Genomic DNA, 112,747 nt, shown 5'->3' with positions numbered 1-112,747 from the left:
CAGGACGCGTCCATGCCGGATCTGATCGAGAGCGTGCTGGGCATTCCGGAAGTGGATTGCGCCGTCGACGCGGTCGGCTTCGAAGCCAACTGCCATGGCCATAACCACAGCCATGAACAGCCGGCGACCGTTCTTAACGCCGCCATGGAAATTACCCAGGCAGGCGGTCAGGTCGGTATTCCGGGCCTGTACGTCACTGAAGATCCGGGTGCATCGAGCGAAGAAGCCAAGCACGGCAACATCTCGATGAAATTCGGTCTTGGCTGGGCAAAAGCCATGTCTTTCCACACCGGTCAGACCCCGGCAATGCGCTATCAGCGCCAGCTGATGAAGGCTATCCTTCGCGACCGCGCCCCGATCGGCAAGGCCGTCAACGTTCAGACCATTTCGCTGGACGACGCGCCCAAGGGCTACGCCGCGTTCGACGGTGGTGCTGCTCAGAAGTTCGTCATCGACCCGCACGGCCAGCTCTAAGCCTGACCGGTACGTTCGATACCGAGCTACAAAAAAGGCGACACAGTGTGTCGCCTTTTTCTTGGCTGATCGCCGCGCGATCAGCCGATCGAAAACCAGGTCAATCGATCAAGAACGGATAGTCGGTGTAGCCTTCTGCGCCACCGCCGTAGAACGTATCCGGGTTCGGCTCGTTGAGAGTAGCCTCGCGCCGGAAGCGCTCGGGCAGATCCGGGTTGGCAATGAAGGGACGTCCGAAGACCGCTGCATCGGCAATGCCACGCTCGATCACATCCTCGGCGCGCTCGGCGGTATAGTGACCGCAGAAGAACAGGGCCCCCTTCGAGAACCGCGCTCTCAACGCGGCGCGAAACTCATCTGTCAGATGAATATCGTCACCGGCCCAATCCGGCTCGTTGACGTGCAGATACGCGATACCGCGCTTGTTGAGCTCCTCGGCCATGTAAAAGGCCATTTCCTCGGATTCATCGTCGGTCAGACCAAAGATTTCGATGAAGGGCGAGATTCGAAGTCCCACACGCCCCGGACCGAATACCTCACATACGGCATCGACCACCTCGAGCGGTAGACGCGCCCGGTTTTCAAGCGAGCCGCCATAGTCATCGGTACGCTGATTCGACCCGGTGGCCATGAACTGCTGCAAGAGATACGCGTTGGCGGCATGTACTTCGACCATATCAAACCCGGCGCGCTTGGCGCGAACCGCGGCCTGACGATATTCATCAATCAGCCCGGGAATTTCGCCGGTTTCAATCGCACGGGGCGTACTGGCATCGGCGCGACCGGACGAGCCATCCTCGAATTCGATAAACGCCTGCGCACCTTCGCCACGAAGGGCGCTCGGCGCGAGCGGGGCCTGATTGTCAGGCTGAACGCTTACGTGCGACACGCGCCCCACGTGCCAGAGCTGCATCGCTATGTGCGCGCCGTGGGCGTGCACTGCTGATACCACATCCTTCCAGCCGGCTTCCTGTTCATCGGTGTAGATACCGGGGGTGTAGACATAGCCGCGCGCAGTAGGCGAGATATTGGTCGCCTCGCTGATGATCAGCCCAGATGTGGCCCGCTGTCCGTAATACGTCTCTTGAAGTGCGCCCGGTACCATGTCCGGGGTGCGAGCGCGCGTCAGGGGCGCCATCAGCACGCGATTGGGAAGCGTGATATCGCCAACCTTGAGCGGTTTAAAAAGGATGTCGTGTGCCATGCGGCCTCCATGCAGTCCAAGTCACTTGATGGACGTGAGCATGGTAGCAATTAGCAGACTTATCAAGTCATCGACCGGATAGCGCACGGTTATCGACGCTCAGCGAAGCTGGCTGTCCTTGCTGCCGCGACGATTGTAGGCACTGTGACGCGTCTGACGCTTATCCTGCGCACTCTGACATTCGATGCAAAACCGCACGCCCGGCACTGCCTCTCGACGGGCCGCTGGAATCTCGGCGTCACATTCTTCACAGAACTCGAGGCTCGGCCCGGTATGCGCCGACAACCGCTTGCGCACTTCTTCGATGCCATCCTCGACCGTGCCATCGATCTGGTCCTGTACGGCGCCATCGCGCGCCCATCCTCCGGCCATGATGCTCTCCTTGAAATCCTTCGGCCCCGCCCGTGTGGCGCGGCACTAACGCCCTGGTGGTTGAAGCCCCATGACCAGCCGGTCACGAACCGCTGCCATCGTCATGGGCAGCAGTCTGGCCTCCGGAATCATGCCCTGAGTCCAGCCCCACCGTTTTGCCAATAGCAACATCGAATTGCCCGTGGGCGCCATGATGTGCATCGGCACCTGGCGAGTGGCCTCGCTTCCCGTGATGATCGACGCCGGCTGATGATCGCCGACGGCCACCACGATGGGGCGGGTCTTCTGAAACTCGGTGACGAAGCTTCCGAGCGTCTTCAAAGTGTAGTCGATCGATTTTAAATACTGGCGCCGCACTCGATCCGGGTCTTGCCACACCACTCGGGGCGGGTCTCCCGAGTCGGCCTCCTGATCGAACGCTCGCCCCTGGTCGAGGTGATCCCACGCCTTGAGGGTTGGAATGGGGGTCCAGGGGGCGTGGCTCGAGATCAGCGCCGCTTCGATCATGACCGGCTGCGACCGCGTAACCGCAAGCTCCCGCTGATATAGAGACCACAACGTGAACTGGTCCGGCATGGTGACCCAGTTGAAGGGCTTGCCTTCATAACCCAGGTTACTGGCGTCATAGACCGTGTCATAGCCGAAGAAGCTGGCCTCATCCCACGGCCGGGTGTTGGCCGGCATGGCCGCAACCGTTCGCCAGCCGCCTCGCTGAAAAAGCCGATTGAGCGTGAGCCTGGGGGACTCAACCAGCCACTCGTAGCGGCGCTGACTGTCGATCCAAAGTCCCGATAGAAGCGTTGCGTGGGCAAGCCAGCTCTGACCACCAACCGTTGGGGATTCGAGCCACCCACTGTAGGCCTCATAGCCTGCCGAACCGAGCGACCGCTCGATTGCCTCGAGACGCGCACGGACCACGCCTGAATACTCCGGTGCATCGAGCGCGCTGCGCCCATAGGATTCGATAAACAGCAGCAGGACGTCCTGCCCCTTGATCTGCGTCATCAATCTGTTCGAGGGCATGCTTGCAAGTGCGTCCTTGCCAAGCTCGATCTTGAGCGAGGCCAGCGCCTCAAGATTGTGGCGTGAAAGCTCAACGTGCTCGGCAACGAATCGACTTGCACTGCGCTCACCGATTTCCTGATCGATCACCCCGCCTCCCAGACACACCGCGCCGACGCCCCCCCAAAGCGCCGCAGTCCGCAGCCGGTTGCGCTGCCCCAAGCGAGAGGCCAGATAAAGCCCTGCGGCACTCAGCCATCCGACCGCGACCAGAAGCAAAATTAGCGCACCAAGTACCCCAAGCGACCAGCCAGTGCCAATCGACTGTGTGAGTACGTTCCAGCCCGACGCCAGCAACCGCCAATCGGCCAGCGGGTCGAACGTGCGCCAATACGCAGTGCGCGCAACGATATCGGCAAGCTTCCAGGCAAGCAGCACGACCAGCAGCACCGCCATGGCTACGCTTGCGCGTCTGGCCGCCTTTCGAGGCAGCACGCACAACAGCGCAAGCCCCCAAAGAAGCTCGAACGGCGCGCCGACCCACGCCGCCGGCTCTGATATCCGTGAGGCGTCAGAAGGCATCAGAAGCACCGATAGCGCAACAATCACCCCCGCAAGGGTCAGCGCAAACAGGTTTCTTGGCATCCCCTCATCCTTGGCAAGCGTTCACAAAGCCGCCTCACCCACGCACAGGCCCGGCAGCCTTGCGCGCACCCGGTTGCAGCGTCACTATTGAAGATACAAGTCATTATTGAAGACATCATCGAGCGGCGTGTCCGCTACCCATTTGCCTCTATCGAAAGCGAGTCATCATGAGTCAGTTCTGGAGCCCGGCGGTGCGAGACCTCGAGCCTTACGTGCCGGGAGAGCAGCCCCGCGACACCGTGATCAAGCTCAACACCAACGAAAACCCCTATCCGCCGGCCCCGGGCGTTGGCAAGGTGCTGGCCGACTACCCGATCGATCATCTTCGTCGCTACCCTGACCCGAGCAGCCTGGCGCTGCGCGAGGCGCTCGCCGCGCACTATGGCGTTCACGTCAATCAGGTGTTTGTCGGCAACGGATCCGATGAAGTGCTGGCGTTCGCGTTCAAGGCCTTTTTCTGCCATGAACAGCCGCTGGCGGTGCCCAGCATTTCCTACAGCTTCTATCCGGTCTACTGCGATTTCTACGGCATCACACCGCATAAAGTGCCACTGACGGACTCGTTTGAAGTCGATCTTGATGCCTTCCCGGCCGACAACGGCGGCATCGTGTTCGCCAACCCGAACGCCCCGACCGGCCACGCGCATTCCCGGGCGGCCATCGAGGCGCTGCTCGACAAACACACCTCGCGCGTCGTGCTGGTTGATGAGGCCTATATCGATTTCGGCGGCGAATCGGCCATCCCGTTGATCGAGCGCTACCCCAACCTTCTGGTGACGGGAACGTTTTCGAAATCAAGAAGCCTTGCCGGCCTTCGCATCGGCTTCGCCATCGGCCCGGCCGATCTGATCGATGGCCTCGACCGGGTCAAGGACTCGTTCAACTCCTACCCGCTCGACAGCGTCGCCGTGGCCGCAGGCGTGGCTTCAATCGAGGACGACGCCTATTACCGCGCGTGCTGCGCAGCCGTGATCGCCACGCGTGAGCGCACCACGGCCGCGCTCGAGGCCTGTGGCATCGAGGTGCTGCCCTCGAGCGCCAACTTCGTGCTCGCCCGCCCGACAACGATCGAAGCCGGCATGCTGTTCGACGCGCTTCGAGCTCGCGGCATCCTGGTGCGCTATTTCAACAAGCCAGGCCTTGACCAGTTCCTTCGCATCTCGATCGGCACCGACGATGAAATGGACAACCTGATCGACGCCGTACACGCCATCGTAGGAGAAAAGTGATGTCCCTGCCGCTGGATGGCATTCACCATGTTGCACTGATCACCGCCGACTACCCCGCCGCCAAGGCGTTTTACACCAAGGTGCTCCAGGCCCGCGTGATCGAGGAAACCTACCGGGAGGCCAGAGACAGCTATAAGCTCGACCTCGCCCTCCCGGGTGGTGCGCAACTCGAGCTATTCTCATTCCCGAATCCGCCGGCGCGGGTCAATGGCCCCGAGGCCTGCGGCCTTCGCCACCTGGCGTTCAGCGTGACTGACCTCGATACCGCCATCGAGCACCTGACGACGCACGGCGTGGCCTCTGAGCCGGTTCGCATCGACGAGCTGACCGGCCAACGGTTTACCTTTTTCAAGGACCCTGATGGTACGCCGCTCGAGTTCTACGAGCGCCCGACGGAAACGAACGGGTTCTAGGCACCGGCCTGACGCTGCTCGAAAAAAAGCGCCCCGCGGGGCGCTTTTTCATGAGGCTTTATTGACCTCGCCTTTAGAACGTCAGGCCGAAGTGCGACTGGACGCTGGTGTGCCAGCCGTTGTCGATCGGTGAGCCAAAATAGCCAAGGCCATTCTTGTTGGTCACGATATCGAACCAGGCGTAGTAACGTCCGGCGGTCAGCTTGAAGCCCAGATCGTTGAGCATCGGGTTGTCGACATCGCCGAAGCCGCCGTTGGCCGGCGAGTAGTCGTCGGACGGGTCGATCATGCTGAAATCGTTGTAGAAATAGACGTTCTCGATCGGGCCCCACTCCAAATCCATGCTGTAGGCAAGGCTTGCCGAATACATTTCGCCCTTGGCTGGAATCAGGTAGTTGAACCCGAACGCGCCGATCTGAATGACGTTATCGGAAATACCTGTGCCCGCCGGATTTTCGGCATCGAACTCATAGGCCGTGGCCTGAAAGCGCGTCAGCCAGTTGCCGTAGCTGCCACTCATGCCCAGGGCAGCCTGCCAGCTTGAACCACTGTCGTTGGTGTTGTTGTTGTAAAGCTGCCCACCCTTGAGCGAGGCGTTGAGTTCGGTGGTGTAGTCGGTGCCGTGGCCGAAGGTATAGGCCACACGCCCGGCCAGCTGGTTCTCTTCGGTATTGCCCTGATCGCTGCTGCCGACCGGGTTGGCGCCGTAGTGTTCGTTGCCATCCCCCAGCTGATCGGACTTGAAGAACGCAAGCGAGGTGCTCCAGGGGCCATTATTGTGGTCCCACTTGATCCCGGCGTTCTGGTTGTCGTTGAAGCCGGCCAGATATGGCAGGTTGCCGTACCACCCCAGATAGCCGTAATCCATGTTGCCGAAGGGGGTCTGGACCAGACCGAGCTTGACGGTGTCGTTCTCGGAAAAGTCGTAGCCCGCCCAGGCGTGATGGAGGAAACGGTAGCCATCGTAGAAGCGGTACTGGAACGAGTAGGACATGTCGCCATCCTCACCGGACAGCCCCAGGATGAACTTGCTGAAGTTGACGTCGCCGGCGGTGTCCTTATCGGCTTCATCCCAGTCGTTACCGACGTAGCCCAGCTCAAGTGACCCGGTGAACGTGCTCTTCTTGAGCATCTTGATGGCGCTGCTGTTTTCCTGCGCAAGCGTTGGCTCATCGGAGGATTGAGCATTGGCGTCCACGTTTTCCGATTCAGGCGTACGCGTGGAGGCGGTGGACTGTTGGCGCTCGAGCCGGTCGATCTGCTGCTGCATCTGCTCGAGCTGGGCGCGAAGGGCTTCGATGGTCGCTTGATCGCCCTGCTGAGGAGCGGCCTGGGCGGCACCCGCCCACATGGCAGTGGATACGCTGACGGCGAGAAACGCCGACCTGACCTGACAAGAAGACGGAGTGAGTCTCATTGGCGAGGTTCCCTTTATATGTTGTCGGATATTGTTGTTGGCTGCGCCCCGTGACGCAGCGTTTAAAAACGTATCATCGACCGGCAAAATGATAAATAGGTGTTATACGTGCTCGCTCTTAAAAACGCAAAGTTATCGATCCAGCAACCCCACACCTTCACGCGTCTAAAGGCTGGCGATGCCCACGATAACGGCAAGCGACAGCACGGGGCCGATAACGGCCACCACCAGCACATCAAGATACGATTTGGCGTGCGTCATGCCACAGATCGCAAGCAGGGTCACCACCGCCCCATTGTGCGGCAGCGCATCGAGCCCGCCGGTCGCCACCGCAGTCACTCGATGAAGCACCGCCGGGTCGATGCCTGCCGCATTGCCAAGCGCCAGATACCGCTCTCCCAGCGCCTCCAGCGCAATACTCATACCGCCGGAGGCGGACCCGGTGATACCGGCCAGAATATTGATCGACACCGACAGCGAAATCAGCGGGTTGCCCGGTGAGATCGCAAGGATCATTTCCTTCAACACGCCGAACGCCGGCAGCGCCGCAATCACCGCCCCGAACCCCACCAGTGACGCCGTGTTGAACATCGGCATCAGCGCGTCCTGCGCCCCGGGGCTCATCGCGTCGAGAAGCGTCCTGAAAAGACGCGGGTTGGCGGCCAATACCGACAGACAGGCCACCACCAGAGACACGATGATGGCCCACACCCCGATCACCGAGGCCGGCTCGATGCCGCCCCACTCAGGCTCACGCAAGAAGCTGTAGTCGAACGCCGGCAACAGCCAGATCGACAGCACCAGATTCAGGGTAAGCACCAAAACGATCGGCAATAGCGCCCTCGAAAGCGTCGGGTCGGTGGGCCGTGGCGTCGAATCGGTGGCGGCCTGCTCATCGGCGCCATGGCAGCCACCGAAGCCCTCGCCGGCTTGGCGCGCCTGACGTTCGCGGTACTTGAGCCACCCATAGCCGACAAGGGCCATGACTGCAGCGGCCGTAAGCCCGAGCCACGGCGCGGCAAACGCGGTCGTGCCGAAATAGGGCATGGGAATGGCGTTTTGAATGGCAGGCGTCCCTGGAAGCGCCGTCATGGTGAACGTGAAGGCGCCAAGCGCGATCGTGCCCGGAATCAGGCGCGCCGGAATGTCTGCCGCCTCAAACAGCGCTTTTGCAATGGGGAACACCGCAAAGGCCACAACGAACAGGGACACGCCGCCGTAGGTCAACACCGCGCAGCACACAATGATCGCAAGGATCGCGTTGCGCTGGCCGAGCGCACTCACGGTGCGGTGCCCGATGGTACGCGCCGCTCCGGATTCCCCCATGAGCCGGCCGAACAACGCGCCCATCAGAAAGAGTGGAAAGTAGGCCACCACGAAGCGCCCCATCGCCTCCATGAACACCTGCGTGTAGCTTGCAAGCACCGGCGCACCGTTTAAAAACGCGGCCACCGCAGCCAGTGCCGGCGCAGCAAGCAGCAGCGACACCCCCCGGTAGGCCAGAAAGATCAAAAGGATCAGAGTGGTGAAGATCAGGGCGATCCCGAGCATGAGGCACCTGCGGTCGTTATTGGAGAGGTGCGCTCAGTCTAGTGAAAAATATTAACTATTACGGATATTCGAATATGACTTTGGTCTGGCCATGCACGGCCAGATCGACGTGAGACGTAAACGATGAGCATAAAAAAAGCGCCCGTGGGGGCGCCTTTTCGAACTCGAGCGTGACCGTTCAGGCCAGCTTGGCTGCAGTTTCCGCTACCAGCTTGCCCTGATACCGCGCGATAGCAAGCTCACGATCATCGGGCTGACGCGAACCGTCACCGCCGGCAAGCGTTGTCGCGCCATAGGGCGTGCCGCCGCTGACCTTTGAGATATCAAACAGCTCATCGGTGCCGTAGCCGATCGGCACTAACACCATGCCGTGGTGGGCAAGGGTCGGCCAGAAGGTGGTAATGGTCTGCTCTTCGCCACCGCCGGTCCCGGTCGAGGCAAAGACGCTTGCGACCTTGCCGAAAAGCGATTTATTGGCCCAGAGTCCACCGGTTTGATCGAGGAAGGTGCGCATTTGCCCGGCCATGTTGCCAAAGCGCGTCGGCGTGCCAAACAGGATGGCATCAAACTCGGCAAGCTCCTGAGGCGAGGCAACAGGATGAGGCTGGTCGGTCTTGCCACCGGCCTTTTCGAACGCGTCCTGGTCCATTGTTTCCGGTACCCGCTTGATGGTCACGTCGGCGCCCGCGCCTCGCGCACCTTCGGCCACGGCTTCAGCCATGGTCTGAATATGACCGTACATCGAGTAATAAAGTACCAGTACCTTAGCCATCGATTTCTCCTTCACTCCTGAATGGGCGATGCGTGCCCTCCCAGTGTAGACAGGCTGGTCGAGTGTTCGAATGAATTCGATCAACCCGACCGTTTGATGAAATCGACGAAACGAGCGCGCTTACGTAAGCGTGGAGCGCTCTAGACGGACCTTGGCCGTGAACGTGCGCATGGCGTTTTCAGACAGTGCCAGAGATTCCTGATACGCCTCTCGATTGAACGCGTTTGGCATGAATTCGTTAGGCTCGATGGCCACCGACTGGCGAGGCCGCGTCGCAAGTCCCTTCCCGGTAAAGATCTGCACCACCCCACCCGACTGCTCGACCACGACCGCATACGGCGCGCCCGGCGCCTCGAGCCGAGTGGTAAAGGTCGGCGATGTGGCGGAATCGTCCGGCACGAAGCAGCAGTCCAGCGCATCGTCGCCAAGGGTAAGGCTGGTGGTCTTTGACGGCTCGAGCGCCTGCTCGCCTTCGAGCGGAATCAAAGTGTCGTCGGTATTCACGGCGTGTGAAGGCGGCAAGGTAATACGACACACAGAGAGATCACCGCCTGGCGGGAGAAAATACGGGTGCCAGCCAAGCCCGACCGGCGCTTCGAACTCGCTTTTGTTGACCGCCTTGAATGACCAGGTCAGCTCGCTGTCGGTCAATACCATGTCGAGCTCGAGCGTCAGATTGAACGGATACCCCTCGAGCGACTCGGGCGTAATGGTCGCCTCGAAGCTCAGCTCGGCCACATCGTGTGTGGCATGGTGATTGACCAGCCGCCACGAAAGCGTATGCGCCACGCCGTGCAGGGCGTGATCGCCGCCATTGGTCGGCAACTGATACGTCGTTTCATGCCACGTGTACTGCCCGTTGGCCACGCGGTTGGAAAACGGCGCCAACACGGCACTGCGTGCGCCGTCGCCCGCGAAAAGCTCATCGCCATCCCGGTAACCATCGATGACATCGACCACGTCGCCGCTGGGCGTTGCCAACGCAAGCGACATAACCGTCGCACCGAGTGAGGATTGACGAAGCCTGAGCTGTCCGTGCTCATCGAATACATCGGTGCAAGGGGCGCCCTCGACCGAATCGCATACCACTACAAATCCCATGTGCTGCCTCGCCTGACGGAGCTTCGGTGAATCGAAGCTGGATTTGCTAGATTAGATCAAAGACAGCCCGTGCGCTGTTCCCTTTCAGTCTTATGGTGTAGAGGATAAACATGCCGCTTCAGATGCTCGTCGTCACGCCTGTTTCACGCCATCACCGCCACATGCTCGAACGCGCTGGCATCACGCTGCACCTCGCCCGGGACGAACAGAGTAAAACTGCCCTGATCGACTCGGCCGGCGGCGACATCGAGGCGGTCCTGACCATTGGCACCATCGGCTTCTGCGCAGACGACATGGATCGCCTGCCCAACCTGAAACTGATCTGCGCCCAGGGCGTGGGCTTTGAAGGGATCGACGTGGCGGCGGCGCACGCGCGCGGCATTCACGTAAGCCATGGACCGGGAACCAACGCCGAGACCGTGGCCGATCATGCCCTCGGGCTGGCGCTTGCCTGTGTGCGTCGGATTCCTCAAAGCGACCGAGCCGTGCGTGAGGGGCAGTGGCAAACGGCCCGTCGAAGCCTTCCGGCCCTTCATGACAAGCGCCTCGGCATCCTTGGCATGGGCCATGTGGGTCAGGCCATCGCTCGCAGAGCCTGGTACGGCTTTGACATGACGGTCGAGTACTACAGCCGCTACCCGAAACCGAACCTGCCCTACACGCATGTGTCCTCCGCCCAGGCGCTCGCCGAGCGCAGCGACATTTTAATCGTTGCCCTGCCGGGCGGCCCCGATACGCATCACCTGGTCAATGACGCCATGCTCACCGCCCTGGGCGCGGATGGCATCCTGATCAACATCGGACGAGGAAGCGTGGTCGACACCCACGCGCTTGCAGAGGCCCTTCGCACCGGCACCCTCGGTATGGCCGGTCTTGACGTTCTTGAGACCGAGCCTGACGTGCCCGAGGCCCTGACCGCCCTTGAAGACAACCTGATCATGACACCTCACACCGCTGGACTTTCACCCAGCGCGCTGGACGCCACCATCGATCTGGTCATTCAGAACGTGCAGGCGGTTGTCGAGCGCGGCACGCCGGTTACTCCGGTGCCAACGTAGCGGCTGCCTGGGCCTTACGATGATCAAGCCACTCCACGATAATGTGGGGCACCGTCAGACAGGCAAGGCCGATGAAGGTCATCTTTAGAAGCGGCGATGCGACAGAGTATTCAGCCATCAGCGCGTAACCGACACTGGCTGCGCCCCAGGTCGCAAGCACGATGGGGCCGGCCATGCGCAGCACCTGCCCGGACGTTCGAATCCTGAGCGCGTGACGAATTTCCTGGAAGTGAATCGGGCTGTGGCACGCGCAGAAGTAACAGGCGAAATACACCAGCGGATGAAACACCGTACCGGTTGCAAGCAATAGCCCAAGACTTGCCACCACGTGACGCTTCTCAAATAGTGGCCTGAACCGGAAAAGCGCTACCGCAAGCGCCCCCCAGAATGCGACTGGCGCGGCGTTGATGAACGGTGTGGCATCACTTACCAAAAGCGCGTGCAAAATGTCAGCCACATCGCGGGGATGGGTATAAAACGGCGTCGCGATCACCAGCGTGCCCCACACCAGGCGAAGCGATAACGGCAGTGTGTGGCGCCAGTCGGTGCCGAAATGCGCCGCCGACATCACCAGAAACACCAAAAGCCCGAGCGCGGGCATCAGTACCCAGCCCACCATGAACACCGCAGACAGACTGACGTAGGCCAGCAAAAACAGGGGCAGCGCCACAATCGACCGACTGTGATCGCTTTTAAAGATCCCACCGCGCAGCAAGCGCTGGCCTATCACATGATCGAACGCCCCATGGGGAATCCCCAGTGCCGCCACCCCGAGCACCAGGACGACCAGCAGCGCGTGCGGGGAAAACGTCATGAGATGCGCACCGAAAAGAAGCGCAGCCCCCAGGGCGAAACGGTAGAAAACGCGTCTTGAAAACGAGCGAGCGCCGTCCATGAGCCATCCCTCGCAGAATGGGGCGACCGACCGGCCGCCCCGGTGAGCCATCAGCTACGCTTTCGAACGGCGTTCAAGGCCACAAACCCGAACCCGACCTTCGCGGTCACATCCAGAATCAGATAGAACCAGCTTTCGACCGCAGCCGAGAACAGGCCGGCACCCGACGTCCCGAGCAACCACACGATGGGATAGCAGCACCACAGCACGGTCAGCATCAGCGAAAGCGTGCTGAACTCACTGCGATACGCGCCTTGGCCGGCCACTTTCTGAAGCGGGCCCCAGATGAGCGCGAGCACCACCAGAAACGCCACCATGCTGACCAACCACCAGAGATAGTTGTAGGGCGATTCCGACAAGTTGCCCACAAGACCGGTGACGATCATGTAGATGTCGGCTGCGATCAACGCACACACCAGCGTGCGAATGGGGGCAAGCGTCTTGGACGCTACCATCGCAAGGCTCACCAACAGGATCGGCGTGGTGATGACCCAGTCGATATAGCGTGCAAAGAACACGTCCCGACCGTTATGGATCATATCGCCCTGCCCCAGCGCCATGGCTAGGTAGTTGGCGAACGCCACGAACACGATGGTCATCGCGGCAATGCCGTGATGCTTCTGATTTTCGGGCAAGCCCTTGCTCATGCGCCAGAAGGCGATACCGCCGGCGAGCATGGCTATCCAACCGATAACCAAGGGAAATTGTACTGCTGAAGACATGACTGCACTCCTTTGCGCTGTCTACATTGAGAGAATTTGGAACGCCTGAAGCCCATTTCCTTTACCGAGACTTAAGGCGAATTCAAACATAGACAGCCATAACAGTGCCTCGCCAGTTTTTTCGACGAATTAATCAAAAATTCATGATGTGCGATTCAGGAGGGGCTGAGCGGGCAGACCAGCAACCAGACCTGCCCCCTCAAACACGCTAAAAACGCGGCGTCACATCGACACCCGCAACAATGTGTAAGGTGTTTCGCTGGCGTAGCGCTCATCGCGCTCTGACGCGGAGCGAAGCGCCATGTCGCGGTCATTGTCATAGGCAACGAACAGGGTCGAGGCGTCGAGTACGGCAAGCCCTTCGGCCTTGTGCTCGAACTCGAGCGCCGCGCCTTCGCGCGTACGGCAAAGCTCGGGCGCTTCCCCCCGCTGAAAGGCCTCAAGCGTCAAGGACCACAAGTAGCCCCCGATGCGCTCACCACTGCCGTCCTCGACTTCGAAGCTGGTCAGCAGGTACAGCCGCTCGTTGAAGGGGTCATACTCGAGACTTGAAAGCCCGCACTCAAAGCGCACCTCGGTTTCGGCCTCGGGCTCGAAGCGATAAATCGATGTCAGCGGCGATACGAACTCAAGCGCCCCCTGCTCGGTCACGCGGTACGGCGCACCCACGATACGGGCCACATACTCGAAATCATCAAAATGCGTGCCCTGCTCGCGAACACCAAACAACAGCATTCCGTCGCCCTGATCGCCTGGCACGGTCGCAAGCCCCTCGATCTTGTAATAGGGCGTGCCGATGGCGTCGGTCAGTTTCTGGCGAAGCTCGAGCGACCCGGAAATGTCGTTGCGTGGGTCCGGGTCGACGACCTTGACCGCCGAGGCATCCTCGAGTGGCCAGATCAGCAGATGGTTGTAGTCATTGAGCGCATGGCTCTCGGCATCGATCCGATCAAACCCGGTGGTCGCGATCATATAGCGCCCATCGACGGTCAGGGCGAAGTCCTCATACTTGATCGCCTGTTTGATCAGCGGCGCCGTCAGATACTCGAGGCTTTCCTCGAGCGGGTGATGGTCCTTGAGCGCGACCGAAAACACCGCCGAGCGATGCTTGCCGGGAATCGGCTTGTCGCTTGCCATCAAAAGCCGGTGACCGTCGAAGGCCACCGCGGAAATCTCGGCGTTGACCAGTTCACCGTCGTCGTCCTTGAGGCCCGGCTCGAAGCAGTGCAGTACCCCGTGGGCCTTGATGTCCACACTCATGAAGCGCTCCCGAATCGTTGAAATGAGAAGGAGAATCGCTGGGTCGTCCTTGAGGGGCGAGCGAGGCTCACCCCTTGGCGAGCCCGCCCAGCCGCGCAGGCTCGATCACCTCGATCCAGTAACCGTCAGGGTCTTTCACGAACGCCACGTCCTTCATCTTGCCGTCGTCCGGGCGTTTGACGAACTCGACGTCGTTTTCATCGAACCAGGCAACCGCCAGATCGAGGTCCGGGACCGACATGCACAGATGGCCAAAGCCCTGCGGCGCATCGTTGCCGTTGTGGTAGCTCACCTCGGGGTCCTTCTCGCTGCCCCAGTTATAGGTCAGTTCGAGAAGGCCGGTGCGGGAAAATGTCCAGACAGTGCGCTCACCATCGTCTTCCGGCAGCTGGGTTTCATCGTCCACGTGACCCAGAAAGTAGAGGGTGAACTGCATTTCCGGGAACTCGAGGGCGCGCAGAAGGCGCATGCCGAAGACGGTCGAGTAGAACGCAAGCGAGGCCTGCGGGTCCTTGACGCGCACCATGGTGTGATTGAGTCGAAACCCCTGGGTCTGCTCGGGCGCCCGGTCGCAGACACCGGGGCTCTGTTCGGGTTTTGTCATGATCAAACTCCTTGAATGGTGTCATATCAAGGGTATCTTGCCCGGGACAGGGTGCAAGCCTAACCAGGCAGGCCCCGCAGATGCGCGACCAGCATGGCCTGCCATTGAGCGCGAGCCTGCTCGGCGCAGCGCTCCTCTCCCAGATGCACCATCGCCCGCATCGAATTGACCACCACCACCGCGGCCACCTCGGCCTCACTCGCCGAGAGCTCAGGGGCATACGCCACCAACACCCGCGCCGTACCTTCCCGTAGCCCCTTCCTCAGGGTTTGCCGCTGCTCGGGCGGTACGCTTTTCGCGTCCAGTAGCGCCATGGCGCAGCGACGCTCCTCGGCAAGCGAGGTTAAAAGTCCGAGCAGGCGTGCAACGATCACGTCAAGCGAAAGCGTGGGCACGGCCTGTTCGATAGCGCTCAAGTGCGCGCTCATGTGCGTGCCGTAGCGCTCGAGCAGCGTTCTGGCCAGCGCAGCCTTGGTCGGAAAGAACTGATACAGAGAGCCAATCGGCGCGCCCGCCGCTCCGGCAATCTCGGTCATGGTGGCGGCATCAAATCCCTTCGCCGCAAACACCTGCGTCGCCGCGCTCAAGAGCGCCTCGACCCGCGCCTTGCCCCGTTCGCGCTTGGGCGCGCGGGCCTGGTGGCTGTCATTTGACTTTTGTGAAGCCATCTTCATAAAATTCATTTTGTGAGGATAGCCTCATGTATATCATGGCCGACCCAAGGCGTCGACCGCACCCTGAAAGCAACCGCAAGTTCTTTGCGACAGTGAGCGAACACCGTCATGATCCAACTCGACCCGACCACCACCGCCGTAATTGCCATCGATCTCCAAAAAGGCATCACCGGCATGTCGCTCGCCCCTCGAACCGGCGAAGACATTGTCCAGGCGACTGCCTCCCTGGCTGAGCGCGTGCGCCAGGCAGGCGCCACCATGGCCTGGGTCCGGGTCAACTGGGGGCCGGATTTCAAGGACGCACCAAGCAACCGCGTTGATCTGCCGGCCAAACGCCCCGACGCCGGCATGCCGCCTGAATGGGACACGCTCGAGCCGGGCCTGGTCCGCGATGGCGACCTGCACGCCCTTAAGCATCATTGGGGCGCCTTTACCGGCACCGACCTCGATCTTCAGCTGCGTAGGCGCGGCATCAAGACCGTCGTATTTACCGGCATCGCGACCAACATGGGCGTGGAATCGAGCGCGCGCAGCGCCTGGGAACTGGGGTATGACGTGGTCATCCTCGAAGACCTCTGCACCAGCTTCAGCGCCGAGCTGCACGCATTTCCGGTCGACAACATCTTTCCAAGAATCGCCCGAGTGATTAAAAGCGACCAGCTCGCCTTCGGGGCGTAAGCACGTGAAGCACCTGCTTCATCTGCGGCTTTCGAGGCTGCCGGCCACTCTTCAATGGCCGCTGCTGCTGGCGGTTTCGGCGGCCTTTGCAGCCGTGCTCGAGCTTGTGCGCCTGCCTGCGGCGCTGCTTTTGGGGCCGATGATCGCGGGCATCCTGTTCAGCCTGAGGGGCAGTCCACTTCGCATCGCCCGGCCCCTTTTCTTCATGGCGCAGACGCTGATCGGCTGCATGATCGCCTCGAGCATGGATGTTTCCGTCATTGGTAATCTGGCCAACAGCTGGTGGCTGTTTCTGGCGGTCACGCTTCTGGTCATCTGTGCCAGCAGCGTGCTTGGCTGGTTGATGGCCAAGTGGCAGGTACTGCCTGGTACGACCGCCATCTGGGGCTCTTCGCCCGGCGGCGCCTCGGTCATGATGCTTCTGGCCGAATCCCAGGGCGCCGATATGCGCCTGGTGGCCTTCATGCAGTATCTGAGGGTGCTGTTCGTGGCGGTACTGGCGTCTGTCATCGCGCGCCTGTTCCTGCCGGAGGAGGCCATCGGCGCCCAGGTGATCGACTGGTTTCCAACGCTCGATGCCGTTGATTTCACCCAGACCCTCCTGATTGCCGCGATCGGCGGCTACGCGGGCCTGAAGCTCAAGCTACCGGCCGGCCAGCTGCTGGTACCGATGATCGCAGGCTCGCTTTTGAACATGAGCGGTGCCGTTACGCTTCAGCTGCCGGAATGGCTGCTCGCGATCAGTTACGCCGTATTGGGCTGGCGAATCGGTCTCGGATTCACCCCCGCCATCATGCGCCACGCGACCCGGGCCCTCCCTAAGATCATCCTGTCGATCGTGTTGCTGATCACGCTGTGCGGGCTGATTGCAGCCGTACTCGTGTACGCCTTCGATGTCGACCCGTTAACGGCCTACATGGCCACAAGCCCCGGTGGGCTTGACTCGATCGCGATCATTTCCGCCTCGAGCAACGTCGATATCGGTTTTATCATGACGTTTCAGACCGTACGCTTTTTGATGGTTCTTGCCATCGGCCCGCCGCTTGCCAAGTACCTTGCCGGGCGGCTGCCTTCGCACTGAGCCGGTCAACCGTGCGCCGCGCCCCAGTTTTTAAACCGGCGGCCGATAGAGCCTTGAGGTCAAGCGTGGCGTTCGAGATACCCATTGCCGAAGACGGTTGGGCGTTTCATCATGAGCCCGAAATAGCTCGGAGCACGGCTTACGCGCCCGCCCTGCCCCTACCTGCTTGTCGAAAGGATCATTGTCATGGCTTACGCACTGCCCCTGTCACTCCCAAACGCTGCCGCTCTGCCCCGGGTCGTGCTGACGCTTGTAGGGCTTTGGGTCGTGATCGGTCTGAGTGGCTGCGCCAGTTCAAGGCCCGCACTTGAAACTCAGGACGGTTACAGCCTCGACATGACTCAGGCCCTGATTGTCTCGAGTGCCAAAAACGCGCTTGGAACGCCCTATCGCTGGGGCGGTACCACGGCATCCGGCCTCGACTGCAGCGGCCTGACACAGCGAAGCTATCAGAGTGCCGGCATTTCGATTCCAAGAACCTCGAATCAGCAGTTTCAGAACCTGCCGCGCCGTGATCGCGCACGCCCCGGCGACCTGCTGTTCTTTGGCCCGAGAGGCCGTGCAAGTCACGTCGGCATCTACATCGGCGATAACAAAATGATTCACGCCCCGGGCGCTGGCCGTACCGTTCGGGTTTCAAACATCACCAAGCGCTACTGGCGACACCACTTTCTGGGCGTCGCCGGCCCGCGCAACTGAGCGAGGCCTGCATCCACCATGCGTGCTCCCTTTCTGTTGATCGCACTCCTTGCACTCGCAGGCTGCCAGCCCAAGCTTTCCGAGGTTGCCCAGAGTAACCTGCGCGCCTTCAAGGTGGCCGACCCGAGCTCGAATCCGAACAGCCTTCCGGGCAAGCTTGAATCACTCAAGAGCGTGCCGGTCAGCCGCCACATCACGCCACAGGACTGCAAGACAGACGCCTGCCCCTCCGTTGACCTGAGCTATTACCGGTTTCCCAACCGGCCACCACTCAACGAAGCGCTTTTAAAAGCACTGGGCAAGCTCGGCAATGCGTCCGAGACCAACGACTCCCTGAGCGATTTTGTCGACACGTTTTTCAAACACGCCAAGGATCATCCGGACTACAACGCTCAGTTAAGCGCCAACATGCTCGATCATTACGACCATACCGTGGTGATTGCCCTCAACGGCTACGCGTTCACCGGTGGCGCCCATGGCAACGCTCAGCTGCGCTACTTCAACTACGACACGCGCCTGAAGCGCGAAGTCACGCTTGATGACATGCTGACCAAAGGTGGCCGGGAGACACTGATCGCGCTCGAAAAAAATGCGCACCAACGCTGGCTCGATGCGCAGAACCTAGGTGATGAGTTCAAGGAAAAATGGCCCTTCACGCCGACTGACAACGTGGCGCTTTTGAGCGACCGACTGCTGGTCACCTATCAGACCTACGAAATCGCACCGTATGCGATGGGCCAAATTACGCTCTCGATCGACTACGATGATCTTAGTGGCGTATTCAAGCCCTCATTCCTGCCGGAAGATACCGACGATCAGGATGTTGAGTTCAAGGACCCAGAGGCCCAACGCATTCATGAAGCCAGCCAGAAACTTTCTTCCCAGCGCGGGCGCCCGTAATTCACTCAATGCCCCCACACCTTGCCTCGATGACGGCCATCGAGGTGACGCCTTCGCGTTAAACTTGTTAGCATGGTCGGTTAATCTTTTGAAAAAGCCCACTTCATGTCTGATCTAAACGCTGGGCAACGCCCGGCGAACGGCCTGTTTACAGGCGTCGATAAGCCTCTGGCGATCACTTCATTTGCAACGGTACTGGCGTTTATCGCCTTTACAGTCCTCTGGCCGGACCGCGCCAGCGACACATTCAACGCCACCATGGCGTTCATCGAACAGCGCCTGGGCTGGTACTACATCCTGGCGATCGGTGGCCTTCTGTTCTTTGCCATCTACCTCGGGGCCAGTCCGGTCGGGCGCGTTCGACTCGGACGTGATGATGATGTCCCCGAATTCAGCAATTTCTCCTGGTTTTCCATGCTTTTCAGCGCCGCTGTCGGCACCGGGCTGCTGTTCTGGAGCGTGGCCGAGCCGATGTCGCACTTTCAAAGCAACCCCTACGCCGCACTTGAAAATACCGCGCCGGGGGGAACAGCCGCAGCCGAGCTCGCGCTTCGCATCACGGTGTTTCACTGGGGGCTTCACGGCTGGGCGGTGTACATCACGGTCGGCCTGATTCTTGGGTACTTTTCCTACCGCCGCGGGCTGCCGCTGACGCCGCGTTCGGCGCTCTATCCGCTGATCAAGGACCGCATCTACGGCCCGATCGGGCATCTGGTCGATCTGCTCGCCATTTTCAGTACGCTGTTCGGCACGGCCACCACACTGGGGCTTGGTGTCTCGCAGATGAATGCCGGGCTCAATGCGCTGTTCGGCATTCCGATTTCACCAACGGCCAAACTGATACTGATCGGCACCGTCACGCTTCTGGCAACCCTTTCGGTCTGCACGGGTCTGAAGCGCGGCATCCGCATGCTCAGCGAATGGAATATTCACCTGAGCCTGATTCTGGTGCTGTTTTTCCTGATTGCCGGGCCGACCACGTATCTGCTCGGGCTGTTTTCGACCACGGTCGGTGACTATTTGAGCCACGCCATTCAAATGGGGTTCTGGGTTGACCCGAACCCGGACGATCAGTGGCAGGGCTGGTGGACGCTCTTCTACTGGGGCTGGTGGTTCTCCTGGGGCCCCTACGTCGGCATGTTCGTTGCCCGCATTTCCAAGGGCCGAACGCTGCGCTCGCTCATTTTCGGTGGCATGGGGCTTGCCGCCCTTGGCTCGATGATCTGGATCGTGATTTTTGGCGGGACTGCGCTTCACCTGCAGCTCGGCGATCAGGTCGACCTGGTCAGTATCGTCAATCAGGACAAGACGCAGGCGCTGTTTGAGACCATCAAGGCGCTCGACGTGCCCTGGGCCTCGACCGCCATGATCGGGCTGACCACGCTGATGATCGTGACCTGGTTTGTGACCTCGGCCGACTCAGGCACGCTCGTGATCTGCACCATGCTGTCGATGGGCGACAGCCAACCCCGCACGCTCTATCGCGTCATCTGGGGGCTGGGCCTTGGCGGCGTGGCCGCTGTACTGCTGTTGGCAGGCGGCCTGCAGGCGCTTCAAACCGCGGCCATTATCGCTGCACTGCCCTTTTCATTGGTGTTTTTGGTCATGTGCTACAGTTTGACCGTAGCCCTTCGCGATGAGGACGGTACACCGCCTACCGTCTACGCCAGTGCGATGCATGAGGATGTACAGCGCAAGGTTCATTCCGCATAACCGCGAACGCGTTCGCGAAGGTGGCGTTTTAAGCTAGCCTTTGGCATTGAACACGCATTCAATGGGGAGAGCTCACCATGCACACCATCGCGACCGTCAGCCTTGGCGGCGACCTGATGGATAAGCTGGATGTCATCGCTCAGGCAGGCTTCGGCGGTGTCGAAATCTATGAGCCCGACATTCACCACAGTCGGGCCAGTGCCTTCGACGTCGGCCAGAAGATTCGAGCGCTGAATCTGAAAGTAACGGCACTTCAGCCCATGAAGGACGTCGAAGCCACCGGCAACCTCAAGCGTCAACTCGAGCGCCTCGAGGTTCGCCTTGCCATGATGGGCGCACTCAATACCTCGCTGCTGTTGGCCTGCAGCAACAGTTCTCCGAACGCTCACGATGATCGAGAGCAGGCGTGTACGGATCTGCTTGCGATGGCGGAATTCGCACACCAGCGCGGATTTCGAATCGGCTTCGAGGCCCTGTCGTGGGGGCGCTACATCAACTCCTACCAACAGGCGCTCGATCTGGTCGAGACCGTCGATCACCCAGGCCTTGGACTAGTACTCGACAGCTTCCATATTCTCGCGCGCCGTGAGCCGCTCGATGCACTGGCCACCATCGATGCAAAACGCATCTTTGCCGTGCAACTGGCAGACGCGCCCTGGTTCGAGGAAGAGTCCTACCTTCACTGGAGCCGCTACCACCGCTGCCTGCCCTATGCAGGCGATCTGGCAATAGACGACTTCTTAGCCGCCCTTAAACAGACCGGCTACAGCGGCCCCTTGTCGCTTGAGCTATTTCACGCGGCCAAAAGCGCTGAAAACTCACACGTTCGGGCAAGCGACTGTAAACGCACGCTCGACCGGGTCGAGGCCAAGCTTCATCCCGTCGAAACTACCTGAATCCCGTCAAAACTACCTGAGACTGCACGTCGAAGAACCTGAGATCACGGCAAGGAGGATGCAATGAAGTGGATCGGCCACATCTGTTTCGCCCTGTCAGGCGCGCTCATGAGCTTTAATGCATTGGCCGCCAGCCCGGCCAACCCTCTTGTCAGCGATCAATGGCGGGCTCGCCCTCTGGTGCTGGTCACCCCCTCGGCAGGCAATCAGGGCTATCAGCGCATGCGTCGGCTGATTTCGAACCAGCAGACTGCATTCGATGAGCGCGACATGGTGCTCTATACCATCGAAAACGGCATCGGTCAGCGCAACGGCGCGGGCATGACCACCGCCGAAACCGAGGCCATCCTCGAGGATCTGGACGTCAAGCCGGACGGGGCGCTGACGGTAATTCTGATCGGCAAGGACGGCGGCAAGAAGGTACAGCAGACCGGATTCGTCAATCCCGACGAGCTTTTCACGACCATCGACCGCATGCCGATGCGGCGTCAGGAGCGCACCTCTGATGACCGTGCCTCCAAGCCCGAGTAAACAGAACGCGTCTCGTGAACCTGCCTGAGCAGGATAGCTTCAATCAGTTCACAGGCACGCGACGCGCCTTGACGGTGCTCCCCCCGAGACATCACCTTCGCCATTGCCGCGGAAAAGCCGGGCTCATCAAGTAGCCTCGACAGCCGCTTGGCAAGTGCCTTCGGGCGTGCCCGAAACGGTGCGCTCAATCCGATCCCGTGATACACCACACGCGCAGCCACGCCGGGCTGATCAAAGGCAATCGGCAACACCAGCATCGGTACCCCGGCATCGAGTGCGTCCATCACCGTATTCAAGCCGCCATGGGTAACCACCACTCGCGCGGTCGTCATGACCTCGCGCTGATCCACATTTGCAACGACTTCCGCCCCTTCTCGCGTAAGCCTTGCGCACTGACGGTCATCGAGCTGACCGCAGTGGGTAATCAGGAGTGTCCGATGGATGCGGCGACAGGCACGGGCCAGATTGAGAAACACGGAAAACCGCCACCCCTGAAGCGTGCCAAGGCTTGCAAAGACATCGACCGGTGTATTTGTGCGCGCCTGGCAAACCGCGCGCTCGGGCGCAGCCGATCGAAAGGGGCCAACGCGGTGTAGGCTGGGCGCGGGGTGGGCGCGAGGAAAATCCAGCGCTTCATGCAGTTGCGCAACTGTCCCGAGCGGTGAAAGACACGCCTCCATCGCACGCGCATCGACACCGAATCGCTCGGCCCACTGGCTGAGAATACGCCGGTGCCGGCGCATCAGAAGCTCGCTGACTCGATAGCCCCCCTGATTGCGCTTCATGCCCTGCTCTGAGGCATCGAATGCCCAGCCCAGAAAGGGCGGCGGCAACGCCGGATCCCGATCAAGCGGCAGCGCGCAGGCAACCGACAGATAAGGCAGGTTCATCGAACGCGCCACGAGCGCCCCCGCGGTTTCCATCTGATCGACCAGCAGGGCATCGATGCCAGCCGCGCCAATGATGTCCGGCAGCCGCGCGCATAAAACATCGGTCATCCGGGCCACGTCGTCGAGCATGCGCTTGAACCGAAGCGGCCCCCGGGGGTTGGAAGCCCTGGCAATCATCGCCTCGACGCTCAAGGGTAACGGGTGCTCGCGGTCAACCGGGATCAGCCCGTGTTCTGGGCCCACCCAGCGCCGACAGTACTCCGGCAACAGAAAGCTGACCCGATGACCGCATGCGCGCAGCCGATCCGCCAGCGCGCATAGCGCCGCGAGATGGCTTGGAAACGCCGGAGCGACAATCCCGATGTGCGCCACACCTACCCCCATGAACTTGACCGTCTGTCAGGCACGGCCCTTCGGCATCCGCGCACTGGCTTTCTGGCGTCACACAGGCAAAATGGCGCCAGACCATCCCAGGGCGCAGTCTATCAGATGGAATCGATACGAACGCTTAAGTGCCGCCATCGGACGCACTGATTCGTTCAATGTGCGCGGCCCTGTCGGCCCCTTTACGACACCGCTTACCCTGTACACTGTGCCAAGGCTCATGCATCACGCTCTTGCCACGACTACTCCCGCAGGATTTGCCACAGGAGACATCCATGACCACACCCACGCTTTACAACTACGGCTCCATCAACATCGACCACGTTTACCGAGTGCCGCATTTGGTCAAACCCGGTGAGACGCTCTCCAGCACGGATTACCAGCAGGTTCTCGGCGGCAAGGGCGCCAATCAATCGGTCGCGGCCGCACGGGCTGGCGGCCAGGTTGCCCACTGGGGTCAGCTCAACGCGGGCGATCAATGGGCACTCGACGTACTCGATGAGGCAGGCGTCGACACCCAGGGCGTCGCACGGGTCGATACCCCAAGCGGCCACGCACTGATCCAGGTCGATGATGCCGGCGAAAACTCGATCGTCCTGTTCGGCGGTGCCAACCAGAGCATCGACCACGACTTCATCGCAACGCGCCTTGCCGAGGTCGAGCGCGATGACTGGGTGCTGCTTCAAAACGAGTGCAGCCATACCGCCGGCATGATCGAGGCCGCCCACGCCCGTGGACTCAAGGTCGCCTTCAACCCGGCGCCCATGACTCGGGACGTCACCGAGATGGCGCTGGATACACTCTCGATCCTGTTCGTCAATCGTGGGGAAGGCGCCATGCTGGCCGGCCTGGACGATAACGCCGACCCCGACACCGTTTTATCTACCTTGGCACAGCGCTATCCGGATACAGAGATCATACTGACACTGGGTGCTGACGGGGTTTACCATCAAAAAGGTAAACAATCATTATTCGCACCTGCAGAGCAGGTCGACGCCCGTGACACCACGGCCGCGGGGGATACGTTCATCGGCTACTTCATGGCCGCGCGCCTTGAAGGCAAGGACGTAAGCACCTGTCTGAAACACGCCACGCGCGCAGCTGCCTACAGTGTGCAGCGCGCCGGAGCGCACACCAGCATCCCGCGAGCGTGCGATCTCGAGCAGCCATAAGGGCTGGCGGGCAAGAAGACGATGAGAGAGGCTTCTTGATGGATTGGATGGATATGGCATACCCCATGCCGGAACCGCGGCTGTCCCACGCAGCCGCCAGGCGCAACCGCGATCCGATACTGACCGTGCTGCAATCGGTGCTGCGCCAGAATGATCACGTGCTTGAGATCGCAAGCGGCAGCGGCGAGCACGTGGTGTATTTTGCCAAGGCCTTGCCGCACACCACCTGGCAGCCCAGTGATCCGGCGCCACAGTCGCTGCGCTCCATCCAGGCTTGGTGCGAGCATGAAGACGTTCAAAACGCGCTCTCGCCTATCGCGCTCGATGTCACCAACCGGCACTGGCCAACCATGAGCTTGCCGGTCAGTGCCATGGTCTGCATCAACATGCTGCATATCGCGCCCTGGGAGGCGTCGATCGCCTTGTTCGAAAAGGCAAGCGAGCTGCTTCCCAGGGACGCGCCGCTGACCATCTATGGGCCGTTTAAGCGTCACGGCGAGCACACCTCACTCGGCAATGAAGGCTTCGACACCCAGCTTCGTCGGGACGACCGCCGCTGGGGCGTGCGCGACCTCGATGGTGATGTGCTGCCGCTGGCCAGCAATGCGGGTTTCGAATTCGAAACGCTTCATGAAATGCCGGCCAACAATTTGATGGTGGTGTGGAAAAAACGCTAGCGCTCTGCCCGGTCGGCGTCGACGACCGCCTCTTTACCCGCGCGTGAAATGTAGCCGCGCTCGAACGCATGGCAGGCCATCTTTTCACTGCTGGAAGCCAGAATCAGTTCGCACCCGGCGTCTTGCACCTTGGCTGCAAGCCGAGCGATGGACTGATCACGGTCGGACTGCTTGTGGACACTTCGGATGTAGATGGTCTTGATGCGGCCGGGGTAACGCTCGACGATGTCGGCGTAAATTTCCGGGTCTCGCTGACCGCTGTCACCGATCAAGACAAACGGCAGTTCGTCGTAAAGCGAGAGCATGCTCTCGATCAAATGCGCCTTGTGGTCCTCGGCCTTTTTCGGCAACGGATGCTGAAGGGTTAACCCCCATTCCCGCAAGAACAGCACCGGCCCGGCTGGAATGTTGTTTAAGTGGAAAAACGCCTCGAGAATCTCATAGATACTCCATGGCCCGCGCGAGACGTAGAGCATTGGTCGCCCCGCATCGCCGGTCGCCCCGCCATGAAGCGCCTGATAGAACGGCGCCACGCCCGGAAACGCCGTCCGTTCATCGGCCTTTTCCATGAATAACCGATACATCATCTTGATCTTGTTGGCGACGCCCGTGTACATCACGGTGTCATCAATGTCGCTTATAACCGCCAGATCAATGTCCGGTTTCGGCACGTAGATGTCGGCCACTGCTGGCAGCGTTTCTTCCGTACCGAGCACCTTGAGTTCGGCCTTGTGCCAGACCGTATCGGTGGGAAGGCTCCGGCTCAGCGTGATATGGGCGTAGAAATAACCGTCGCGGTCGGTGGTAACCACGCTCTCGTGATGACCGACGCTAATGGCCACCTCACGGTCTGCAAGCCCCCAGCGCACCATGCGGCGCACGATATCAGCCATATCACGAAGCACCCCACTCTCGAGCGGAAGCCCAAGACTTGGCTGATGGAACACGCGCCCCATCAAAAAGATTTCTCGCTGGGAACCGTACCCTCGGTACGGATAGATCAGGGTCCCGCCCTGGCCTCGGTCACCTTTGACTGGGCGGGCCAGTACCTTGAGCAGCTTGCGAAACGTATACTGCGCCACCCGTTTGTGTCGGGCCATGATGTCTCCTCAGGGGCGGGTTGCGCCGTTAGCGATGTCGTGCGCTCAAGATAGGTGATCTTGCCCGGGTCTGCCGCACGATGGCCTCACCCTGCCGTTCTGACCCGCTCAAACTTGCCAATTCTCTAATGAAAACGTGCAAGAAATGCGCATCGCCCGCCCGTGCATGGTACGCTTTGCAAAACCGCGCAATGAACACTCGTTTCAGACTGCGCCATGTCTCACACAAGGTTCCGGCCCCGCATGGTTCTTGAAGAGTTTTTTATTGAAGATGACGATGGTCGTATCGTCATTACCGCCGAACAGGCCAGTCGTTTTGCCAAGGAGATGGCCGGCGACTTCAATCCGATCCACAATCCCGGCGCCCGCCGCTTCTGTGTTCCGGGAGACCTTCTGTTCTCACTCGTGCTCGCCCGATTCGGCCTTTCGCCCTGCATGACGTTCTATTTCCGCGGCATGGTCGGCGACAGCGTACCGCTCACGTTCGAGCAAAGCGGCGAGACCATTACCGTCTCCGACGCCCGTGGCAAGGTCTACCTTCACGTGGACAGAAGCGGTGAGCCGACCTTCGACCCCACCGTCATCAGCGCGTTTACCCGACGCTACATCGCCTTTTCCGGTCGGAACTTCCCGCACTACCTACAGCCTTTGATGCAGGAACACGGGGTGATGTTCAATCCCGAACGGCCGCTAGTGATCTACGACAGCATGGGCTTTTGCCTGAACCGCCTCGACGCAGAAGCACCGACGCTTCACTTCGACAAGGCCTGGCTCGATGTAGCAGGCAAGCGCGCCGACGCCCACATGCATTTCGAAATGATCGCCGGCGACGAGCGCATCGGTACCGGCGAGAAAAAGCTGGTGGTCAGTGGCCTTCAGCCCTACTGCGACGAAACCATGCAAGGCATTATCTGCGACTTTAACAAGCTGAAGGCCGCCGCAACCGCGTGAGGTCGACAGCGGTGTTTTGACATCACGCCTGCGCCGGCACTGAGTGCCGGCCCACCTTGCATCAAGGCCTAGCGGGCACCGCTTCCGCTGTTACCACCATTACCCCGATTCCCTCGCCCGCCACGGTGTCGGCGACTCGGTTTCTTGGGCTCGTCGGGGCGCGCTTCGCTGGAGGCGTTCGATGACCGGCCGCCGCCCGAGGGTTTGCTACTGCCCTGCGCCGGCTTCTTGCGCTGAGGCTTCGGCCCACGCGGCGGATTCAAAAGCGGAAACTGGGTCTTGGCCCGCACGATGTCGAAGTCCGACATGTCGGTTTCAGGCAGGTTCGATTTGATCAGCTTTTCGATGCGCTTGAGCAAATCCTGCTCTTCCCGGTCCACCAGCGAAATCGCCTGACCTTCGGCGCCGGCGCGGCCGGTTCGGCCGATGCGGTGCACGTAGTCGGCAGGCGTTGCCGGCAGCTCGAAATTGACCACCTGTGGCAGCTGATTGATATCGATGCCGCGCGCGGCCACATCGGTCGCGACCAGCGCCGTGATGCTCTTTTCCTTGAAGCCCGAAAGCGCCTGGGTGCGCGCGTTCTGACTTTTGTTGCCGTGGATCGCAGCCGCGGTCAGCCCGGCCTGTTGAAGGCTGTAGGTGACCTTGTTGGCCATGTGCTTGGTGGCCGTAAACACCAGCACCTGATCCCAGTCACGTGACGTGATCAGGTGAATCAGTGCCGCCGCCTTGGCGCTTTTCTCGACGTGATAGACCGACTGATCGACGGTGCGCGCCGTGCTGTTGCGTGGCGTCACGTCGATCTCGACCGGGTTGGTCAGAAAGCCGGTCGCAAGCGTTCGAATCTCGCTTGAGAACGTGGCCGAGAACAGAAGCGTCTGGCGCCTGGAGGGCACCAGTTTCATCAGTTTCTTGATGTCATGAATGAAGCCCATGTCGAGCATGCGATCGGCTTCATCGAGCACCAGCGTTTCAACGCCATCAAGCGCCACGGCCTTCTGACCGATGAGGTCAAGAAGACGACCCGGGCAGGCCACCAGCACATCCACGCCCTTGCCGAGCGCGCTGATCTGCGGGTTGGCGTTGACGCCGCCGAAGACCACGGTACTGGTGATCGGAGTTTCAAAGGCCTTGCCGAACTGCTCGACAACCTCGCCAACCTGCGCGGCTAGCTCGCGCGTCGGGGTCAGAATCAAGGCTCTGGGGCGGCGCGCCTGCGCCGGACGGTTTGCCGCGGCCAGTCGTTGAAGAATCGGCAGAGCGAAGCCTGCTGTCTTGCCGGTACCGGTTTGCGCTGCGGCCAGCACATCGCGGCCCTCGAGGCCTTCGGGGATGGATTTGGCCTGGATCGGTGAAGGTGAAGAATAACCCGCGCGCTCGATTGCACGCAGAAGCTCGGGGCAAAGGCCCAGCTCGGAAAATGACATTAACGTAACCATCTCATGCCTGCCGCGCGGGCAAGCCATCTAGAAATCAAAAGGAAGGAATGATGCGGTGAAGGCTATAAGGGCCTTGAGCCAGAGCCGGCGGTGAGCCGACCATCGAGCGCGGATACCCGACATCGCGGGCGTTTCAGAAAACGCGGAAGGCACATCCCTAGTACAAGGCAGTCACAATAACGCCCGGCGATGCCGGGCGCAAACGATTCCGGTCAAGTGTACGTTAGTCGAAATAACTGAACGTCTCACCGGGCGTGATGGCCAGCACGCTTTCATAGATCAGTCGGATCACGTTTTCGACGTCCTCCCGATGCACCATCTCAACCGTTGTGTGCATGTAGCGAAGCGGCAGCGAGATCAGTGCCGACGCCACGCCCTGATGGCTGTAGGCGAAGGAATCGGTGTCGGTGCCGGTCGCCCGCGAGGACGCCGCCCGCTGGAAATCGATCTTGTGAGCCTGTGCCGTTTCGATGATGCGGTCTCTGAGCTTTTGCTGCACGGCCGGCGCATAGGCGATCACAGGGCCTTCGCCGAGCTTCAACGTGCCCTGCGTCTTTTGCTCGATCATCGGCGTGGTGGTGTCGTGGGTCACGTCGGTTACGATCGCGACATTGGGCCGAATGCGCTCGGCGATCATCTGTGCGCCTCTGAGGCCAACCTCTTCTTGCACGGCGTTCACGATGTAGAGCCCGAACTCGAGCGTCTTGCCGTTTTCCTTCAAAAGCCGCGCCACCTCGGCGATCATGACGCCGCCAATGCGGTTATCGAGCGCCCGACAGACGAACTTGTTTTCATTGAGAATGAAGAACTCGTCGGGGTAGGTGATGATGCAACCCACGTGTACTCCAAGCGCCTCGACCTCATCCTTTGACGTGCAGCCCACATCGATGAAGATATTATCCGGCTTGGGCGCCTGCTCCTTCGAGCCATTGCTTCTTGTATGAATCGCCGGCCAGCCGAACACGCCCTCGACAATGCCGTTGGCCGTATGAATGTTGACTCGTTTGGACGGTGCGATCTGATGATCGCTGCCGCCGTTTCGCACCACGTAGATCAGGCCGCTGTCGGTGATGTGGTTGACGTACCAGGAGATCTCATCGGCGTGACCTTCGATCACCACCTTGTACTCGGCGTCCGGGTTGATTACGCCGACGGCGGTGCCGTAGGTGTCGGTAATGAACTCATCGACGTATGGGCGCAGGTAGTCCATCCAGAGCTTCTGGCCGGTCCACTCCTGGCTAGTCGGGGAGGCGTTGTTCAAATAGCGTTCGAGAAATGCCATTGCCTGATCGTTCAGGGGCACTGCATTGGCCATACCGTTCATCCTTACGCAATCAAGAGACGTGAAAAGAGTCTGACGCGCCATGATTCAATGTGCAAAGGCGCGCTCATGACAGCCAGTTTAGCGTGACATTGCTGCCGGCAAGCCAGAGAAAAACGCCCGCCAGCACCACCAGTCCGCCGGATACGCCAAGCGCCATGCGAATCGAGGTATTGCGCGAATCGCTCTCCCATGCCCGGGGCCGAATGCCCTTGGTCAGAAACACCACCTGCGCGGCCAGGTTGATCGCGACGATATTGACCACAACCGACACCAGCGCCCGGCCGCCCGACAGATAATTGCCGTCACCGATGAACAGTCCGAACGCCGCCAGCGGCGGCAGCAGCGCGGCAGCCACCATGACCCCGACCAGCGCCGACATCTTGCCGGAAGCCACCATCAGCGCCGCAGCGGCCCCCGAGGCCAACGGCAGGATCAGCGTCTGAAGGCTCATCACGCCTGAAAAGTTCATCATCGAGTTATCGGGCGTTGCCCGGTAGATGAACCCGATCGCGACCCCCACGATGATCGAGACCGCAAGCCCTGCAAACAGAGAGCGCGCCGCAATCCACAAGAGCTCAAGGTTGCCAAGCGTCGAGCCGAACGCGAAGGCAAGAATCGGCCCGAGCAGCGGCGCAATCACCATCGCACCGATCACGACCGCCACCTGCCCCTGATTAAGACCAATCGCCGCCACGCAGGTCGCGAACGCCGTCATTAAAAGATAATCGAGGCTAAGCGTCGCCCCACTTCGAACCGACCCGTAAATTTCCTCTCGGGCGCTGGCCGTATTCTTCTGCTCGAGCCGCTCCTGCTCTTCCTCGCCGTCGACTTCGGGCAGATTGGCCTCGGTCGCAAGCGAAAATAACCGCCAGTTATCGCGGTCTTTCAATGTGTCGGAAAGGCTATCCATGACGTCCTGCGCCTCGGCCTGATGCAGCGCAATGTAAAACGTCGCCCGCTCCCCCTCACCGCCGGGTGAGCTTTGCCACCACTCTTTAAGCTCGAGACTGTCGAGACATTTACGAATCGCCTTCTCGTCGTCGCGTGGCGCCATCAATTGAATCAAGCGATTAGCCATGGAACCTCCCTGAAAAGCCGAATAACCTAACCTACCCCAGCGCCGCCTGCCCAGCTATAAAAAAGACACAAGAATAGGCACATCAGATACAACATCGGGCCGCGTTGAACGCCGGCCCGATGTCGATCGTGCTTTTCAAAACGCCTCAGGCGCTGTCAGTGGGCAAGGGCATGCATCCCGTGTTCGTGAGGGGTATGCGCAGCCGACACAGCAGGGTCGAACCAGCGCTCAGCCTTCATGGTTGCAAACAGCGTGGAGGCCACGCAGGCCAGCGCGACCGAGGCAATCTCGCCGCCATCCTCGACCCAACCAACGTCCATGGCATCGCCACCGCCCATCAGCATGTGCAGCATATCGACCGCCACGCCACAGAACACCAACAGCCCGAAACAGGCGCCGAACACTACCAACATGCCGAAATCGCCCTTGCGCCGACCAAGCCAGGCCCATAGAAAGACCAGCGCCATCGGAATGGCCGCAAGGCCCCAGCCGATCAATTCACCGATGTCTTGCGCGCGAAGGCCATTCCAGCTCGAGGTGAGGCCGCGCTGATCCAGAAACGCGCCCACGTGCTCGTGATACATCATGGTGTCGTCGAACCAGACGAACGCATACAGCGCGGCCAGCGCCAGAAAGGCCCTGGAGCCGTGACGCGTAAAGCCGACCAGAAACATGAATACCGCCACCAGCATCAGCCCCTGGGCGTAGCGATTAGGCAGCGACGACTCGGCATGCAGCGACATCAACTCAGGCGGCAGCGCCATGCTTTCCCAGAGAATGCCCGCGAGAATCACGGCGGCGGTGACCGCGAAAATCGCTTTGACGGCGGTCTTGAACAGTGGGTTATCCCGATACTCGCTTGAGACGAGATGAATGAACGCGCCCATGGCTTAAAAGACTCCCTGTCTTTGTTATGACATAAATTTGTAACAATTTTGTCATGCTGTCTTTAGGAGTTCTGTGCCGATTTGTAGGTCATTGTCGCCAACGGTAAACACGTGCGTTTGCGTCTACGCTTGAGGCATTAAACTTCGGAGGGCGTTACCGTGAGCATGGAGCTTCATTTATTGGGCTGGACACTGATTCTGGCCGTGGTTCAAATCCTGTTGCCGGCCATGTGGCGCAACCGGGAAACCGGCGTCGAATACAACACCGGTCCGCGCGACAAGGAAGGCCCACCGATGGGCAAGGTCACCGGCCGTCTCTTTCGCGCGCAGCGCAATCTGTTCGAGACTTTACCGCTGTTCATCGCGGCGGTGCTGATCGTTCATATCACGCATCAGGAAGGCGCCATGACGCTCTGGGGCTGCTGGCTCTACCTGCTGGCGCGCATCGTGTATGTACCGCTCTACGCCCTCGGCATTCCCTGGGTGCGCTCACTGGTCTATATGGTCAGCATGTTCGGGCTGTTGCTTCTATTGCTCGCGGTGGTGTTCTAGCGCCACATGCGCAATGACGCCTTGCGCTCGAACACGTACAATACCTGCCAATACCTTGACGCCCCGTGCCGGTCATCCCGGCCGGGGCCGATTCTTACCGCCCCCCGCGAGACGCTCCCGCTGTGCTTTCTACTGCCAATATCACCATGCAGTTCGGTCCCAAGCCGCTGTTTGAAAACGTATCCGTCAAATTCGGCGCCGGCCATCGCTATGGTCTGATCGGCGCCAACGGCTGCGGCAAATCCACCTTCATGAAAATTCTCGGGGGCGATCTCGAGCCGACCAGCGGCCAGGTCATGAAAGACCCCAATATCCGTCTGGGTAAACTTCGACAGGATCAGTTCGCGTTCGAAAGCGAACGCGTGATCGACACCGTCATCATGGGTCACGAAGCGCTTTGGCACATTGCCGCCGAACGCGAGCGTATCTACACCCAAAGCGAGATGAGCGAAGAAGACGGCATGAAGGTCGCCGAGCTTGAAGTGCAGTTCGCGGAAATGGACGGCTATACGGCCGAAGCCCGCGCCGGTGAGCTTCTATTGGGGCTTGGCATTCCGCTTGAACAGCACACCCAGCCCATGAGCGTGATCGCCCCGGGCTGGAAGCTGCGTGTCCTGCTCGCCCAGGCACTGTTCAGCGACCCGGACGTGCTGTTGCTCGACGAGCCGACCAACCACCTGGACATCAACACCATTCGCTGGCTCGAGGGCGTTTTGAGCGCGCGCAACTCGACCATGATCATCATTTCTCACGACCGCCACTTCCTGAACAGTGTCTGCACCCACATGGCAGACCTGGACTACGGCGAGCTCCGGCTGTTCCCGGGCAATTACGATGAGTACATGATCGCGGCCACCCAGGCGCGTGAACGCCTGCATGCCGACAACGCCAAGAAGAAGGCGGAAATCGCCGAGCTTCAGCAGTTCGTCAGCCGCTTCTCGGCAAACGCCTCCAAGGCCAAGCAGGCCACCTCGCGCCAGCGCAAGATCGACAAGATTCAGCTCGAGGAGGTTAAACCGTCCTCACGGGTCAGTCCCTTCATCCGCTTCGAGCAGACCCGAAAGGTTCACCGTCAGGCGCTCACCGTCGACAAGCTCAAGAAGGCCTGGGGCGACAACGTGCTGTTCGACCGCTTCAGCCTCCAGGTCGAGGCCGGCGAGCGGGTCGCGATCATCGGGCCCAACGGCATCGGCAAGACCACACTTCTGAACTGCCTGGTCGGCGCGATGACGCCGGACGAAGGCGAGGTCAAATGGACCGACGCCGCCGAAGTTGGCTACTTCGCCCAGGACCACGCCGACGATTTTCGCGGCGGAGAAACCCTCTTCGACTGGATGGGCCAGTGGACGAGCGAAGGCGAGCAGATGGTGCGCGGCGCCCTCGGTCGGATGCTGTTTTCCAACGACGACATCGGCAAATCGGTCAAAGTCATTTCCGGTGGCGAACAGGGCCGGATGCTGTTTGGAAAGCTCGCGCTTCAAAAGCCCAACGTGCTGGTGATGGACGAGCCGACCAACCACCTCGACATGGAATCCATCGAAGCGCTCAACCTGGCGCTTGATAATTACCCCGGCACCCTGATTTTTGTCAGCCATGATCGTGAATTCGTCGGCTCGCTGGCCACTCGCATTCTCGACATGACAGGCGATCGCATCATTGACTTTAGCGGCAGCTACGACGACTACCTCAGAAGCCAGGGCATCCACGGCTGACGCACCTCCCCCGGTAGCGCGTCTGAAACGAGAGCGTCTCTGAAAAACAGCGCCCCTGAAACGTTTGCGCCCCGCTTCGGTGTGAACCGGAACGGGGCGCAGCGCATATTGGGTTGGATGCGTGGAATGCGGCGTCTCAAGAGCGTGGCGTTAAAAGGTCGTCCAGTCGTCCTCGGCCGTAACCGGCTCGGTGCGAGTGGCTTGCTTGGGCGGCGTTTTTGCGTCCTTGGCCGCTCCGGCCCGGATGACGCTCGAGGCGTGCGAGGATGCGGCCGGTTTCGCGCGCGGCGGAGTTTCGGAGGGCGCCATGGCCCGGTGAGCGCCTTCGCCATCAAGCTTGAAGAACGCGATCTGTTCCATGAGCGCGCGTGCCTGATCGTTCAGTGACTGGCTTGCCGCACTGGACTCTTCGACCAGGCTCGCGTTTTGCTGAGTGACGTTGTCCATCTGCGAGATCGCGGTGTTGATCTGCTCGATGCCCTGAGACTGCTCAAGGCTCGCGTGCGCGATTTCGGTCACCAGTGACTGCACCCGCTGGACCCCCTCGACGATCTCACTCAAAGACTCGCCGGCCTGATTGACCAGCTTGGACCCTGCCTCGACCCGATCGACGCTTTGATCGACCAGCTGCTTGATCTCCTTGGCCGCATCGGCGCTGCGGCTGGCAAGCGTTCGAACCTCACCGGCCACCACCGCGAACCCACGGCCCTGCTCACCCGCCCGCGCCGCCTCGACTGCTGCGTTCAGCGCGAGCAAATTGGTCTGAAACGCGATTTCATCGATCAGGCTGATAATGCCGGAAATCTGCTGGCTGGAGGCATTGATGTCCGCCATGGCGGCCACTGCCTGCTGGGCCACGTTTCCGCCATCATGAGCGGTGTCGCTGACTTCGCCCACCAGCGTATTGGCGGTCGAGGCATTCTCGGCGTTCTGGCGCACGGTCGAGGTCATCTCATCCATCGAGGCCGCGGTTTCTTCAAGGCTCGCCGCCTGCTCCTGCGTTCGGCGATTCAAGTCGTCGTTGCCGCTCGAAATTTCCTGCGAGCCAAGCGATACGCCTTCAACGCTTGAGCGTACGGTCGTGACCACTCCGGTCAGCCGATTGCGCATATCGACCAGCGCATCAAGCATCTGACCGAACTCATCCTTGCAGGTGACGTCGATGCGCGCATTCAGGTTGCCCTCGGCAAGCTCGGCGGCGAAATCACGTGCCTTGGAAAGCGGCGTGATAATGCCGCGCACCAGCCAGAATGCCAGCGCAATGGCCGCGATGATCGACAGCGCCATGGCCGCGACCGAGACCGTACGAAGCGTTGCGTAGCTCTCTTTACTGTCGACGAAGTTTTCCGCGGCCAATCGCTCGTTGGTTGCGATCAGCCTGGTTAAAGGTTCGATGATGGCGCTGTACTCGCCTTCAAGCTCTGTCTCCAGAAGCGAGCGAGCGCCGTCGAAGTCCCCGGCGGCAGCCAATGTCATCGCGCGGTCAAGGCTTGCGCGAAGCCTTGGCAGCTCCTTCTGTACAGCCTCGATGCCGGCGCGCTCTTCCGGCGCAGGCGTACCGGAGGACAAATACGTGGCCCACTGCTCATCGGCGCGCTCGGCAACGCCGGCCATGGTCTGGCTGATCTTGGCCACCGCTCCGGCATCCTCGTGAATCAGCGCCGTATTCAGCTGCGTGCGGTTCATCATCAGGTTCGCCCGTACCGAGCCCAGTGCTCGAATCGGTATCAAACTTTCCTCATAGGACTCACGCAGGTCTTCCTGACCGCTGCTTGCACTGAATAGCCCCAGCGAGCCAATTGCGACCAACAGGACAACGAGAAAGGCCATACAGGCCGTCAAACGTGCTTTGACACTTCGATTGAGAAACATGGTGAAACCCCGTGACATGTTCTTTTTATGCTCACGGCACTGATAACACCGTCGCTACGGCATACCGTGCCACCACCGTCGGCCGCATTAAGACCGGCTCCAGTGCTATCGGCATGTCCCCAACACTCTTCAGGATTATCTAAAGTTTCACAGTATTTGTACGCTTCCCATTTCACGACCCTTCACGTCAATCAGGCAGATTTTCCGGGCCGAAGGAATCCGGCAGCAGAGCGTCCATCGAATAGCGCTTGAGAACCTCGCCCTCGCCACTCACGACCACGATCTCGGTATCGGGCGTTGCGAATTCACGAATGCGCTGGCGGCAATCACCGCAGGGTGTACACAGCGCCTCACCCGGGCCCATCACGACCACGCGGGCAAGCGCAGTACTGCCGGTCTGAGAGACCATTGAGGCAATCGCACTGGCCTCGGCGCAAAGCCCCTTGTAGTTCGCAATCTCTACATTGCACCCAGTGAATTGCCGCTTTTGATCATCCTCGACCAGCGCCGCCACCGGATGGTTTGAATACGGCGTATACGCACGATCTCGTGCGGCGATCAGGCGCTCGATTTCGGTGTGACTTACTGACATGCGCTGTTTCCTCAAGGTAGGCCGAGCACGCGCCAGAGCGGCGTTTGGCCATAAGTTTAAAAAAGAGTCTAAAGAAGTGAGTGTGAATGTCGTTACTCCACAAGCACTTGCATCAACCAGAACGATCGGTGTCCTTATCATCGCCTCACGCGAGGCGTGTTTCAAAGCGGGTTATAAAAAGAGAGCTTTAAATGACATTCAAGACCCTTGCCGCCCTCGTCGGCACCTGTGCGACCCTGACGCTGACCGGCTGCGCTTCCATCGTTGGCGACAGCGACCAGAGCGTGACCATCAACAGTACGCCGTCCAATGCCAATGTCGTTATTACTGACGAAACGGCCAAGCGGGTTTTTACCGGCACTACACCGACCACCGTCACACTCAAGAAGTCCGACGGCAGCTATTTCGGTGGCAAGACCTACCACGTTGAACTCAAGAAAGAGGGCTATGCCCCGCGCACGGTGGATCTAACCACGTCGGCGAACGGCTGGTACATTGGCGGCAACATCTTGTTTGGCGGTCTTATTGGCTGGCTAATCGTCGACCCCTTTAACGGCGGTATGTACACCCTGTCACCGGATGAAGTGGACGCCGATCTGGGCGACGCTGTGGCCCTTGAAGGCGAGCAGAAGTCGCTCAACCTAGTCATGATCGAGGATGTGCCAGAAGCCATGAAAGGCAAGCTAGTCAAGGTCGGTCAGATCTGATTCGGCTCCGGTATACCGAGCCCTTGCTCGGTATACCTTTAACTCGAGCCATCACCCGAGACACCCTTGAGCTTGAGCGCCGCCGCCAGGGCGATGCTTAAAAGCACCCCGATGAACACGGCCACCCCCGGCCAGCCCTGCCAATGCCAGAACACACCGCCAAGCGTACCCGCCGAGCTCGAGCCCAGATAGTAACTAAATAGATAAAGCGAGGAAGCTTGCCCTCGCGCCTGATGGGCGCGTTGCCCGACCCAGCCGCTTGCGACCGAATGCGCGGCAAAGAAGCCGAACGTGAACACCAGCATCCCAACAAGAATCGCCCAGGACGGTGTCAGAAGCGTGATCGCAAGCCCCGTCATCATGACCACGATAAAGACCCAGAACACCCGCGGCCGTCCGAGCCGATCCGCCAGCGCCCCCGCCCAGGCCGAGCTGTAGATGCCGGAGAGATAGACGATCGACATCACCCCGACCACGGCCTGACTGAAATGATACGGCGGGCCGAGCAGCCGATAGGCGATGTAGTTGAACAGCGTCACGAAGCTGCCCATCAGCAAAAACCCTTCCAGAAACAGCCACGGAAGCCCGGCATCGCGAAGATGCATTCGCGACGCCGAAAAAAGGCTTTGAAGGCTGAACGGGCGCGGCTCGAAATGTTTTGATGGCGGCAGCAGCCGCGTGAACAGAAGCGCCGTGATCAGGCACAGGCCTCCCATGATCGCAAGCACCCAACGCCAGTGCAGCCAATCGACCAACACGCCACTGATCAAGCGACCGCCCATGCCCCCGATGGCGCTGCCACCGATATAGAGCCCCATCGAGACACCGACGAAGCGTGGCGCGATTTCCTCGCTCAAATACGTCATGGCGACCGCACACAGCCCCGACAGCGACAGCCCTGCCAGCGCTCGCATCACCAGCACCAGCGGCCAGTTCGGCATCAGTGCGGCCGCGAGCGTACACGCCGACGCGCCGAACAGCGCCGTAACCATGATGCCCTTGCGCCCGATGGCATCTGAAAGCGCCCCGGTGATCAAAAGCCCGACCGCAAGCGACGCGGTCGCCACCGAAAGTACCAGGCTCCCTTCGGTGGCGGTAATGCCGAACGCGCTCGAAAACCGCGGCATCATCGGCTGCACGCAATAAAGCAGCGCAAAGGTCGAAAACGCGCCTAAAAACAGTGCAAGCATGGTGGCCCGGTAGCCGGACGTGCCCTTTTCGATGAACGCGGCCTCGTCAGAAGGCACGGAGACCGCTTCCTGTTCCCTGTGCATCACACCCTCGTTTTGATGATTGACGTGCAAACGATAGATCGGGCCGTTACACCCTGCCCACCGGCTGCGGTCTTTTTTTCAGAAAAATGGCATCGAAGGCACCGGCGCGCTGTCTCCGGTGTCCGAGCGTACTCCGTGCTCGATCACACCTTGAGCCACCGCCCTTATGAGTGAGCGACGCTGCCAAAGTTGACCCATACGTCAATTAAATAAAGGACTAGACTATCGAACAACGCGCCATTTACCACGTTTTGACAAGCCGTCGACAACGTGAAAAGTTGTCACTCCAATAAAAACTGACAGCTCGGTCAATCAGGCTCAACTCATGAACACATCCTCTGACGACGTCGCCCGCTCAAGGGGCGATCACGGTTTTTTCGGCCACCCACGGGCGCTTGGCCCTCTTTTCTTTACCGAACTCTGGGAGCGCTTTTCCTACTACGGCATCCGGCCCCTGCTGGTGCTGTTCATGGCAGCCACCTTGCAGGACGGCGGCCTTGGCTTTTCGAGCACCACCGCCTCGGCGATTGTCGGCATCTTTGCAGGCACCCTGTACCTTGCGACCCTGCCCGGCGGCTGGCTTGCCGATAACTGGTTGGGGCAGCAGCGCGCCGTCTGGTACGGCTCCTTGATCATTGCCCTCGGCCACCTATGCATCGCGCTGTCGGCCCTTTTGGGGGCGCCAGTGTTCTTTCTGGGGCTTGCCTTTATCGTTGCAGGCTCGGGGCTTTTCAAGACCTGTATCTCGGTGATGGTCGGCACGCTCTACGGCGAAGGTGACGCCCGACGCGACGGCGGCTTCGCCATTTTCTACATGGGCATCAATATCGGCGGGCTAATCGCGCCCCTCATTACCGGCGTTTTGATGAAGCAGCTCGGCTGGCACTGGGGCTTCGGCATCGGGGGCATCGGCATGCTGGTCGCGCTTGTCATCTTTCGGTTGAGCGCGGTCCCGGCCATGAGGCGCGGCGACCAGATGAGAAACCGCGAAGCCACCTGGGATGGCCCGGCAGTCAAGCGCGAAGGCGTCGGGCGCTGGGTAGCCGGTATCACGGCCGTCGTTGCGGTGGCGGCCGGACTGACCATGGCCGGCTATATTCCGCTCGACCCGGTGGCGATTGCGACCTCGATGACCACCGTCATCATCGTCTGCGCGCTCGGCTACTTCGTCTTTCTGGCCTTTTTCAACGGTCTGTCCGGGGAAGAACGGCTTCGCGTCGGCGTCTGTTTTTTGCTGGTGGCCGCCGCGGCCTGTTTTTGGGCATCGTTCGAACAGCAGCCGACCTCGTACAACCTATTCGGCCGGGACTTCACCGACCGCATGATCGGTGACTTTCAGATCCCAACGGTCTGGATTCAGTCACTCAACCCCTTTTTCATCATCGTGCTCGGGCCACTGTTTGGCTGGCTGTGGCCGGCGCTGGGCCGACGCGGCTTTGAGCCCGGCAGCCCGATGAAGTTCGTGATGGGGCTCCTGTTTGCCGCTGGCGGCTTCGGCCTGATGGTGCTGGCGGCGCAGCGTGTCGTAGGCGGCACAGAAGCCGTGTCGCTTTGGTGGATCACCGGCAGTATCTTTCTGCTGACGCTTGGGGAGATGTGTTTGAGTCCGGTCGGGCTTTCCAGCATGAGCGCTCTGGCGCCGTTCAAGATGCGGGGCCAGGTTATGGGGCTCTGGTTCACGGCCTCGGCGCTTGGCAACCTGGTGGCCGGACTGATCGGCGGGCACGTCAACCCGGAAGAAATCACCCAGCTGCCGGAGCTGTTCGGGCGCTGCGCCCTGGCGCTGATCCTCTGCGCGGCGGCCTTGATGCTGCTCGTGCCGGTGGTGAAGCGCTATCTGGGTCATCTGGGCACGATCAATCCGAAAGGGACGACGGCCGACTAAACGACCTGATCTCTCCGGTCCTACTAAAAAGGCGGCCTCACGGGCCGCCTTTTTTATGAGGAACATCTTAAGTGACTTAGAAGGTTTCCCAGTCGTCGCTGTCGGTGACGGCTTCCCGCACCGGGGCTTTCGAGGCCTTCTTGGCCGGCGCCGAGGCACGCACCGGGCGCGCCGAGGGGGCCGGTGAGACATAAGCCACCGGCCTAGCAGGCATCGAACGTTCGCTCACGGCAGCGGGCCGGCTCTCGGCAGAGGCATCCAGTGTGAAGGTGGCCATCAGCGCTGCGAGCCGCTCGGCTTCCTCCTGCATCAGCTTGCTTGCCGCCGCCGACTGCTCGACCAGCGCCGCGTTCTGCTGAGTGCCCTGGTCCATGTCGGTAATGGCGAGATTGGTCTGATCGATGCCGGCGGTTTGCTCCCGCGCCGCTTCGGAAATCTCGGAAATCAGATCCGACACCCGCAAGACCGAGCTTACGATTTCGTTGAGCGTCTCGCCGGATTCACGCACCAGCGCCGTGCCCTCATCGATCCGCGCCCCGCTCTGCTCGACCAGTGACTTGATGTCGTCGGTGGCCTTGGCCGCGCGCTGGGCAAGCTCTCGCACTTCAGAGGCAACGACCGCGAAACCCCGGCCGTGTTCACCGGCTCGCGCCGCCTCGACCGCCGCGTTGAGCGCCAGCAGGTTGGTCTGAAAGGCGATGCCTTCGATCATGCTGACAATGTCGGTGATCTGCTTGCTGGACTCATGAATGCCGCCCATCGCCTCGATCGCCTTCTCCATCACTTCGCCACCACGCTGGGCGTCCTTGCGCGCAGAAGACGCCTGCTGATCGGCGGCGCGGGCGCTTTCGGCGGTCTGTTTGACGGTGGCGGTGATCTGCTCCATCGAGGCCGCGGTCTCCTCGAGGCTTGCCGCCTGAGATTGAGTGCGGTCGGAAAGATCGTTGTTGCCCTGGGCAATTTCGGCGCTGCTTGAGGTGACGGTCTGGGCGCTGTTACGAACCTGAGAGACCATGTCGCCGAGCTGCCCCCGCATGATCTGAAGCTGGCCGAGCAGGCTGTGTTCGGGATAGTTGGTTCCGGAGCGGTCGACCAGATCGCCCTTGGCGATTTGGCGCGCCATGGTCACCGCGTCGTTGGGTTCACCGCCGAGGACACGTTTGATCGCGCGCATGTTCCAGAGAATGATGCCGGACAACAGCAGTGCGAGCAGCAGGCTACTTACAAGTGATGACAGGAAGGCGGTCTTGAGATCACTCAGATAAAGCCCGGAGGCGATATGCCAGTCCCAGGGTTTGAAATACTCGGTGTAGCCAAGTTTCGGTTCCGGTTTGGTTTCACCGGGCTTGGGCCAGACGAACTCGATGAAGCCGCCGCCCTGCTTGAGGCCGTTGTCCACCATGATGTCGTAGGTCGGCTTGCCGTCCTGATCCGTCTTGCCCGCGACGTTTTGGCCATTAAGCTCCGGAAGGATCGGATGCATCATGACGCTTGGCTTGGAATCGAACACGAACACATAACCGGCCCCGTCGTTCCAGCGCATGGCCTTGAGCTGAGACAGGGCGTTGGCCTTGGCCTGTTCGGTCGTGAGCTCGCCGCGCTGGGCTCGTTCGTACTCGGCGTTCACCAGCGCGGTCGCGATCTCGACGTTGGTTTGAAGCAAATGGCGCTTTTCATCGAAACGCTGCGACCGAGCGTTGTTGGCCTCATACAGGCTGTACACGATCATGCTTACGATGACGCTCGCCAGAATCAGAATCATGCGGGCGCGCATGGTCTCGATTTTCATCCGGTGCTCCTAACAGTTTCAGAAGGGGAAGGTGGGAGAAATTCCAGTAACGGCCAGAGCGCCAGCAATCTTTGGGTTCCTGTTGATGAAATAAAACAACATCGCCGGCTTTTTTGACGGCGCTTACGGGTCACATACCGAATATCGGCGCACATCGGCTATGCTTTGCGCCTGGATTCAATTGTTTTGGAGTGTTTCATGTCCGCCCACACCCAGCGTCTCGACGCACTACGCCACGCCATGCAGGCTCATCGATTCGATGGCTGGTGGTTGCCCTCTGACGACCCGCATCTTTCGGAGTACCTGCCGGCCCACTGGCAGGGCCGGGCGTGGCTGTCGGGGTTCACCGGGTCGGTCGGGCTACTTACGATCACTCAGGACAAGGCCGCTCTCTGGGTCGATAGCCGCTACTGGGTACAGGCAGAGCAGCAGCTCGCCGGCAGCGGCATTGCGCTCGAGAAATGGTCACCTCGCGACGCCGAAGCGCCGATGCAGTGGTTCGTCACGCACCTGCCCAAGAACAGCCGCATCGGCGCCGATGGCGCGGTGCTGTCACTCAAGGAAGCACGCACGCTCAACGACGTTCTGCAGCCGGCCAGCCTAAAGCTCGACACCACCACCGACCTGCTCGATCACATCTGGTCGGAGCGCCCGGCGCTGCCCAACGCCCCAATCTACTGCCACGACAGCCAGTGGGTGGGCGAGTCCACCAAGGAAAAGCTGTCCTCACTTCGGAGCGCAATGACCGATCAGGGCGCTGACGCGCACCTGTTGTCCGCGCTCGATGACATCGCCTGGCTCACCAACCTGCGCGGCAGCGACGTTGAGTACAATCCGGTCTTTCTCGCGCACATGCTCATTACCCAGGACCAGGCGACGCTCTTTATCGAGGGCGACCGACTCGATCGCGAAGCGCACTCGGCCCTCGAACAGGCAGGTATCGAGGTCGCACCGTATGAGGATGCGGCCCGCCGAGTCGCCGAGCTGTCGCCCTCGAGCCATGTTCTGATCGACCCCTCGAAGCTGACGCTTTTGCTGGCGGACGCCGTCCCTGAAAGTGCGGATTTGATCGAGGCAAGCCAGCCCACCACGCTTGCCAAGAGCCGCAAGGGAGAAATGGAGCTTGCTCACGTTCGAGACGCGATGGAAGACGACGGTGTGGCGCTGTGTGAGTTCTTTGCCTGGCTCGATGAGGCGCTGACCCGAGGCGAGGCGGTCTCGGAGTTGACCATCGACGATCGCCTTCGCGAGGAGCGCCAAAAGCGTCCGAATTTTGTCGGCGAGAGCTTCCCGACCATCGCAGGTTTCAACCAGAACGGCGCCCTGCCCCATTACCGCGCCTCAGAAGAGGCGTTCAGCCACATTACGGGCAAGGACGGCCTGCTTTTGATCGATTCCGGCGGCCAGTATCTGGGCGGCACCACCGACATCACGCGAATGGTGCCGGTCGGCCACCTAAGCTCAAGCCAGCGCGATGGCGTCACCCGCGTGCTCAAGGGGCTGATTGCGCTGTCCTCGGCGCATTTTCCAGAAGACATTCCTGCCCCCCAGCTCGATGCCATCGCGCGCAATCCGCTCTGGCAGGCAGGGCTTGATTACGGCCACGGCACCGGCCATGGCGTCGGGTACTTCCTGAACGTGCACGAGGGGCCGCAGGTGATTTCCTGGCAGGCCGGCGCCGCACCGCGCACCGCCATGAAGGCCGGCATGATCACCTCCATCGAACCCGGGCTCTACCGTGAAGGCGAGTGGGGCGTGCGCATCGAGAATCTGGTCGCCAACCGCGCCACCACTCACAACGAATTCGGTCGTTTTCTCGAGTTCGAAACCCTGACGCTGTGCCCGATCGACACCCGCGCGCTCAATCTGCTGCTCTTGAATGAGGACGAACGCGCCTGGCTCAACCACTACCACAGCGTCGTCCACGAACGCTTGAGCGCCCGCCGCATGACCACGCGCGCGCTCGAGTGGCTGCAGCGCCGAACGCTTCCGGTCTGAGGAAAAAAGGCGGGCATACCGCGCCGGCAAGCGCTCGATGAGAGGCGTGCCGGCGCGTTCAGTTCATACGTACATTCATGCTCACAGCGTGCCGGTGCGCGTTTCACGAAGGGTCAGTACCGCCAGCAGGCTCACCAGCGCCATGACGCTGACGTAGCCACCCACCCAGCTCAAGCCACCGTGCGCCACCAGCAGCTCCGAGACCCAGGGCGCCACGGACGCGCCGAGAATGCCGGCCAGATTGTAGGCCGCCGAGGCCCCGGTGTAGCGCACACGGGTCGGAAACAGCTCCGGCAACAGCGCCCCCATCGGCGCAAAGATCAGCCCCATGGCGCCAAGCGACAGACATAGAAACGCAAGTGCTCCAACCGTGGTTCCGCTACCGAGCCAGGGCCCGAGCGATAGCCCCGAGGCAATGGTAATCAGCATTCCCGCGATCAATACCGGCTTGCGGCCAAGCCGGTCACAAAGCGCGGCAGAAATGGGCGTCATGATGGCCATGAACACCACCGCGATGCATAAAAGCCCAAGAAACGCCTGCTTGTCATAGCCAAGGCTTCGGGTGCCATAGCTCAGCGCAAACACCGCACTGGTGTAAAAAAGCGCGTAGCACGCCACCATCGCAAACGTCCCTTGCAGCAGGGGGCGCTTATGATGCGCCATCACATCCATAAACGGCAGCCGGGGCTCGGCAGGCGCCGAAGCACTGGCCTTGGTAAAGACGGCGGACTCACTCAGACTCATTCGAACGAAGAGCCCGACCGCAACCAGCACGGCACTGAGCAGAAACGGCAGTCGCCAGCCCCAGTCCTTGAACGCTTCCTCGCCCAACATCACCAATAGCCCCCAGAACACCCCATTGGCCAGCAGGAAACCGAACGACGGACCAAGCTGTGGGAACATGCCAAACCACGCGCGCTTGCCCTCGGGCGCGTTTTCAGTGGCAAGCAGCGCCGCACCGCCCCACTCGCCCCCAAGCCCGAGGCCCTGGCAAAACCGCAGCACGCACAGGGCCAGCGGTGCCATGACGCCCCAATGGTCATACCCGGGCAGACAGCCAATCAGCGCCGTCGACCCGCCCATCAGCATGAGACTCGCCACCAGTGTGGTCTTGCGCCCGAGCCGGTCACCGAAATGACCAAAGATGAAGGCCCCAAGCGGGCGCGCCAGAAACGCCAGACCGAAACTCATGAACGCCGCCATCGATTGCGCGGCCTCGGAGGTCGCCGGAAAGAACATCGGGCCAATGACCAGCGCCGCGGCGATGCCATAGATATAGAAATCGTAGAACTCGATCGTGGTCCCGATCAGGCTGGCGGCGACCACCTTTCCGGTCGAATTGGCCGGCACGTCAGTGGCCGTAGATGTGCGAGAACATGCAGACGTCATTAATAAATACCCTCTCCCATGCCGACGCCCTTCGACCCCGGCGCTGACACGCACAGGCACTACTTGGCCATGCGCTTCTTGAAAAGCCCGCCCTAGGGCGGGCCAGAACGACCTAAAACCTCGGTGTGCGCCCGCCCCTGCCAGACGCTTAGTCACGACACCGCGCCCGTCACACTCAATCCGGCACGGGCGCGCTTTCCCAGGATTTGTTTCGTGAGCGCCCGGTAAGCGTGGTGCCGATGGACGCCGCCATGATGGCGCTAATGGCAAGCCACTGAACGAGCGTCAGGAACTCGGCCAGAAACAAAAGCCCCGACAAGGCCGCAAGCGCCGGCTCGAGACTCATCAAGGTGCCGAACATGGTGGTCGGCAAGTGCCTGAGCGCGACGATTTCAAGGGCGTAGGGCAGCGCCGTCGAAAGGAGTGCCACCATCGCCACCAGGGGCACGATGCTCCAGCTGAAGCCCTCGAACCCGCTTTGGGCAAGCCCGATCGGTGCGATCACAAGCGCGGCGATCGTCACCCCGATCGCCACGCCTTCGGCGCCGAAATCGGTGCCGACCTTCTGACCGAACCAGATGTAGATCCCCCAGCACGCACCCGCTCCAAGCGCGAACGCCACCCCGAGCGGGTCAAGCGAGCCGTTCAGGCTGTCGTGGGGCATCAAGAGCACAATGCCCCCAAGCGCCAGCGCCACCCACAAAAGATCCACGGCCCGATGTGACTTGAGGGTCGCCACCGCCAGCGGCCCGGTAAACTCGAGCGCCACCGCAATGCCGAGCGGAATGCGGTCGATCGACTGATACAGTAGATAGTTCATGACACCAAGCGAAACACCGTAGACCGTCAGCAGCTTCCAGTCCCGCGCGCTCGGGCGCTTGCGCCAGGGCCTTAGAACCAGCAACAGCAAAAGCGCCCCGGCAATCAAGCGACATGCGGTCGCCCCCGAGGCACCGACCATCGGAAACAGCTGCTTGGCAAGCGACGCCCCGCCCTGAATCGACATCATGGACACCATCAGCAAGCCGACCGGCCAAAGGGGAACGCGTTGTGCATGCATAAAATCGAACCTCGGTAAACGCTACGGAAAAGGGCCTCAGCCACGCCCTGTATTTAAGCGCACTGACGACCAGGCCAGCATCGTATATTCGCCCCTGCTCATTGTTGTCTGCGCCATCGACTGCTCTTTAACGCCTTTCGACCGGCCCCAAACAAAAAGGCCGCCCTGTGAGCGGCCTGTTCGATCACTGCCCTGGGGCTACGCGTCAAGCGCGTCTCTGAGTGCGGCGATGGCCTTGACGTCCTCGGGGCCTGTGCGACAGCAGCCGCCGATCAGCCGGGCGCCGGCGCTCAGCCACAGGGGCACCAGCGCGGAAAACGCCGAACCGTCATGGTCGCAGGCCATGTCCTCAGTGCTGTGCCACTGCTTGGTCACCGGGTCGTACTGCTCGCCGGAATTGGGATAAACCACCAGCGGCGTATCAGTGACCGAGGCCATCGCGACCAGCAGCGGCTCGATAAACCGAAGTGCGGTGCAATTCACACCCGTCGCGACCACTTGAGGCTGGCCGTCCAGAAACGCCGCGCACTCGGCAATCGGCGTGCCTTCGCTGATGTGCCGGTCATCCTTGGCTGAAAACGTGATCCAGGCCCGCGCCGCAGGAAACTCCGACAGCACGCGCACCAGCGCTCGCGCTTCCACCAGCGACGGCAGCGTCTCGCAGGCGAAAAGATCCGCGCCCGCCTCAAGAAGCGCTTCGATCCGCGGGCGATGAAACGCCACCAGTTCGTCCTCGCCTACCGCGTAATCGCCTCGGTACTCCGAGCCGTCGGCCAGATAGGCGCCGTACGGGCCGATGGACGCCGCCACCAGCGGGCGGGCGCGCGTTGAATCGACCTGCTCGGCCCAGAACGCATCGCGCGCCTCAACGGCAAGCGCGACCGAGCGCTGGATCAGGCCGCGGGCGGCGTCATGGCTCATGCCGCGCGCCATGAAGCCCTCGAACGTGGCCTGATAACTCGAGGTGATCGTGATGTCGGCACCGGCTTCGAAATACGAGCGATGTACCTGCGTGATCAACTCGGGCGCTTCAGACAGCACCCGCGCCGACCACAGGCTGTCGTTCAAATCGCAGCCGAGCCGCTCGAGTTCGGTGGCAAGCGCGCCATCCACCACCGCAAAGGGCGTTTCGGCCAGAAGCGTCTTGATCGGGTCAGTCATGGGGTCTCTCCTCAGGCTGCGCGTTGCCCGGTACCTCGGGCCGCGTCAGGTAATACATCAAATAACACAGGGCCACGAACGGCAGCCCGAAATAGAGCGCGACCCGCTGGGAGGGGTCGAAGGCGATGCCGATCAATGACAGCGCGCAGAACCCGAACGCCAGCAGCGGCACCAGCGGGTACAGCGGTGCGCGATAGCCAAGGCGCGCCGGGTCATGACCGGCGGCGAGGTACTGGCGTCGAAACATGAACTGGCTGGCCGCAATCACCATCCACACCGCAACCACGGCAAAGCCCGAGATCGACACCAGTGCGATGTAGACCGTGTCCGGTGCGAACCGGCTCGACAGCAGCGAAAACAGCCCGCCGATCATGCTGAAAATGATGGCGTTCAATGGCACGCCGCCGCGGGTGACACGCCCGAACATCTGCGGCAGCGTCTTCTGCTCGGCAAGCGACCACAGCATGCGCGAGGCCGCATAAAGCCCGGAATTGGCCGCCGACAAAAGTGCGGTGATGATGACGAAGTTCATGATGTCGGCCGCGTAGGGAATGCCGGTTTTCGAAAACACCGCGACAAACGGGCTTTCGAGCACACTGGCCTCCTGCCACGGCAAAAGCGCGGCGATCACGATAATGGTGCCGACGAAAAAGATGACCAGCCGCCAGAGGGTCGCCTTGATCGCCCGCGGCACGTTCTTCTCGGGCTCGACGGTTTCCCCGGCGGCAATGCCGATCAGCTCGGTGCCAGAGAAGGCAAAGCTCACCGCAAGCATCGTCATCAGGATCGGCATGACGCCGGTCGGGAACCAGCCATCGGCGGTCAGGTTGCTCAAAAGCGGCGCGCCGTGGCCTTGCGCGGCGGGCGTCAACCCGAAGATGCCCGCGGCGCCAATCACGATGAACGCAAGCACCGTCAACACCTTGATCAGGGAGAGCCAGAACTCGGTTTCAGCGAACACTCGCGAGGAAAAGGCATTGAGCAAAAAGATGATGGCGGCAAACAGCGCGCTCCAAGCCCACACCGGCACATCACTGAACCAGTGCTGCATCAAAAGCCCGGCGGCGGTGAATTCGGAGCCAAGCGCCACGGTCCAGGTCAGCCAGTAGAGCCAGGCCACGGTATAGCCGGTGCCCGGGCCAATGGTGCGGGTGGCGTAGGTATTGAACGAGCCGGTCTCGGGCATTTCGACGGCCAGCTCGCCAAGGCACATCATGACCAGATAGACCACCAGCCCACCGATCAGGTAGGCGATGATCGCCCCCAGCGGGCCAGCCTGATTGACCGTATAGCCCGAGCTCAGAAAGAGACCGGTTCCGATCACGCCACCCAGCGAGAGCATGACCAAATGCCGGCTTTGCATCGTACGTTTGAAATCGTTGGAAGTTGCCTGTGATGACATGAGCCGTCCTATGTGAACTGAATCCGGGCTGACGCCCGGGCGGCGGATTGTAAAGTATTACAAACGCCGCTTCAGCCACTCGGGCCGCGATCAGGCTCATTCACGAAACCGGTGGGTGCTCTATTTGAGGCCGAGCCGAGTCGCCAGACGGTGCAGATTGCCGCGATCAAGCCCGAGCCGACGGGCGGTTTCCGCCCAATTGCCATCGCACTGGATGTGTACGGCCTCGATGTGTCGGCGCTGGAAGGCCTCGACGGCCTCGCGAAGCGGCTGAGCGGTCTCCTCGCGTGCAGGCGCCGGCACCGCAGCGGTGGCGCCACTCAGGGCAAGGTCGAGGTGATCGGCCGTGAGCGTCAGAACGTCTCCGGGGCGGGGCCGCGCCTTCAGGGTCGCCCGGCTCAGAACGTGCTCCAGCTCGCGCACGTTGCCGGGCCAGCAGTAATCCGAAAGTGCCGCCTCGGCGCCTGGGGAGAGGCGCAGATTTCGAAGCCCAAACCGGCTGCGGTTTTCCTCTAAAAAGGTGCCGGCCAGCAGCAACACGTCCTCGCCACGAACCCGGAGCGGCGGCACCACCAGCGGATACACGCACAGGCGGTGGTAGAGATCGGCCCGAAAACGCCCCTCGGCCACTTCACGTTCAAGGTCGCGATTGGTGGCGGCGACCACTCGAACGCTGGTGGTGCGGGTGTGCTCACTGCCAAGCGGCTGATACTCGCCCTCCTGCAGCACACGCAGAAGCTTTGGCTGCAGCGCCAGCGGCAGCTCCCCCACTTCATCGAGAAACAGCGTGCCGCCATCGGCCAGCGCGAAGTGCCCGCGGCGAGAGGAAAACGCGCCGGAGAAGGCGCCCTTGACGTGGCCAAACAGCTCGCTTTCGATCAGCGACGGCGACAGCGCCGCGCAGTTGAGCTTGATCAGGGGGCCATCGCGGCGCGGCGAGCGCGCGTGCACCTGAGTCGCGATGCGCTCCTTGCCGACCCCGGTCTCGCCCTGAATCAGAACGCTCATCTCGCTTTGGGCGACCAGCGCGATTTCATCATCGAGCTGGCGCATGACATCACTTCGCCAGGTGAGCGACTGCGCGGGCAACCCCGCCCCGCTTCGATTCAATACATCCTTGAGCTGCGCCCGGGTCTGGCGGGCGCACAGCGCCATATCAAGGCTTGCCCCCAAAAGCCCGGCCATGGCCCCGAGCTCACCATAATCGACATCGTCGAACTGCCCGGCCTCAAGCGCATCCAGCGTCAGCATGCCGATCATGCGGCCCTGACCGCGAAGCGCCACGCCCATGCAGTCATGCACGCGAAGCGCGTCACCCTCGGTATCGATCAGCCCATCGAACGGGTCAGGCAAGGGGTCGTCAGGGGCGAACCGGTGCACGCCCTCAGCCTTGGCAATCACGGCAAGCCGTGGATGGGCGTCGAGCTGAAACGCCCGGCCGCGCACATCGCTTGGCAGCCCACGCACTGCAACCGGCATCAGGGCGTTCCCCTCACGCACCATCAAGGTGGCGGCGTCGCCCGGATACTGCTTGAGCAGCGCATCAAGAAGCGGCTGCCAGGACGGTGTTTCATTGCGCGCGAGCCGGTTCAGAAGGTTCTGGATCTCGAGATAAATCGTTGTCATTTAGACACCTGATGTCCATTCGACATCGCCCGCCGTTGTATAAAACACAACGTGACGGCATTCAAGCCATTAAAAATCAAGGCGTTATACATTGGCACGCTTATTGCTCTAACTAAGGTACACCCTTTAAACACCAGGAGACTGCCATGATCACACTCGCTCAACGCCAGATTATCGCCGACACCGCCCCCGTGGTCGCGCAGCATATCACCACCATCACTACCCGTTTCTACCCGATGATGTTCGCGCGCTACCCTGAAATCGCACCGCTGTTCAATCCGCGCCATCAACAGACCGGTGCCCAGCCGCGCGCGCTCGGCAACTCCATCGTGTCGTATGTGATGAACTACGAGGACAACGAGGCGCTCGACGGCATTCTCGGCACCATTGCGCACAAGCACGCCGCACTTCAGATCGAGCCGGAGCATTACCGCATCGTGGGTGAATGCCTGCTCGAAACCACAGGCGAGGTGCTGGGCGAGGCGTTCACGCCGGAGGTGGAGGACGCCTGGGGCGCGCTTTACTGGGCGATGGCCAATGACCTGATCGCCCGGGAAGAGCGGATCTATCACGACAACGACATCAAGCGCGGTGGCTGGCGGGGCTGGCGTCCGTTCGTGCTCAGCGAGCGCACCGAAGAAGATGAAGGCGTCGTGTCACTGCGCTTTACCCCCCACGACGACAAGCCGATTGCGGCGTTTGAGGCCGGCCAGTACCTCGGCCTTCGCCTGACACTTGAAGGTACCCGACTGTACCGCCAATACAGCCTGACCGGCCCGGTCGGTGCGCCCTACTATCAGATCACCGTTAAAAAAGAGAGCCTTGGGAAGGCGAGTCGTTATCTGGATGACGAGATGGCGGTGGGTAACACCCTACACCTCTGCCCGCCGATTGGCCTTCTGACCCTTGATCGTCGCACGGCGCCGGTGGCGCTGGTCAGTGCCGGCATCGGTCAGACACCAATGATTACCCTCGCCCGTCAGGCGCTCGCCCAGGGCCGTCAGGTGAGCTACCTCCACGGCGCGACCCATCCCGAGCACTGCCCGTTCAAAAACGAGCTCGACGCACTTAAAACCCGCTACCCGGGTCAGCTCGAGGTGCACTACCGCTTCAGTCAGGCCGCCGATGGCTCGTCTGACAAGGGCCACATCGATCGCTCAGCGCTCGCCGACCTGCTGCCGCTGGCGTCACAGCCGACCTGCTACTTCACCGGGCCCAACGCCTTCATGATCGACGTCGAGCACACCCTCGATGCCCTCGGTGTGCCCGAGGCGCACCGGCACTATGAGTGCTTCGGCCCCTTAAGCGATCAGACCACCTGATTTCGACGCTCGCGCGGCCTGCCTTTGACTCAATGACGCGTCCGGGGGCGGGCCGTGCCTCGACGCACCGGCATCACCTCCAAAAGCGCGGCGCCAACGACCAGTACGCCGCCGATCATTTCCACCACGCCGAGTGGCTCTCCGGCCCAGATCGCGGCAGAAAATACGCCGATGATGACCTCGCTCATCAAAAGGATCGCCAGTCGCGCAGGCTCAAGATGCGTGTTGGCCCAGAGCAGAACCGACAGCATCACCGCCCACCACACAACGCCAAGCAGTGCGATCCAGTACCAGCTCCCGCCCCAGTCGAACGCCCCCAACGCAGACACCGGCTCGCCCATCGTCAACGCAAGCACCAGCGACATCACGACCGCCCCGAGCGAGAACACGAAAGTCGAGGTCATGGCGCTCGGGACGCTACGAAGCTGCATGCCGATCGAGCACACCGCCCACAGAAAGCCTGAGGTGAGACCAAGCCAGTCTCCTAGTGTGCTCGGCATCGGCAGCGACTCGCCCCCGCTTAACACCAGTAACAGTCCGATAAGCCCAAGCGCGATAACCGCGTAACGAAGCCAAGGGGTCGGCCAACCCAGCAATCGGCCGATCAGCGTGCTCCACACTGGGGTCAGATAGAACATCAAGATGACAATCGCCACGCGTCCATAGCTCAACCCGATGGAATACAGCGCGAATCCCGCGCCCCCGAGCGCAATGACCAACAGGGTCGAAAGCTGGCTGTCCTTGAGCTCGCGCCAGCGCATGAGCGCCACCGGCGAAAGCACCAGCGCCGAGATCAAAACGATCAGGAGCGTGCCACAGGCACCTTCGAGCACCGTGCCCTCGAGTGCGCGCACTGGCCACCAGTAAAGCCCCCAGAAGGCGCCGATCACTACCACCGCGACGCTCGCCAGCTGTTGACGCTCTCGCATAACGCGCATACCCCATTGTTGTCGACCTTGAAATCAAGCCGCTCAGTCTAATCGAGCTACGCAGAGATTACGAAAACGTTCCGCACTCGGTCGTACACGCAGGCACTTGCGTCAGTACCAGGCGCTGATGCCGGCCACGACCGCGAACCGGTCAGCCTCGTCCCGATCACGCATGCGCCGGGTTTCACCGTAGGTGTTCTGCCAGCTGATGCCCACGTAGGGCGACACCTGCCGGGTAACGTCGTAGCCGAGTCTGAGGCCGGTCTCACTGGTGGTGATGCCCTGACCGATGTCGAGCTCATCCAGGCGCTGGGCAGAGGCGTTGACTTCAAGGCGCGGCGACAGCACCCAGCGCTGGGTAATCAGCCACTCATACTCGAGTTCGAGCCGCGCACTGGTGTCCCCGCGCTCGCTCACAAACAGCGACGCTTCGGTATCGATGCCGTACGGCGCCAGCCCCTGCAGCCCGAATACGCCGTAGCTTCGGCTCGGATGGGGGTCGATGTCGTGACGCAGACCGACCTGCACGTCCCAGAAGTCGTCCCACATCCGGTTGTAAAGCGCCTGCACTTCGGCGTGATCACGCTCGCCTGTGCGCCAATCGCCCTCGCCTTCGGTCTTGAGCCAGAGCCTATGGCGGTCGTTGCCCCACCAGGCCTCGGCGTCCCACACGTAGGCCTCGCGGTCGCCTGTACCCTGATGCTCGAGCCGGTCCAGCCGCACGGTGTGATAGGCCGCCTTGTCATCGACCGGCGGCGCCCAATGAGCGGGCGAGCCGCTTCGTGGGTCGGCGTGGGCTGGCACCACCTCATCGAGCGAGGCCTTGCCGGGCAGCGGCTGGGTGCGAGGCGCTGACTGGGCCTGCGTACCCATCCCGAGCGCCATGGCAAGCGACACAACGAGACACGTCCAACGACCGATCGACTCACGCATGAGCGCTCTCCTTATCAAGGACACGCACCACCCGGAACATGCCCATGTCCATGTGGTAGAGCAGATGACAGTGAAAGGCCCAGCGGCCCGGTTCATCGGCAGTGATCAACAGCGACACTCGAGCCGCCGGCCGTACGCTGATGGTGTGCTTGAGCGGCAGGTGTGCGCCCTGATCGTTCTCGAGCGCCATGAACATGCCGTGCAGATGAATGGGGTGCTCCATCATGGTGTTATTGACCAGCACCAGCCGCACCCGCTCGCCATAGACCAGATCGATCGGGGTCGAGTCGCTGTAGGCCACGCCATCGAATGACCACATGTAGCGCGTCATGTTGCCGGTCAGGTGCAGCTCGATGGTGCGGCTCGGTGCGCGCTGGTCCTCGATCGGCACCGGGCGACGCAGTTCGCTGTAGCGCAGCACGCGGTGATCGAGCCCCTCGAGTCCGGTGCCCGGCTCATCGAGCCGATTGTCCATCGTGGCCGGCACCCGAATGTCGCCCGGAGACTCACTGCCGTGCCCGGCCGCCATCGCGTGTCCGTCATGACCGCTTTCTCCGCTATGTTTGTCACGACCGTCATGGGCGCCATGCGCCATTGAGCCGTGGCCGGCCATGGCGTGGCCGCTCGACGCATGCGATTCAGAAGGCGCGTTTTTTCCGGACATGCTCTTCTCAGACAGGCTCTTTCCGGCCATGTCATGCCCGGACATAGCCGCGCCGTCCATGTCCATATCGCCCATGTCCATGCCAGCCATGTTCATATCGGCCATCGTGCGCCGGGGCGGTGGACGAAGCGCCGGTACGGGGGCTCGCGCGCCAAGGCGCGGGGTCAGGGTGCCGGCCGCGAAACCGGTGCGGTCCATGCTTTCGCACATCAACGTGTAGGGCCGGGCGTCGGGCGTGATGAGAACATCGAACGTTTCCGCTACCGCGATCTGGAACTCGTCGGTCTCGACCGGCGACACCGGCTGGCCGTCAGCCTCGATCACCGTCATCGCAAGCCCCGGAATACGGATATTGAAATAGGTCATGGCGGAGGCGTTGATGAATCGAAGTCGCACGGTCTCGCCCGGGGCGAACAGCCCTTCCCACGGGGAGGCCGACGCGTGGCCATTGAGCAGGTAGTCGTAGGTCATGGCGGTGACATCGGCGATATCACGCGGGGTCATGCGCATTTCGCCCCACATTCGCCGCTCCTCGAGCGTGGTCGACCACCCCTTGGTCGCCACGTCGTCGAAGAAATCACCGACCGTGCGCTCGTCGAGGTTGTAGTAATCGCTTTGCGCCTTGAGCTTGGCCATGATTCGGTGCGGGTCTTCGAAGGTCCAGTCGTTCAGGACGATGACGAAATCCCGGTCGGCGGAGTAGGGGTCCGGCCCCGCCGGATGCACCACCAAGGGCCCGATCAACCCTTTCTGTTCCTGCATGCCGGAGTGGCTGTGGTACCAGTAGGTGCCGGTCTGTCGTACCGGAAAATGCGCCTCGAACGTCGTGTTCGGCGCAACGCCCTCGAACGCCACACCCGGTACGCCATCCATCTGAAACGGCAGCAACAGGCCGTGCCAGTGAAGCGAGGTGGGCTGGTCAAGGTGGTTATGAACCCGAAGCCGCGCTGTATGCCCTTCCCACAGCTCGATCAGTGGTGAGGGGATGACGTGATTGACGCTGTAGGCGCTGCCGCTGCGGTCACCGAGCTGGAAGGTATCCTTTCGGATATGGGCATCAAAGACCACATCGCGTGGTCGCCCACCCTGAACACGCCCGAGGTGGCCCGGCGCGACAGAGGCGGTCGCACCTCGCGCGGCGGCCGGCATCATGGCGCTCACGGCGCCAAACGCCCCCAGGGCAGCGAGTGCCTTGAGCAGTGCCCGGCGCTGTTGAAAGGCTTTATCCATCGTGATGACCCTCACCGTCGTGATGATTCTGGCTGATAAGGCACGATGTTACCCGGTCAAGCTGACAGCACCCTGAGTGACTCACTTTGAAAGCAGGTGCAGCGTAACGCGAAGCCCCCCAAGCGGTGAGGCTTCAAAGCGCACCTCGCCGCGATAGCGCTCGACCATCTGACGCAGGATCGAAAGCCCGAGGCCGTGGCCCGGGCGCTGCTCATCAAGGCGTGTGCCGCGTGTGCCGAGAAGCGCTCGTTGATGCGCGGGCACGCCCGGGCCGTCATCGTCGATGATCACGCACTCGGGGCGGTCACTTGAGACAACGACCCGCGCTCGCGCCCACTTTGCGGCGTTGTCGAGTACGATACCCAGAAGCTCCATGGCGTCCTGCCGCTCCAGCGGCAGGTGGGTCAGCGCACTCATCCTCGGCTCGAAGCGAAGCTCAATGGCGGGGTAAAGCGTTGCAAGCAGCGCCTGCATGGCCTCGAGGTCCTCCGTGCAAAGGCGCCGCTGACCGGTGGCCTGACCCGCGATTCGCGAGCGCTTGAGCTCATTGGTGAGCTGCTCATCGATGGCGTGCAGGCGGTGAAGAATCTGGCTGCGGCGCGTGTCGCTCAGCGGTTTGCTGCCCTGAAGCGCCTGGATGATGGCCGCCAGCGGCGTCTTGAGACCATGAGACAGATTGGCCAGAAGCTCTCTGGAACGCGCCTGACGATAGCGCTGCTCCTCGACGAACTCGTTGAGCTGGCCGACGACCCCGTCAAGCTCGGAGACGGTCTTGAGCGACAGCGCCTCCCGCTCTCCGCGTCGCAGCGCCGCCAGCTGACGGGCGAGCGCATCCAACGGGCGCAGCGAGCGCTGCACGGCCAGAAGGCTCAACCCCAGAAGCACCACCGACACCAGCACGGCGATCGCGCCAACCCAGCGGTGAAGCCGGGCAAGGCCGTGCTCGACCTGCGCGAAGTCCTCCCCCACCAATACCGTGACCGGTTGACCGTCAACCTCGCCGCGCTCGCGCCAGGCCAGCAGATGGCGCCCCTGCCACGTCAGATCGATAGTCTGGCGCGCGGGTCCGTCCAGGTAAGGCGCAAGCGGTATACGCGCGGAGGGCGTCGAGGCGACCACCTGCTCACCGCGGCGCACCAGATAGACATGGTGAAAGGCATCAAGCCCCGGCCCGGCCGAGCCGCCAGAACGGTCGCCAGGGCGAGCGCCGCGTTCCGCCTCGGCCAGGAGGTGCTGGGCTTCCTGAGCGAGGCGCCCGGCCAGAAACTCACGGGCCGTACTCTGCAACAACATGCCATGGAGTACCCAGGTCAGCCCCATGATGACTACCGCCACCAGCGACAGACTGAGCATCAAGCGAAGGCGCAGGCTACGCGAGATTCGAATGAAGGACATACCCGACTCCTCGACGCGTCTCGATCCGGGCGCGCCCGACCCGGCCTCGCAGCCGCGCGACGTAGACCTCGATCATGTTGGGGCTCGAGACGTCCTGATCCAGGGCGTAGAGCTGGTCGAGCAGCTGCGTCTTGGAATGCACGCGGTCGGGGTAATGCATCAGAAAGCGCAACAGCCGGTACTCGGTCGCGGTCAATGTCTGCCAGTCACCGCCTGCCACACGAAGCCGCTTGAGCGCCTCATCAAGCTCGAGGTCGGCCACCACCAGTCTGGCGCTTGCCTGGCCGCTGGCGCGCCGAATTAGCGCCTGAAGGCGTGCCAGAAGTTCCGGCTCGTGAAAGGGCTTTGTCACGTAATCGTCGGCGCCGCCCTGAAGCCCCTCAACCTTGTCTTCCCAACTGTCGCGGGCGGTGAGCGCCAGCACCGGCACCCGCCCATCGGCCGCTCGCCAGCGTTTGAGCATTGAAAGCCCCGAGCCATCCGGCAGCCCCAGATCGAGCAGCACGGCAGCGTACTGCTCGGTGTCTGCCAGCGCGTCGGCGCTTTGACAGTCACCGGCCAGATCGACGCTGTAGCCTTCCTCACCCAGCCGTTCGGCCAGGCTTTCGGCCAGGAGCTCATCGTCTTCCACCAGCAATATCTTCATGGTTCTTCCGCCCGCATTGATGGCTGACAGTGTGACCGCTCAGACTGAAGAACAGCTGACCGACGTTTTCAGTCACCCCGATTGCCCGTACTATAGCGGCATCGCTTTTCAAGGACGTCATTGATGATCAAGGCTGCCAGCGCTCTGATGGCGCTTGTGATGTTGATTCAAACCGTGCCCGCCTGGGCCGTCGCCCAATCCGCTCTGGCCGAAAAGGCCCTCGACAAGGCCAAGGTCCTCGAGCAGCGCGCCGCACATTCCAAACCCGCTCCGGTCACGCTGACCAAGGCCGGCGCCGCCGCCATCGATCCCAAGGGCGATGCCCCGCTCGAAGACCCCGTCAGCTGCCTCGCCCGCTCGGTCTACTGGGAAGCCAAGGGCACCGACCGCCGGAACATGGCAGGCGTTGCAAGCGTGGTGATGAACCGGCTGAGCGATCAGGCTTTCCCGGACACCATCTGCGGCGTGGTCACACAAGGCTCGGAGACCGGCCGCTGCCAGTTTTCCTGGTGGTGCGATGGCAGACCGGATCAGGCCCGTGAACTCGGAGAATACATCGAGGCCCGTGAGATCGCGCGCCAAGCGCTCAACGGCGATCTGGGCGACCCGACCCGGGGGGCGCTCTATTTCCACGACAAGCGCGTATCGCCCTATTGGGCAGACCTCTTCACTAAGACCGCCGAAACCGGCTCGTTCGAGTTCTATCGACCCGAGAAGTGAACCACCCTGGCTCAAGGCCGGGTGCAATCCAGTACCTGACGTGTGGGCGTGCACTGGGGAGTGACCGCGTGCGAGGCATGCGGCGTTCCCTTTGGCGCCCAATCGTAGTCGAGAAGCTCTGCTCGATAGACACCGTTCGTGACGTAGGTATTGTCCGGCTCGCTCTTGCCAAAGAAGGGGCTGACGTACTCCCAGACGATCCGTCCCTTCGGCGTGACCTGAAAGAGCCGCCCGTCCTGACCTTCATCGATCAGCGTATTGCCGTTAGGCAGGCGCTGGGCACTGCTGATGAATGCACTGTAGAAGCTCCAGGCCTCGCGCCCGGATTGATCGGCCGTGTAGAGCCAGACGATCTCCTTCGTGCGCGGATTGACCTCGAGCACGCGAGAAAACGAGAAAATGCTCTGATCGGCCGGTGGAAAGCCGGCATTTCCCTGATTATCAAAGATCAACAGATTTCCCGCGCCGGGCAGGCCTTTTGGAATCAGATGCACGTCGTGGGCGCCGATCAATTGATCGACCGGCCTTGGCAGCGTGCGGCTGGTGCTTGCGCGCGTTTGCTCGAAGTCCGGCCCGAGCCGCCAAACGATGTCGCCCGTTTTCCGATCGACGATGAAGGCCACATTGGCGTTACGGGCGTTGACCATCAGATTATCCGGTGCAAACCGAGCGTCGCCGTCGTCGAACCACTGATTCGGCCCGAGCGGGGTCACGGTATTGAGGTGCAGAAAGTCCGGGTCGTCTGAGGCCTTGAGCCGCGACAGCGCCTCCCTGGAAAAGCCCATCTGTTCAAGATGCTCGGACGCTTTCCAGCGCCAGGCGACCGAGCCATCGGGGCGCACCTCGACGATGTCATTATCGACCACCTCAGGGACAGCAAAGCCCGGCAGGTGGCGCGCTTTCGCGCTCAGAAGCAGCGTATTGCCGTTGGGCAGCCGGCTCATGTCGTGATGCTGCGCGGCCGGAGCGTCCTGGGTGCCCCATGTCCAGTGCTTGGCGCCAGACCAGTCCACCTCCGCGATCGAGGCGTTGGTCAACCCGTTGCCAGGCCCGGAAGGCCCCTTGGGCGTGTCGACCCGTCCGGACTGAACCAGAAGTCGGCCGCGCTCGCCGTCGGCCTGTTCAGGCGTCAACGGCACCGGCGGAAAAGAGCGATACGCCCAGCGATGCACCTCGTTGCCGTCCATGTCGATCAGATGCGTGTTCTGGTCGCTCCCCGGAAACAGCACATAGCCCTGGTAGGCGGCCTCGGGGTCATGCAGGGTAACCCCGGTCGGAAATACCGAGGGCATGGCAAACGCCTGAGCTCCGCCAACAATCAGCGCGGTAACGCCGCCAAGGCCAAGCCAGGCGTTACGAACGTATCCCTGTACCATGCACTCCACTCCTTTTGTTCCTGAGCGCGAAGCCCTCCCCGCGCACCGTTGAAAATAGACCGGAAACGCCGCGAAACGTTGAACCATTGCACAAAAAACATACAAAAAAGCACAGGGCATCACGCACGGACCTCAGCCGCTCGGGGTCGGTACGCCGCAGTGGTCGGTTTGACCACAGCCGTCATTGTCCGCTGCGATTTCGGGCTGAAGCGTGATGTGGTCAATGCCAAACCGGGTCGACAGCACCTGCCGCACCGCGGGCAGCACCGTGGGCCATTGCTCCAGCCGCTCCACCGCCAGATGGGCCGACAGCGCGATATCGCTTGAGGAGATCGACCAGATGTGAAGGTCGTGAACGCCATGCACGCCCTCGACCTCGATCAGCGCCGTGTGCACGTCCTGGGTGTCCATCCCGCGCGGCACGCCTTCCATAAGAACTCGAAGCACATCACGAAACAGACGTGTGGCCGAGACCGCAATCAGACCGCTGACCAGAAGTGAAAGAATCGGGTCGATCGGCATCCAGCCCGTCAGCCAGATCACCACCCCTGCCGCGATAGCCGCGACCGAGCCAAGCAAATCCCCCAGTACGTGCAGCAGCGCCCCACGCACGTTCATGTTCTGCTCACCGCGCAGCAGGATCGCCCCGACCGCTAGGTTGATTAAAAGACCGATGAACGCGATGCCCATCACGGTCAGCCCACCGACATCCCGGGGGGAGAAAAGGCGCTCGATGGCGCTGATCACGATCGCCAGCACCACGACATACATGAACACGACATTGAACAGGGCCCCGATGATCTCGGCACGCTGCAATCCGTAGGAGTGCTTGCGCGAAGCCGGGCGCTGCGCGATCCAGGACGCAATGGCGCCCACGCCGAGCGACAGCGAATCCGTGACCATGTGGCCTGCATCGGACAAAAGCGCCAGCGAATTGGCAAGTACCCCGCCGATGGCCTCGACTACCGCGAAGGCAAGCGTGAAGACCAGCGAAATGACAAGAACCTTGCCGCTGCCATGATGGTGGTGGCCACCCAGCCCATGTGCGTGATGGCCGTGGTCATGCCCGTGATCGTGTCCGTGTCCGTGTCCGTGTCCGTGTCCGTGTCCGTGTCCGTCGTGATGGTAATCCGACATGCTGTCTCTCATTGTGTCTCGGGTGAACCCAAAGCGTAACGCATCTGCGCCGGTCAGCGAGCCTGTATCACTCACTGGGGCGATTTCGGACCGCCACACCTAGCTCTCACACCTAGCTCTCACACCTAGCTCTCACGCCTACGCATCACCCTCGCTGCGATGGACCCAAACGACCAGCACCGCGCATAAAAAAAGCGCCGAGACTGGCTATCGACACGACACGCCAAGCGCCAGCCGTACGCTGGCGCCAAGCGGCATGACTGCCGCTCATGAAAGGTCGTCAGGCCGGTCATCGATATCGATAAACCCGCCACTCTAACGCAGCCGCACCGTTCACAGCGCCACTGCATCAGGATACTCTCATAATGACTATTCATGGATTCAACCAGGAGCGATGACGTGTCAGAGATTGGTATCGACGACTTCATGCAGATCGACCTGCGCGCGGGCACCATCGTTCATGCTGAGGTGTTCGAGGCGGCTCGAAAACCCGCCTATATCCTGCATGTCGATTTTGGGGACGACATCGGCATCAAGAAATCGAGCGCCCAGATTACCGACCTGTATACCCCGGATACTCTGATCGGCCGGCAGGTGATGGCGGTACTGAACTTCCCGGACAAGCAGATCGGCCCCATCAAGTCCCAGTGTCTGGTGACAGGCTTTCACAACGAAGACGGCCACGTCGCCCTGGCCGTACCGGACAGCCCTGTGCCCAACGGCACTCGTTTGCTCTGACGCTCGATTGCCAGGGTGTCCATTGCCGACAGGTACGGCCGGTTAGTGCGCCACGAACACGGCCCGAGCAGATGCCTCATCGCGCCTGGGCGCCTCGGCGGTCGATGCAGATGACGGCGCAGGCTCGTCGATCAGCTCCTCCGCATCAGTCGAGGCCATGTGACGAATGGCCGAGACGACTTCGTGGGTGCCGTTACTGATCTCCATGATGGCCTCACCCGCCTCGCCGGCCAGCCGCACGCCGGTCTCGACCCGCCCGAGGCAAGACGCCATGCTGGTGTTCGCGCTCTGGGTCAGCGCCTGCAGATTGCTTACCGTGGCGGTGATGCTTTCGGTGGCCTCCGAGCTTCGCTGAGCGAGTTGCCGCACTTCATGGGCAACCACCGAGAACCCCCGGCCATGCTCGCCCGCCCGCGCCGCCTCGATCGCGGCGTTCAGTGAAAGCAGGGTGGTCTGCTCGGCGATCGAATGAATCGTATCGATGATCCCACTCACCTCCATCACCCGCTGGTTAAGCGTATCGAGCACGCTGGAAGTCTGATCGATCTGAACGGAAATCTGCTGAATCTCATTGATGGCATTTTCGATGATGCTGCTGCCCCGGTCGGCGTTGGTATTGGTATTTTCCGAGACTTCAAAGGCCATCTGGATGCCCTGGGTTTCCCTGAGCACGCGAGAGGTAATGTCGGTGGCGAACTTGATGACCTTGTAAAGGTTCCCATCATCGTCGAATACAGGATTGTACGTGGCCTCGAGCCACAGTTCGTTACCGCGGCTGTCGATGCGTCGAAACTGGTCCGACATGAACTCACCGGCATTAAGGCGGGCCCAGAACCGCTTGTACTCGCTCGACGCGGCGTAGCGGGGTTCGCAGAATATCCGATGATGCTGACCCTCGATGTCCTCGAGCCGATAGCCGACGGTTTCGAGAAAATTCTGGTTGGCGTGAAGAATCCGGCCTTCCGGCGTGAACTCGATCACGGCCATCGACCGGTTGATCGCCGTCATCAGGTGGCCGATCTCCTCATCCTTTTTCACCTGCGCGCTGATGTCGGTGGCGAACTTGACGACGCGAGTGACCCGGCCGTGCCGGTCACGAATCGGGTTGTAGGATGCCTCCAGCCAGATCGGGTCGCCTGAATAGGTCACCCGCTTGCAGCGACCATTGACGAACTCGCCCGCCCTGAGCCTGGTCCAAAGCGTGTGATACTCCTCGCTCTCAGCGAAGGCACGCGGGCACAGCATGCTGTGATGCTTGCCAACCAGCGCCTCCCGGGTAAACCCCATGGTCGAGAGAAACATGTCGTTGGCCCTGAGGATCGTGCCCTGTTCATCGAACTCGATTACCGCCATCGACCGACGAATCGCCTCGACCAGGCGTTTTAGATGTTGCGGGTATTTCAGCTGAATCACGGAAGGCCTCCTTCTGGATCACCATCAAACGTTCGAACGGGCGCGCCCATTGGTGTTCAACGGCCTGCGGAGGGATTCATTTATTATTTTTTATTAATTTCAGGTTGCCTTATGGTATTGGCGATATGGCTGCTCGGCTGGCATCGAGACACCGTAAGGCGCTACGTTTAGAGAGACGTGTTTTGATGGCATGACTGATTACAAGGAGAGACGATGGCCAACTATGACGTTGACCCGCTGGCGTCACTGCCCGAGGTTCCCGCGTTTACCCTGACAAGCCCGGAGTTTGACGAGGGCGGTCAATTGACCGACCGCCACAAGTTTTCAGGCTTTGGACTTGGCGGTGAAAACATTTCCCCGGCGCTGAGCTGGTCCGGGTTTCCGGAGGACACCAAAAGCTTCGTGCTGAGCTGTTTCGACCCGGACGCACCGAACATGAGCGGCTTCTGGCACTGGACCGTCATCAACCTGCCGCCAAGCGTGACCTCGCTTGAAGCCAATGCCGGCGCCGAGGGCGCACTCTCATCCGGGTTCACGCTCAATAACGACTACAGCTACCGCGGTTTCGGCGGTGCAGCGCCGCCCCCGGGTGACGACCCGCATCGCTACGTATTTGTGGTGCACGCCCTCGACGTCAAGGCACTCGACATTCCAAACGACGCAACGCCTGCGCTGGCCACCTTCGCGCTCGGCGCCAATGTGATCGCCCGGGCAACGCTTACCGGCTACTTCGGCATATCCAAGGATTGAGATCTGACGCCGACCCGATACCGCTCGGGTCGGCGTGTTCATACCTTCTTCTGCACTCATGCGCACTGCGCTCATGTCTACCGCGCTCATGCCCTTCGCAGTACAGGACCAAGCCTCCGGCTAAAGGTCGAGCACCAAACACTTGCTCTTGGCCCGAGAGCAACACGGCGTGAACTGATCGTTGGCAGCGCGCTCGTGCTCTTCCAGATACAGATCACGATGATCAGGCTCGCCTTCCAGCACCCGGGTCAGGCAGGTGCCACATACCCCTTCCTCGCAGGACACCATGATCTCGATGCCGTTTTCCGCAAGCACCTGATGCACGGTCTTGTCGGCAGGAATCGTAAAGGTGGCGCCACTGCTTGCGAGCTTGACCTCGAAGCTGTCGTTATCGGCGCTGTCGACCTGTACGCCTGAAAAATACTCGGTGTGAAGCTGCTCCGTGGGCCAGCCGGCGTCCTTGCAGGTCGTGAGCACGTGATCGATAAAGCCGGCCGGGCCGCAGACATACACATGTGTGTCCGGCTCAGGCGCCCCCACCGAGGCCGCCACGTCCAGCGTGCCAGCCTCCGGGTTGTCATCGCAGTAAGTGCTTAGCCGATCGGCGAAGGGCGAGGCGGCGATGTCATCGAGAAACGCCATGCGCGCGCGCGAACGGGCGCAGTAGTGCAGTTCGAACTCGGTGTCGGTGTTGGCCAAGTGCTCGGCCATGCACAAAAGCGGCGTGATGCCGATGCCGCCGGCAAACAGCACCACCCGGCGGGCGGGTTCGAGCGGGAAATGATTTTTCGGCGCACTGATCTGTAGAAGATCGCCTTCGTGGATACTGTCGTGCATGCCCGCCGACCCACCGCGGGACTCGACCTCACGCAGCACGGCGATGCGGTAGCGGTCGTTTTTTTCAGAGTGGCCGCACAGTGAATACTGACGAATGATCTCGTCATTGATGCGCACATCGATGTGGGCACCGGCGCTGAAGGCCGGCAGCGCACGCTCATGGGGGTCGGCCAGCTCGAAGCTTGCGATGCCCTCGGCTTCCTCGCGCCGGGATACTACCCTCACGAACAGCGACAGCGTGTCATTGGTACTCATGATGCTTCCCTCCTGCGGGCGGACGCGCGCATGTCGCCGCGCCCGCCCCGCCTGCATGAACTCACCCGGCCTTGGCCGAGGTGGATGGGGACGCCGACTGCTCCTCCTTGAGGACGCGGTCAATCACGCGGCGCGCCTGCACGCCGCCGCCATCGATATTGAGCATCAAAAGCTTGCGGTCAGGGTATTTGAGAAGGTTTTGTTGCTGGGCTTCGAGGATCTCGAGGTCTTCGGCGAAAATCGTGCCCTGCCCTTCGCGGATGCGGTCGGTCAGTTCCTGATCCTCGGGATTGAAGTTGCGTGCCATTCCCCAGAAATACCAGATCGAGGTATCGGTCTCGGGGGTGATGAAATCGACCACCGTGCTCGAAGCCTTGAATTCGGCCGGCGCGTCGATGCCGCCCTTGCCGGCAAGCGCCACGCCCACATCGATCAACACGTGGCTGGGCGGTGTGAAGCGACAGACCTGCCAGCGGTCCACCGGCTGGTCGTCCGAGAGGTTGTTGCCCCTGAGCGCGGCCTGCCAGAACGGCGGCGCCGAGATGTTTTCCATGTACCGGCTGGTGATGACCTCATCGCCCTCGACCTTGGTCTCAGGGGCAGACTCCTCGATTTCGGGCTGGCCGATGCTCGAGGCGTGCACGTAGGTTTCGTGGGTCAGATCCATCAGGTTATCGACCATCAGCCGGTAATCGCAGCCGACGTGATACAGGCCGCCGCCATAGGCCCAGGCCGGGTCGTTGGCCCAGTGAAGCTCGGGAATAAGCGCAGGGTCGGCCTGCTCGGCGTCACCGGTCCAGACCCAGATAAAGCCGTGGCGCTCTTCCACCGGGTAGGCGCGAATGCTCGGGAAGCCGCGCACGCGCTGCCCCGGCATGCTCGAGCACTTGCCGGAGCAGCTCATTTCTAGGCCGTGATACCCACACACCAGCTGGCCATCGCGCACAAACCCAAGCGACAGCGGCGCTCCTCGGTGAGGGCAAAAATCCTCAACGGCCGCGACCTTGCCTTCCTCGGCGCGAAAGAACACGATCTTTTCGTTGCAGACCGTGCGGCCCAGCGGCTTGCCATCCATTTCATCGGGTGTGCAGGCGACATACCACGTATTCTTTGGAAACATGATGTACTCCTCATTTCACGGGTCAGGGGTTTTTTCTTGTTATGGATCCCATAATAAAGGCACCAATGCCATTATTGGACAAGATATGCTTTAGTTGGATCCAATTTTGGCAAAACCCGCTAACCTTGCATGCACAAAGGAAAAAACAGTGAGTTCAGGCACGATGAGCGTGGTAGCACGCCTCAGAAAATCGATCAGCGAGGGGGTGTATCCCGCCGGTGAGCGCCTTGCCGAGCTTCAGGTCGCCAACGACCTCGGCGTCTCGCGTACCCCGGTGCGGCTGGCATTTCGAACGCTGGAACAGGAAGGATTGCTGGAACGGGCTGGCAAGCGGGGCTTTCGGGTACGCGCCTTCACCGACGCCGATGTGCTGTGTGCCCTCGAGGTGCGGGGCGTGCTCGAAGGCCTGGCCGCGCGTCGTCTGGCGGAACAGGGGCTCTCGACGGCAACCCTCGAGCGTCTGAACGCCTGCCTCGACGAGGGGCACGCCGTGCTCGCCAAGGGCCATCTGACCGCCGAGGACGTCACCCGTTGGAGCGCACTCAACTCCCGGTTTCACACAACCATTCTCGGCGCGACCGGCAGCCAGGTCATTCAGGACGCCATTCAGCGAAACGACCACCTGCCGTTCGCCTCCGCCGATTCACTCATCATCGACACCGAGCGCCTTGGCCGGGAGTACCGCAAGCTCTGCGTCGCCCAGGTGCAGCACCAGAGCATCGTGCAGGCGCTTGCCCACGGCGAGGGCGCCCGGGTTGAGCTTCTGATGCGCGAACATGCCTACATCGGTATCCGCTACGACGAACTACTGGAATTGGATCCAAAGTCAGAGCCCCCCGAGTGACACCGATCCGGCTTCAAAGCCCTTGTGATTAGAGACACCCATAGGCATTGCTTATTTCAGTCGCCTAGCGGCTTTTGGCAGGATATGCCTCTTTTTGGTGCAGGGTCTCAGATCATGGTCAAGCAGTACATCGGCAAAATGAAAGGCGAGCCGGCGAATCGCCCACCCCCGAGCATCAGTGATGCCCTCTGGTCCTGGGTCGGCGCCTTTTTAGGCATCGCAGGCGTGGGCTGGATCAGCGCGCAGTCGATCGAGGCCCACGCCCTTTTGATGGTCGGCTCGTTCGGCGCAACCTCAGTGCTGCTCTACGCCGCGCCTGAAAGCCCCCTCGCCCAGCCCCGCAACGTTCTACTCGGCAACGTATTATCGGCGCTCTGTGGCGTTATCGCCTGGCAGTTTATTGGTGATAACTGGATCGCTGCGGCGGTTGCGGTCTCGACCGCAATTCTGATCATGCAGCTGACCCACTCGCTGCATCCGCCCGGCGGTGCCACGGCACTGATCGCCGTGATCGGCTCGGATGAACTGCACCAGCTCGGCTGGGGGTATGCGTTTTTTCCGGTCGGTACGGGCTGTTTGTTGATGCTCTTGATCGCGATCGTGGTCAATAACCTCGCCCGCCATCGCCGCTACCCGGTGCACTGGCTTTAGGGACTGAGTCAGAACAGCGTCGCAAGCCCCTTAACGCTCGCCCCCACAAGCATCAGTGACGATGGGTAAAAACAGAGCGTAAAGCCAAGCGCCCTGGCCGGGGCGCCCCGGCGATAGCCTGCACAGAAAAGAACGCGTCCGACCAAAAAAAGGCCCGCCGCCAGCGGCACGACCGATAGCCAACGAGGCGGCATGAAGGCCGCCCACAGCCCGTAGGCAACAATCGCCAGCACCGCCTGTTCGAGCGTGTTCTGAATCAAGGCCTGCAATAGCTTTGCTGTCCCCGACCCCGCCGCAAGCCCGCCTCCGTCGATGTCTTCAGGCGTAATAAACCGATGCGCCGCCAGTCGTCCGACAGTGACCATCACGCACAGCGCGGGTACGCTCATCGCGGCAGCGGCGAGCTGCACTCGATCCGCAAGCGTCGCCCGCGCCTCAAGCGAAAACGGGTCGAGCCACCTGCCAAGCAGGACAATCATTACGGCACTCATCATGCCAAGCGCCATACCGCGCAAGACACGGCGTTGCGTTCGATCAAGCGCCATTACCCTCACTCTCCAATATTTGACGCCGACAGGAGCCTAAGACCTAGGGGGTTGCAAGATTTTCTGGGTGCCCGCTTTTTTTGAGCGCACACTTAACTATATCGCTCTGTTTCATTCGAGCCATGAACGCATCGACATAGGACGTCACAGGCCCCGAAGCGGCGACACCAGCAACAGCGATGCACTGTTCGATGGCCGTAAACCGCCCAGGCAATACGCGATACCCTGAATGCTCAGCCGCATACGCCTCCAGCGGCTGACGCACGCCAGCGGCAGCGCTCAGTTGCTGCTCGACAAAGACGTTCACTGCATCAGCCGACGTCGGCGCCCGTCGTAATGAGGCCCTTGTCAGAGTTCGAGTCAAAAAAAGATCATAGGCTGCGCCCTTACCGACCGAGATGCAGGCACCGTCTCGATCCAAATCTTCGACCGTCTGGTCGGGCGCGGCGTCTGGAACCAAATACGTCCCCTCGATACTGACGTAAGGCTCGGTAAAGTAAAGCTTCTCCGCCCTCACGGGGTCACGAGCCAAAAAGGCCACACGCCACCGGTCCTCATCGATCGCCGCAAAGACATCACCGGCCGCATCGAACGTGGCGAACTCAACGCTTACGCCAAGTTCCGCTGCCAGAGCACGCGCAAGCGCTGCGGAAACGCCCGCAGGCGCGCCGTCTTTATCACGCTGGGCAAGTACCGGATTGCCGTAATTAATGGCAACACACAACCGACCCGTCGGTGCCAGTTCGGCCCGCACATGAGATAAACGATCATCCATTACATCGCCCTCGAAAGTAGCGGCACCCGTGCAGCCAGAACGGATGCCCAGTCCAACCCTCTACCCATCGGTCCTGGATTGGGCCGCCTGCATCCGACGACGCAAAATCGGCCCAACCACCACCGGCAGCAGCAGCCCGATAATGGCGATCAGCCACAGGCCGATCGACAAGTTACTGCTCCAAAGAATCGACCAGTCGCCATCGGAAATTTGCATCGAATGGCGCAGATTCTTCTCCATTTCAGGCCCTAACAGCAGCCCAAGAATGACTGGCACCAGCGGCACCTCCAGCTTGCGCAGAACATAGCCGGCAACGCCAAAGCCGATCATGAAAGACAGATCGAACACCGAATGGCTGATCGAGTAGATTCCGACAAAAGCCACCATGGTCACGATCGGTAAAAGGAACATCGGAGGCACCGACAGGATCTTCACAAATACGCCGACCATCGGAATGTTCAGCAGTAATAGCATGATGTTGCCGACCAGCAGAGCCGCGATAACACCCCACACCAGATCAGCGTGCTGGGTGAACATCATCGGTCCAGGGGTGATGTTAAGCGACACCAGCATCGCCAGAAGCACAGCCGTCGTGCCACTGCCAGGAACTCCGAGCGTCAACATCGGAACCAGTGCGCCACTGGACGCCCCATTGTTTCCGGCTTCCGGCGCAGCAACCCCCCGCGGATCCCCTTCGCCAAAATTACCTTTCTTACCGAGGATCTTTTTCTCAAGGGTGTAGGAAATGAAGCTGCCAAGCGATGCCCCAGCCCCCGGCAACACGCCGGCGATAAACCCCAGTACGCCGCCACGAACGGTAGTAGGAAGAATCGAGCGGATCTCGCGCCAGTTCAGCTTGAGTGGATTGACCTTGATCATTGCCCGGCCAATCCCGGCCTTGTCTTCGATAAAGAACAACAGCTCTGACACGGCGAAGAGCCCGACAATGGCGATGATGAAGTCGACCCCCTCATACAACTCAAGAATTCCGAAAGTATAGCGCTGGGTGCCGGTCGACAGATCAATCCCCATGGTGGCAATGATCAGACCAAGTGCTGCAGCCATCAGCGTTTTCATTGGATTCTTGCCAGTAATACCGCCAAGTGTGGCAAACGCCAGCACGAACAGGGCAAAGTATTCGGCCGGGCCAAAGGTCAACGCAAACCGTGCCAAAATTGGCGCAAGCAGGATAAGCCCGATCGTCGCGATCAGACTGCCCATGCAGGATGCAATGGCGGAAATGGCCAGCGCCTCAGCGGCCTTGCCCTGACGCGCCATGGGGTAACCATCCAGACAGGTCATCATCGCCGGCTCATCGCCTGGGATATTAAGAAGGATCGAAGAAATTCGGCCACCATACATCGCACCAGCGTAAACCGCCGTCAGCATGATCAGGGCCGTTTCCGGCTTGAGTCCCAGCGTGAATGCCAACGGGATCAGAATGGCCACACCATTGGCTGGCCCTAGCCCGGGCAACGCGCCGATCAGCGTGCCGATGAAACACCCCATCAAGGCAAACAGCAGGTTTTCCGGCTGCAGGGCAACGCCGAAGCCGATCGATAGATAATGCAGCGTTTCCATCAGTTCATCTCCAGCAGGCCGGCCGGCAATGGCAGCTCAAGTCCATAGGTAAACAGTACGAAGACCACCGCACCGCTGATCAACCCGGTCAGATACGCCCTGGACGGCCGGGCCCCCATTCGCCAGCAGAGCGTGCCGACAGCCAGAGTCGTCGAAAGGATGAAGCCCAGCGGCTCCATTAGAAAGGCGTACACCACAAGTGTTGCCACGGCGATGCCCAGCTCGAGGAAGGTCTTGCCTTCCGGCCAGGCATTGTCCGGGTCAGGCTTCACCATCATGTAGAGGCTGCAGATGCCGAGAATGACGGCCAGCAGTTTGGGAAACGTGTCCGGGCCAACAGCCTCCATTCCCCCAAAGGGGGCTGGAAACTGGGTAGCGCCATAGTAGTAGGCCACGGCCAGCACCAGCATGAGCAAGCCGAAGACCCGATCATTGAGTTTACTCATTGGTGTAGAAGTCCAAGTTCGACCGAAAGCTCATGAATGTCCTTGACCTGCTGCGCCATGAAGGCGTCGAAGTCCGCACCGCTGTGGTGAAACGGCATCAGGCCATTGGCTTTCATGACCTTTTTCCACTCATCGCTTTCATAGAGGGTATTGACCGCATTGATCCAATAGTCACGGGCCTCGTCGTCGATGTCAGCCGGCATATAGAACCCGCGCCAGTTAGGGCCAATGGCATCAATGCCTTGCTCACGCGCAGTAGGGATGTCCGAAAATTCGCCCGGCAGCCGCTCCGGTGAGAGCACGGCCAGAATTCGGATATCGCCGGACTCCCAGAAACCGCGCGCTTCGGAAACGTCACCGGTAAAGGCGCTGACATGACCACCCACAACCTGCGTCAGGGCACTGCCGCCGTTGTTGTAGGACAAATAGGGGATTTGGCGCAGCGTCTTGATGCCAGCCGCCTTGGCAGCGATCAGCACTTTCAAGTGGTCCCAGCCACCAGAGGCACTGGCGCCCGCGAACTTGACCGATTTCGGATCGTGTTTGATTGCACTCATCAGGTCGTTCAAATCTTGATAGGGCGAATCCTTCGGCACCGCGATCACGCCGTAATCAGAGCCCACGGTGGCAATCCACGTCACCATGTCCTTATTCATGCCCGGAAACTGGTTCTGGGCCAGACGGGTAGGGACCGCCGTGGAGGCGGCGATCAACAGGTTATCGTCGCCGGAACGCTTACTGACCACGTGCGCAAAGGCAACCCCACCGCCGGCGCCGGGCATGTTGATGGTCTGAACGTTACCTGGCACCAGCCCCAATTCAGACATCACTCGGCCTGCGGTACGGCAGGTAAAGTCCCAGCCACCGCCCGGATCCGAGGGGGCAATACATTCGGTTTTTGCAGAGGGCTCGAACGCCATGGCGGGCATCGACACTGCAAAAAAGGTGGAGGCCAAAACGGCGGCGGTTATCGTTTTTTTCATGAGTCATCCTCACCCTGGCAAAGCGTTCGGGAAGCCACTAGCTCGCCGCTCCCCACAAGCATGGCGTCACTCACCACGCATGACGCCAGCCTATGCCTGGCACTTGGGCTTGAGAATTCTCGTTTGGGAAACAGGGCGTTATCATGCCAGACAATCATAATAACCAACTGATATAAAAGGGTTATTCATGAAAAACATCATCAGCGGCATAGACCTATGTCTAGCACCAGCGACGATGTAGCCACGCGCCCGGCCCAACCTTCAGGCATGAAAAAAGGCCCTTCCGGGCCTTCATTCAAAGCAGAACGGTCATTTGATCATCTGCATCGTCTCATTCAGCGACGCGATCTGATCCTTGACGAAGTTTTCAAACTCATCACCGGTCATGTGGAACGGCACCAACCCGTTACGCCGCATGATTTCCTTCCAGTGATCGCTTTGATAAACCGTGTCGATAGCATCAGTCCAAAATTTCTTGTCAGACGCGCTGATGCCGGCCGGAGCATAAAACCCGCGCCAGTTCGGCGCGACGACATCGACACCCTGCTCCCTTGCAGTTGGCAGGTTATCGAGCGGCGGCGGCAACCGCTTGTCCGACAGCACAGCCAGCACCCTCAAGTCACCACTTTCTATGAAGCTCGAGACTTCCGAAATATCGCCGCTAACGACGTCGAGATGGCCACCCAGCACCTGAGTGATCGCGTTGGCGCCATTATTGAAGTCCAGATAGGTGACGTTGCGTACCGAGTCGATGCCGCCTTTCGACAGCACCCGAAGCAGGTTTACCTGATCCAGACCCAACACACCGCTGCCGCCGGAGAACTTGACCGATTTGATGTTCTTCGACAGCGCGTCAAACATGTCCTGTAGCGTGTGTAACTTCGAATCCTGACGCACAGCCAATACGGCGTAGTCCGCACCAAGCGCACCCAGCCAGGTCACGTCGTCCGAGGTCATGCCGGGATATTGATTCTGCGCCAGGCGTATCGCGTTCGATGACGACGCCGCAACGATGGTGCCATCGTTGCCATTGCGCTTGCTGACCACATGGGCGTAGGCAACGCCACCGGCTGCGCCGGCCATGTTGATGGTCTGCATCGACTTATCGGTGATTCCGAGACTGCGAAGGCTGGCCGCGAACTGACGGCAGGTGAAATCCCAACCACCCCCCGGATCCGCCGGGGCCAGGCATTCCAGACGATTTTCCGGTTGCTCGGCCGCAACGCATAGCGGGGATACGAATGCAGCGAGACAGACCGCTGAGATCCAGTGTTTTGCTGGCATGGTGCTTCTCCTCATTGTTATCTAACCAGACGATTCAAACCGACTCGACAACATGTGGCAGCATTCGAATCCTGTGAATGCACGGCCTGACGCCGAGGGGCTATTGCAGGCGTTTCGATGTCAGTCGTCCCGAAACGCCAGACAAACTGGGCTGGGTGTTGCCAGCCGATGCACGGGATCGATGCACTGATCGGCAAGGCCGGCCACATCAAAGCTTATGAGTTCATCACTATCTTCGTTCGCGACGTGCAAGAGACCGAAGCACGGATCGAACCCCACGAAGCGCGGCGTGCGCCCTCCCGATGGTACGGTTCGCCGATACGCAAGCTCGCCGCTGGAAGGATCCACGCGATACAGCGCAAGGCTGTCTTCTCCGCGGTTCGAGGCCAGCACGTACTGCCCGGACGGGGCCACCACCACGCCGGCAGCTCGGTTGTTACCGGTAAACGTTGCTGCAGTGCTTGGCAGGATCTGAAGAGGCTCAAGCCCTCCGGAGGCGATATCAAGGGCATACGTCGCAAGTGTCGAATCCAGCTCGTTGATCACGTAGGCCCGAGGCAGATCAGGATGAAAATCGATGTGGCGAGGGCCAGCACCTTCACGTGAGCTGACCTTGAGAGCATGTTCGGCATCAAGCCACCCGCGCCGTGCGTCGAACGGATACACGAACAGGCAGTCCAGGCCCTTGTCCGGCACGATGACGTGGCGCCCATCCGGCGTAAAGGGGTTGGCATGAGGCTTGGGAAACGGCTGTTCTACCCGATGCGGCCCGACTGTGCCGCTTAACTCGACCAGATCGACGACGCCTTTCAGGCGGCCGTCGCTTTCAAGCGCGATAACCGCGACCGAGCTTGAAATATGGTTCGAGACCACGATGAAACGCTCTTCGGGATCCAGTGCCAGATGCACCGGATTGGCCCCGCCCGTGCTGGCCTGATTCAACAGCGTCAGCTCACCGCTGACCGGGTGTACCGAAAAGGCGCTGATGTCGCTGCGATCACCATGAATGCAGTACAACCGATTCCCCGCCCGATTCAGAATCAAATACGACGGATTGGTCAATCCATCAACGCGCTGAACGTGGGTCCATACTCTCCCCTCCTGCTCAACCCGATACACCTCGATTCCCTTGCCTCGCGCCTGGCGACGCTGAGTAGTGCGACATCCGATGTAAGCCAGCATAATCCCTCTCTCTATCTCTACGCTCGGGTCAGATCAGCGCTCTGCCTCGCGCGCGTTATCTCAGGTGCGCGGTGCATCGTCCGCATCGTGTCCACTTACTGCAGTGTCTTGCGCACGACATAGGGCAGGATGCCGCCATGACGCAGGTAGGATCGTTCCTGTGAGGAGTCGACGTTCAGCGTCAATGCCACCGTTCGGGTCTGCCCGTCTTGATGGATGCGCAGGGAAACCGGGTTCGGCCCCACCACTAGCTCATCGGATAGATCAAGGTCGAAGGTTTCCTCACCACCAAGCTCGAGCGACGCCGCATCGACGTCGGCCGGCAGCAGCAGCGGCAATACGCCCATTCCGATCAGGTTGCTGCGATGGATCCGCTCGAAACTGCGTGCGATGACGGCCCGCACCCCCATCAATGCCTGTGCCTTGGCCGCCCAGTCACGGCTGGAGCCCGCGCCATAATTGATGCCGGCAAACACCACCAGCGGCACCCCCGCGGCAATATAACTCTGAGCCGCCTCGAATAGAGGACGAGGCTCACCGCCATCCAACGGCCGTGTCCAGACACCCTCGCCCACCTGGGTTCCCGGCAGCTGATTGCTCACCCGTCGATTGGTATAGGCCCCGCGCAGCATGACCTCGTGATTGCTGCGGCGCGTGGAATACTGATTGAGATCGCCTTTCGCCTCGCCCATGCCCAGCAGGTACTCACCGGCCAGGCTATCCGACGGAATCGCACCTGCCGGGGAAATATGGTCGGTGGTCACGTTATCACCCAGCTGCATGAGGACACGCGCACCATGAATCGCGAGCGTATCGCGCGCGCTGGGCGGTACGCTTTCCAGGTAGGCCGGCCTGCGAAGATACGTCGACTCGCGCAGCCAGGGGAATCGCAAGCTGCCCTCGGCATCGAGCTGCTGCCAGTGGTCGCTGCCGGTCCACAGGCTGTCATTGCGCGCGGCGTAGTCTTCCGGGCGCACCGTCTCGCGAATCACGGCCTCGATCTCTTCATCAGTCGGCATCAGCTCGGCCAGGTACACCGGCTCACCGGCGGCGGTGTAGCTCAAAGGCTCACGGGTGATGTCACGGGTGATGTCTCCGGCAATGGCATAGGCCACCACCAGCGCCGGAGACATCAGATAGCCTGACGACACTCGCGGATTGACCCGCCCCTGGAAATTGCGGTTACCGGACAGCACCGCGACGCCGTCAAGTCCCGCATCGACGCGGGCTTCTACTTCAGGAATCAGGCTGCCGGAGTTGCCGATACAGGTCATGCAGCCAATGCCGGTCAGCGCGAAGCCGAGCGCATCAAGCTCGTTTTGCAGCGCGGAGCGGCGCAGGTAATCGATCACCACCCGCGACCCTGGCGACAACGACGACTTGACCCATGGCTTACGCTCAAGCCCTAGCCGGCGGGCATTACGCGCCAGCAGCCCGGCCTGAATCACTTCCGCCGGGTTGGCTGTATTGGTGCAACTGGTTATCGCAGCGATCACTACCGCGCCGTGATCCAGCGACTCGGCCCACTCCGGCAGCGCCAGAGCGCCGCTGCGGCTGGTCGCCAGCGGCGAAGCCGCGGGTGTCGACGGGCGACCGAGCGCCTGATAGGACGATGCCAGCGCGCTCAGGTCGTGGCGTTGATGAGGCTGATGCGGCCCAGCTACACTAGGCTCGATCGCGGAAAGATCGATCGCCAGATGCCGATCGAACTCTGGTTCGGGGTCGTCAGCATGGCGCCACAGCCCCTGTGCATTGAGATAGGTTCCCACCCGCTCGCGTAGCGACGCGTCGCGGCCGGAAAGCGCCAGATAGTCCATGGTGATGTCATCGAACGGAAAAAACACCACCGTCGCGCCGTACTCAGGCGCCATGTTGGCCACCGTGCCGCGTGCGGCCAGGCTCAGGCCATCAAGTCCTGGGCCGTGAAACTCGACGAACTTTCCGACCACACCCTCGGCACGCAACAGTTCCGCCACACGCAGGGCCAGATCCATCGCCGTAACCGTCGGTGGCAATGCGCCGGTCAAACGAATGCCCACCACCTCCGGCAGCGTCAGGGTAACCGGCTCGCCAAGAAGCGCGGCCTGGCCCTCCAGGCCACCCACACCCCACGCCAGCACACCGAGGGCATTGATCATCGGCGTGTGACTGTCAGTAGCAACCATGTTGTCCGGGTGAATCCAGTCCGGCCCGCCATCCTCGGCGGGTGTAGTCCACACCACCGTGGCCAGCGACTCCATATTGACCTGATGGATGATGCCAGTCCCCGGTGGTACGACCCGGAAATTATCCAAACTGCGCTCGGCCCACTTCAAAAAACGATAGCGCTCGGCGTTGCGATGAAAATCGATGTCCAGGTTACGGGCAAAGGCGTCAGGGGCGTCGAAGTGCTCGACGATCACCGAGTGATCGATGGCCAGCACCGCCGGAATGGCCGGATTGATGCGACGAGCATCGCCATTCATTTCATCGACGGCATCACGCATCCCGGCGAAATCGGCCAGCGCCGGCAGGCAGGTGGTGTCGTGAAACATCAACCGATTGGGGTAATAGCTGACCTCACCCTTCCCCCCCTCGCCATACAGAAACGAGGTAAAATCGGCCAGCCGCTCAGGGCAGCGGCGTGCCACGTTTTCAAGTAACAAACGCAGGGAATAGGGTATCCGACCCAGGTGCTCGGGCGCGACGATATCCGAAAGCGCCAGGTAACGGTAGGGCGTACCGGCAACGTCCAGCGTCCGCGGTAACATCTCGTTCGAGGTGGGAAACATCAGCCATGATCTCCTTGTGTGCCCGGTCGGTGGCACGAGTCATGACACGCTACTTCATCTTTTCCCAGAGCAATATTGAAGCTTCGCCAAAAGAGCGTTCTCCGTGCGAGAACGACCGCCGCTCAATCGGAATTCCCCAGGTGCTCGACAAAGGCCCGGGCGGTGGCGGGCAACGAACTGAAGCTGCGCATGCCGATTTGCAGATCGCGCTTCGCCCAGCTTTCATCCAGCGTCAGCCCGACAATCGGCAACGACTGCGCATAAATCCTGATGACGTGAAGCGGCAAAATAGCGATGCCCAGCCGACCGGCCACCAGCTGGCACATGCAGTCGAAACTGCTTACCCGAATACGCACCTTGAGTGACAGATGCAGTTTGGCCGCCTCCTGGGTGGCCAGCGCATACAGCGCGCTTTCGGCGTGGGAGGCGATGAATTCGTAGCGAGTTACCTCACTGAAGCGCACCATGTCACGCTCTGCAAGCGCATGATCCAGCGACACGGCGACCGCCAGCTCATCACTGCGGTAGTGGATCGTTTCAAGATCTGGGGCCGGGGTCCGGCTGGCAAAGATACCGAGATCGGCTCGGCCGTCGGTAACGGCTCTGACAATGGCGGCCCCCACCCGCTCCTCGATGTCGAACCGGATCCCCGGATACAGTGCCGAAAACGTTTCGATATCGCGCGGCAAAAACTGAGCCAGTGACGAGGTCGTCGCGTGGAGACGGAGCTGCCCCTTGATCCCGGCCGAATAGTCACCCAGCTCTTGCTCCATCAGGTGGAGTGTCTCGAATACCTGACGCGCATAGCTCAGCATCGACTGACCGGCCGGCGTCAACTCGACCCCGCGAGAGAACCGGGTGAACAGCGGCGCACCGACGTGCTGCTCAAGCTCCGCAATTCGTTTACTAATCGCGGAGACAGCCAAGTGCGCCCGCTTGGACGCACGCGTCAGGCTTTTCTCTTCAGCGACGGCCAGAAACAGGTTCAACGAGGTCAGATCGAAGCGCATGGCAATGGATTCACATGTCATTGGAAAGCCAACGCCTCGAAAAGCGTTGGCTGGGCTCGCTACTCCACCAGCCCGGCTGGCGACTGTCAAACCGCAATCGTGAGCACGCGCCCTCGGCTCGGTTTATAGTCACTAGACCGGACTGACTCACGGAGAACACGCATGACGCTGATCGAGCCGCTGTATCAAAGAGCGCAGAGCATGTGGCTGGGGTTTGTCGAGGTCATGCCCTTGCTCGTCGTCGCCGCGATCTGTCTGCTTCTGACCTGGGGTGTTGCAGCGTTTCTAGGCTACGTGATCCGAACCTCGCTTGCGCGCTCGTCGATCCGCCCGGCGCTGACCGAGCTTCTGGTCAGCCTGATGCGGGTGACGGTGTGGGTCATCGGTACTCTGATCGCCGCGACGGTGATCTTTCCAAGCCTGACGCCTGGCAAGCTTTTGACCGTACTGGGGCTCGGGTCGGTCGCGGTGGGGCTCGCGTTCAAGGATATCTTCGAGAACTTCTTCGCGGGCGTACTCATCATGCTGCGCCGCCCGATGCGCATCAACGATTTCGTCGAATGCGAGCAGGTGCGCGGGCGCGTTGAAAAGATCACGGTGCGAGAGACCTACCTTCGAAAGACCGACGGCCAGCTCGTACTGGTGCCGAACAGTTTCCTGTTCAAGAACCCGGTGCACGTACTGACGGATCTGCCCATTCGACGATTCGATCTGGTCGTCGGCGTGGCCTACAGCGAGGACATCGACACCGCCCGGCGCGTGATTCTTGAAGCCCTGTCGCACATCGAGGAGATCGAGCATCAGCGCGGGGTCGAGGTCTACGCGCGCGAATTCAACGCCTCCTCGCTCGACTTCACCGTCCGGTGGTGGGCCGCCTCGCAGCCGATCGACATGCACCAAAGTCGGGATAAGGTCGTCACCGCCATCAAGCGCGCACTGGATACCGCCGGTATCGAGATTCCCTTCCCCTATCGAACGCTGACGTTCAAGGAGCCGTTGACGCTCAAGGACCGATCAATACTCAAGGACCCGACACTCAAGGACCCATCGACGCTCAAGAACCCATCGACGCCCGAGGCAGGCGACGACGCGCCACCGGCGGCACCCACGCGGTAACGAGCGCGACCGCTCATGGCACGCCATGGGTGTTGACCCACTGATGCAGATGCTCGATCAAGCTTCGAAGTCGCGGCGTCATTTGATTGCGGTGGGCATAGACACAGTAAAGGCCCAGCATGATGTGATCGTAGTCCGGCAGTACTCGTACAAGCGCCCCGCGCTCGAGAGCCTCCTTCAGCATGAACTCGGGCTGCAGCGTGATGCCGAGCCCGGCGATTGCCATGTCTCTAAGCACCTCGCCGCTGTTGGCGGTCATTCCTGCGCGCGCGACCGCACTGTACTCCTGGTCCTCGCGGGTAAACTGCCAGCGCTGCCCGCGGCTTGCGTAGCGATAATGAAGCCCCTGATGACGGGAAAGCTCCCAGGGGTGCGTGGGCGTGCCAACCCGTGCCAGGTACTCCGGCGAGGCGCACAGCAAGATACGAATGTCGCCGATGCGGCGCGCCACGAGCGTCGAATCCTCCAGCGCGCCGATGCGAAGCGCCATATCAAAGCCCTCCTCCACCAGATCAATCTGCCGGTCGCTCAAAAACAGCTCGAGCGTGACCGAAGGATAACGCGTGCGGTAATCGGCAAGAATCGGGCCCAGATAGCGCGTTCCGAACGAGTGCGGCGCACTAACGCGTAGACGTCCACTGAGCGAGGCCTGATCCTCGTGAAGCGCCCCCTCGAGCTCTGAAAACTCCCGCAGGATGATCTCGGTGCGCGCAAGCACCTCCCGGCCGGCCTCGGTCAGGCTGAGCCGCCGCGTGGTGCGGTTGAGTAACCGTGCGCCGAAGCGCTGTTCAAGAAAGGCGATGTGCTTGCTGACCGAGGAACGCGACATCGATAAACGCTCGGCGGCGGCGGTGAACGCCCCATGATGCGCCACCTCGGAAAAGACCTTCAAAGCCGTCACGGTATCCATGATTGTTTCCAGATCGAACACAATATCTCTTTGATTAGCATGTTTATCCCATCCAAGGAAGCAATCAAACTGCGCACATTCCAACGCATTTTGTGTTCAACGATTCTGGAGCCCGCTCATGTCAACGTCTCCCACCACTTTCACCGCCTCCGCTTCTTCCGACTCATCGACCTCGGTCATCGCAAGCCACGACATCGCCTCGCTGCTGCTGCGCCTGGCGCTTGGCGTCATGTTCATTGCACACGGTTTGACCAAGGTCCTGGTCTGGACACTGGCGGGCACCGGTCAGTTCTTTGAGTCCATCGGGCTTCCGGCCTGGGTTGCCTGGCCGATTACCGGGCTCGAGCTGGTCGGTGCCAGTATGCCGCACCTGGGCAACGGCTGGATGTTCACCGCGCCGGGCGGCGGCTGGGAGTACCCGGCCTTTCTGGCAGTGACGGCGCTTGCCCTGAGCGTTCTCGATGGCGGCAAGCTGACACTTCCCGGGCTAATCAATCGCAACTGAACGCGTGCTATCACAGACAGGAGGTAGGCTCATGGCACACGCACTGTTCATTTCACACGGCTCGCCGCTCGAGGCGATCGATCAAAGCAAGAGTGCCCGCGCCTGGCAGGCGCTGGCCCAGTCCCTGCCCCATCCAAAGCGCATCGTGGTGGCCTCGGCCCACTGGTCGACCACCCCGGTTCGCCTGACCGAAAGCGCGTTCCCGGAGACGATTCACGATTTCTACGGCTTTCCGACGCCCCTATACCGGATTCGCTACCCGGCACCGGGCGACCCGCAGCTTGCCAATGACGTGGCCGAGTGCCTGAACGCCGGCGGGGTCGAGGCGCAGGTCGATCACCGACGCGGGCTGGATCACGGCATGTGGGCCCCGCTTCGACATCTTTACCCGGACGCCGACATCCCGGTCGTTGGGCTGTCGATCAACGCTCGGGCCAGCGCCGAGTGGCACTACACGCTGGGCCAGCATCTTTGTGAGGCACTGGATGACGACACGCTCCTGATCGCATCAGGCAGCATCACCCACAACCTCACCGACGCAGGCAATAAAGCGCCGTCCATCGCGGTCTACGTCGAGGCGTTCCAGCAGTGGGTCAGCTCACGCCTCGAAACCCGTCAGGACGCCGAACTGATGAACTACCGGGCGCTTGCCCCGGGCGCCCGGCGTGCCCACCCAAGCGAGGAGCATCTACTGCCGCTGTTCGTCGCGCTCGGCGCCGCCGACGCGGCCGCGCCGACCCGCGTCAATCCGGTGATCTCGGAACAGGCGCTGGCCATGGACGCTTATCTCTTCACACGCCGGCAGAGCGCGGCGGCGCTTCGTCACAGCGCCTGAGCCGCACTTGCCGTAAAACGCCTTACGCATCAAGCGCGCACAAAAAAACCGGCGACCTCTCAAGGGCCGCCGGTTTTTTTGTGCGACAACGTCGCGCTTACCCCTGCCCCCAGAACCGCCTGGCGATGTCGAGCGTCAATCTGAGCTTGTCCCACTGAGCCTGTTCGGCCAGATCATTGCCCTCCTCGGTCGAGGCGAACCCGCACTGCGGGCTCAGGCAGAGCTGATTCTTGGCAACGAACCGGGTCGCCTCCTCGAGACGTGCTCGCACGGCGCCTTCGTCCTCGAGCGCACCGACCTTGGTGGTGATCAACCCGAGCACCGCCTGCTGATGGCCTTCCGGAATGAACCGCAGCGGGTCGAAGCTGCCGGCGCGGTCGCTGTCGTACTCCAGAAACCAGGCATCGATCCCGACCTTGCCGAAGAGCGTCTCGGCCACCGGCTCATAGCCGCCTTCGCTGATCCAGGTCGAGCGGAAGTTGCCGCGGCACACGTGCAGGCTGACGTGCAGGTCATCGGGCTTGTCGGCCAGCGCATGGTTGATCACATCGGCGTAGATCGATTGAAGGTGGGCGGTGTCGAGCCCGCGCGCCGCGGCCGCCGCCAGCTCCTTATCGGAGCAGAGATAGGCCCAGACGGTGTCGTCGAGCTGGAGATAGCGGCACCCGGCGCGGTAGAACGCCTGCACGGCGTCGCGGTAGGTGTCGGCAAGGTCCGTGAAGAACGCCTCGCGCGAGGGGTAGACGCTTTGGTCGATGGTGCCAGCGTTTCGAAAATGCAGCACGCTCGGGCTTGGAATCGTCATCTTGGGCGTGACGGTCGAGACGCTATCGAGGTAGCGAAAGTGCTCGAGCATCGGGTGCTCGGGGTTAAAACCGACCTTGCCGTCGATTCGCACCTGCTTGGCCGAGGTCTGAACGCCCTGAAACTGAATGCCCTGCTCGCCCTGATACCCGGTCGCGCCGTTCAGGTGTTCGAGAAAATCGAAGTGCCACCAGGCGCGGCGGAATTCACCGTCGGTGACGACCTTGAGCCCCAGTGCTTCCTGCTGCTCGACCACGTGCTTGATTTCACGGTCTTCCACCGCCTTGAGCTCGGCACGTCCGATCTCGCCCTGCTGAAACTTCGTGCGGGCCTGCTTGAGCGCGGCCGGGCGAAGGAAACTGCCGACGATGTCGGCGCGAAACGGCTCTTGGTAAGACATGATCTTGTCCTTTTAATACAGCACCCATCGACGTTAGGTCATGGACACCGCCTGTGATTTAGTGAGGGTGCTAATGATGCACTTTGCGGTAGCACTCGACCATTGGTGTCTTTTCGCGACTATCATGAATGAAATTCAACTAAGAATAGGCGCTCGAACAGAAGCAGTCATGACGTGATGTAAGCACGCGTCGATACCGTCAGCGACAGCGAAGGCGCGTAAGCGTGGTCTCGCCGATGCTCTGGCCGTTGCGATCAAGCACGTGGTACTCAGCGGTGCCCTTGTTGATCAGAAAGGTCTCAAGCCACTGATTGGCCGCGTAGTGGCAGATGCCGTAGCTCAAGTGCCCGGCAAGAAAGGTGTCCACCTTCTGCTGGGCGACGGGAAGGCCCCAGATGCGCTCAATGATGTCCTGCTTGGTCTCGTTCATGTGGGCATCGAACGAGAGTGTGCTGTCTCGGGCGTGCACATGGCGCACGTGAATATCGGGGTCGAACTGGATCGGCCGGTCATCCTCGCGCTCACGCTCGGCAAGCGTTTTGGCAACCAGGCATAGATCCTTGCCATAGACGTGGGAATAGGCGCAGTGCCGCTTAGTCACGGCAAAGGTGTAGATCGTTGTGCACCAAAGGATAACGGCAATAAAGACAAGCAGATACTTCATGATGCGCAGGGCCCTGAACCAACTCGAAACTCATGTGCGGCGTTACTCTAACAGGCCGGGCAGGCGGGGCAACCCGGCATCGACACGCGGCCCTTTCCTGCCCTTTCTTACCCTTTCCTGCGCCACCTAGTATCACGCCCGACGACACCCGGACGGTGCGTTCACACCCGAACCGAGTGCAGGTCGCGCATGACGGGCCCGCCCGACTGCGGCTGGCGGGGCGCTTTCACCGTGCTTGACGGGGCGCCATGATAGCGTTTGATCCAGTCGACGAAGCGCTCGATGCCCACCTCGAGCGACACCTGTGGCCGGTAGCCGGTGACCGCCTGAAGCGCACTGGTATCGGCCCAGGTGCGCTCGACATCGCCCGGCTGCATCGGCTTGAAGCGCTTTTGCGCCTTGACGCCGAGCGCCCGCTCCAACAGCTCGACGAAGCTCAGAAGCGAGACCGGCTCGCCCCGGCCGACGTTGTAGATCGCGTGCGGCGTCTCACCGTTCGCGCCGGGCGCCTTCGGAATCAGGCGGACGATCGACTCGACGATGTCATCGACAAACGTGAAATCCCGCGCCATCTGGCCGTGGTTGAAGATATCGATCGGCTCGCCGCGCATCAGACGCTCCGCGAACAGGCTCGGTGCCATGTCCGGGCGGCCCCAGGGGCCGTAGACCGTAAAGAACCGCAGCCCGGTCGCGGGCAGCCGGTGCAGGTCGGCGTAGCTGTAGGCCATCATCTCGTTGGCGCGCTTGGAGGCGGCGTAGAGCGAAGCCGGGCGGTCGACCGGGTCACTCTCCCGGAACGGCAGCGTCTCCTGACGCCCGTACACCGAACTCGACGATGCGTAGAGCAGGTGCTCAACGTCAAAGCGGGTGCACACATCAAGGATGTTCAAAAACCCGATCATGTTGCTGCGACCGTACTCGTGGGGGTGCGCAACCGAATGCCGCACCCCGGCCTGCGCCGCCAGGTGCACCACCCGGGTAAACCGCTCGCGGGCGAACAGCGCCTCGAGCGCGGGCAGATCCGCCACATCGATCGTCTCGATGTGCGGCCCCTCAAGCTGGGCGAGCCGCGCCTTCTTGAGCGACACCGCGTAATAGTCGTTGAGATTATCGAGCGCCACCACGCGATGCCCTTCCCGCGCCAGACGGTTGGCGAGGTGAAACCCGATGAAGCCGGCCGCGCCGGTAACGAGAATGGTCATGCGGACTCCTGTAATCGAGACGGGCAATCTAGGATCAGATCGTTGAAAAAAAGCGGTAGACGCAGGTAGGCGGTGCTCACGGGCAGCTCTCCGAGGCATTGGGTCGAACGTCGGTGCCGATTGGCAGCACCACCAGCGTGCCGCTTCGGTAGAGAAAGGTTCGGCGAAGCGCGTGGCCCTCAAGCCAGGGCGTGAGCGTTCGCGTGCGCCCGACGGCCCAGCCCTCGGGGTGGGCGGTACGAAACCGACAAAGCGCGCGTGAATCCGACACCGGCGCCAACGGCGTGCGCAGGCGGCCAGCGAACTGAAAGGTCGCCTGATAGTTGCCGCCGACGTAGGCCACCGGCACGCCCTCTCGCTGAAGTGACCCGATCAGTTCCGCCGGGCCGATCACGCTTTCGCGCTGCCACAGCGGAAACAGCATCACCTGCACCACGATCACCACCGACGCCGTGCAGGCCACGGCCAGCGTGCGCGCGGTGGCAAGAGTGTTCCGGGCCGGCTGATACCAAAGAAGCGCGCCAAGCCCGATCAGAAGCACGGCGCCGAATGGCGAGATCAGGGTGGTGTCGACCGCCCCGACGCCGAACACCAGCGCCCCCGAAACGGCGACGCCCAGCCCGGCAAGCGCCAGTGCTACTGGCTTCAAGGACGCCGGCTTCATGGACGCCGAACCAGAGCATGAAGGACGGGTCAGTCGATCCATCACCAGAAGCGCAACGCCCGGCAGCACCGGCATGAGGTAGTGCACCTGCTTGCCGCTGATCAGGGAAAACACCGCCAGGGCCGGCAGCGTCCAGAACCAAGCCAGACGCTGATGACGACGACGCGGCAGGCCGGGCCACGCCGACGGCCACAGGGACCAGGGAAAGAGCAGCACCACAAGCCAGGGCAGATACCACCACCAGGGCCGGGCGTGGGCCATCGAATCGTGCAGACGATCAACGGTCTGCCCCCAGAGAAGCATGCGGGCGAACTCACCCCCGCCCGCCCAGGCCGCCGTCAGCGCCCAACCAAGCAGAAGCGCACTGCCAAGGCCGAGCGCACCCAGCACGCGCCGCCACTGCGCGCCGCTCAATGGCTCGGCTCGCCAGCAGGGGCTAGTTGCGAGAATCGGAAGAAAGGTGACCAGCGCCACCGGCCCCTTGGCCAGCAGCGCCGCGCCCAGCCACAGGCCGCAGGCCAGCGCCCGGCGAGCGTCAAACGCGCCACTTACAAGCGGTGCAATGGCGCCGAGCAGACACGCGCTCAGAAGCACATCGAACATCAGCGCGCCGCTGTAAAGCTGCCACAGCAGTAGGGTCAAGAGCACCAGCGGCGCCCACCGGGCCTGCGCCGGGGCGTAACCGAGCCCACGGGCGATGCGATAGAGCTGCACCAGGGCCAAAAGCGAGGCCAGCGGCGAGATCAGCCTCGGCCACCAGGCGTTGACGCCGAACACCGCCCAGCCTGCGTGAATCAACCAGAACAGCAGCGGCGGTTTATCGGCGTAGGGCGCGCCGTTCATCACCGGCACCCAGAAATGGTGACCCGCCCACATTTCCCAGGCCACCGAGACGTAGCGCGTCTCGCCGATGGGCAACAGCGGGCGACACAGCGCGCTCACCACCATCGCCAACCACAGCAGCGCCATCACCACCAGCGCTCGGTGGGCACGCGGCGCGGCAAGCGCGCGGATGGGGGAGATGCGACAGGTCGTTGCCATGATGGCCTCGGTCCAAAACGGTAGCGAGCGTCATCATGGCCTCGCCGACTTAAGAAAGTATTACGTGACGCGCTTTATCCAACCGCCCCGCGCCTCACCGCGTCGGGGCGGTGCCGGCGGGGTCCGGGAGCGTGGTCGGCGCGACCAATACCGGCGCCGCTGACGCATCGCCTGTGCACGTGCGCGTCGCGGCCGCCGGGATCAGCCACCAGTGATCGCCGTTTTGCACGCCAAGGTCCTGCATGCGGGTGCGATCGATGCAGGGGTAGTCATCCGCCTGCCGTCGGCGTGCGAACAGCCAGCGGTCTGGCTCGGCCTGAAGCCAGGCAAAGGCGCGGGAAAACTGTGCGGCGGTGGGGGTTTCATGGCCGAACTGAACGCTTGGCTGGCGCGCCTGCAGCACGAACTCCTCGTCGGCGTCCGGCAGCGCAAGCCAGGTGCCCTGCCCGGTGATCGATTCGACGTGGGTCATCATGTCTCGCGGGGAGCGGGCGTGGTCCTGCAGGGCGTAGGCCCAGGTCGACCAGCTGACCCAGAACACCAAAAGCCACAGCCCGAGCGCCTCGAGCCCCCGGCGCGGGCCGCGCCAGGCCAGAAGCACTGCCGCGGCAAGGCCGAGCACCACCCACCAGCCCCAGGGATGCACGCCGTGGCGCTCGGCCAGCGCCTCAAGCGAAGGCAGGCCAAGCGCGCCGAGTACACCCGCTACCAGAAGCACCGCCCCCATCAGCGCCAACAGCCCCGCCCCCAGCCACTGAAGCCGTGCGCGACGCCAGAGCCCCGGCAACAGTGGCGCCAGAGACCACACCAATAGCGGCAGCGTCGGCAGCATGTAGACGCCGCGCTTGCCGGGCGAGAGTGAAAAGAACATCACGATCAGCACCAGCGCGCTCAGCGGCATCAGTACGCGGGCGTCACCGCGCCTCAACCGGCGCGCCCAGGCCGGTACCGCCCAGGGCAGCGCCAGCACCAGCGGCATCCACGCCCACGGCAGCACGCTTGTCAGGTAGTAGTACCAGGGCTTCACGTGCACCCACGAGTCGGTGTAGCGCTCGCCGGTCTGCTTGAAGAGAATGTTGTCGCGGTAGGCGGCAAGGCTCGGGTCGTCGCCGAAGGTCGCGATCAGAATCATCGGCACGCCCCAGGCCGCGACGACCGCAAGAAGAACGCCAGCGCCCTTTAACAGATCACGCCCACCCACCGGCGACACCTTGCGCCGGAATGCGAACCAGAACAGCGCCGGCAGCAACGCCAGCGGCAGAATGCCGACGCCCTTGGTCAAAATGCCCACGCCCATCGCCGCCCAGCCGGCAAGCCACCAGCCCTTCGACGGCCCGAGCAGCGCGTGGCGCAAAATGCCGTAGCTGCCAAGGGTGGTGAACAGCGTCAGCATCATGTCGATCTGGGCGGTTTTCGCCTGCAGCATGAACTGAAGCGCGCTCAGAAGCGCAACGCCTGAGAAGATTGCCACCCGGCGGCCCCAGACGCGCCGGCTGAGATCAACCACCAGCAGAAGCGTCCCGAACGCGCTCAGGGCGGTCGGGATCAAAAACCCGAGCCGGACGGAGCCCGTCAGCCAGATCGACAGCGCCGAGGCCCACATGAACACTGGCGGTTTATCGGGGTAGAGCTCTCCGGCCCGGTGCGGGAACCAGAACTGGCCGGTGCGCAGCATCTCGAGCGCGTTGAGCGCAAAGCGGGGTTCATCGGCCGGCCACGGGTCACGAAGCCCGGTGCCGATGCCGATCAGGACGAGGGCCGTGAGCGCGAGCAGCGCCCAGGCAATGCGGTACGCCGTGACCGACGGCGCAAGGTTCAAAGGGCGCATGCAAGGCTCCTGTCGCTTAAGGGGTCGTCTCGGGCGGCGCCGCCTGGCGTTGCTCCCGACGAATCAGCATCAGATTGCGGACGTAGATCACAAGGCCGGAGCCCTGGCCGACGATGAACACCGGGTCCTTGCGGTAGATCGCGTAGATCAGGAGCGTGGCGCCGCCGCCGAGGCTGAAGAACCAGAACGTGACCGGCACGATGCTGCGCCGGGCGCGCTCGCTTGCAAGCCACTGGATGATGAAGCGCATCGAAAAGAGCGCCTGGCCGACAAACCCGAGCGCGACCCAGCCCCACTCGGGCATCACGGCGTCACCTGCCCGGAGGCGGCCGGCCGCTCGAGCTCCGGCGCGTTTCTTTTGTTGGATTCGGCCTCGGAGGCGGTCTCGGGCCGGGGCTCGGATTCGGACTCGCGCCCGGATTCGAAGATGAACGTCGCCGGCAGCCTGCTGCGCCGACGCAGCCACATCACCCCGACCATATCGACAAGTCCCACCCACAGCCGGTTGTTGAGGCCGTAGTGCGAGCGCCCGGCCCCGCGCGGGCGGTGATTGACCGGCACCGACACGCAGGAGCCGCCCTGGGCCCGCACCAGCGCCGGCAAAAAGCGGTGCATGTGATCGAAATAGGGAAGCGCCAGAAACGCCGAGCGCCGAATGACCTTCAGCCCGCAGCCGGTGTCTGGCGTGGCGTCATCGAGCAGCGCACCGCGCACCCGGTTGGCGATTTTCGAGGACACCCGCTTGAGCCAGTCATCGCGCCGGTTGGTGCGGTGCCCCGCCACCAGCGTTACGCCGGTCTCGCGGGCCTTGGCAAGCGCCGCCGGAAGATCCGCCGGGTCGTTCTGGCCATCGCCGTCAAGCGTTGCCAGCCACTCCCCACGCGCCGCCCAGGCGGCCTGCCACACCGAGGTGCTCTGCCCCGCGCTTTTCGCGTGACGAAGCGGGCGCAGGCGCGCATCACGCTCGGCGCGGCGGGTCAGAAGTGTCCAGGTCTCATCGCTTGAGGCGTCATCGACCACGATGACTTCATGCGGAACCTCCCCGAGCGCCGCGGCGATTTCATCGAGCAGGCCGGGCAGATTGCCGGCTTCATCCTTGGCGGGAATCAACACCGAAAGCAGGGGAGAAGACATCGGGCAGGCCTTTTAGTGGGGTGGACGATCAATGCTATTCAGTAACGCGCGCGGGGCTCGCCTTGCCCGCTGCGCCGTGAGCGTGCAAGTAATAGCAACGAAAACTTATCGTTTTATTAACGTTGCATGAGGGTTTCCTTAACGCTCTCGGGCCACCGCGCGCTCTATTGAAGTAATTGCAGCACTACCACGGATTGTCCAGTCCGCGGGTTTGAGACAGAATCAGGGCCTTCTTATAGAACCGCGCGACGCGCTCGCCCCGTCGCCCCTCATCCGCAGGAGTGCCCATGGATCTGGCGATCTGGTTGACCTACCTAAGCGTGATTACCGCGTTGATCGCGTTTCCAGGCCCTGTCGCACTTTTGTGCATGCATCAGGGCGTGCGGGTCGGCCGGCGCCGGGCGCTGGCCTCGGTGACCGGCGACGTCACCGCCTCACTGATGCTGATGGGGTTATCTGCCCTCGGGCTCGGGGCGATTCTTGCGACCTCGGAGCTTGCCTTTCTCGCACTCAAGATCATCGGGGCGGGGTATCTGATCTATCTGGGGGTGCAGGCCTGGCGGAGCCCGGCCGCACCGGTGGACACGACGGCGGAGGACGCGCCCCTACCGGCGGCATCGGCGGGCAGGCGCTTTCGCAAGGGGCTCGGCATCGGCCTCAGCAACCCCAAGGATCTGCTGTTCTTCGGCGCGCTGTTCCCAAACTTCCTGGATATGAGCCTGCCGCTTATGCCCCAGCTCACCCTGCTTGCGCTGACGTGGCTCGCGGTCGACTTCACCGCCATGACCACCTACGCCGCGCTCGGCGGCGCCATCGGCCGCTGGTTCAAGAGCCCCCGCCGCGTGCGGCTATTTAACCGCACCACCGGCGGGCTGTTCATCGCCGCCGGCGGGGCGTTGGCGGTGTCGCATCGGTGAGTAATAAAAAATTATAGCTACCACTTACAAGCGCTATCAAAATTCAAAAGACAAAATAATTATAAACAAACAAAAGGATACAGGATGATTTTCAATAGCGATAAAAGGCATTTACACGAGGCATTAACACGATGGAACTATTTCCCAAATCAAAAGGAAGGTACTTGGGAGCTACCACCATGTGTCTCTAGTAAAAGTTTTACACCTGAAATATCTGAAATGTTAGCCGAATGCAGAAAAAGATCGGAAGGATATGATTTAGTAGAATACCGAGCTACCAGATACAATAACGTTCCACGCATTTTAAGCCTTGTTCATCCTAAAGCTCACTCTGACGTTGTCAAATGTTTCATAGAAAACTGGGAGCACTTAGAAAGTCTATACACTAATGAATTTAGCATCATAAGACCAAACCAGCATAACGATGGCCGAGCTTTCATCATGAACTATGAAAAATATGATGATAAAGTCACAAATCTTCTCGATTTATCTTTTGCCAAAAAATTTAGAGTCCATACAGATATATCCAATTTCTTTGGATCAGTTTACTCTCACTCTTTCGAATGGGCTTTAAGAGGATTCAAGAACACGAAAGACAACCTCTCTAAAAAACGACCATTACGAGAAAAGCACTGGTCTGAAGATTTAGACACTACAGTTAGAATGTCTAAGAGAAAAGAAACTCTAGGTATCCCTATAGGTCCCGCTACATCAAGCCTATGTGCAGAGATAATATTAAGCAAAATCGATGAAAAACTTGGCATCCAAGGGTTCGAATTCGTCAGATATATAGATGACTACACGTGCTTATGTAAAACGCATGAAGAAGCACAAAGCTTTATACGTACGTTAGGAAATGAGCTATCTAAATTCAAACTTACATTGAATTTAACAAAGACCTCAATTATTGAACAACCTGAGCCCCTTTGCCCCGACTGGGTTATAGAGCTTAATAGAGCTAAACCATTTAGCCTTGGACCAAACAAAAGAAATACTGAATTCTCTATTTCTGAAGTAATAAACTTCGTTGATTACGCTATAAGGATCAATCAAAAAACTCCTGACGGAAGCGTTTTAAAATTCGCCTTTAGCTCAATAATAAATTACATACCGTCAGAGCACAGTGAATCAATTGCCAAATATATAATTAACTTAAGCTGGCACTACCCCGTACTTTTGCCATTTTTAGATAAAATCGAAGCACCCGAAGGTGGCTCTTTTTATTTAATCAGCCCGTTAGAGGAAAAAATCAACTCAATTCTACAAGAACACTCAAAAGACGGAAGATCGGATGGCGTTGCGTGGGCTCTATACATACTTATAAAAAACAACCTTAGAATATATAAAGACAGCATTTATGAAGTATTAAAGTTAAAAGACCCAGTTAGTCTAGCAATATTGTCAGATTACAAACCTGCTGAGGCAGCGATATTAGACTATGCATGCTCTTTAATTAAAAAAACAGATTTTGAAAAAGATCAAAACTGGATATTTCTCTACCAGCTATACTCAAAAGATCTGATAAAAAAGCCTTATGAAGATGATGAAACTTTCAGAATCCTAAAAGATTACAAGGTTAATTTTATAACTTGGGATAACGGAATAACTTTGGCAGAAAGCTATTGCGAGTATCTAAAGTTTGGATACGTATTTGACAGCAGGGAAGAAACACTAAGCTTTAAAAACTGGCTTTCTGAGCAAAAAGAGTAAGATGGCGCGCCCAGAAGGATTCGAACCTTCGACCCCTGCCTTCGGAGGGCAGTACTCTATCCAGCTGAGCTATGGGCGCGCGAGGTCGCCGTTGCAGCGACGCGTGGCATTGTACGGATATCCCCAGGCGTTGTCCATGTCACGAACCACGCGGGGCCTCGGCGCGTGCTCTATAGTAACAGTACCAAGAGGCCGCTTGAGTGGCCCGTTTCATGACCGCGACACGGAGAATCGAGGATGCGAATAAAGACTGTATCGCTGGCGCTGGGTGCGCTGCTGCTGGCACCACTGGCCCTGGCCGCGCCCGAGGGCGAATCGGTGTATCAGGATAACTGCGCGATGTGCCACAGTGGGGGCGGCGGTGCGCCAACCGTCGGTGATACCAAAACCTGGCAGCATCTGGTCGAGAGCCACGGCATGGATACGCTTTATGACAACGCCATCAAGGGCGTGGGCGGCATGCCGGCGAAAGGCGGCAATTCAAGCTTGAGTGAAGCACAGGTGAAGGCGGCGGTGGAGTATATGGTCGGCCAGAGCGGAGTCGAGCTTCCGAGCCAGTAACTTTTATTAGCACTGCCTAAATACAGCGCTCAGACGGGCGCTTTTTTTGATAGGGTGCATACCCCTTCGCTCAACGATTAGAGACCTCATGGCACACGACACCACCGAGATAAATCGTCAGAACAGCGCTTTCGAAGGCGATAAACCCGTCTGGCTGTTCGGTTACGGCTCGCTGATCTTCAAGGCGGGCTTCGAGTACATAAAGCGCCGCCCGGCGTGGATCAGCGGCTATGAGCGCCGGTTCTGGCAAGGCTCTCACGACCACCGCGGCACGCCGGAAGCGCCGGGGCGCGTGGCGACGCTGATCGAATCGTCCGAGGCCATCTGCTGGGGCATGGGGTATCTGGTCACACCGGAAGTGTTCGATAGCCTCGATGTGCGCGAGAAGAACGGCTATCTGCGGCGCACCATCTCAATGACGTTCGACACCAACGAGATGACCGACAGCATTGTCTACTGGGCCGGGCCCGACAACGCCGCCTGGCTCGGCGAGGCGAGCGAGGCGGAAATTGCCGCGCACATCGCGGTGTCCGAGGGGCCGAGCGGCCCCAACCGCGAGTATCTGTTGAAGCTCGCCGATTCCCTGCGCGATCTGAACGACGAGGACCCGCACGTGTTCGAAATCGAGCGCCACCTGCGCGAACTTATCGGCGAGAGCGCCTACGCCGGGTCCTGATCGGTCGATTCGCTCTTGCCGCCGGAAAGCACGTTGGCGGCGCAGATCAACGCCAGATGACTGAGGCCCTGGGGGAAGTTGCCCAGGGCCCGGCCGCTGCCCGGGTCGATCATTTCATGCATCAAGCCGAGGTTGTTGTTGCTGACTTCGGTGACCCCCTGCATCAGCTTGTGCGCCTCCTCGCATTCGCCAGTGGCGCCCAGCGCCTCAACCATCCAGAACGAACAGGCCAGAAACGCGCCCTCCTCCTGCTCGGCGCCGGAATAACGGTGCAGCAGCGCGCCTGAACCCAGCTCCTCTCGAATCGCGCGGTAGGTCAGCGCCATCCGCTCAGGGTTGACGCCCGTGCCGAAGCGGTGGGTCAGGCACATGGCGGCGTCGAGCTTTTCGGTGCCCGGGTAGAACACATAGGCCTGACGCGCGGGTGACCAGCAGTTCGCCTCGACCCACTCGGCAATGCGGTCACGCTCACGCTGCCAGCGCGCTTTCCAGGTCGGCTCGATGTGGCCGTCGTCCGCCAGACGCACGGCGTGATCAAGCGCCAGCCAGCACGCCATCTTGGAATGGGTGTAGTGGTGCGTTTCCGGCAGCTCCCAGATGCCGCAGTCCTTCTGCTGCCAGCGGTCGGCGCATTGATTGGCGAGATCGCCTAGAAGCCTGGCGGTGGCGATGTCGATCACATGGCCTGCCTCGATGAACAGCGACGCGGTGGCCAACATGTCGCCGTACATGCTGGTCTGAAGCTGATCCTTGGCGTTGTTGCCGACCCGCACCGGGCGCGAGCCCATGTAGCCTTCGAGTTCGGGGTAGCGCTCGGCCGGCACCAGGGCGCCTTCCAGCGTATAGCAGGCGCGCATGTTCGGCCCATGGCGATGAATGGTGGCGGTCAGCCACGAAAACGCGGCCTTGCACTCCTCCAGAGCGCCTGCGTGTACGAACGCCTTGATGACAAGACAGGCATCACGCACCCAGGCGTAGCGGTAGTCGTAGTTTTTCTCGCCGCCGATGCCCTCGGGGAGCGAGGTGGTCGCGGCGGCGGCGATGGCGCCACTCGGGGAGTACAGCAGGAACTTGAGCGCCAGCGCCGAGCGCAGCACGCACTGCTTGTAGTCACCGTCGTAATCGAGCTTTTCGGCCCAGTCGCGCCAGGCGAAATCGCTGACGTCGATGCGCTCGTCGATCTTGTCAATCGACGGCACCGCCAGCGGTTCGCCCTCGGCGGCCAACAGCGCCACCATCGAGCGCACGCCCTCACGGGCCGTCAGGCACGCCGTCAGTGCGCGGTCGGAGGCCTCGGTCACGTGCACATCGTCACTGTGGCGCACCATCACCATCAGCGGGCCGATGTTGTAGACCTCACCGAGCGTGGTGGTTTGAAGCCAGGGGCTGACGGTTTGAACCTGCGTGCCCGGCACGAACTGAATGTCGAACTCGACCTCCCCTTCCACGCCGTCGACCCGGCGCGCCAGCTCACACCAGGGCAGGCGGCCGGCGGTATTGCTGTTGATCGACTCGGTCACGCGGGCCGAGCCGTTTTCGGTAATGAAGGTGGTTTCCAGCACGTTGCTGTTGTGCCGGTAGCGGCGCTCGGCCCTGTAGGGGCCACGGGGCGTGAGCACAAAATGACCACCGTGCTCTGCATCAAGCAGCCGGTCGAACAGCGGCGAACGGTCCATGGTGGGGGCGCACCACCAGTCGATCGCGCCATCCATGTTCACCAGCGCCACCGAGCGGCCCTCGCCGATGGCGGCGTAGTTTTCAAGCGGGCTGTAGCCACGCTCGCGCTCAGGGTTGGTCACGGTTCGAGTCAGGGTCATGCAGTCGGTTCCATCAGTGGGTCGGTCTCTTGGGGCGAGTCGGTATCTTGACGCGAGTTGGTATACTGAAAGCATAGCGCGCTAAGTCGGATTCGATAGCAGCTATGCTGTACACCACCTGATTCATATCGAAAAAGGAGAATTCGATGGGTACTCGCTTCGATCCCAGTGCGCTGCTCGAGACCTTGAAGACCCGCGCGCCGCTGGTGCACTGCCTGACCAACCGCGTCACGGTGACACCGATGGCCAACGCACTGCTGGCGATCGGCGCGGCCCCGGTCATGACTGATCACCCAGACGACGCCGAACAGATGAGCGCCTCGGCCGATGCCCTTCTTATCAATCTCGGCACCCCCACGCAGGAATCGCTCGAGGCCATGACCCGCTCGGTGCGGGTGGCGGCCGCGGATCATCGCCCATGGGTGCTGGACCCGGTCGGCGTCGGCGCCACCCGGTTTCGTCGCACTGCCGCTCATACGCTCCTTGAGTACCAACCCACGGCCGTGCGCGGCAACGCCTCCGAGATCATGGCGCTGGCCGATGAAGCGATCACCGGCCGCGGCGTTGACACCCAACATACGGTCGAGGACGCAACCGAGGCGGCAAACGCGCTGCTCTCCTATACGAAAGGCGTTGCGATCTCGGGCCAGCAGGATCACCTACTGACCGAACTGGGCCACTGGCAAATCACCGGCGGCAGTGCCTGGCAGCCCAGAGTGACCGGCACCGGCTGTGTGCTGGGCGCGTTGATGGCGGCGTACGGCGCGGTCAGTGATGAGCCGTTCGAGGCGTTGGCGGCGGCCCACCTTCACGCCGCGATTGCCGCCGAACTTGCCGAGGCACGGGCCGAAGGGCCGGCAAGCTTTGCTTCGGCCTGGCTCGACGCGCTGGCCCGGGATGATCTCGCACTGACCGAGCGGGCAATCGAGCGGGTGCACGCCCTCGGCGTGTGACGGATGCGCCGATTCGGACTAATCAGCCAATGGGCCACCCCGTAAATGGGCCAGCCAGTCAATATGCCAAGTACTAAAAAGGCGCCGGCAGATGCCGGCGCCTTCAGGGCGTGCGTGTGGCGCGCAGCTCAGCCCACGATGAACAGCACGCAGGCGGCGGTCATCAGGCCCATCACGCCGTTGAACACGCGCCACTGGGTCGGGGTGGTTAGAAAGCGCGAGATCGCCATGCCGAAGCCGGCCCACATTGAAATGCAGGGGAAGGCCACCAGCTCCATCAAAAGCGCAATGCTTATGGCGTTCAGCCACAGCGCGCCTTCGTGGGGCAAAAACGTCGCCATCAGCGCCATGCCCATCACCCACACCTTCGGGTTGACGTACTGAAACGCGAACGCCTGCCAGAAGCTCTGGGGCCGGGCGGTGTCAGCGTGTTCGAGCGCCGGCGGCGGCGCGGTGGCGATCTTCAGCGCCAGATACAACAGGTACGCCGCCCCGACCCATTTGAGAATCGCCTGAAGCTCCGGCACCTGCTCGAACAGCGCCCCAAACCCCAGGGCCAGCGCAACAAACAGGCTGAACCCGCCGGCCATGATGCCAAGAATGTGCGGCAGCGTGCGCTTGTAGCCAAACCGTGCGCCGGAGGCCGTCAGCATCACGTTGTTCGGCCCGGGCGTCCCGGTCATCGACACCGCGAACAAAAGAAGCGAGGCCAGCCCTGACAGTGACAATCCACTCATGACGTACCTCCTTCACCGATGGGTTGCCATTCAAGCGTAATGCGGCGGTTGCGCGCCCCGCGGTTCTTGATGCTCTTGACCGTGATCGGGGCGATTTCACCGGTTCGGGCCACGTGGGTGCCGCCGCAGGGCTGACGGTCGATCTCGCCGATGCGCACCAGCCGCACCTGGCCGCCATTGGTGGGCGGAGCCACACCGACCGTCTTCACAAGCTCCGGGTTGGCGGCAAGCGCCTCGGCCGTGATCCATTCAACGCTCACCGGCAGATCCTCGGTGATCCAGTCGTTGATGCGCTCGGTAATCGCCTCTTTATCGAGGGCGTCACCGGCGACGTCGAAATCGAGCCGGCCCTTGTCCGGGGTCATCTGCCCGCCGGTCACGGGAAACGGCACCGCGACCGAAAGAAGGTGCATCGCGGTATGCATCTGCATCAGCCGGTAGCGGCGCGCCCAGTCAAGCTCGAGTTCGACGCGCGCGCCGACCGCGGGGGCGTCGCCGTCAAGGCGGTGCCAGATCAGGCCCTGCTCGCCCTTGACCGTATCGACCACCGGCATCGAGCGGCCGGCTTCGTCGCGGAGCATGCCGGTATCGCCCATCTGACCGCCGCCGCACGGGTAGAACACGGTGCAATCCACCGCCACGGCCTGCTCGACCACGGCGCGAACGTCGGCCGTGATGACGTGCTGATAGGGGGCGTGATCGAACTGACGGACGGTGGCGGACATGGGGCGCTCCTTGATTGTATGGGTACAATTTCAAGACGACCCCTTCAATAAGGGGACAATTACGAGCATAATCCCGCCAATATTTGCGTCAACGGATTTATTGTCACCATGACAATCTGGACTCCCGATCTTGAACCGACCGGCCCGCGCTACAAGGCGCTGGCGAATGCCATCGAACACGCCATCCATCAAGGCAAGCTGGCGCCCGGCGATAAACTGCCGCCTCAACGCCAGCTGGCCGACGCGCTCGGCGTGACAATCGGCACCATTACCCGGGGCTACGGCGACGCCGAACGGCGCGGCCTGGTCGAGGGCCGTGTCGGCAGTGGCACCTACGTGCACGGCCCGAGCGGCCCGGCGGCGTTCGGGCATGTGCTGCCGAGCGAGTCACAGGGCACCATCGACTTGAGTCTGTCGCTGCCGCCGCCCACGCCTGAACGCGTGCGTCATTTCCAGCGGGCGCTGGCGCACGTTAACGCCGCAGGCGATACGCTGGCCGAGCTCTTGAGCTATCAGCCGGAAAGCGGCATGGCGGCGTGTCGTCAGCGCTTTGCCACGTGGATGACCGAGGCGCTTGAGCTTCCGGTCGAGGCCGAGGAACTGGTGATCACGCAAGGCGGCATGCACGGCATCTTCATTTCACTGCTGGCACTGTTGGCGCCGGGGGAGCGGATTGCGTGCGAGGAACTGAGCTATCCGGGGCTGATCAGCGCCGTGCAGCAGCTTCATCTGAAAACCGCAATGGTGGGCCTCGATGAGGACGGCATCGATGTCGCGGCGCTGAGGCGGCGCTTTGAGCAGCAGCCGTTCAAGGCCATCTACGTGATGCCCGAGCACCACAACCCGACCACGGTGGCCATGAGTCAGCCGCGGCGAGAAGCGCTGGTGGCGTTCGCGCGGGAAAAGGACGTGTGGCTGATCGAGGATGGGGTGCTTTACATGGCGCCGAACAAGCGGCGCGGTACGCCGCTGTACCGGCTTGCGCCGGAGCGCACTGTGTATCTGTTTTCGGTCGCCAAGCTTCTGGGCGGCGGCTTGCGCGCGGGGGTGTTGCGCGCGCCCAGCGTACTGCATGGTCGATTGAATGCCGCACTCAGGGCCCAGAGCTGGATGCCGCCGCCGTTGATGGCAAGCGTTGCCTGCGCCTGGATCGAACACGGCGACGCCGACGCCCTACTCGACTGGCAGACCGCCGAGCTCTCGGCCCGCTACCGCATGGCCATCGAGGCCTTGAACGGCCACCGAATACAGGGCGCCGAAGGGGGGTTCTATCTATGGATTCACATGCCGGCAGGGCTTCGTGCCAGCCAGCTGATCGATGAGCTTCAACGTCAAAACGTGCGCCTGACCTCCGGAGAAGCGTTTTGCGTCGGGGCTACGGCCGCCCCTCAGGCCGTCAGGCTGTGCCTGAGCGCCGCCCATGACCGGGCGCAGCTTGCCAAGGCCTTAGAGATCGTCAAGGCAGCACTCGATGCCCCCGAGCCTACGCTTTGGGAAACGGTATAGCGCGCTCCTGCACTGCGGGAGCTTCCAGGCGCTTTCTATCCATAAGGCGGGTTATATCCATAACGCGGGTTATCCACAGCGATGGCAGAGCCGCCACCGCTGTGGATGACACTTAAAATGACCTGTCACACCGCATCAATACTTGGGAAAAACACATGGAAAAACGCCGCAGAGGCAATAATTTACCCTTTTTAATCAAGACTTTTATCAATAAGTAATCGTCTCTTTTTAAAAATCTCTATTTATAATAACACACCTATTAAAATAGACTTTAGTTCAATATAACCATTACAATATTATGTCTTCTGTCAGTGGAAACCGTTGCGTTACAAATCGGTCGCTGTCTGACGACACTTTTGCCGCCCCAACCATGAAGACCAATAAAGGCACTATAAACATTAGATAAAGTGCGATAATAACCAAGGTGAAATTCTCCCTTTATTTTAATTATTTAGGATCTCTATGCGTCGCCGTAATCACTTTTACCTGAAACTTAAAGTAACATCATAGCGCCCTGGAACTGTGCCGATGCGCGCACGGTGCGCAGAATCCTCTTTTCGGCTCAGGCCACGTAGCACAAGGCTTTACGCATATTCTCCACAAAAAACCTAAGGGATTACACGGCATCTAAGAAATGGCGTTTATGTTAGTCATCATTGAGAATGAACCTATTTTTACTTCTCTACAGACGGTCGACGAAATATCTAAAAATATCTTTGACCATTTATTGAGACCCGCGCTGAAAATTATCTAAAAGATATGCCAATTGTGCTTTTAACCCGCCCACTCTCTTTCTCATCCGCTAAATAAAGATTATCTTCAGGCAGGTCTTGTTGCGGACTCAAAGCCCTATAAAAACATCGGCAGTGTTCGAGTAATTACGTGCATCGAGCGCATGTTGGAGACCGACTCAGGCATATCATCGAGGCACGATTCCCGGCCCGACCGAAAATGGCTTCTGACCGTAACGTGCAGATATCCAACAAGGAACGTGATCAGGGGATCGCGTGGGAATAAAAAAATGCAAATGACCTACCAATCCGACTACGGCAGACTTCGCCACTCTCGCTGGTACGAACGGATCCTTCTGAGCTTTCGCACCAATCTGGTCCTGGGGTTCGTGCTGACCACGGTCATTCCGGCGCTTCTAACCTGGGGCTGGCAGTGGAACAGCCAGGGCGCGATGACCACCATCATGGCAAGCGGCATTGCCTATCTGATCGCGACCAGCGCAGTACACTCGATTTCACGCTTTCCGGGCACGAGAGCGCTTATCTACATCCTGCCGTTCATGACCATCACCTACTTTCTGATGGGCCTGTTGCTGACCACGGTCCAGCTCGACTTCTCGCTCGAACCGATGCTGATGTCCTACGCCCTGTCACTGGCGGCGGCCTACACCGGTTACTGGATCGGTAACCGTTACCGGGTGCGAAAGATCGCCGTGGTGCCCATCGGTCAGGTGGAGGATTTCTGCACGCAGAACGTGGTCGACTGGCGCTGGCTTCAGCAGCCGGATCTGAGAGACCTGCGCATCGATGGCATCGTGGTCGATCTCAAGAGCGCATTAAGCCCCGAGTGGCAGCGGTTTCTGGCTGACTGCATGATCCAGCGCATTCCGGTGCACGATGCCCAGCGGTTTCACGAGGAACTGACCGGCAAGGTCGGGCTCGAGCACATCTATCAGAACCGCTATGGGCTGATGGTGACCAACAACACCTATGAGCTCATCAAGCGCGCAGCGGATTTCGTGGTGGCGCTCATCATGCTGCCGCTGGTTCTGCCGCCGATTGCCATCGCTGCCATCATGATCAAGCGTGATGATCCGGGCCCGGTGTTTTTCAAGCAGAAACGCGCAGGCTTTCAGGGCATCGAGTTCGACGTCTACAAGCTTCGAAGCATGTACGTAAACCCCGAGAACCAGACCCCGACTGCCGGCGTCGAAGACCCGAGAATCACCCGCGTCGGGCGCGTGTTGCGCAAGTACCGCATCGATGAGCTGCCGCAGATCTTCAACGTCTTGAAAGGTGACATGAGCCTGATCGGCCCGCGCCCGGAAACGCCGTCACTGACCGCCGCCTATGAAAAGGACATTCCCTTCTTTCGCTATCGTCACGTCGTGCGCCCGGGGATCACCGGCTGGGCCCAGATCGAGCAGGGGTATGTGTCCGAGGTCGAGGGCTCGAAGCGAAAGCTCGAGTATGATTTCTACTACATCCGCAAGTTCTCGTTCTGGATGGACGTACTGATCATCATCAGAACCATCAAGACCGTCTTCACAGGCTCCGGCGCCCGCTGACCCGGGCCAGACCTCAAAACGTACAACGCCGCCCTCTCCGGGCGGCGTTGTACGTTGAGTGCGATCACCCCGTCATGCCAGACACGCGGTCGCAATGCCGGGCGTCTGTGCGGCAGGGCGGGCGCGTGCATGCTACGGTGCAGGTTCGGCCCCGCTGCGGCCCAACCGTCGACAGGATGCTCCCATGTTCGAGTCACTTACCGACCTCGCCGGTCAGTTCTTCGGGCTTGCCTCGCTGGTGCTGTGCATCCTCGCGTTTTTAAATACCCGCGATGACCGCCTGATGGCGCTGCTGCTGCTCGCCAACGCCGCGTTCGCGCTGCAGTTCGCGTTCTTTCAGAGCTGGACGGCATCCATCCTGTCGGTACTGGTGATGGTGCGCATTGCCCTTGCGCGCCGTTATCCAGGCCATCGCGGGGTGATGATGGCGGTATTGATCGCAAGCGGTCTTGCCGCGTGGCTTACCTGGCAGAGCCTTGCAGACGCCCCTGCGCTCGTGGCCATGCTGATCGGCACCGTCAGCATGTTTCTGCTCAAGGGCGTTGCGCTGCGCGTGTGTATGGCGCTTGCGGCGGCGTTCTGGCTGGCCAGTCACCTGTTGGCGGGGTCCATCGGTGGGGTCACGGCCGAGGCCATGGTGATTCTTGCCAACGCCATCACCATCACCCGGCTGATTCGGCGCAGGCAAAAAAACGCCGCGCCGCCCGGCGTCGGTGAGCCGGACGGTCATCAGACCTACCGGGCCTAGGCCTTCCTGATATTTTCAGGCCTTCTCGGCATTTTCAGACCTTCTTGACGAATTCGGACTTGAGCTTCATCGCCCCGATGCCGTCGATCTTGCAGTCGATGTCGTGATCGCCCTCGACCAATCGGATGCTCCTGACCTTGGTGCCGACCTTTACAACCTGGCTCGAGCCCTTGATCTTCAAATCCTTGATCACCGTCACGGCGTCGCCGTCACTGAGCACGTTGCCGTTGGCGTCCTTGACCACGGGCGTGTCGTCGTCAGCGCTGGCCTCGCTCGGGTTCCACTCGTGGGCGCATTCGGGGCAGATCAAAAGCGGGCCGTCTTCGTAGACGTACTCGCCGTTACAGGCCGGGCAGTTGGGCAGGGACATGGCAGGGTTCTCCGGTCAAGGGCGGGCCGAGCCGCCGAAAGGCGCGCAGTGTAGCGCACCTCGACCGAAGACGTAACGCAGAGCGACCCCGAGCCGCAGGCGGCTGTTAGTGAATCACCGCGCGAATCGCCCCGACAGCCACTCATCCACCATGCCCGGAAGCTCCGAGCGATTCTGCCAGCGCGAACGTGGCTGAATTGACGCCGATGCCAACGCCCTCGTGACCGAGCGCGCAGGGGAAAAAGCCTTCTGGGTCGTTGCCGGAGAGCGTGAACATGTCGGTGTGACAGAGGCTGGTGGTCACGATGCGCACCAGCGCCTCAGCCGCTTTATCATGTACTGCGCGTTCGGATCGTCGGTCTAGGCCGCGAATGCCGGGCAAGGCTCGAAGCCGAACGCATGATACAAGCGCCGGACCGGATCGAACGCCGCTCGCCTCGCTGGGTACGATCCCTCATAATAGAGCGCTTTCCGCTCGATCTCCCGACTTCGACAGGTGGTGTGCCATGTCCGATATCCGCGACCGAATCAACGGCCTCAATCCACGCCAGCGCGAGGCCGTGCACGCCATCGAGGGGCCGTGCCTGGTGCTTGCGGGCGCAGGTTCCGGCAAGACCAGCGTGATCACGACCAAGATCGCCTATCTGGTGCAGGAGTGTGGCATGAGCGCGCGACGCATCGCCGCCGTAACCTTCACCAACAAGGCCGCCCGCGAGATGAAAGAGCGGGTGCAGTCGATGCTGCCGGGCAAGAGCGGTCATGGGCTCACGGTGTCGACCTTCCATACCCTCGGGCTCAACGTCATCCGCGCCGAACTCAAGACGCTCGGCCTGCGCCCGGGCTTTTCGCTGTTCGATCCAGAAGACGCCAAGACCCTGCTGAAGGATCTGATGCACAAGGACGCTCAGGTCGATGCCGAGCAGATTTCAAAAGTGCAGGGCCTGATCTCCCAATGGAAGAACGATCTGGTGCTGCCGGGCAAGGCGATCTCTCACGCCGAGACCGAAGACGAGGCGTTCGCCGCCCGCATCTACGAACACTATGTGCGCCATCTGAAAGCCTACAACGCGGTGGATTTCGACGACCTGATCCTGCTGCCGGTCACCCTGTTCGAGCGTCATCCGGAGGTGCTGGCCAAGTGGCGCCGGCGCATTCACTACATGCTGGTCGATGAGTATCAGGACACCAACTCGAGCCAGTACCAGCTGGTGCGGATGCTGATGGCCGAGCGCCAGAACTTTACCGTGGTCGGCGACGACGATCAGTCGATCTACGCCTGGCGCGGCGCGCGGCCGGAAAACCTGATTCAGCTCGGAGAAGACTTTCCGAGCCTCAAGGTCATCAAGCTCGAGCAGAACTATCGGTCTACTTCGATCATCCTCAAGGCCGCCAACACGCTGATCAGTAATAACCCCCACGTCTATGAAAAGACGCTGTGGTCGGACAAGGGCCGAGGCGAGGCGATTCGGGTGCTGCTCACCCGCAACGAGGAGGCCGAGGCCGAGCGGGTCGCCAGTGAAATGCTGACTAGACGGATCAAGGAATCCGCCCAGTGGCGTGATTTCGCGGTGCTCTATCGTGGCAACTTTCAGGCCCGGCTTTTGGAGCTGAAGCTCCAGCACTACCAGATTCCCTACAAGCTCTCCGGCGGCACCTCGTTTTTCTCGCGCAACGAGATCAAGGACGCGATGGCCTACCTGCGGGTGCTGATCAACCCCGACGACGACAACGCCTTCCTGCGGGTGGTCAACGTGCCACGTCGCGAGATCGGCCCGACCACGCTCGAAAAGCTCGCCAACTACGCCGGCGAGCGCCGCGTCAGCCTGTTTTCGGCCTGCCATGAGATGGGGCTCGGTGAAGTGCTGCCCGAACGGGCCATCGAGCGCCTGGGCCGGTTCGCGCATTTCATCGACGGCGTGCGCAAGCGAATGGATCAGGGCGAATCCATCGCTGCCATCCGCCAGATGTTTCTAGAAATGGACTACGAGGCCTGGCTCTACCAGAACGCCAGCGCCCCGCAGATCGCCGACAAACGGATGGCCAATGTCTGGATTTTAGTCGATCAGCTCGAGCAATCGATGCAGCGCGAGGCCGATGACAACGGCGACGTTGAGAGCGACGACGAGACCGACAGTGTCGAGGCCGCGATTTCACGGCTGGTGCTGCGCGACATTCTCGATCAACAGGCGCAGGAAGACGACGCCGACCGCGTGCAGCTTCTGACCATGCACGCCTCAAAAGGCCTCGAGTTTCCCCACGTCTACGTGATGGGGCTTGAAGAAGAGCTTTTGCCTCACCGCAATTCGATCGAAAACGGCGACATCGAGGAAGAGCGGCGGCTGGCCTACGTGGCGATCACCCGTGCCCGCCAGACGCTGACCCTGACCCTTGCCCGCCAGCGCAAGGCGTTCGGGGAGATGATGAACTGCACCCCGAGCCGCTTTCTGGACGAACTGCCGGAAGAGGATCTGGAGTGGGAAGGCCGCCCCGACAAGGACGACCCGGAGAAGAAACGCGAGCGCGGCGCCAGCGCCATCGCCGGGCTGCGCTCGCTGCTGGGCTGATCGGTACGCGTTACGACTGAGGCGCTTACGCGCCCCAGTCGAGATCCACCGCGCCCTCGAATCCGAGCTGACGCCAGGCATCGAACACGATCACCGCGCAGGCGTTCGACAGGTTCAGGCTGCGGCTTTCCGGCAGCATCGGAATGCGAAGCCGCTGAGCTTCCGGCAACGCATCGATCATGGCCTGCGGCAGGCCCCGGGTTTCGGGGCCGAACACCAGCGCATCTCCTGACTGGAACCCCGCCTCGGTGTACGAGGTGCGCCCACGGGTCGAGACCGCGAACACGCGCGCCGGCGCAACGGAGGCCATGAACGCGTCAAAATCGACGTGGACCTGCACCCGCGCCCATTCGTGGTAATCGAGCCCGGCGCGGCGCAGGCGCTTGTCATCAAGCACGAACCCGAGCGGCTCGATCAGATGCAGGCGAAACCCCGTATTGGCACACAGCCGGATGATGTTGCCGGTGTTCGGCGGAATCTCCGGCTGATAGAGCACGATGTCGAGCATCAGAAGCCGACGCTCACCCCAAAGACCGGGCCGCTGTCGAGGGTCGAGGTGTCATGACCGTCGAAATCGGCGCGCACATAGCGATAGCCGACGTAGCCGTAGGTGTTGGCCAGAAGCGTTGCCCGAAGCTGGGCGCCGTACTCATAGCCTTTTTCGTAGTCGCCGTGGCTCAGGCCTTCCGGTGTATAGAAGCCGTAGCCGCCGACCGAGACGCGCGGAATCGGGGTATCGACGAACGCCGAACCGCCAAGGCCGACACCGCCGCCGTGGCCTTGATGGGCATCCCAGTACTGATAACGGGCGCCGACGCTCAGATCGACCAGCGGCGTGTAGGGCGAGAACATCAACGAGCCGGAATAGGCCTTGTTGGTGTGGCCGTTGTCGTCGGTTTCAAAATAACCGATGCCGGCGTCAAGCCCCGGGAACAGGCCTTGCGAGGCGTTGACCTGAGTGCCGTTGGAGCTGGTGTTGGCGTTCAGGCTCAGGGCAAAGGAATTCGTTGCGGCGAACGCTAGCCCGAGGCCTGCGGCGCATGAGAGAATTTTTTTCATGGTGTGTCATCCTTGAATGAAGTCGGTAGAAACAACGTCGGCAGCAACCTGGTCAGCTCGAGCGCTCGACACCATAGCGGGCGCGGTAGTCACGAATGGCTTCGGCGTGACCCTGAAGCGACTCCCCGGCGTACGTTTCAAGGTACTCTAGTATGAGATCCAGCGTCACGATCGGCACGACCGGCATACCGAACTCAGCCTCGACCTCTTGAATGGCGCTCGTTTCACCCTGACCGCGTTCCTGACGATCCAGCGCCACGATCACGCCGGCGGCAGTGGCTCCGGCACCGTTTATCAGCGCCATGACTTCACGGATGGCGGTGCCCGCCGTAATCACATCATCGATGATGGCGATGCGGCCGGCGAGCTCGGCGCCGACGATCTGCCCGCCTTCACCGTGATCCTTGGCTTCCTTGCGATTGAACGCAAAGGGCAAATTGCGGTCATGGTGGGTGGCAAGCGACAGGCTTGTGACCGATGCCAGCGGAATGCCCTTGTAGGCCGGCCCGAAAATCACATCGATATCGAGCCCGGCGCGTTCAATGGCATTAGCGTAGCATCGACCGAGCATGTCCAGTGCTCGACCGGTATGAAAACAGCCGGCATTGAAAAAATAAGGACTGATCCGACCGGACTTCAAAGTGAACTCGCCGAACGAGAGTGCGTTTTCGGAAATGGCGAATTCGATGAATTCTCGCTGATAGTCAAGCATGTCGTTCCCTTTGATGAGCCAGTCGGTTTACCAAAACGGTCAAAGCTCGGGTATCATACACGCGCGAAAAACAAGGGACCACGTATGAAAATCGCCAGCATCAACGTCAATGGTATCCGAGGTGCCGTCGAGCGGGGATTGCTCGACTGGATCGCCGAGCAAGACGCCGACGTCATCTGTATTCAGAACCTCAAGGAAAAAAGCTTCGAGTTCGAGGAAGCGCTTTTGTACCCCTCAGGCTACGAAGGCTATTTTCTCGATGCCGAAGAAGACGGCGTCTCGGGCGTGGGGATCTACTGCAAGCAGATTCCGAAGGCCATCATGTACGGGCTCGGCTTCGAGCAGTGCGACAACGAAGGCCGCTTTCTGCAGGCCGACTACGACAAGTTCAGCGTGGTCTCGTTTTTGATGCCCGAGGAGCCGCACGCCAAGCAGCGCTTCATCACGCAATACACCGAGTATCTGACCAAGCTGAGCCGCAAGCGCCGCGAATACATCCTCTGCGGCACCTGGAACATCGCCCACAAGACCATTGATCTGGCCCACTGGGCCGATTACCAGGGCACCCCAGGCTTTCGTCCGGAAGAGCGCGCGTTCATGGATCAGGTGTTCGGGCCACTGGGCTTCATCGACACCTTCCGCGAGATCAAGCGCGATGGCGGCCACTACACCTACTGGCCCAAGCTCGACAGCGACCTGCCGCGCCAGCGTCAGGACGGCTGGCGGCTGGACTATCAGGTCGTCGGCCCCAACCTTCAGCGCACCATCAAGAACGCCTGGGTCGACACCAACGCCACGTTCTCAGAGCATGCGCCCCTGATCGTTGAGTACGATCTGCCTCTGTAAGCGCGACGGTCCCTCGCCGACAACGCCAGCTCTCGGGCTGGCGTTGTTGTATCGATCAGCCAGATCAGGGGTGTGACGCCAAACGCGTCTGATCAATCGCGCACATCCAGCGCCTGGCGCTGATGCACGAACAGATCCTTGCCGCCCTTCTCGGCCAGATCCAGCATCGCGTTCAGCTCAAGCCGTGAAAAAGGCGCCTGCTCGGCGGTGCCCTGCACCTCGATCAACCCGCCATCTTCGGTCATCACCACGTTGAGATCGGTGTCGGCGTTGGAATCCTCGTCGTAATCCAGATCCAGCACCGGCGTGCCCTTGTAGATGCCGACCGAGACCGAGCTTACCAGCTGCTTGAACGGGTCACTCTTGATCTGGCGCTTGCGCTGCATGTGGCGGATCGCCTCCATCAGCGCCACGCAGCCGCCGGTGATCGCTGCCGTGCGCGTGCCACCATCGGCCTGAAGCACATCACAATCCACCGTAATGGTGAACTCGCCGAGCTTTTTAAGATCCACCGCCGCGCGCAGGCTACGCCCGATCAACCGCTGAATCTCGAGCGTGCGGCCGCCCTGCTTGCCACGCGAGGCCTCACGCCCGCCTCGAGTATGGGTCGCGCGCGGGAGCATGCCGTACTCCGCCGTCACCCAGCCCTGATTCTTGCCCCGAAGCCAGCGCGGCACCCCGGCCTCCACGCTTGCGTTGCAAAGCACTCGGGTATGGCCGAACTCCACCAGCACCGAGCCTTCGGCGTAGCGGGTGAATTCACGGGTCAGCTTGATCTCGCGCAGGGCATCGGGGGTACGTCCACTTGGGCGCATCGGAAAACCTCATCTGTCAGTAAGTAAGCGCAGCGCGCCGTCGAAGTGCGCCCATTCTACACGCTTGCGCGCGTTAATCCGTTACACTGCGCCACAACCTGAGTCGACCGAGGTCGACCGCCTGTCGTTTGATCACAAGGAGTGCTCCCATGGCGCACAGCATGACCGCCTTCACCCGCCAACACCGTGAAACGCCCTGGGGCACGCTGAGCCTCGAGCTGCGCTCGGTCAACCAGCGCTATCTCGAGCCGCACTTCCGCCTGCCGGAAACCTTGAGAAACCTCGAGCCGCACTACCGGGAAAAGCTCAGAAAAGCGGTCGCGCGCGGCAAGGTCGAATGCCACCTGCGCTTCGAGCAGGACGACACCGCCAAGAGCCTGACCATCAACCACACCCGGCTCGAAACCCTGGCCCAGACCATGGAAGCCATTCAGCGCAGGCTCCCGCAAAGCAGCATGCCCAGCACTTTGGCGCTGCTGGATTACCCCGGCGTCACGGCCTCCGAAGGCGTCGATAACGACGCCCTCCACGCCGAGGCGCTCGCGCTGTTTGACCACGCACTGACCGATTTCCTCGAAGGCCGCGCCCGTGAAGGTGAACGCTTGGCAGAGCTGATCCGCGAGCGTCTGACCGGCATTCGCGCGCAGGTCGCGGAGGTGCGCGCCCACCTGCCCGCCGTGCTCGAGCGCCAGCGCCAGCTCATCCTCGAACGGCTCGAGCAGGCCAAGGCCGAACTCGACCCCGCTCGGCTTGAAGCCGAAATGGCGCTGCTCGCGCAGAAATCCGATGTGGCGGAAGAACTCGACCGGCTCGAGACTCATGTGGATGAAGTAGAGCGGCAACTCATCTCAAGCGGCCCCGTCGGTCGCCGGCTCGACTTCCTGATGCAGGAACTCAACCGCGAAGCCAACACACTCTCCTCCAAGGCCGTCGTCACCGACACCACCCGCTGCGCGGTGGAGCTGAAAGTGTTGATCGAGCAGATGCGAGAACAGATTCAGAATATGGAGTGAATATTCAACTGTGTATTTGGGCTGACTTAACGCGCGGATACCCCTCACTCTTCGATGCAAATGGACTGGAAGTGTCTGGTCGGCGTCTAAACCTTGGTAAGCCTCACCAGGGTTTTCACTATCTGGACTAACAAAATACTCAGGGTAAATGCTTAAGCACCTCCTGAATCGAGGGAAAGCCTATCGACGCGCTAACCAAGCGCAGCATCGAACATCGAGTCACCGTGAGTCATACCTGCTTCGTCAAGCAGCCAAGCACGAAATGCTGCTGCATGAGGATGAAGATAATGGTGGCTCGAATAGACCAAGTGAAATGCTTCTGAAGTGGATATTCTAGGGCCAAAAGGTGCTTCCAAACGCCCTCGAGCAATCATATCTTCGACCAAAGAGCTTCGCCCGAGCGCGATCCCGATGCCTTGAGCGGCGGCTTCCAGCGCGCTGATCAAGGTGTCGAATTGAAGTCCTGCTCGGGTATCGAAATGGCTACCGCCCGTTTTTTTAAGCCAGTATCCCCACCCCTCTTCATACCCGATCACATGCAAGAGCGTCTGACCAGACAAAGCCTCAAGCGAGGATAATTGCGCGCTGCACTTGAACATGCCCGGGCGACATACCGGGAAGAGCTCATCCCAGGTCAGGCGCTCAGACGTCATACCAGACCACCCTCCTTGACCATAGCGAATTTCCATATCCGCATCCTTGTAGCCCTCGCCGGCCCAAATATTGCTGGTGAAACGCAGATCGATATTAGGATGGAGTGCTCGAAACCGGGCCAGGCGGGGCGCTAACCACGTTGTAAAGAAAACCAGACTCGCTCTGATCGTAATCAGCTTGGGGCGTCCCTGCCCGAACAGCTCCTCGGTCGCCGCAGATAGGCGTTCGATGGCCTCATGAATCGCAGGCAGATAGGCAAGCCCTGCATCCGAGAGCACAAGTCCCTGCGGCAGACGCTTGAACAATGAAACACTCAGCTGAGATTCCAGCCCTTTGATGTGCTGACTGATCGCAGCCTGTGTCATATGGAGTTCGTTGGCCGCACGAGTGAAACTCAGGTGGCGAGCCGCCGCCTCAAAAGAGCGCAGCCAGTTCAAAGGAGGAAGCCTTCTGCTCATGGGACGGATGATCGCTCCTGGACATACATCATTGGGAATCGAGGCGAGAGTGAACACTCAATATCCACACATAGCCTCTCATTACATTAGAAATTACCTTCTAAAAATGATTATGCCACTCGCTGATCTGGACCGCGGTTAGTCTATGGTCTGAAGAGTGTTTTACTTTTAAGACATAAACCCAGTTACTTTTAAAACATAAAACCAGGGTGGCTATGCGATTACATTGTGCGCCACCCTGGGTTTTGTACTGCCGGATTCTGACTCTTTAGAAAGAGATGTCTAAGCGTCTCGATCTCGCAGATACATACGTACGATCTACCAGAGACGCCGATAAATTTCGACGATCTCATCCGCGCTGGGAACGCGTGGGTTATTTCCAGGGGAGCCTGAGGCTAGAGCCTGCTCGGCCATTTGGGGCAACACATCGAAGAAATGCTGGCGTTTAATACCATATTGCTCAGGGGTCGGAACGTTCAGTTCCTGATTCAGCAAGGTGAGCGCCTCGATCAGGTTATGGTTGGCAACTTCATCGCTGTCTGTCACTTCAGCCATACCAAGTGCCCTTGCGCACTCGGCGTAGCGCTCAGGCGCCGACGGCAGTGAAAACGCTGTTACCTCCGGCAGTAGCATAGCGTTCGAAAGCCCGTGGGGCACATGAAAGTGCGCACCGATCGGGCGACTCATTCCGTGCACTAGAGCAACCGAGGCGTTAGAAAAGGCGATGCCAGCAAGGGTCGATCCCAGCATCATTGCCTCACGAGCCGATTTATCCTCACCGCTGTGATAGACCCGGCGCAGATTGGGCCCGATTAACCGCATAGCCGAGAGCGCCTGACTGTCGCTGTACGGATTGGCTTTTTTGCTGACGTACGCTTCGATGGCATGCGTCATGGCATCAATGCCGGTGTCTGCTGTAGTTCGAGCAGGAAGGCTCAGCGTCAAATCATAATCGATCAAGGCCGCAACAGGCATAAACCCAAGCCCGGCACACAGCATTTTTTCATCGGTTGTCTCATCGGTAATGATTGTGAACCGAGTGACTTCTGACCCAGTGCCTGCTGTGGTCGGGATAGCAATAATTGGAATGCCCTGCTCATCGACTTGTCGCGGGAACTTGTAATCGCGCATTTCTCCGCCATGGCGGGCAAGAATTGCAATCGCTTTGGCACTGTCGATAGGGCTGCCACCGCCTAACGCAATAATGCTGTCGTAGTTGCCATCACGTGCCGTCGATACGCCCGCTTGGATAGACGCAACTGTCGGCTCAGGCAGCGTATCTGAAAACACATCAGCACTGAGGTTATGCTCGCTCAGCACGCTCTGAAGCCTTTCGGCGTAGCCGAGTTTAACCATCATGCCGTCTGTGATGATCAGCGGACGCGTGCAGCCCAAAGTAGCTAGCACGTCAGGCAAGGCATGACTTGAGTGCTCGCCAATCTGCATAGTACGCGGCAAAACAACCTGTGTGGACATGACGACTCCCTCGCTTTCAAGTAACAGTGGCTCAAAAAAGACACGCCCCCTCGCCGCAACGGACAATTCCCCCTGCCGCTGAAACAGCGTTTCCATCGCCTCGATCCGACGAAGCAATGAGCGGGGTGGCAAAGAGTGTTCGTGCAAAAGGATGGACGCCATTCTTGTGAGCTCCACTCAATCTTGGCAAGCAAGAAAACCCTTCCCTTAGCCCCTAAAAAATTTATGCCACCGCACATCAAAAAAATGAGGTCTAAGGCCTTTTTTTTATTGTTGGTCGTCCTCTGTCGCAAAAACTAGGATCGCCTCTTGTCGAGTCAGGCGGTGAAGCACGTCAACAAGCGCATCGCTGCCTGAGCATTATTTTTGCCGATGTGTCTAAGAGGGTGAGTTTTGATGAAAACGTGCACGCAGCTCCCATTGGCCGGGGTTCGCATTGTCGATTTCGGGCAACAAATCGCAGGTCCTGCAACCGCCATGGTACTCGCCGATCTAGGCGCAACCGTCGTCCATATCGACCCGCCTCAAGGCCCCCAATGGGACCACCCGGCCAACGCCATACTGCACAGAAACAAAAGCTGCCTCCGGCTTGATCTGAAAACCTCCGAAGGCCTTGAGCACGCGATGGCGCTCATCAAGAAAGCCGATGTCGTGATCGAAAGCTTCCGCCCGGGTGTCA

At 60.9% G+C, this 112,747-nt stretch carries 104 protein-coding genes, 1 tRNA gene and 1 pseudogene (2 of these 106 only partly in view); 40 read left to right on the top strand and 66 right to left on the bottom strand.

Features of this window, described 5'->3' with window-relative positions; genetic code table 11:
* On the top strand, positions 1 to 474 hold the final stretch of the coding sequence (fdhA, locus tag NAT23_RS11275) for a formaldehyde dehydrogenase, glutathione-independent (protein ID WP_251928367.1). It extends 717 nt beyond the left edge of the window; 474 of the gene's 1,191 nt are visible here — the last part of the coding sequence; the start codon falls outside the window, past its left edge; the stop codon is at positions 472 to 474.
* Between the two features lie 100 nt (positions 475 to 574).
* Here fdhA and NAT23_RS11270 read toward each other — a convergent pair whose 3' ends face one another.
* The 3 genes from NAT23_RS11270 to NAT23_RS11260 all read right to left on the bottom strand — a co-directional run bounded on the left by NAT23_RS11270 (position 575) and on the right by NAT23_RS11260 (position 3,697).
* Positions 575 to 1,678 carry an alkene reductase gene (locus tag NAT23_RS11270; protein WP_251928365.1) on the bottom strand — a complete coding sequence of 368 codons (1,104 nt, stop codon included), beginning with the start codon at positions 1,676 to 1,678 and terminating at the stop codon, positions 575 to 577.
* A gap of 99 nt (positions 1,679 to 1,777) precedes the next feature.
* On the bottom strand, positions 1,778 to 2,050 hold the full coding sequence (locus NAT23_RS11265) for a DksA/TraR family C4-type zinc finger protein (RefSeq protein WP_251928362.1): 273 nt from the start codon (positions 2,048 to 2,050) through the stop codon (positions 1,778 to 1,780).
* 45 nt (positions 2,051 to 2,095) lie between these two features.
* On the bottom strand, positions 2,096 to 3,697 hold the full coding sequence (locus NAT23_RS11260) for a sulfatase-like hydrolase/transferase (RefSeq protein ID WP_251928360.1): 1,602 nt from the start codon (positions 3,695 to 3,697) through the stop codon (positions 2,096 to 2,098).
* A gap of 167 nt (positions 3,698 to 3,864) precedes the next feature.
* Between NAT23_RS11260 and hisC the strand changes: the two genes are divergently transcribed.
* Together hisC and gloA2 are read left to right on the top strand one after the other, a co-directional pair.
* Positions 3,865 to 4,926 carry a histidinol-phosphate transaminase gene (gene hisC, locus NAT23_RS11255; protein WP_251928358.1) on the top strand — a complete coding sequence of 354 codons (1,062 nt, stop codon included), beginning with the start codon at positions 3,865 to 3,867 and terminating at the stop codon, positions 4,924 to 4,926.
* Positions 4,926 to 5,339 carry an SMU1112c/YaeR family gloxylase I-like metalloprotein gene (gene gloA2 / locus NAT23_RS11250; RefSeq protein WP_251928356.1) on the top strand — a complete coding sequence of 138 codons (414 nt, stop codon included), beginning with the start codon at positions 4,926 to 4,928 and terminating at the stop codon, positions 5,337 to 5,339. Before hisC ends, gloA2 begins: the two co-directional genes overlap by 1 nt.
* A gap of 73 nt (positions 5,340 to 5,412) precedes the next feature.
* On the opposite strand, the gene NAT23_RS11245 is transcribed toward gloA2, so the two are convergent.
* From NAT23_RS11245 to NAT23_RS11230, 4 genes are all read right to left on the bottom strand, one after another.
* Positions 5,413 to 6,756, bottom strand: a complete 1,344-nt coding sequence (locus NAT23_RS11245) for a porin family protein (RefSeq protein ID WP_251928355.1) — start codon at positions 6,754 to 6,756, stop codon at positions 5,413 to 5,415.
* Positions 6,757 to 6,921: 165 nt separating this feature from the next.
* Positions 6,922 to 8,307 (bottom strand): GntP family permease, encoded by a 1,386-nt coding sequence (locus NAT23_RS11240; protein WP_251928353.1) that lies wholly within the window; start codon positions 8,305 to 8,307, stop codon positions 6,922 to 6,924.
* Positions 8,308 to 8,485: 178 nt separating this feature from the next.
* Positions 8,486 to 9,079, bottom strand: a complete 594-nt coding sequence (gene wrbA, locus NAT23_RS11235; protein ID WP_251594889.1) for an NAD(P)H:quinone oxidoreductase — start codon at positions 9,077 to 9,079, stop codon at positions 8,486 to 8,488.
* 120 nt (positions 9,080 to 9,199) lie between these two features.
* On the bottom strand, positions 9,200 to 10,180 hold the full coding sequence (locus NAT23_RS11230; protein ID WP_251928351.1) for an aldose 1-epimerase: 981 nt from the start codon (positions 10,178 to 10,180) through the stop codon (positions 9,200 to 9,202).
* A 110-nt stretch (positions 10,181 to 10,290) separates the two neighbouring features.
* Between NAT23_RS11230 and NAT23_RS11225 the strand changes: the two genes are divergently transcribed.
* Positions 10,291 to 11,238 carry a 2-hydroxyacid dehydrogenase gene (locus NAT23_RS11225; RefSeq protein ID WP_251928350.1) on the top strand — a complete coding sequence of 316 codons (948 nt, stop codon included), beginning with the start codon at positions 10,291 to 10,293 and terminating at the stop codon, positions 11,236 to 11,238.
* Here the strand turns inward: NAT23_RS11225 and NAT23_RS11220 are convergent.
* The 5 genes from NAT23_RS11220 to NAT23_RS11200 form a co-directional block, all read right to left on the bottom strand.
* Positions 11,219 to 12,133 carry a Brp/Blh family beta-carotene 15,15'-dioxygenase gene (locus NAT23_RS11220; protein WP_251928348.1) on the bottom strand — a complete coding sequence of 305 codons (915 nt, stop codon included), beginning with the start codon at positions 12,131 to 12,133 and terminating at the stop codon, positions 11,219 to 11,221. The genes NAT23_RS11225 and NAT23_RS11220 overlap by 20 nt on opposite strands.
* 50 nt (positions 12,134 to 12,183) lie before the next feature.
* Entirely contained in the window at positions 12,184 to 12,855 is a 672-nt protein-coding gene (locus NAT23_RS11215) for a bacteriorhodopsin (RefSeq protein WP_251928346.1), read from the bottom strand.
* A 222-nt stretch (positions 12,856 to 13,077) separates the two neighbouring features.
* Positions 13,078 to 14,115 carry a hypothetical protein gene (locus tag NAT23_RS11210; protein ID WP_251928344.1) on the bottom strand — a complete coding sequence of 346 codons (1,038 nt, stop codon included), beginning with the start codon at positions 14,113 to 14,115 and terminating at the stop codon, positions 13,078 to 13,080.
* Between the two features lie 67 nt (positions 14,116 to 14,182).
* A complete protein-coding gene (gene gloA / locus NAT23_RS11205) occupies positions 14,183 to 14,719 on the bottom strand; it encodes a lactoylglutathione lyase (protein WP_251594877.1) in 537 nt (178 codons plus the stop codon).
* A gap of 59 nt (positions 14,720 to 14,778) precedes the next feature.
* Positions 14,779 to 15,387, bottom strand: coding sequence for a TetR/AcrR family transcriptional regulator (locus NAT23_RS11200; protein ID WP_251928343.1), 609 nt, complete (start codon positions 15,385 to 15,387; stop codon positions 14,779 to 14,781).
* 114 nt (positions 15,388 to 15,501) lie between these two features.
* Here NAT23_RS11200 and NAT23_RS11195 point away from each other — a divergent pair, with 114 nt between their 5' ends.
* From NAT23_RS11195 to NAT23_RS11165, 7 genes are all read left to right on the top strand, one after another.
* A complete protein-coding gene (locus NAT23_RS11195; RefSeq protein WP_251928339.1) occupies positions 15,502 to 16,071 on the top strand; it encodes a hydrolase in 570 nt (189 codons plus the stop codon).
* A gap of 4 nt (positions 16,072 to 16,075) precedes the next feature.
* The gene (locus NAT23_RS11190; RefSeq protein ID WP_251928337.1) at positions 16,076 to 17,152 is read left to right on the top strand and encodes an AbrB family transcriptional regulator; all 1,077 of its coding nucleotides are present in this window, start codon (positions 16,076 to 16,078) and stop codon (positions 17,150 to 17,152) included.
* A 186-nt stretch (positions 17,153 to 17,338) separates the two neighbouring features.
* A complete protein-coding gene (locus tag NAT23_RS11185; RefSeq protein ID WP_251928336.1) occupies positions 17,339 to 17,851 on the top strand; it encodes a C40 family peptidase in 513 nt (170 codons plus the stop codon).
* Positions 17,852 to 17,869: 18 nt separating this feature from the next.
* Entirely contained in the window at positions 17,870 to 18,751 is an 882-nt protein-coding gene (locus NAT23_RS11180; protein ID WP_251928335.1) for an RsiV family protein, read from the top strand.
* Positions 18,752 to 18,856: 105 nt separating this feature from the next.
* Positions 18,857 to 20,464 (top strand): BCCT family transporter, encoded by a 1,608-nt coding sequence (locus NAT23_RS11175; protein WP_251928333.1) that lies wholly within the window; start codon positions 18,857 to 18,859, stop codon positions 20,462 to 20,464.
* A gap of 77 nt (positions 20,465 to 20,541) precedes the next feature.
* Complete coding sequence (locus NAT23_RS11170) at positions 20,542 to 21,360, top strand: sugar phosphate isomerase/epimerase family protein (RefSeq protein WP_251928331.1); 819 nt, start codon at positions 20,542 to 20,544, stop codon at positions 21,358 to 21,360.
* A 63-nt stretch (positions 21,361 to 21,423) separates the two neighbouring features.
* Positions 21,424 to 21,891 carry a DUF4174 domain-containing protein gene (locus tag NAT23_RS11165; RefSeq protein WP_251928329.1) on the top strand — a complete coding sequence of 156 codons (468 nt, stop codon included), beginning with the start codon at positions 21,424 to 21,426 and terminating at the stop codon, positions 21,889 to 21,891.
* Here NAT23_RS11165 and NAT23_RS11160 read toward each other — a convergent pair.
* Positions 21,849 to 23,165 carry a glycosyltransferase gene (locus NAT23_RS11160; RefSeq protein WP_251928327.1) on the bottom strand — a complete coding sequence of 439 codons (1,317 nt, stop codon included), beginning with the start codon at positions 23,163 to 23,165 and terminating at the stop codon, positions 21,849 to 21,851. The two genes, NAT23_RS11165 and NAT23_RS11160, sit on opposite strands and share 43 nt — an antisense overlap.
* A 275-nt stretch (positions 23,166 to 23,440) precedes the next feature.
* Between NAT23_RS11160 and NAT23_RS11155 the strand changes: the two genes are divergently transcribed.
* On the top strand, positions 23,441 to 24,337 hold the full coding sequence (locus NAT23_RS11155) for a ribokinase (RefSeq protein WP_251928325.1): 897 nt from the start codon (positions 23,441 to 23,443) through the stop codon (positions 24,335 to 24,337).
* 53 nt (positions 24,338 to 24,390) lie between these two features.
* Positions 24,391 to 25,014, top strand: coding sequence for a DUF938 domain-containing protein (locus NAT23_RS11150; protein WP_251928323.1), 624 nt, complete (start codon positions 24,391 to 24,393; stop codon positions 25,012 to 25,014).
* On the opposite strand, the gene NAT23_RS11145 is transcribed toward NAT23_RS11150, so the two are convergent.
* Positions 25,011 to 26,114 carry an App1 family protein phosphatidate phosphatase gene (locus tag NAT23_RS11145; RefSeq protein WP_251928321.1) on the bottom strand — a complete coding sequence of 368 codons (1,104 nt, stop codon included), beginning with the start codon at positions 26,112 to 26,114 and terminating at the stop codon, positions 25,011 to 25,013. The two genes, NAT23_RS11150 and NAT23_RS11145, sit on opposite strands and share 4 nt — an antisense overlap.
* A 243-nt stretch (positions 26,115 to 26,357) precedes the next feature.
* Here NAT23_RS11145 and NAT23_RS11140 point away from each other — a divergent pair, with 243 nt between their 5' ends.
* Positions 26,358 to 27,065, top strand: a complete 708-nt coding sequence (locus tag NAT23_RS11140; protein WP_251928319.1) for a DUF3581 family protein — start codon at positions 26,358 to 26,360, stop codon at positions 27,063 to 27,065.
* A 68-nt stretch (positions 27,066 to 27,133) separates the two neighbouring features.
* Here NAT23_RS11140 and NAT23_RS11135 read toward each other — a convergent pair whose 3' ends face one another.
* The 4 genes from NAT23_RS11135 to NAT23_RS11120 form a co-directional block, all read right to left on the bottom strand.
* Positions 27,134 to 28,492, bottom strand: a complete 1,359-nt coding sequence (locus NAT23_RS11135; RefSeq protein ID WP_251928318.1) for a DEAD/DEAH box helicase — start codon at positions 28,490 to 28,492, stop codon at positions 27,134 to 27,136.
* 235 nt (positions 28,493 to 28,727) lie between these two features.
* Positions 28,728 to 29,819 carry a M42 family metallopeptidase gene (locus NAT23_RS11130; protein ID WP_251928316.1) on the bottom strand — a complete coding sequence of 364 codons (1,092 nt, stop codon included), beginning with the start codon at positions 29,817 to 29,819 and terminating at the stop codon, positions 28,728 to 28,730.
* A gap of 73 nt (positions 29,820 to 29,892) precedes the next feature.
* Entirely contained in the window at positions 29,893 to 30,906 is a 1,014-nt protein-coding gene (locus NAT23_RS11125; RefSeq protein ID WP_251928314.1) for a TIGR00341 family protein, read from the bottom strand.
* Between the two features lie 155 nt (positions 30,907 to 31,061).
* Positions 31,062 to 31,793: a DUF8692 domain-containing protein gene (locus tag NAT23_RS11120; protein ID WP_251928312.1), complete on the bottom strand. Its 732-nt coding sequence runs from the start codon at positions 31,791 to 31,793 to the stop codon at positions 31,062 to 31,064.
* 165 nt (positions 31,794 to 31,958) lie between these two features.
* Between NAT23_RS11120 and NAT23_RS11115 the strand changes: the two genes are divergently transcribed.
* Both NAT23_RS11115 and NAT23_RS11110 read left to right on the top strand, forming a co-directional pair.
* The gene (locus NAT23_RS11115; RefSeq protein WP_251928651.1) at positions 31,959 to 32,345 is read left to right on the top strand and encodes an MAPEG family protein; all 387 of its coding nucleotides are present in this window, start codon (positions 31,959 to 31,961) and stop codon (positions 32,343 to 32,345) included.
* Between the two features lie 122 nt (positions 32,346 to 32,467).
* Positions 32,468 to 34,057, top strand: coding sequence for an ABC-F family ATPase (locus NAT23_RS11110; protein ID WP_251928310.1), 1,590 nt, complete (start codon positions 32,468 to 32,470; stop codon positions 34,055 to 34,057).
* Between the two features lie 150 nt (positions 34,058 to 34,207).
* On the opposite strand, the gene NAT23_RS11105 is transcribed toward NAT23_RS11110, so the two are convergent.
* Both NAT23_RS11105 and cdd read right to left on the bottom strand, forming a co-directional pair.
* Positions 34,208 to 35,929 (bottom strand): methyl-accepting chemotaxis protein, encoded by a 1,722-nt coding sequence (locus NAT23_RS11105; RefSeq protein ID WP_286010025.1) that lies wholly within the window; start codon positions 35,927 to 35,929, stop codon positions 34,208 to 34,210.
* Positions 35,930 to 36,116: 187 nt separating this feature from the next.
* Positions 36,117 to 36,521 (bottom strand): cytidine deaminase, encoded by a 405-nt coding sequence (cdd, locus tag NAT23_RS11100; RefSeq protein ID WP_251928306.1) that lies wholly within the window; start codon positions 36,519 to 36,521, stop codon positions 36,117 to 36,119.
* Positions 36,522 to 36,712: 191 nt separating this feature from the next.
* Here cdd and NAT23_RS11095 point away from each other — a divergent pair, with 191 nt between their 5' ends.
* Complete coding sequence (locus NAT23_RS11095; RefSeq protein ID WP_251928304.1) at positions 36,713 to 37,228, top strand: hypothetical protein; 516 nt, start codon at positions 36,713 to 36,715, stop codon at positions 37,226 to 37,228.
* Positions 37,229 to 37,266: 38 nt separating this feature from the next.
* Here NAT23_RS11095 and NAT23_RS11090 read toward each other — a convergent pair whose 3' ends face one another.
* Positions 37,267 to 38,502: an MFS transporter gene (locus tag NAT23_RS11090; protein WP_251928302.1), complete on the bottom strand. Its 1,236-nt coding sequence runs from the start codon at positions 38,500 to 38,502 to the stop codon at positions 37,267 to 37,269.
* 325 nt (positions 38,503 to 38,827) lie between these two features.
* Between NAT23_RS11090 and NAT23_RS11085 the strand changes: the two genes are divergently transcribed.
* A complete protein-coding gene (locus tag NAT23_RS11085) occupies positions 38,828 to 40,387 on the top strand; it encodes a peptide MFS transporter (RefSeq protein WP_251928300.1) in 1,560 nt (519 codons plus the stop codon).
* A 76-nt stretch (positions 40,388 to 40,463) separates the two neighbouring features.
* On the opposite strand, the gene NAT23_RS11080 is transcribed toward NAT23_RS11085, so the two are convergent.
* Positions 40,464 to 42,176 (bottom strand): methyl-accepting chemotaxis protein, encoded by a 1,713-nt coding sequence (locus NAT23_RS11080; protein WP_251928298.1) that lies wholly within the window; start codon positions 42,174 to 42,176, stop codon positions 40,464 to 40,466.
* A gap of 198 nt (positions 42,177 to 42,374) precedes the next feature.
* On the opposite strand from NAT23_RS11080, the gene NAT23_RS11075 reads away from it, so the two are divergent.
* A complete protein-coding gene (locus NAT23_RS11075; RefSeq protein ID WP_251928296.1) occupies positions 42,375 to 44,174 on the top strand; it encodes an aminopeptidase P family protein in 1,800 nt (599 codons plus the stop codon).
* 81 nt (positions 44,175 to 44,255) lie between these two features.
* Here NAT23_RS11075 and NAT23_RS11070 read toward each other — a convergent pair whose 3' ends face one another.
* From NAT23_RS11070 to norR, 5 genes are all read right to left on the bottom strand, one after another.
* A complete protein-coding gene (locus NAT23_RS11070) occupies positions 44,256 to 45,563 on the bottom strand; it encodes an MFS transporter (RefSeq protein WP_251928294.1) in 1,308 nt (435 codons plus the stop codon).
* 175 nt (positions 45,564 to 45,738) lie between these two features.
* Positions 45,739 to 46,623, bottom strand: a complete 885-nt coding sequence (rhtA, locus tag NAT23_RS11065; protein ID WP_251928292.1) for a threonine/homoserine exporter RhtA — start codon at positions 46,621 to 46,623, stop codon at positions 45,739 to 45,741.
* A gap of 198 nt (positions 46,624 to 46,821) precedes the next feature.
* Positions 46,822 to 47,784, bottom strand: a complete 963-nt coding sequence (gene mmuM, locus NAT23_RS11060) for a homocysteine S-methyltransferase (protein ID WP_251928291.1) — start codon at positions 47,782 to 47,784, stop codon at positions 46,822 to 46,824.
* On the bottom strand, positions 47,777 to 49,186 hold the full coding sequence (locus NAT23_RS11055) for an amino acid permease (RefSeq protein WP_251928289.1): 1,410 nt from the start codon (positions 49,184 to 49,186) through the stop codon (positions 47,777 to 47,779). The genes mmuM and NAT23_RS11055 overlap by 8 nt, the downstream gene beginning before the upstream one ends.
* 120 nt (positions 49,187 to 49,306) lie before the next feature.
* On the bottom strand, positions 49,307 to 50,812 hold the full coding sequence (gene norR / locus NAT23_RS11050; protein ID WP_251928280.1) for a nitric oxide reductase transcriptional regulator NorR: 1,506 nt from the start codon (positions 50,810 to 50,812) through the stop codon (positions 49,307 to 49,309).
* Between the two features lie 146 nt (positions 50,813 to 50,958).
* Here norR and NAT23_RS11045 point away from each other — a divergent pair, with 146 nt between their 5' ends.
* The gene (locus NAT23_RS11045) at positions 50,959 to 52,134 is read left to right on the top strand and encodes a globin domain-containing protein (RefSeq protein ID WP_251928278.1); all 1,176 of its coding nucleotides are present in this window, start codon (positions 50,959 to 50,961) and stop codon (positions 52,132 to 52,134) included.
* A gap of 29 nt (positions 52,135 to 52,163) precedes the next feature.
* Here NAT23_RS11045 and NAT23_RS11040 read toward each other — a convergent pair whose 3' ends face one another.
* The 5 genes from NAT23_RS11040 to NAT23_RS11020 all read right to left on the bottom strand — a co-directional run bounded on the left by NAT23_RS11040 (position 52,164) and on the right by NAT23_RS11020 (position 57,931).
* On the bottom strand, positions 52,164 to 53,072 hold the full coding sequence (locus tag NAT23_RS11040; protein ID WP_251928276.1) for a DMT family transporter: 909 nt from the start codon (positions 53,070 to 53,072) through the stop codon (positions 52,164 to 52,166).
* 102 nt (positions 53,073 to 53,174) lie between these two features.
* Positions 53,175 to 53,996, bottom strand: a complete 822-nt coding sequence (locus NAT23_RS11035) for a copper resistance protein B (protein WP_251928275.1) — start codon at positions 53,994 to 53,996, stop codon at positions 53,175 to 53,177.
* Positions 53,989 to 55,890 (bottom strand): copper resistance system multicopper oxidase, encoded by a 1,902-nt coding sequence (locus NAT23_RS11030; protein WP_251928274.1) that lies wholly within the window; start codon positions 55,888 to 55,890, stop codon positions 53,989 to 53,991. Before NAT23_RS11030 ends, NAT23_RS11035 begins: the two co-directional genes overlap by 8 nt.
* 81 nt (positions 55,891 to 55,971) lie before the next feature.
* Positions 55,972 to 57,285, bottom strand: a complete 1,314-nt coding sequence (locus NAT23_RS11025) for an ATP-binding protein (RefSeq protein ID WP_251928273.1) — start codon at positions 57,283 to 57,285, stop codon at positions 55,972 to 55,974.
* Positions 57,260 to 57,931 carry a response regulator transcription factor gene (locus NAT23_RS11020; protein ID WP_251928272.1) on the bottom strand — a complete coding sequence of 224 codons (672 nt, stop codon included), beginning with the start codon at positions 57,929 to 57,931 and terminating at the stop codon, positions 57,260 to 57,262. The genes NAT23_RS11025 and NAT23_RS11020 overlap by 26 nt, the downstream gene beginning before the upstream one ends.
* Positions 57,932 to 58,054: 123 nt before the next feature.
* On the opposite strand from NAT23_RS11020, the gene NAT23_RS11015 reads away from it, so the two are divergent.
* Positions 58,055 to 58,651: a cell wall hydrolase gene (locus tag NAT23_RS11015; protein ID WP_251928271.1), complete on the top strand. Its 597-nt coding sequence runs from the start codon at positions 58,055 to 58,057 to the stop codon at positions 58,649 to 58,651.
* Positions 58,652 to 58,662: 11 nt separating this feature from the next.
* Here NAT23_RS11015 and NAT23_RS11010 read toward each other — a convergent pair whose 3' ends face one another.
* Complete coding sequence (locus tag NAT23_RS11010; RefSeq protein WP_251928270.1) at positions 58,663 to 60,027, bottom strand: aryl-sulfate sulfotransferase; 1,365 nt, start codon at positions 60,025 to 60,027, stop codon at positions 58,663 to 58,665.
* A gap of 132 nt (positions 60,028 to 60,159) precedes the next feature.
* A complete protein-coding gene (locus NAT23_RS11005; RefSeq protein ID WP_251928268.1) occupies positions 60,160 to 61,164 on the bottom strand; it encodes a cation diffusion facilitator family transporter in 1,005 nt (334 codons plus the stop codon).
* A 375-nt stretch (positions 61,165 to 61,539) separates the two neighbouring features.
* Between NAT23_RS11005 and NAT23_RS11000 the strand changes: the two genes are divergently transcribed.
* Positions 61,540 to 61,902 carry a tRNA-binding protein gene (locus tag NAT23_RS11000; protein ID WP_286010024.1) on the top strand — a complete coding sequence of 121 codons (363 nt, stop codon included), beginning with the start codon at positions 61,540 to 61,542 and terminating at the stop codon, positions 61,900 to 61,902.
* A 42-nt stretch (positions 61,903 to 61,944) separates the two neighbouring features.
* Here NAT23_RS11000 and NAT23_RS10995 read toward each other — a convergent pair whose 3' ends face one another.
* Entirely contained in the window at positions 61,945 to 63,315 is a 1,371-nt protein-coding gene (locus NAT23_RS10995; protein ID WP_251928266.1) for a methyl-accepting chemotaxis protein, read from the bottom strand.
* Positions 63,316 to 63,528: 213 nt separating this feature from the next.
* Between NAT23_RS10995 and NAT23_RS10990 the strand changes: the two genes are divergently transcribed.
* Positions 63,529 to 64,065, top strand: coding sequence for a YbhB/YbcL family Raf kinase inhibitor-like protein (locus NAT23_RS10990; protein WP_251928264.1), 537 nt, complete (start codon positions 63,529 to 63,531; stop codon positions 64,063 to 64,065).
* Positions 64,066 to 64,185: 120 nt separating this feature from the next.
* Here the strand turns inward: NAT23_RS10990 and NAT23_RS10985 are convergent, their stop codons facing one another.
* Together NAT23_RS10985 and NAT23_RS10980 are read right to left on the bottom strand one after the other, a co-directional pair.
* Positions 64,186 to 65,157, bottom strand: coding sequence for a PDR/VanB family oxidoreductase (locus NAT23_RS10985; RefSeq protein ID WP_251928263.1), 972 nt, complete (start codon positions 65,155 to 65,157; stop codon positions 64,186 to 64,188).
* Between the two features lie 61 nt (positions 65,158 to 65,218).
* Positions 65,219 to 66,277, bottom strand: a complete 1,059-nt coding sequence (locus tag NAT23_RS10980; RefSeq protein ID WP_251928262.1) for an aromatic ring-hydroxylating dioxygenase subunit alpha — start codon at positions 66,275 to 66,277, stop codon at positions 65,219 to 65,221.
* A 148-nt stretch (positions 66,278 to 66,425) separates the two neighbouring features.
* Here NAT23_RS10980 and NAT23_RS10975 point away from each other — a divergent pair, with 148 nt between their 5' ends.
* Positions 66,426 to 67,121 carry a GntR family transcriptional regulator gene (locus NAT23_RS10975; protein WP_251928261.1) on the top strand — a complete coding sequence of 232 codons (696 nt, stop codon included), beginning with the start codon at positions 66,426 to 66,428 and terminating at the stop codon, positions 67,119 to 67,121.
* Positions 67,122 to 67,235: 114 nt separating this feature from the next.
* On the top strand, positions 67,236 to 67,772 hold the full coding sequence (locus NAT23_RS10970) for an HPP family protein (RefSeq protein WP_251928259.1): 537 nt from the start codon (positions 67,236 to 67,238) through the stop codon (positions 67,770 to 67,772).
* A gap of 8 nt (positions 67,773 to 67,780) precedes the next feature.
* On the opposite strand, the gene NAT23_RS10965 is transcribed toward NAT23_RS10970, so the two are convergent.
* From NAT23_RS10965 to NAT23_RS10925, 9 genes are all read right to left on the bottom strand, one after another.
* A complete protein-coding gene (locus NAT23_RS10965; RefSeq protein WP_251928257.1) occupies positions 67,781 to 68,317 on the bottom strand; it encodes an MAPEG family protein in 537 nt (178 codons plus the stop codon).
* A 43-nt stretch (positions 68,318 to 68,360) separates the two neighbouring features.
* Positions 68,361 to 69,092: a transporter substrate-binding domain-containing protein gene (locus NAT23_RS10960; RefSeq protein WP_251928255.1), complete on the bottom strand. Its 732-nt coding sequence runs from the start codon at positions 69,090 to 69,092 to the stop codon at positions 68,361 to 68,363.
* Positions 69,093 to 69,152: 60 nt separating this feature from the next.
* On the bottom strand, positions 69,153 to 70,673 hold the full coding sequence (locus NAT23_RS10955; protein WP_251928253.1) for a tripartite tricarboxylate transporter permease: 1,521 nt from the start codon (positions 70,671 to 70,673) through the stop codon (positions 69,153 to 69,155).
* Positions 70,673 to 71,119, bottom strand: a complete 447-nt coding sequence (locus NAT23_RS10950) for a tripartite tricarboxylate transporter TctB family protein (protein WP_251928251.1) — start codon at positions 71,117 to 71,119, stop codon at positions 70,673 to 70,675. The genes NAT23_RS10955 and NAT23_RS10950 overlap by 1 nt, the downstream gene beginning before the upstream one ends.
* Complete coding sequence (locus NAT23_RS10945) at positions 71,116 to 72,102, bottom strand: Bug family tripartite tricarboxylate transporter substrate binding protein (protein WP_251928250.1); 987 nt, start codon at positions 72,100 to 72,102, stop codon at positions 71,116 to 71,118. Before NAT23_RS10945 ends, NAT23_RS10950 begins: the two co-directional genes overlap by 4 nt.
* A 309-nt stretch (positions 72,103 to 72,411) precedes the next feature.
* A complete protein-coding gene (locus tag NAT23_RS10940; RefSeq protein ID WP_251928249.1) occupies positions 72,412 to 73,386 on the bottom strand; it encodes a Bug family tripartite tricarboxylate transporter substrate binding protein in 975 nt (324 codons plus the stop codon).
* A gap of 120 nt (positions 73,387 to 73,506) precedes the next feature.
* Positions 73,507 to 74,568 carry a lactonase family protein gene (locus NAT23_RS10935; protein ID WP_251928248.1) on the bottom strand — a complete coding sequence of 354 codons (1,062 nt, stop codon included), beginning with the start codon at positions 74,566 to 74,568 and terminating at the stop codon, positions 73,507 to 73,509.
* A 95-nt stretch (positions 74,569 to 74,663) separates the two neighbouring features.
* Positions 74,664 to 77,339: an aconitate hydratase AcnA gene (gene acnA / locus NAT23_RS10930; RefSeq protein ID WP_251928247.1), complete on the bottom strand. Its 2,676-nt coding sequence runs from the start codon at positions 77,337 to 77,339 to the stop codon at positions 74,664 to 74,666.
* A 122-nt stretch (positions 77,340 to 77,461) separates the two neighbouring features.
* Positions 77,462 to 78,370 carry a LysR family transcriptional regulator gene (locus NAT23_RS10925; RefSeq protein ID WP_251928246.1) on the bottom strand — a complete coding sequence of 303 codons (909 nt, stop codon included), beginning with the start codon at positions 78,368 to 78,370 and terminating at the stop codon, positions 77,462 to 77,464.
* Positions 78,371 to 78,511: 141 nt separating this feature from the next.
* On the opposite strand from NAT23_RS10925, the gene NAT23_RS10920 reads away from it, so the two are divergent.
* Positions 78,512 to 79,465 (top strand): mechanosensitive ion channel family protein, encoded by a 954-nt coding sequence (locus NAT23_RS10920; RefSeq protein WP_251928245.1) that lies wholly within the window; start codon positions 78,512 to 78,514, stop codon positions 79,463 to 79,465.
* Between the two features lie 13 nt (positions 79,466 to 79,478).
* Here the strand turns inward: NAT23_RS10920 and NAT23_RS10915 are convergent, their stop codons facing one another.
* Positions 79,479 to 80,375, bottom strand: coding sequence for a LysR family transcriptional regulator (locus NAT23_RS10915; protein ID WP_251928244.1), 897 nt, complete (start codon positions 80,373 to 80,375; stop codon positions 79,479 to 79,481).
* A gap of 118 nt (positions 80,376 to 80,493) precedes the next feature.
* On the opposite strand from NAT23_RS10915, the gene NAT23_RS10910 reads away from it, so the two are divergent.
* Together NAT23_RS10910 and NAT23_RS10905 are read left to right on the top strand one after the other, a co-directional pair.
* Positions 80,494 to 80,880 (top strand): DoxX family protein, encoded by a 387-nt coding sequence (locus NAT23_RS10910; RefSeq protein ID WP_251928242.1) that lies wholly within the window; start codon positions 80,494 to 80,496, stop codon positions 80,878 to 80,880.
* Between the two features lie 31 nt (positions 80,881 to 80,911).
* The gene (locus tag NAT23_RS10905) at positions 80,912 to 81,715 is read left to right on the top strand and encodes a DODA-type extradiol aromatic ring-opening family dioxygenase (protein ID WP_251928240.1); all 804 of its coding nucleotides are present in this window, start codon (positions 80,912 to 80,914) and stop codon (positions 81,713 to 81,715) included.
* 97 nt (positions 81,716 to 81,812) lie between these two features.
* On the opposite strand, the gene NAT23_RS10900 is transcribed toward NAT23_RS10905, so the two are convergent.
* The 7 genes from NAT23_RS10900 to NAT23_RS10870 all read right to left on the bottom strand — a co-directional run bounded on the left by NAT23_RS10900 (position 81,813) and on the right by NAT23_RS10870 (position 89,452).
* A complete protein-coding gene (locus tag NAT23_RS10900) occupies positions 81,813 to 82,919 on the bottom strand; it encodes a 5-methyltetrahydropteroyltriglutamate--homocysteine S-methyltransferase (RefSeq protein ID WP_251928238.1) in 1,107 nt (368 codons plus the stop codon).
* Positions 82,920 to 83,118: 199 nt separating this feature from the next.
* Positions 83,119 to 83,583, bottom strand: a complete 465-nt coding sequence (locus NAT23_RS10895) for a hypothetical protein (RefSeq protein ID WP_251928236.1) — start codon at positions 83,581 to 83,583, stop codon at positions 83,119 to 83,121.
* A gap of 161 nt (positions 83,584 to 83,744) precedes the next feature.
* Complete coding sequence (locus tag NAT23_RS10890) at positions 83,745 to 84,785, bottom strand: SDR family NAD(P)-dependent oxidoreductase (RefSeq protein ID WP_251928234.1); 1,041 nt, start codon at positions 84,783 to 84,785, stop codon at positions 83,745 to 83,747.
* A 76-nt stretch (positions 84,786 to 84,861) separates the two neighbouring features.
* Positions 84,862 to 86,490 (bottom strand): ArnT family glycosyltransferase, encoded by a 1,629-nt coding sequence (locus NAT23_RS10885; RefSeq protein ID WP_251928232.1) that lies wholly within the window; start codon positions 86,488 to 86,490, stop codon positions 84,862 to 84,864.
* A gap of 94 nt (positions 86,491 to 86,584) precedes the next feature.
* Positions 86,585 to 88,318: an ArnT family glycosyltransferase gene (locus NAT23_RS10880; RefSeq protein ID WP_251928230.1), complete on the bottom strand. Its 1,734-nt coding sequence runs from the start codon at positions 88,316 to 88,318 to the stop codon at positions 86,585 to 86,587.
* 16 nt (positions 88,319 to 88,334) lie between these two features.
* Positions 88,335 to 88,622, bottom strand: coding sequence for a lipid-A-disaccharide synthase N-terminal domain-containing protein (locus NAT23_RS10875; protein ID WP_251594757.1), 288 nt, complete (start codon positions 88,620 to 88,622; stop codon positions 88,335 to 88,337).
* Positions 88,622 to 89,452, bottom strand: a complete 831-nt coding sequence (locus NAT23_RS10870) for a glycosyltransferase family 2 protein (RefSeq protein WP_251928228.1) — start codon at positions 89,450 to 89,452, stop codon at positions 88,622 to 88,624. Before NAT23_RS10870 ends, NAT23_RS10875 begins: the two co-directional genes overlap by 1 nt.
* A gap of 287 nt (positions 89,453 to 89,739) precedes the next feature.
* Here NAT23_RS10870 and NAT23_RS10865 point away from each other — a divergent pair, with 287 nt between their 5' ends.
* Both NAT23_RS10865 and drt4 read left to right on the top strand, forming a co-directional pair.
* Positions 89,740 to 90,369: a LysE family translocator gene (locus NAT23_RS10865; RefSeq protein WP_251928226.1), complete on the top strand. Its 630-nt coding sequence runs from the start codon at positions 89,740 to 89,742 to the stop codon at positions 90,367 to 90,369.
* Between the two features lie 84 nt (positions 90,370 to 90,453).
* Positions 90,454 to 92,079: an antiviral reverse transcriptase Drt4 gene (gene drt4 / locus NAT23_RS10860; protein WP_251928223.1), complete on the top strand. Its 1,626-nt coding sequence runs from the start codon at positions 90,454 to 90,456 to the stop codon at positions 92,077 to 92,079.
* Positions 92,080 to 92,081: 2 nt separating this feature from the next.
* Here drt4 and NAT23_RS10855 read toward each other — a convergent pair.
* Positions 92,082 to 92,158, bottom strand: a tRNA-Arg gene (locus NAT23_RS10855).
* 158 nt (positions 92,159 to 92,316) lie between these two features.
* On the opposite strand from NAT23_RS10855, the gene NAT23_RS10850 reads away from it, so the two are divergent.
* Together NAT23_RS10850 and NAT23_RS10845 are read left to right on the top strand one after the other, a co-directional pair.
* A complete protein-coding gene (locus NAT23_RS10850) occupies positions 92,317 to 92,640 on the top strand; it encodes a c-type cytochrome (protein WP_251928221.1) in 324 nt (107 codons plus the stop codon).
* Between the two features lie 88 nt (positions 92,641 to 92,728).
* Positions 92,729 to 93,316 (top strand): gamma-glutamylcyclotransferase, encoded by a 588-nt coding sequence (locus NAT23_RS10845; RefSeq protein WP_251928219.1) that lies wholly within the window; start codon positions 92,729 to 92,731, stop codon positions 93,314 to 93,316.
* Here NAT23_RS10845 and NAT23_RS10840 read toward each other — a convergent pair.
* A complete protein-coding gene (locus NAT23_RS10840) occupies positions 93,301 to 95,133 on the bottom strand; it encodes a glycoside hydrolase family 15 protein (protein ID WP_251928217.1) in 1,833 nt (610 codons plus the stop codon). The two genes, NAT23_RS10845 and NAT23_RS10840, sit on opposite strands and share 16 nt — an antisense overlap.
* A 146-nt stretch (positions 95,134 to 95,279) precedes the next feature.
* On the opposite strand from NAT23_RS10840, the gene thiM reads away from it, so the two are divergent.
* A complete protein-coding gene (gene thiM / locus NAT23_RS10835; RefSeq protein WP_251928215.1) occupies positions 95,280 to 96,086 on the top strand; it encodes a hydroxyethylthiazole kinase in 807 nt (268 codons plus the stop codon).
* Between the two features lie 128 nt (positions 96,087 to 96,214).
* Here the strand turns inward: thiM and NAT23_RS10830 are convergent, their stop codons facing one another.
* Both NAT23_RS10830 and NAT23_RS10825 read right to left on the bottom strand, forming a co-directional pair.
* Positions 96,215 to 96,823: a LysE family translocator gene (locus NAT23_RS10830; RefSeq protein WP_251928213.1), complete on the bottom strand. Its 609-nt coding sequence runs from the start codon at positions 96,821 to 96,823 to the stop codon at positions 96,215 to 96,217.
* Entirely contained in the window at positions 96,820 to 97,548 is a 729-nt protein-coding gene (locus NAT23_RS10825) for an alanyl-tRNA editing protein (RefSeq protein WP_251928212.1), read from the bottom strand. The genes NAT23_RS10830 and NAT23_RS10825 overlap by 4 nt, the downstream gene beginning before the upstream one ends.
* Before the next feature lie 108 nt (positions 97,549 to 97,656).
* Here NAT23_RS10825 and NAT23_RS10820 point away from each other — a divergent pair, with 108 nt between their 5' ends.
* From NAT23_RS10820 to NAT23_RS10810, 3 genes are all read left to right on the top strand, one after another.
* Positions 97,657 to 99,054, top strand: a complete 1,398-nt coding sequence (locus NAT23_RS10820; protein ID WP_251928210.1) for an aminotransferase-like domain-containing protein — start codon at positions 97,657 to 97,659, stop codon at positions 99,052 to 99,054.
* A 1,021-nt stretch (positions 99,055 to 100,075) separates the two neighbouring features.
* Positions 100,076 to 101,353: a sugar transferase gene (locus NAT23_RS10815; RefSeq protein WP_251928208.1), complete on the top strand. Its 1,278-nt coding sequence runs from the start codon at positions 100,076 to 100,078 to the stop codon at positions 101,351 to 101,353.
* A gap of 184 nt (positions 101,354 to 101,537) precedes the next feature.
* Positions 101,538 to 102,101 carry a YgjV family protein gene (locus tag NAT23_RS10810; RefSeq protein WP_251928206.1) on the top strand — a complete coding sequence of 188 codons (564 nt, stop codon included), beginning with the start codon at positions 101,538 to 101,540 and terminating at the stop codon, positions 102,099 to 102,101.
* Positions 102,102 to 102,135: 34 nt separating this feature from the next.
* On the opposite strand, the gene NAT23_RS10805 is transcribed toward NAT23_RS10810, so the two are convergent.
* Both NAT23_RS10805 and NAT23_RS10800 read right to left on the bottom strand, forming a co-directional pair.
* Positions 102,136 to 102,471, bottom strand: a complete 336-nt coding sequence (locus NAT23_RS10805) for a zinc ribbon domain-containing protein YjdM (protein ID WP_251928205.1) — start codon at positions 102,469 to 102,471, stop codon at positions 102,136 to 102,138.
* A gap of 205 nt (positions 102,472 to 102,676) precedes the next feature.
* A pseudogene (locus NAT23_RS10800) lies at positions 102,677 to 102,802 on the bottom strand (alcohol dehydrogenase catalytic domain-containing protein); the annotation flags it as partial.
* 175 nt (positions 102,803 to 102,977) lie between these two features.
* Between NAT23_RS10800 and rep the strand changes: the two are divergent.
* A complete protein-coding gene (gene rep / locus NAT23_RS10795) occupies positions 102,978 to 105,035 on the top strand; it encodes a DNA helicase Rep (protein ID WP_251928204.1) in 2,058 nt (685 codons plus the stop codon).
* Positions 105,036 to 105,060: 25 nt separating this feature from the next.
* On the opposite strand, the gene trmL is transcribed toward rep, so the two are convergent.
* Genes trmL through pyrE form a run of 3 tightly spaced genes read right to left on the bottom strand, consistent with a single transcriptional unit; the run spans position 105,061 to position 106,806 of the window.
* Positions 105,061 to 105,543 carry a tRNA (uridine(34)/cytosine(34)/5-carboxymethylaminomethyluridine(34)-2'-O)-methyltransferase TrmL gene (trmL, locus tag NAT23_RS10790; RefSeq protein WP_251928203.1) on the bottom strand — a complete coding sequence of 161 codons (483 nt, stop codon included), beginning with the start codon at positions 105,541 to 105,543 and terminating at the stop codon, positions 105,061 to 105,063.
* The gene (locus tag NAT23_RS10785) at positions 105,543 to 106,094 is read right to left on the bottom strand and encodes a YfaZ family outer membrane protein (RefSeq protein ID WP_251928202.1); all 552 of its coding nucleotides are present in this window, start codon (positions 106,092 to 106,094) and stop codon (positions 105,543 to 105,545) included. The genes trmL and NAT23_RS10785 overlap by 1 nt, the downstream gene beginning before the upstream one ends.
* Before the next feature lie 52 nt (positions 106,095 to 106,146).
* A complete protein-coding gene (gene pyrE / locus NAT23_RS10780) occupies positions 106,147 to 106,806 on the bottom strand; it encodes an orotate phosphoribosyltransferase (RefSeq protein WP_251594718.1) in 660 nt (219 codons plus the stop codon).
* Positions 106,807 to 106,890: 84 nt separating this feature from the next.
* Here pyrE and NAT23_RS10775 point away from each other — a divergent pair, with 84 nt between their 5' ends.
* Positions 106,891 to 107,652, top strand: a complete 762-nt coding sequence (locus NAT23_RS10775) for an exodeoxyribonuclease III (protein ID WP_251594716.1) — start codon at positions 106,891 to 106,893, stop codon at positions 107,650 to 107,652.
* Positions 107,653 to 107,744: 92 nt separating this feature from the next.
* On the opposite strand, the gene rph is transcribed toward NAT23_RS10775, so the two are convergent.
* Positions 107,745 to 108,467 carry a ribonuclease PH gene (gene rph / locus NAT23_RS10770; protein ID WP_251928199.1) on the bottom strand — a complete coding sequence of 241 codons (723 nt, stop codon included), beginning with the start codon at positions 108,465 to 108,467 and terminating at the stop codon, positions 107,745 to 107,747.
* Between the two features lie 149 nt (positions 108,468 to 108,616).
* Here rph and NAT23_RS10765 point away from each other — a divergent pair, with 149 nt between their 5' ends.
* On the top strand, positions 108,617 to 109,480 hold the full coding sequence (locus tag NAT23_RS10765) for a YicC/YloC family endoribonuclease (protein WP_251928197.1): 864 nt from the start codon (positions 108,617 to 108,619) through the stop codon (positions 109,478 to 109,480).
* Positions 109,481 to 109,671: 191 nt separating this feature from the next.
* On the opposite strand, the gene NAT23_RS10760 is transcribed toward NAT23_RS10765, so the two are convergent.
* Both NAT23_RS10760 and NAT23_RS10755 read right to left on the bottom strand, forming a co-directional pair.
* Positions 109,672 to 110,649 carry a LysR substrate-binding domain-containing protein gene (locus NAT23_RS10760; protein WP_350028331.1) on the bottom strand — a complete coding sequence of 326 codons (978 nt, stop codon included), beginning with the start codon at positions 110,647 to 110,649 and terminating at the stop codon, positions 109,672 to 109,674.
* A gap of 261 nt (positions 110,650 to 110,910) precedes the next feature.
* Positions 110,911 to 112,068: an iron-containing alcohol dehydrogenase gene (locus tag NAT23_RS10755; protein ID WP_251928195.1), complete on the bottom strand. Its 1,158-nt coding sequence runs from the start codon at positions 112,066 to 112,068 to the stop codon at positions 110,911 to 110,913.
* A gap of 396 nt (positions 112,069 to 112,464) precedes the next feature.
* Here NAT23_RS10755 and NAT23_RS10750 point away from each other — a divergent pair, with 396 nt between their 5' ends.
* On the top strand, positions 112,465 to 112,747 hold the 5' portion of the coding sequence (locus tag NAT23_RS10750; RefSeq protein WP_251928193.1) for a CoA transferase. 2,231 nt of this gene lie beyond the right edge of the window; 283 of the gene's 2,514 nt are visible here — the first part of the coding sequence; the start codon lies at positions 112,465 to 112,467; its stop codon lies beyond the right edge, outside the window.

The organism is Larsenimonas salina, from assembly GCF_023736155.1.
Taxonomy (GTDB): domain Bacteria; phylum Pseudomonadota; class Gammaproteobacteria; order Pseudomonadales; family Halomonadaceae; genus Larsenimonas; species Larsenimonas salina.
Note: the sequence above shows the minus strand (reverse complement) of the source record. Positions and strands in the feature narration are given on the sequence as shown.

What these genes read in the sequence shown, in the direction of transcription:
- NAT23_RS11270 (WP_251928365.1), bottom strand. Translation starts at nt 1,678, where the DNA reads ATGGCACACGACATCCTTTTTAAACCGCTCAAGGTTGGCGATATCACG.
- NAT23_RS11265 (WP_251928362.1), bottom strand. Translation starts at nt 2,050, where the DNA reads ATGGCCGGAGGATGGGCGCGCGATGGCGCCGTACAGGACCAGATCGAT.
- NAT23_RS11260 (WP_251928360.1), bottom strand. Translation starts at nt 3,697, where the DNA reads ATGCCAAGAAACCTGTTTGCGCTGACCCTTGCGGGGGTGATTGTTGCG.
- hisC (WP_251928358.1), top strand. Translation starts at nt 3,865, where the DNA reads ATGAGTCAGTTCTGGAGCCCGGCGGTGCGAGACCTCGAGCCTTACGTG.
- gloA2 (WP_251928356.1), top strand. Translation starts at nt 4,926, where the DNA reads ATGTCCCTGCCGCTGGATGGCATTCACCATGTTGCACTGATCACCGCC.
- NAT23_RS11245 (WP_251928355.1), bottom strand. Translation starts at nt 6,756, where the DNA reads ATGAGACTCACTCCGTCTTCTTGTCAGGTCAGGTCGGCGTTTCTCGCC.
- NAT23_RS11240 (WP_251928353.1), bottom strand. Translation starts at nt 8,307, where the DNA reads ATGCTCGGGATCGCCCTGATCTTCACCACTCTGATCCTTTTGATCTTT.
- wrbA (WP_251594889.1), bottom strand. Translation starts at nt 9,079, where the DNA reads ATGGCTAAGGTACTGGTACTTTATTACTCGATGTACGGTCATATTCAG.
- NAT23_RS11230 (WP_251928351.1), bottom strand. Translation starts at nt 10,180, where the DNA reads ATGGGATTTGTAGTGGTATGCGATTCGGTCGAGGGCGCCCCTTGCACC.
- NAT23_RS11225 (WP_251928350.1), top strand. Translation starts at nt 10,291, where the DNA reads ATGCCGCTTCAGATGCTCGTCGTCACGCCTGTTTCACGCCATCACCGC.
- NAT23_RS11220 (WP_251928348.1), bottom strand. Translation starts at nt 12,133, where the DNA reads ATGGACGGCGCTCGCTCGTTTTCAAGACGCGTTTTCTACCGTTTCGCC.
- NAT23_RS11215 (WP_251928346.1), bottom strand. Translation starts at nt 12,855, where the DNA reads ATGTCTTCAGCAGTACAATTTCCCTTGGTTATCGGTTGGATAGCCATG.
- NAT23_RS11210 (WP_251928344.1), bottom strand. Translation starts at nt 14,115, where the DNA reads ATGAGTGTGGACATCAAGGCCCACGGGGTACTGCACTGCTTCGAGCCG.
- gloA (WP_251594877.1), bottom strand. Translation starts at nt 14,719, where the DNA reads ATGACAAAACCCGAACAGAGCCCCGGTGTCTGCGACCGGGCGCCCGAG.
- NAT23_RS11200 (WP_251928343.1), bottom strand. Translation starts at nt 15,387, where the DNA reads ATGGCTTCACAAAAGTCAAATGACAGCCACCAGGCCCGCGCGCCCAAG.
- NAT23_RS11195 (WP_251928339.1), top strand. Translation starts at nt 15,502, where the DNA reads ATGATCCAACTCGACCCGACCACCACCGCCGTAATTGCCATCGATCTC.
- NAT23_RS11185 (WP_251928336.1), top strand. Translation starts at nt 17,339, where the DNA reads ATGGCTTACGCACTGCCCCTGTCACTCCCAAACGCTGCCGCTCTGCCC.
- NAT23_RS11180 (WP_251928335.1), top strand. Translation starts at nt 17,870, where the DNA reads ATGCGTGCTCCCTTTCTGTTGATCGCACTCCTTGCACTCGCAGGCTGC.
- NAT23_RS11175 (WP_251928333.1), top strand. Translation starts at nt 18,857, where the DNA reads ATGTCTGATCTAAACGCTGGGCAACGCCCGGCGAACGGCCTGTTTACA.
- NAT23_RS11170 (WP_251928331.1), top strand. Translation starts at nt 20,542, where the DNA reads ATGCACACCATCGCGACCGTCAGCCTTGGCGGCGACCTGATGGATAAG.
- NAT23_RS11165 (WP_251928329.1), top strand. Translation starts at nt 21,424, where the DNA reads ATGAAGTGGATCGGCCACATCTGTTTCGCCCTGTCAGGCGCGCTCATG.
- NAT23_RS11160 (WP_251928327.1), bottom strand. Translation starts at nt 23,165, where the DNA reads ATGGGGGTAGGTGTGGCGCACATCGGGATTGTCGCTCCGGCGTTTCCA.
- NAT23_RS11155 (WP_251928325.1), top strand. Translation starts at nt 23,441, where the DNA reads ATGACCACACCCACGCTTTACAACTACGGCTCCATCAACATCGACCAC.
- NAT23_RS11150 (WP_251928323.1), top strand. Translation starts at nt 24,391, where the DNA reads ATGGCATACCCCATGCCGGAACCGCGGCTGTCCCACGCAGCCGCCAGG.
- NAT23_RS11145 (WP_251928321.1), bottom strand. Translation starts at nt 26,114, where the DNA reads ATGGCCCGACACAAACGGGTGGCGCAGTATACGTTTCGCAAGCTGCTC.
- NAT23_RS11140 (WP_251928319.1), top strand. Translation starts at nt 26,358, where the DNA reads ATGGTTCTTGAAGAGTTTTTTATTGAAGATGACGATGGTCGTATCGTC.
- NAT23_RS11135 (WP_251928318.1), bottom strand. Translation starts at nt 28,492, where the DNA reads ATGTCATTTTCCGAGCTGGGCCTTTGCCCCGAGCTTCTGCGTGCAATC.
- NAT23_RS11130 (WP_251928316.1), bottom strand. Translation starts at nt 29,819, where the DNA reads ATGGCCAATGCAGTGCCCCTGAACGATCAGGCAATGGCATTTCTCGAA.
- NAT23_RS11125 (WP_251928314.1), bottom strand. Translation starts at nt 30,906, where the DNA reads ATGGCTAATCGCTTGATTCAATTGATGGCGCCACGCGACGACGAGAAG.
- NAT23_RS11120 (WP_251928312.1), bottom strand. Translation starts at nt 31,793, where the DNA reads ATGGGCGCGTTCATTCATCTCGTCTCAAGCGAGTATCGGGATAACCCA.
- NAT23_RS11115 (WP_251928651.1), top strand. Translation starts at nt 31,959, where the DNA reads ATGGAGCTTCATTTATTGGGCTGGACACTGATTCTGGCCGTGGTTCAA.
- NAT23_RS11105 (WP_286010025.1), bottom strand. Translation starts at nt 35,929, where the DNA reads ATGTTTCTCAATCGAAGTGTCAAAGCACGTTTGACGGCCTGTATGGCC.
- cdd (WP_251928306.1), bottom strand. Translation starts at nt 36,521, where the DNA reads ATGTCAGTAAGTCACACCGAAATCGAGCGCCTGATCGCCGCACGAGAT.
- NAT23_RS11095 (WP_251928304.1), top strand. Translation starts at nt 36,713, where the DNA reads ATGACATTCAAGACCCTTGCCGCCCTCGTCGGCACCTGTGCGACCCTG.
- NAT23_RS11090 (WP_251928302.1), bottom strand. Translation starts at nt 38,502, where the DNA reads ATGCACAGGGAACAGGAAGCGGTCTCCGTGCCTTCTGACGAGGCCGCG.
- NAT23_RS11085 (WP_251928300.1), top strand. Translation starts at nt 38,828, where the DNA reads ATGAACACATCCTCTGACGACGTCGCCCGCTCAAGGGGCGATCACGGT.
- NAT23_RS11080 (WP_251928298.1), bottom strand. Translation starts at nt 42,176, where the DNA reads ATGAAAATCGAGACCATGCGCGCCCGCATGATTCTGATTCTGGCGAGC.
- NAT23_RS11075 (WP_251928296.1), top strand. Translation starts at nt 42,375, where the DNA reads ATGTCCGCCCACACCCAGCGTCTCGACGCACTACGCCACGCCATGCAG.
- NAT23_RS11070 (WP_251928294.1), bottom strand. Translation starts at nt 45,563, where the DNA reads ATGACGTCTGCATGTTCTCGCACATCTACGGCCACTGACGTGCCGGCC.
- rhtA (WP_251928292.1), bottom strand. Translation starts at nt 46,623, where the DNA reads ATGCATGCACAACGCGTTCCCCTTTGGCCGGTCGGCTTGCTGATGGTG.
- mmuM (WP_251928291.1), bottom strand. Translation starts at nt 47,784, where the DNA reads ATGACTGACCCGATCAAGACGCTTCTGGCCGAAACGCCCTTTGCGGTG.
- NAT23_RS11055 (WP_251928289.1), bottom strand. Translation starts at nt 49,186, where the DNA reads ATGTCATCACAGGCAACTTCCAACGATTTCAAACGTACGATGCAAAGC.
- norR (WP_251928280.1), bottom strand. Translation starts at nt 50,812, where the DNA reads ATGACAACGATTTATCTCGAGATCCAGAACCTTCTGAACCGGCTCGCG.
- NAT23_RS11045 (WP_251928278.1), top strand. Translation starts at nt 50,959, where the DNA reads ATGATCACACTCGCTCAACGCCAGATTATCGCCGACACCGCCCCCGTG.
- NAT23_RS11040 (WP_251928276.1), bottom strand. Translation starts at nt 53,072, where the DNA reads ATGCGCGTTATGCGAGAGCGTCAACAGCTGGCGAGCGTCGCGGTGGTA.
- NAT23_RS11035 (WP_251928275.1), bottom strand. Translation starts at nt 53,996, where the DNA reads ATGCGTGAGTCGATCGGTCGTTGGACGTGTCTCGTTGTGTCGCTTGCC.
- NAT23_RS11030 (WP_251928274.1), bottom strand. Translation starts at nt 55,890, where the DNA reads ATGGATAAAGCCTTTCAACAGCGCCGGGCACTGCTCAAGGCACTCGCT.
- NAT23_RS11025 (WP_251928273.1), bottom strand. Translation starts at nt 57,285, where the DNA reads ATGTCCTTCATTCGAATCTCGCGTAGCCTGCGCCTTCGCTTGATGCTC.
- NAT23_RS11020 (WP_251928272.1), bottom strand. Translation starts at nt 57,931, where the DNA reads ATGAAGATATTGCTGGTGGAAGACGATGAGCTCCTGGCCGAAAGCCTG.
- NAT23_RS11015 (WP_251928271.1), top strand. Translation starts at nt 58,055, where the DNA reads ATGATCAAGGCTGCCAGCGCTCTGATGGCGCTTGTGATGTTGATTCAA.
- NAT23_RS11010 (WP_251928270.1), bottom strand. Translation starts at nt 60,027, where the DNA reads ATGGTACAGGGATACGTTCGTAACGCCTGGCTTGGCCTTGGCGGCGTT.
- NAT23_RS11005 (WP_251928268.1), bottom strand. Translation starts at nt 61,164, where the DNA reads ATGTCGGATTACCATCACGACGGACACGGACACGGACACGGACACGGA.
- NAT23_RS11000 (WP_286010024.1), top strand. Translation starts at nt 61,540, where the DNA reads ATGGATTCAACCAGGAGCGATGACGTGTCAGAGATTGGTATCGACGAC.
- NAT23_RS10990 (WP_251928264.1), top strand. Translation starts at nt 63,529, where the DNA reads ATGGCCAACTATGACGTTGACCCGCTGGCGTCACTGCCCGAGGTTCCC.
- NAT23_RS10985 (WP_251928263.1), bottom strand. Translation starts at nt 65,157, where the DNA reads ATGAGTACCAATGACACGCTGTCGCTGTTCGTGAGGGTAGTATCCCGG.
- NAT23_RS10980 (WP_251928262.1), bottom strand. Translation starts at nt 66,277, where the DNA reads ATGTTTCCAAAGAATACGTGGTATGTCGCCTGCACACCCGATGAAATG.
- NAT23_RS10970 (WP_251928259.1), top strand. Translation starts at nt 67,236, where the DNA reads ATGGTCAAGCAGTACATCGGCAAAATGAAAGGCGAGCCGGCGAATCGC.
- NAT23_RS10965 (WP_251928257.1), bottom strand. Translation starts at nt 68,317, where the DNA reads ATGGCGCTTGATCGAACGCAACGCCGTGTCTTGCGCGGTATGGCGCTT.
- NAT23_RS10960 (WP_251928255.1), bottom strand. Translation starts at nt 69,092, where the DNA reads ATGGATGATCGTTTATCTCATGTGCGGGCCGAACTGGCACCGACGGGT.
- NAT23_RS10955 (WP_251928253.1), bottom strand. Translation starts at nt 70,673, where the DNA reads ATGGAAACGCTGCATTATCTATCGATCGGCTTCGGCGTTGCCCTGCAG.
- NAT23_RS10950 (WP_251928251.1), bottom strand. Translation starts at nt 71,119, where the DNA reads ATGAGTAAACTCAATGATCGGGTCTTCGGCTTGCTCATGCTGGTGCTG.
- NAT23_RS10945 (WP_251928250.1), bottom strand. Translation starts at nt 72,102, where the DNA reads ATGAAAAAAACGATAACCGCCGCCGTTTTGGCCTCCACCTTTTTTGCA.
- NAT23_RS10940 (WP_251928249.1), bottom strand. Translation starts at nt 73,386, where the DNA reads ATGCCAGCAAAACACTGGATCTCAGCGGTCTGTCTCGCTGCATTCGTA.
- NAT23_RS10935 (WP_251928248.1), bottom strand. Translation starts at nt 74,568, where the DNA reads ATGCTGGCTTACATCGGATGTCGCACTACTCAGCGTCGCCAGGCGCGA.
- acnA (WP_251928247.1), bottom strand. Translation starts at nt 77,339, where the DNA reads ATGTTTCCCACCTCGAACGAGATGTTACCGCGGACGCTGGACGTTGCC.
- NAT23_RS10925 (WP_251928246.1), bottom strand. Translation starts at nt 78,370, where the DNA reads ATGACATGTGAATCCATTGCCATGCGCTTCGATCTGACCTCGTTGAAC.
- NAT23_RS10920 (WP_251928245.1), top strand. Translation starts at nt 78,512, where the DNA reads ATGACGCTGATCGAGCCGCTGTATCAAAGAGCGCAGAGCATGTGGCTG.
- NAT23_RS10915 (WP_251928244.1), bottom strand. Translation starts at nt 80,375, where the DNA reads ATGGATACCGTGACGGCTTTGAAGGTCTTTTCCGAGGTGGCGCATCAT.
- NAT23_RS10910 (WP_251928242.1), top strand. Translation starts at nt 80,494, where the DNA reads ATGTCAACGTCTCCCACCACTTTCACCGCCTCCGCTTCTTCCGACTCA.
- NAT23_RS10905 (WP_251928240.1), top strand. Translation starts at nt 80,912, where the DNA reads ATGGCACACGCACTGTTCATTTCACACGGCTCGCCGCTCGAGGCGATC.
- NAT23_RS10900 (WP_251928238.1), bottom strand. Translation starts at nt 82,919, where the DNA reads ATGTCTTACCAAGAGCCGTTTCGCGCCGACATCGTCGGCAGTTTCCTT.
- NAT23_RS10895 (WP_251928236.1), bottom strand. Translation starts at nt 83,583, where the DNA reads ATGAAGTATCTGCTTGTCTTTATTGCCGTTATCCTTTGGTGCACAACG.
- NAT23_RS10890 (WP_251928234.1), bottom strand. Translation starts at nt 84,785, where the DNA reads ATGACCATTCTCGTTACCGGCGCGGCCGGCTTCATCGGGTTTCACCTC.
- NAT23_RS10885 (WP_251928232.1), bottom strand. Translation starts at nt 86,490, where the DNA reads ATGGCAACGACCTGTCGCATCTCCCCCATCCGCGCGCTTGCCGCGCCG.
- NAT23_RS10880 (WP_251928230.1), bottom strand. Translation starts at nt 88,318, where the DNA reads ATGCGCCCTTTGAACCTTGCGCCGTCGGTCACGGCGTACCGCATTGCC.
- NAT23_RS10875 (WP_251594757.1), bottom strand. Translation starts at nt 88,622, where the DNA reads ATGCCCGAGTGGGGCTGGGTCGCGCTCGGGTTTGTCGGCCAGGCGCTC.
- NAT23_RS10870 (WP_251928228.1), bottom strand. Translation starts at nt 89,452, where the DNA reads ATGTCTTCTCCCCTGCTTTCGGTGTTGATTCCCGCCAAGGATGAAGCC.
- NAT23_RS10865 (WP_251928226.1), top strand. Translation starts at nt 89,740, where the DNA reads ATGGATCTGGCGATCTGGTTGACCTACCTAAGCGTGATTACCGCGTTG.
- drt4 (WP_251928223.1), top strand. Translation starts at nt 90,454, where the DNA reads ATGATTTTCAATAGCGATAAAAGGCATTTACACGAGGCATTAACACGA.
- NAT23_RS10850 (WP_251928221.1), top strand. Translation starts at nt 92,317, where the DNA reads ATGCGAATAAAGACTGTATCGCTGGCGCTGGGTGCGCTGCTGCTGGCA.
- NAT23_RS10845 (WP_251928219.1), top strand. Translation starts at nt 92,729, where the DNA reads ATGGCACACGACACCACCGAGATAAATCGTCAGAACAGCGCTTTCGAA.
- NAT23_RS10840 (WP_251928217.1), bottom strand. Translation starts at nt 95,133, where the DNA reads ATGACCCTGACTCGAACCGTGACCAACCCTGAGCGCGAGCGTGGCTAC.
- thiM (WP_251928215.1), top strand. Translation starts at nt 95,280, where the DNA reads ATGGGTACTCGCTTCGATCCCAGTGCGCTGCTCGAGACCTTGAAGACC.
- NAT23_RS10830 (WP_251928213.1), bottom strand. Translation starts at nt 96,823, where the DNA reads ATGAGTGGATTGTCACTGTCAGGGCTGGCCTCGCTTCTTTTGTTCGCG.
- NAT23_RS10825 (WP_251928212.1), bottom strand. Translation starts at nt 97,548, where the DNA reads ATGTCCGCCACCGTCCGTCAGTTCGATCACGCCCCCTATCAGCACGTC.
- NAT23_RS10820 (WP_251928210.1), top strand. Translation starts at nt 97,657, where the DNA reads ATGACAATCTGGACTCCCGATCTTGAACCGACCGGCCCGCGCTACAAG.
- NAT23_RS10815 (WP_251928208.1), top strand. Translation starts at nt 100,076, where the DNA reads ATGCAAATGACCTACCAATCCGACTACGGCAGACTTCGCCACTCTCGC.
- NAT23_RS10810 (WP_251928206.1), top strand. Translation starts at nt 101,538, where the DNA reads ATGTTCGAGTCACTTACCGACCTCGCCGGTCAGTTCTTCGGGCTTGCC.
- NAT23_RS10805 (WP_251928205.1), bottom strand. Translation starts at nt 102,471, where the DNA reads ATGTCCCTGCCCAACTGCCCGGCCTGTAACGGCGAGTACGTCTACGAA.
- rep (WP_251928204.1), top strand. Translation starts at nt 102,978, where the DNA reads ATGTCCGATATCCGCGACCGAATCAACGGCCTCAATCCACGCCAGCGC.
- trmL (WP_251928203.1), bottom strand. Translation starts at nt 105,543, where the DNA reads ATGCTCGACATCGTGCTCTATCAGCCGGAGATTCCGCCGAACACCGGC.
- NAT23_RS10785 (WP_251928202.1), bottom strand. Translation starts at nt 106,094, where the DNA reads ATGAAAAAAATTCTCTCATGCGCCGCAGGCCTCGGGCTAGCGTTCGCC.
- pyrE (WP_251594718.1), bottom strand. Translation starts at nt 106,806, where the DNA reads ATGCTTGACTATCAGCGAGAATTCATCGAATTCGCCATTTCCGAAAAC.
- NAT23_RS10775 (WP_251594716.1), top strand. Translation starts at nt 106,891, where the DNA reads ATGAAAATCGCCAGCATCAACGTCAATGGTATCCGAGGTGCCGTCGAG.
- rph (WP_251928199.1), bottom strand. Translation starts at nt 108,467, where the DNA reads ATGCGCCCAAGTGGACGTACCCCCGATGCCCTGCGCGAGATCAAGCTG.
- NAT23_RS10765 (WP_251928197.1), top strand. Translation starts at nt 108,617, where the DNA reads ATGGCGCACAGCATGACCGCCTTCACCCGCCAACACCGTGAAACGCCC.
- NAT23_RS10755 (WP_251928195.1), bottom strand. Translation starts at nt 112,068, where the DNA reads ATGTCCACACAGGTTGTTTTGCCGCGTACTATGCAGATTGGCGAGCAC.